This is a genomic window from Micromonospora sp. NPDC049171 (genome assembly GCF_040648275.1).
Classification (GTDB): Bacteria; Actinomycetota; Actinomycetes; order Mycobacteriales; family Micromonosporaceae; genus Micromonospora.
Genome location: NZ_JBEZDJ010000007.1, coordinates 168,702 through 282,352 on the forward strand (window position 1 = coordinate 168,702; position 113,651 = coordinate 282,352).

The following is a 113,651-nucleotide window of genomic DNA, read 5'->3' on the forward strand; positions in this document are numbered from 1 at the left end:
CACATCCCCGATCACCTCGGTACCACGCAGCAGGCGGCGTACAAGATCACGACGAAGAACGGTGTGGTCAAGACCCGCATGGTCCAGCAGCGCGGGTACGCGAACCGCTGGGTGGCGCTCGGCGTGTTCGAGTTCAACAACGTCCCGAAGGTGGAGCTGACCAACATGGTGTCGGACCTGACACCGGAGGAGTTGGCGCAGCTGCGGGACGACGTGCCGACCGGCGGGCAGGGCGACCTGGCCCTGGGCCGGCCGCAGGAGAACGTGGCCTTCGACGCGGCGGCGTTCATCCGGCTGCCGGGCAAGCCGCAGCACCAGGTGGTGGCGCTCGGTGACTCGTTCTCGTCGGGCGAGGGCGCCTCGCCGGTGAACGGCTCGGACTACTACCGCGAGACGGACAACAACAGGGACAACGCCTTCCGCAACGGCTGTCACCGCTCGAAGAACGCGTGGTCGCGCAAGGCGGTGCTGCCCGGGTCGTCCACACCGGTCGGGTCGCGGGCGGACATCACGAGCCAGCAGCACGACGTCAACATGGACTACCACCTGATCGCCTGCTCGGGCGCGGAGACGGAGAACATCCTGCCGCTGCGTACCGTCGGCAACGAGCCCCGCAACGCCGACAACGAACGGGGCAAGGGCCAATACCTGGAGGTGTCCCAGCTCGACAAGGGCTACCTGGACGAGAACACCACGCTCGTCACGATCTCGATCGGCGGCAACGACGCGAAGTTCGGCCCGGTGGTCAAGGAGTGCCTCATCTTTGCCGGCCCGCTGGACTGCTTCAAGGCGAACCTGCCGGGCGAGACGGACACCGTGGACGTGTCGACCAGACGCCGCATCACCGACACGGTTCCCCGGTCGAACACGAAGGTGCTGGAGGAGATCCACAAGAAGGCGCCGAACGCCAAGATCATGCTCATGGGGTACCCGAAGATTGTCGAGATCGGCGGCGACCCGCTCTGCCCCATCAAGCTCGTCCTCAGCGACGAGGAGCGGGTGTGGCTGTCCGAGATGAGCGTGCTGCTACGTGACGAACAGTTGGACGTCGTCCGCGACTTCAACACCGCGCACGGCCGGACGATCGCGTACTACTCCGACCCGATCGACGAGTTCGCGGGCAAGTCGGTCTGCGGCTCGCCGTCAGGCATCAACGGAGTCGTGACGGACAAGTCGCCGGGTGACATCCCGGACGGCCCGACGTCGCAGCAGTCCTTCCACCCCAACAGCCCGACCGGTGCCAGCCTCTACGCCCAGTCGATGAACTTCACCGTCAAGCAGATGTACCCCTGACGAACGCGTCACGATCCGGGAGCCCGGGCGGCCGTCTGCCGCTCGGGCTCCTGGCCACGCTCGGGCTCCTCACCGCCGGTACCGGTGCGGCCACCTCGGCCTGTCGGCCGGACGTCACCGGTGTCGGCGTCGAGAACGATCCCGCCACCGCCCGTGGAATACGGGCTGGTGTGCCCGCGGTCTGTCGGCCCCACTAGGTCGCGCCGCTCCTTCCGCCGTTACCCGCCGCACGACGGGCACCCGGCGACCATCATGCACAGCGCCGAACAGGCGCAGCAGTGGCTACCCAGCTTCCCGCATGGGCCGCGACGGACCACCAGGTCCTGGACGACTTCGTGCCAAGGATCGCAACGACGTGGTCCGCCAGACCCCGGCAAAGCACCGAGACCTGGGTACACGACCTCCCGAAGGGACCGGCGAGTGGGCGGACCACCGGAACGACTGCCATCAGTCGGCCCGCGAGCCGGCACCCGGGGGCACCCCCGGGATGTGGACACCGGTCGCGCCGAGACACACCCGCGCTGCTCCCAATCTGCTCCCAATGTAAGCCGCACACGCGACAAAGCCCGTTACCGCAACTCCGGTAACGGGCTTCTGACCTGCACAAACTGAGAGTGGGCGATGCTGGTATCGAACCAGCGACCTCTTCGGTGTGAACGAAGCGCTCTCCCACTGAGCTAATCGCCCTCAGCGCCACTGACTCTACCCGATCGTGGAACCGGACCGGAAACCCGGGGTCAGTGCGTCGCGAGGTAGTGCATCACCTTGGCGACCAGGTCGATGCCGAGGCTGAACTTGAGCGACAGCCAGACCACGGTGGCCACGAAGACCAGGCCGACGGACCCGAGCACGATTCGCACCAACAGTGACTGTCGCGTCACCCAGTGCGTCCAGCCGTAGACGTGCCGGCGGGTGAAGCCGAGCAGCCGGCGCGCCCAGTGGTACTCCACCGCCCAGATGCCCAACCCGGCGATCACCAGCAGCCAACCCGGGCCGGGCAGCGGGATGAGTGCGATGCCGATGGTCACCACGATCGCGCCCGCGATGGCAATGAAGATCTTGAGGGCGATCCGGCCGGTGGGGTTGGCTCGGATGAGGTCGAGAGTCAGCGAGACCTGCTCCCGCCAGCGGGGGCGGCGCGGCGGGTCTCCGACGACCAGGACACCGCCGGGACGATCGGCGTCGGGCGTCGGCCGATCGGCGCGTTCGGGCTGCTCCATCGGCACTCCGTACCCCCGCTTTTCGGCTGCTCGGACCGCGACCTTCGGCGGGCCGGGCGCCGCGGGCGGATCCACTGAGGATTTCTTCGTCACCATTTCACCCCCCAGTGTCGCTCACGCCCGTCACTGCAACGGTCGACTGGACGTTACCGGAGTAAGTCGACGACTGAACCACCCGATGCCGGGCGGGATCACGCACTGGGCAGAACCGGAAATCCTACATGAATGCTCACATTCACGCGGCCTTTCCGTCCCCCTTCCCACCACTGGGTGAAGTCAGCGTATGGCGGAGCGTAGCCAGGAGTAGCACCTGAGTATGGGAAAAGCGGGACACGCGCGTTCCGCAGCGGTGCCGGGGGGAGAACGTCCATGAGTGTCATTCGACCGACGACCGTAGAGGTCGAGACGTCGCTAAGGCTCGTCGCACCTGACGCCACGGCCTTGCCGGTGCGTGCCAGTCTGCGTTACGACCCTGCTGACCCGTATGCGGTCCATGTCCTGTTCCATGCCGAATCTGCCGGTGGCGAGGCGGTGAGCTGGTCCTTCGCCCGCGAACTGCTGGTCACCGGCCTGGACGAGCCAGCCGGCATCGGTGATGTGCGGGTCTGGCCCTGGGCCACACCGCGCGGCGACTTCGTCGCGCTGGCCCTCTCGTCACCGGACGGCAACGCCCTCTTCGAGGTGCCGCGCAGTGTTCTGGTGCGTTTCCTTCGACGGACCTACGTCGTCGTCCCGCGCGGTCGTGAGGCCGAGCACCTGGACGTCGACACGGCGGTGACCCGACTGCTCGCCGGTCGCTGACCACCGCCCGAACGGGCAACACCGGCCAACCCGGGGCCGCGCGGATCTGCCGAGTCCGCGCGGCCCCGGCACACCCGGGGCGTGATGCGCGGGCAGCCCGACCCGGGTCAGCCGGTGCTCAGCCGTGCGTGGTGATGCCGCCGTCGACCGGGATGACCGCGCCGGTGAGGTACGCGCCGGCGCGCGACGAGAGGTAGATGGCGGTGCCGGCCATGTCCTCCGGGCGTCCGATGCGGCCCAGCGGCACCTGCTGTTCGATGGCGGCCCGGCTGGCGGGGTCGTCCAGCGCGAACGCCATCATCTTGCTCTCGAACGGGCCGGGTGCGATCGCGTTGACGGTGATCTGCTCACCGGCCAACTGGTGGGCCAGGCCGCGGGTGAGCATGTGCACGGCCGCCTTGGTGGCCGAGTACGCGTACACCTCCATCATCGGCACCCGGATGCCGTCGATCGACCCGATGTTGATCACGCGGGCCGGGTCGTCGGCGCTGGCGGCGGCGCGCAGCGCCGGCAGCAGCGCGGTGGTGAGTCGGAAGACGGCCTTGACGTTGACGGCCCAGAGCTTGTCGAACGCGGCCTCCGGGTAGTTTTCCAGCGGGGCGCCCCAGGTCGCGCCGGCGTTGTTGACGAGCACGTCGAGACGGTCGAAGCGCTCGCGTACGGCGGCGGCCAGCGCCTCGGCCCCGGCGTCGTCGCCCAGGTCGGCGGGGATGGCCTCGCAGTGGCCCTCGGCGGAGAGCTCCTTGGCGACCGCCGCGCAGACATCGGCCTTCCGGGACGAGATGATCACGTGTGCGCCGGCCCGTACGAAGCCCTGGGCGATCATCAGGCCGATCCCCCGCGACCCGCCGGTGACCAGGACCGTCTTACCTTCGACCGAGAACAGCTGCGTCATGCCCATCCCATCGCGAGTCGGCGAGGTCCGCCGACCGGTGGGGTGGCCGGCGAGGCGCCGGGCGGACCGTGGCCCGGACAGCGCTACCGCCGGGTAACGTAGCCCGGCCGCCGGGATCGCGACAAGCCCGGTGTGCGGCGTCGATTCCGCTACCTGCGTCGATTGGGATGCGGTGACCTGCGGTTCGGGCTACCGTCGCAGGCGATGGTCTCCACCGGTCCCACCCCCGCGCCACCGATCGGTTCGGCTCCACCCGTGCCCGACGAGATTGCCACGTTCGCGCTGGCCGACCTTGCCGGCGACCCGGGCTGGCGTCGGCCGGTGCTCGTCGAGCAGGAGCTGCTGATCCTCACCACCCGGGGGCACGGCGACGCGGAGCTCGACTTCCACCTCCTGCCCTGCCGGCCCGGCACGCTGCTGCGGGTCCGAGCCGGCCAGGTGCTGCGCTGCGCCGGGCCGCAGTTCGACGCCACGGTGGTCTCCTGGGTTCCCGAGGCGCTGCGCGGTTTCGACGTCGACCTGGACGCGCCCGTGACGTGGCGGCAGTTGGCCGGCGAGGACGAGGACGCGGTGATCAGCGAGGTGAGCCAGTTGGCGGTGGACTGTCAGCGGCACCCCGACAGCCACCCCGCCCGCGCGCTGCTCCGTCACCAACTGGCCGTGTTGCTGCTCCGGCTGACCCTGGCCAGTGCCGACCGCTCGGCGCCCCGGCCCGAGGACGAGACGTTCCACCGGTTCTGCCAGGAGGTGGAGCACGGCTACCCGCGCAGCCGGCGGGTGGAGGATTACGCCGCCGGGCTGCGCTGCTCGGTGCGTACCCTGACCCGGGCTTGTCTGGCCGTCACCGGCCGCAGCGCCAAGCAGGTCATCGACGAGCGGGTCGCGTTGCAGGCCGGCCGGTTGCTCGCCGCGACCGACCAGCCGATCGCCCAGATCGGCCGGCAGCTCGGCTTCTCCGAGCCGACGAACTTCGGCCGTTTCTTCACCCGCGAGGTCGGGGTGAGCCCCGGCGCGTTTCGGGCCGCCCGGGACCAGCCGGCGGCCAGCCGGGTGGTCCGGCCCCGAGCGCCGGCCGAGCCGACCGGCACCAACGGCGGCTGGTTCCGCCCCCTCGCCGAACCAGCCAACGGCGGCCACCCCGGGCGGTCCGGGTCGCCCACCGGACCGGCCCTCGGCACCGGCCGGGCATGATGACAGGGTGCAGATCTCCGCGCGCGGCGACTACGCGGTACGGGCGGCGCTGAGCCTGGCCACCGCGTACCCTTCACTGCTGTCCACCCAGGCCATCGCCGGGGAGCAGGACATGCCCCGCAAGTTCCTGGAGGCCGTCCTGGCGGATCTACGCCGGGCCGGCATCGTCCGCGCCCAGCGTGGCGCCGAGGGCGGCTACACGCTGGCCCGTCCCCCACGCGAGGTGACCGTCGGCGCGGTGCTGCGCGCGGTGGACGGCCCGCTGGCCGGGGTACGCGGGCTGCGCCCCGAGGAGACCCAATACGAGGGTGCGGCGGAGAACCTGCCCGGCCTCTGGGTGGCCGTGCGGGCGGCGGTGCGGCGCGTGGTCGACGAGGTGAGCCTCGCCGAGATCGTCAACGGTCGGCTGCCCGCCCACGTCCGCAAGCTCACCGCGCTGCCCGACGCGTGGGAGCCGCGCTGATCCACCTCGCGGGTCAGAGCGTCCGGACCACGTCCTCGGTGCTCAGCCGGGGCAGCCGGGCGCGCCAGGCGTCTGGGCCGGGGTGGCCCACGTTCATGACCAGCAGCGTCTCGTGCCGCCCGTCGGGAAAGAACTCCCGGGTCACGCCCGCCGCGTCGAACCCGGCCATCGGGCCGGCGGCCAGCCCCGCCGCGCGAACGCCCACCAGCAGGTAGCCGATCTGCAGAGTCGCGTTGAGCCGGGCCTGCTCGGCCCGCGCCGCCCGATCGCCGAGCCAGTCCCGGGCCTGCGGGCGGTGCGGGTACAGCTCGGGCAGCCGCTCGTGGAAGTCCACATCGGCGGCGAGCACCGCCACCAGCGGCGCGGCGGCGGTCTTCGCCCGGTTGCTCGACGAGAGGTGCGGCAGTAGTCGCGCCCGTGCCGCCGAACTGCGCAGCAGCAGCACCCGCAGCGGCTGGCCGTTGTACGCGGTGGGCCCGTACCGGATCAGATCGTGGATCGCCGCGACCTGGGCGTCGGTGACCGGCTCGTCGGTGAACGTGTTGGCCGTGCGGGCCGCCCGGAACAGCAGGTCCTGGGCGGCCCGGTCCAACGCGAGCAGACCCGGTGTGGCCAGCGCCGTCACCGCGGCACCGGCGCGACGGCGGTCGTGTAGCCGCCGTGGTGGTGCACCAACGGCGCGCCGTCGCCGCCGTCACCGAGCGCCAACGGCTCGGCGATGACGAGCGTGTGGTCGCCGGCGGGCACCCGGTGCACCACCCGGCAGAAGAGCCGGGCCAACACGCCGGTCAGCAGCGGCACCCCGAACGGTCCGGACGTCCAGTCCGGGTACGCGGCGAACCGGTCGATGCCGCTGGTGGCGAAGATCGTCGCGGCATCCCGCTGCCCCGCGGTCAGCAGGTGCACCGCGACGTGCTCGGCGCGAGCCAGCACCGGCCAGCTCGACGACGCCGTCCCGAGGCAGAACGAGACGAGCGGCGGGTCCAGCGACACCGACGTGAACGAGGTGGCGGTGAAACCCGCCCGGATCGGCGCGCCGATCCCACCCAGGCAGGCCGGGTGGGTGGCGCGGGCGACAGCGGTGACCACGGTGACGCTTGTGGCCTGCCGACGCAGCAGGGCACGGAACAGGTCCGCGCTCACCGGTCGCAGCTCGGCCGCGTCCGTCGCGGGACGCTCCACGGTGGTCACGCCGACACCGGGGTCGACGCCGCGTACGCGCGGGCCGGTCGGGGTGGGGCGGAGTTGCTGGTCACGGCGGTGGTCGGGGCGTTGGCGGCGGCTCGGGGACGGAGGACGGCACGACGGGGTGGGGACATGCGGAGTCTCCTGATCTGTCCACGGTGGGAGTAAGGAGGGTGAGAAGGCACGCTGCTCCGCGTTGAGCGGGCCGGCGGTGTGCGTGCGTCGCTGGAGTCGAACCGGATGGACCGGTCGGCTCAACAGAGCGCGCTCGCGTGCCGGACCAGGTCGACGTGCACACGAGCGGTGAGGTGAAGCTCATCCCGCTGCGACATGACCTCATGTTGCCGGGACGGGATCGGCCGGTCAACGGTCTTCCAGAAGATGAGAATTCCATCGATGCCAAGGGGAAAAAGCGCGCCTAGCAGTATTTACCGTGCCGCAACACCTATCTGGTGAGTAGAGATTGGCCGCGCTCGGCCGAGACCGTCCAGGACGGACGCTGAGTGGGTTTCAAAAGTTGCCGGTCCGGGCATGTTCGATCTCGACACGGCAGGGAACGGTGACGAGGGGAGTCCTCCGATGGGCCTCATGTTTCGCAAGCGCAAGAAGTACGGTCCGATCATCCTGAACTTCACCGAGAACGGCTTCTCCTCCTGGAGCATCAAGATCGGGCGCTGGTCCTGGAACTCCAAGGCACGGGCGCACCGCGTCGACCTGCCGGGTCCACTGTCCTGGAAGCAGGACAAGTCCCGGTCGTAACCTCCCGGGAGTCGAGCGGGGTGCCGTTGACATCACCGGCACCCGCTCGGCGTCTACGGAGTCTCCGCACCGGGCCCGGCGCGGGCGGGCTCAGCGCTCTGGGGTGATCAGCTCGTCGCCGGCCAGCTTGCCGTTCTCGCGGTCGCGTCGCACGTCACCTTCGTTCAGCAGGTCGGCCAGCGCGCGGTTCGCGTCGGCGGCACGGTAGACGGTCGCGGTGAGGGTGTGCCGGCGCAGCTCGGTGACCGGTCGTGGACCGCCGCGACGCAGCTCGGCCAGCAGCGCTTGGGCCAGCGGTGTGACGTCGGGGTCGCCGGCCACGTCGACAGGTGCGCTCATCGGGTCGACCGGGTCGCGGTAGCGCACGCCGAAGTCCGCGCCGACCGACCAGAGCGCGTCACGCACCGCCTCCAGACTCCGGTCCGAACGACTGCCGAACGCGACCACGCCGGCGACCTCGTCGTCCGGCAGCACCGGTGCCAGCTCGGCGACCAGGGGGAAGCCGGCCGCGACGAGCGCGGCACGGGCACTGCTGCCCGCGTGCAGCAGCACCTCGCCGGTGCGGCCGTTGGCGGCGGCCGTGAGCAGCTTCGGGCCCACCGCACCTGACACGTCCACGAAGGAGAACAGCGGTGAGCCCGCCGCACCGGCCGCCTTGACGGCGACCGGCAGCCGATCCGGGTTGCCGGGCAGCAGGTGCACGGTGACCTCGGCGGGCAGTTCCGCCTCGACCGGGCCGAGGCGGGCCGGCAGGTCGGGCGACCCGTCGGCGAGCACCAGCACCGTGACCTGGCGGCCGCGCAACTGGTCGGCGTGCGCGCCGACCAGTTGCAGCGTGGCCACCGCGCCGCCCGCGTCGGTGCCGGCGAGTGCGATGGTGGCCCGCCGGGAGCGGTGCAGGGCCGTGGGCAGCCAGGTGGTCAGCTGGCGGACCAGCAGCGCACGAAGGAAATCGGTGGTCCGGTCGGTCGGCATCGGTCCGTTCTACCGTATGACCTGCTCAGGCCGGGACGGAGATCCCCACCCCGCCCCGGGTCTGCCCGCCGTAGCGCTGCCGCTCGGCGTCCAGGTCGAGCCGACCGATCTGCTTGCGCGCGCTCAGTGCGGCGTCGTCGAGCAGGTTGGCGGGGATCAGCCAGACGATCTCGAACTCCAGGCCGTCCGGGTCCTTGCCATAGAGGCTCTTGGTCGTGCCGTGGTCGGAGGTGCCGACCAGGGCCCCGGCGGCGGCGAGCCGCTCGGCGGTGACGGCCAGCTCGTCGAGCGTGTCCACCTCCCACGCGAGGTGGTAGAGGCCGACGGTGGCCCGGCCGGCTGTCGACCGCCCGGCGCCGGCGCCGATCTCGAACAGGCCGAGGTCGTGGTCGTTGGTGGAGTCGGGAGCCTGGAGGAAGGTGGCGCCCCGGAATCCGTCCGGGGTCATCGCCACCGCACGGAAGCCCAGCACGTCCCGGTAGAACGCGACGCTGCGGGCGAGGTCACTGACGTAGAGGACCGCGTGGTTGAGCCGGTGGATACCCATGACCCCAGACTAGCTCGCTTTGGTTGAACGTTCAACCATCTGCGTTATGATGGCCGCCATGACCCGCTGGCTGGACCCCGACGAACAGCGCACGTGGCGCGCGTACCTCGCCGCGTCCCGGATGCTGATGGACACGCTCGACCGCGAGCTACAGCGCGAGGCGGGCATGCCGCACGCGTACTACGAGATCCTGGTCCGGCTCTCCGAGGCCCCCGGTCGCCAACTACGGATGAGCGAGCTCGCGCAGGCGGCGGGGTCGTCGCGCAGCCGGCTCTCGCACGCCGTGGCCCGGCTGGAGGCGGCCGGATGGGTGCGCCGCGAGGACTGCCCCACCGACCGGCGCGGGCAGATCGCCCTGCTCACCGACGAGGGCTTCGCCACCCTCGCGGCCGCCGCACCCGGCCACGTCGAAGGGGTACGCCGGCACCTGTTCGACGCGTTGAGCCCCGCCCAGGTCGACCAACTGCGCCGAATCAGCGAAACCCTGGCCGACCACCTGAGGAGATCCTGACCAATCGACACCGGCGCGGGTCTTGTACTTAACGTCGTCGAATGAGCACGATGGGGCGTGTCTTCCGGCTTCGGTGAACTGACTGACCAGGCGCACCATCTCGTGTCGGCCGGCGATCTGGCCGGCGCGCAGCAACTGCTCGCCGACGCGCTCACCGACGCCGACCCCCGTCCCGCCAACGCCACCGGCGAGTTGGCCGAGGCGGCCAGCCTCCAGGCGCGGGTGTTGGTCGCCCTCGGTGAGCCCCACTCGGCCCGGGGCTGGGCCGCCTTCGCGTACGCGGCCACCACCCGCCTGCACGGCCGCTCCGACCCGCGCACGGTGGCCGCCGCAGCGACCCTGGCCGCGGTGCTGCACCGGGTCGGCAGCCACTCCCGGGCCGCTCGGCTCTACCAGGAAGTCATCATCGAGCTGACCGCACAGGATGGCCCGGAGTCACTGCGGGTGCTCGCCGCACACGCCGACCTGGCCACCGTCGAGTACGCCCGCGGCCAGTGCACGGTCGCCCGGGACCGGCTCCAGGACGCCTGGGAGCTGCACCGGGAGATCTACGGCGACGGGCACCCCAGCGGCATCAAGATGCTGGCGCGGCTCGGGGCGATGCAGCGTGACTGCGGGCAGTTCACCGAGGCGCACGACAACCTGGCACTGGCACGTGAGCTGTGCCGGCAGCACCTGCCCGCCGACGACCCGCTGGCCGCGCAGGTGGCGGCCCTGGCCCGGGCTGCGGCCAATCCCGACCACGCCTGCGCCGACAACGCGCCCACCGCCCGGGACACCCCGGCGGTGCCGGCCGCCCGCGTCCCACCGCACGACGACGACCCGACCGAATTCGGCCGCCACCCGTCGGCATCCGCGCCACACCAGGCCGGGCCGGCAGCCGGCGGGACGGTGCCGAGTCCTCGAACGCCGGCCGACGAACCGGTCGGGCCGGCCGGCACCACCTGGCCACCCGAGTCGGCGGAGGAGCCCACGCCCTACAGCACCGACGCTCCGGTGCCCCCGTCGGTGATCGGGCTGGCCGGCGGCACCGAGGAGCAGCCGGGGGTATACCGGCTGCACCGCCCCGCCACGCAGTCCGACCCGTATACGGCGTCCGACCCATATGCAGCGCCCGACCCGTACCAGCCGTCCGACCCGCACGCGGCGTCCGACCCGTACCGGCCGCCGGACCCGTACGCGCCGCTTGAGCCCTACACGCCGTCCCGGTTGCTGCCGGTCCCCGTGCACCGGGCGCCGTCGCCGCCGCGCAACCGGCTGGTGCCGGTGCTGGTGGCCGGTGTGGTCGTGGTGCTGCTCGGTGCGGCCGCGGTGATCGCCGGGGTGGCCCGGGTCGACGGCGACGACGAGCCGACGCCGCCGCCGGCCAGCGGCTCCCCCACCGCCGGCCCGCCGGCCACCACCGCACCCAACCCGGGCGGCGCAGCGCCCACGCCGGCCGGCACCGGAGCACCGCCCGGCAGCCCGCCCGGCGCGGTAACCCTGCGCGACACCCGGGACAGCATCGCGCTGAACTGGACCTATCCGGCCGGCAGTGAGGGCCCGGTGGTCATCGCGGGTGGCCGCACCGGTCAGGACCGCAACGTCTTCGCGACCCTGCCCGCCGGCACCACCAGCTACGTCATCTACGCGCTCAACCGCACCAACGACTACTGCTTCACCGTCGCCGTCGTCTGGTCCACCGACACCGTCGCCAACTCCGAGCAGGTCTGCACCCGCCGCCGCTGACCCGGCCGACTCAGGCAGAAGCCGGCGGGTTCAGGCCCGGGTCGGCCGGCAGCAGCAGGCACACCCGCAGCCCGTGCTGCTCCGGCGCGTCGGTCAGGGTGATGCTGCCGCCGGCCCGGCGCACCAACTCCCGGACGATGGCCAGCCCCAGGCCGGCGCCGCCGTCGTCGCGGGCCCGACCGTCGTCCAGCCGGGTGAACCGGTCGAACACCCGCTCCCGATCCGCCGCCGGCACCCCCGGGCCGTCGTCGGTCACCGTCACCAGGCGGTACGCCCCGACCGTCCGCCGCGGCACCGGCGTCGCCTCGGCGGCGAGCACCACCGTGCCGTACGCGTGGCGTACCGCGTTGTCGACCAGGTTGGCCAGCACGCGCCGCAGCTCGTCGGCGTTGCCGGTCGTCCACAGCGGGCCCGGCGGCATCGTCACCCGCACCGGCGGCGACGGGTAGCGGGCCGCGACCTCGGTCAGCAGCGCGCCCAGCTCCACCGGGCCGGTCCCCCGGGCCGGCGGAGCCTCGTCCAGGCGGGCCAGCAGCAGGAGATCGTCGACAAGTCGGCTCAGCCGGTCGGTGTCGGCGAGCAGGTTGGCGGTCACCGCCGTCCAGTCCGTGCGGTCCGCGAGGCGCTGGGCGACCTCCAGCTCGGTCCGGATGTTGGTCAACGGGCTGCGCAGCTCGTGTGCGGCGTCGGAGACGAACGCCCGTTGCCGCACCCGACCGGATTCCAGCCGGTCCAGCATGCCGTTGAGAGTGACCGCCAACCGGTGGATCTCGTCGGCCGACGCGGGCACCGGCAGCCGACCGGTACCGGCCCGCCCGGTGATCTCCTCGGCGCCCCGACGGAGCGCCTCGACCGGCCGCAGAGTCGCGCCCACCACCCGCCACGCCACCCCGGCCAGCACGGCCACCAGCAGTGGGAACGCCACCAGCAGGATGACCCGGACCGCGTGGGTGCTGTGTCGCACGTCGGCCATCGACCGGGCGACCAGCACGGTCAGCGGGTCGGCAGCGGTGCCGGCGGGTACGGCGACCACCCGGACCGGGCCGACGAGCCCGACCCGCTCGGCCGGCACCTCCAGCCGCTGCCGACGGTCGTGGTCCAGCCGCTCGGGGCGGACCATCGGGACCAGCCGGTCGGCGTCGATCGAGGCGGCCCGGATCCGCCCCTGCCCGTCGACGACCTGGACGCGGACCTGCCCGCCGGCCACCGGAAGCGGGTCGGGCAACGCGTCCTCGGCGGCGAGCAGCGCGACCGCGTCGGCGGTCCGGAACGCCTCGGTGTCGACAGTTCGTTGGAGCACGAAGCCGAGCGCGCCGAGCAGTACCACCCCGCCCAGGGCCAGCCCGATGGTGAGGCCGAGCACGCCGAGCGCCATGAGCCGCCCCCGCAGCCCCAGCACCGGCAGCCAGCCGGCCCACGCCCGGCGGGCGGGCACCGGAGCGTCGGCTGTCACATCGCCAGCCGGTAACCGACGCCCCGGACCGTCTCCAGGCGGTCCCGGCCGAGCTTGCGGCGCAGGTAGCCGACGTACACCTCGACGATGTTCGGCGCGGTCTCCAGGCTCGCGTTCCACACGTGGTCCAGCAACTCGATCTTGGAGATGACCTGGCCGGGCCGGCGCATCAGGTAGTTCAGCAGCGCGAACTCCCGCGCGGTCAGCGTCACCTCGGTGTCGGCCCGGGTCACCCGTCGGCGGGCCGGGTCCAGCCGCAGGTCACCGACCTCCAGCACCGTCGGGCGCTCCGGCGCGCCGCGGCGCAGCAGCGCCCGCAGCCGGGCCAGCAGCACCACGTACGAGAAGGGTTTGGTCAGGTAGTCGTCCGCGCCACAGTCGAGGCCGTCGGCCTGGTCGTACTCGCCGTCCTTGGCGGAGAGCATCAGCACCGGCAACCAGTGCTGCTCCGCTCGCAGTTGGCGGACCAGCTCGTAGCCGGAGAGGCCGGGGAGCATCACGTCGAGGATCATGGCGTCGTACTCGCCGTGCCGGGCCGCGTCCAGCCCGGCCGGGCCGGTCCGCGCCACGTCCACCGCGAACCCCTCCGCCGCCAGGCCCCGTTGCAGGGCAGCCGCCAACCGGGCCTCGTCCTCCACCACCAGCAACCGCACAGTTCAAGGGTGCCACCCGGGTCAACCGACGGCGGTTCGGCGTCCTCAGCTCGTTCTCAGGGCCGAGGGGGGAGGATGGTCGCAGGAGGTGCCACCATGTCCGTTCTGAGAAGCCGTCCCGTCCTGCGTTGGCTGGTCCCGGCCACCGCCGCCGTCGCCGTCATCGGCGGTGGAGCGGCGATCGGCACGTTCGCCGCCGAGGCCGAGCCGAGCCTGCCGCCGCGTACCGCCGCCCAGCTCCTGGTCGATCTGCAGACCTCCCGGCTGGAGGGGGTCTCCGGGACCGTCGTGCAGCGCGCCGACCTCGGCCTGCCGCCGATCGTCGGGCTGGCCCCCGGCAACGAGCTGACCAGCGTGTTGACCGGCACCCACACCCTGCGGGTCTGGTATTCCGGCCCGGAGCGGCAGCGGGTCGCGTTGCTGGACACCCTCGGCGAGCAGGACGTGATCCGCAACGGCCGGGACGTCTGGACCTGGGAGAGCCGCAGCAACACGGCCCGCCATCGCACGCTCGGCGACGCCGAGGCCGCGAAGGCCGCTCCCGAGGCGCGGCCGAGCCTGCCGGCCACTCCGCAGCAGGCCGCCGACCTCGCGTTGGCCGCGATCGACCCGAGCACCGAGGTCAACGTCGGCCGCTCGGCGACGGTGGCCGGCCAGGACGCGTACGAGTTGGTGCTCCAGCCGCGCGACAAGGACTCCCTGGTGCACCAGCTGCGGATCGCCATCGACGCCAAGCAGCACGTGCCGCTGCGCTTCGAGGTGCTCGCGAAGGGCAGCGACCGGCCGGCGTTCGAGATGGCCTTCACCCAGATCGACTACCGTCGGCCCGCCGACGACCAGTTCACCTTCAACCCGCCGCCCGGTGTGACGGTCACCGAGGAGAAGGCCGAGCGGCCGGGTGCGGGCAAGCCCGACCACGCCAAGCCGGCGGGCGATCCGCAGGTCCGCGCGGTGGGCGCCGGCTGGACGACGGTGCTCGTCGCCCGCCTCGACGGGGCTCTCGGCGGCAAGCCGGCCGACGCGAAGCCGGCCGTGCCACCGGCCGGCGCCGCACCGGACCTGGACGTGTCGAAGCTGCTCGGCAGCCTGACGGCGGTCAAGGGCGACTGGGGTAGCGGTCGTCTGCTCACCGGCAAGCTGTTCAGTGTGCTGCTCACCGACGACGGCCGGGTCCTCGCCGGCGCGGTCACTCCGGAGCGGCTCTACCAGGCTGCTCGCGGCTGATCCAGCGGTGTTCGCGCCGGGTCGACCTGACGGTCGGCCCGGCGCTTCGCTGTGCGGCCCCGGGTCAGCTTCGCGGTGCGGCCCCGGGTCAGCTTCGCGGTGCGGCCCCGGGTCAGCTTCGCGGTGCGGCCCCGGGTCAGGAGGCGCCGAGGGCGCTCAGGTAGGCGTCGGCGAGGACCGCGTGGCCGGGCAGGTACGGGTGGACGCGGTCGTCGGCCCAGCGCGCCGACGGGCTGACCGCCAGCACCCGGTCGAACGCCGCCTGGTTGGGCACGTGCACCGCGTCGAACTCGCTGGCCAGCCCCGCCACCACGGCCGCGTACCGGTCGGTGTCGGCGCGCTGCGGGACGTCGCGGTCCGCCTCGATGAGGAACGGGTCACCGAGGATCAGCCGGCAACCGGTGGCGGCGACCGCCCGACGCAGCAGGTCGCGCAGGGTGCGCTCGTACTCGTCGATGCCGACGGCCTCGTGCGGGCGATCGCCGTAGTGCCGCCAGATGTCGTTGATGCCGATCAGCACCGACAGCCAGTCGGGGCGCTCGGCGATCGCGTCGTCGTCCCAGCGGGCGGCCAGGTCCCGGACGGTGTCGCCGCCCACACCCCGGTTGACCCACGCCAGCTCCAGCTCCGGGTGCCGCGCGTCGACAAACGCACGGACGAGGCTCACATATCCGGAGCCGTAGGGCGCGGCGACGTCGCGTCGGCCACAATCGGTGATGCTGTCGCCGATGAAGACCACCCGTTGCCCGGCCCGCAGGATCATCCGACGCCACCTCGCGATCACCGGCGCGCCGGCTCGCCTGGCTTGGTGAGAACCGCCGGAACGCGCTATCTTCAACAGTTCGAGGACACAAAAAAGAACGGCTAAAAGCCGTTCCTGCAAGCGATTCTAATCTTTAGGGAGACGGCTTGTCAAGGCACTCCGGCGGTTCCGGCGAATTGCCGCTCGACGACGAGATCGGTCGCGAGCAGGAGTACGTCTCGATGCTCTACGACCGGCTGGACGGGCTGCGTGAGCAGGCCGCCCAGCGGCTCACCGCCGAGCTGCGCAACACCGGCGGCACCCTCCAGGACCGCTCCCAGCGCGACAGCTCGGTAGCGATGTACGCCGATCAGGTCGAGCAGTTCTCCGCCGTGGAGAACGGGCTCTGCTTTGGCCGACTCGACGGTGACGACGACTCCCGCCACTACATCGGCAGGATCGGCATCTTCGACAGCAGCGGTGACTACGACCCGCTGCTGATGGACTGGCGCGCCCCCGCCGCCCGCGCCTTCTACCTCGCCACCGCCGCCAACCCGCAGGGCGTCCGCCGCCGCCGGCACCTGCGCACCCGGCAGCGCAAGGTGACCGGCCTCAACGACGAGGTGCTGGACATCGACACCGCCTCCCCCGGCGGCCACGAGGAGCTGACCGGCGAGGCGTCGCTGCTCGCGGCCCTCAACGCGGGCCGGACCGGCCGGATGCGCGACATCGTCGAGACCATCCAGGCCGAACAGGACGAGATCATCCGCGCCGAACTGCCGGGCGTCATGGTGGTCCAGGGCGGCCCCGGCACCGGCAAGACCGCCGTCGCGCTGCACCGGGCGGCGTACCTGCTCTACACGCACCGCCGCGAACTCTCCAGCCGGGGCGTGCTGCTGGTCGGCCCGAACGCGACATTCCTGCGCTACATCTCCCAGGTGCTGCCGACGCTGGCCGAGACCGGCGTGCTGCTGCGTACCCAGGGTGATCTTTTTCCCGGGGTGAGCGCCCAGCGGACCGAACCGGCCGAAACGGCGGCGCTCAAGGGCCGGGCCGTGTTGGCCGAGGTCCTGGCGTTGGCCGTCCGGGACCGGCAGTGGGTGCCGGACGAGCCGCTGGAGATCGAGGTCGAGCGGGAGACGCTGACCCTCGACCCGGAGATCGTGCGGGCCGCGCGGGACCGGGTGCGCCGCGTCGGCCGGCCGCACAACCTGGCCCGCACGCTGTTCGACACGGAGGTCGTGCACGCGCTCGCCGATCAGGTGGCCGAACGGATCGGCGCCGACCCGCTGGGCGGGGACAACCTGCTCGACGAGGCGGACCGGGCCGAGATCCGCCGCGAGCTGCGCGAGGAAACGGAGATCCAGGCCGCGCTGGACCGGCTGTGGCCGGTGCTCACCCCGCAGCGACTGCTCGCCGACCTGTACGCCGACCCGGACCGGATCGCCGCCGCCGCGCCGATGCTCACCGATGAGGAGCAGGCGCTGCTCCGCCGGGAGCCGGGCGGTTGGACGCCGGCCGACGTACCGCTGCTGGACGAGGCCGCCGAGCTGCTCGGCGAGGACGAGCGGGCCGCCGCCGCCCGCCGGGACCGGATCCGGATGATGGAACGGGAGTACGCCGAGGGCGTGCTCGAGATCGCCCGGGGTTCCCGCTCGATCGACGTGGAGGACGAGGCCGAGGGCGGTGAGATCCTCGGCGTGACCGACCTGATCGACGCGGACCGGCTGCTGGAGCGGCAGGAGGAGGCCGACCGCCTCACCACCGCGCAGCGGGCCGCCGCCGACCGGAGTTGGGCGTTCGGCCACGTGATTGTGGACGAGGCGCAGGAGCTGAGCCCCATGGCGTGGCGGCTGCTGATGCGCCGCTGCCCGAGCCGGTCGATGACGATCGTCGGGGACGTCGCACAGACCGGCGCGCTCAGCGGCACACCCTCGTGGGCGGACGCTCTCGCCCCGTACGTGGCGCAGCGGTGGCGGCTGACCGAGTTGACGGTCAGCTACCGCACGCCCGCCGAGATCATGACTGTCGCCGCCGACGTCCTGGCGCAGATCGACCCGGCGCTGCGTCCGCCGCGCTCGGTACGGGAGAGCGGCGTACCCCCGTGGGACCGCACGGTTCCCGACGAGCGGTTGGCGGCGGAACTCGTCGCGGAGGCCACCCGGGAGGCGGCGGCGCTGACCGAGGGTCGGCTCGGTGTGCTCGTGCCGGCCGGCCGGGTGGGCGAGTTGGGCGCCGCGGTGACCGGCGCGCTGCCGGAGGCCGCCGTGGGTGAGCACCCGGAGCTGGAGAGCCGGGTGGTGGTGTTGACAGTCGCGCAGGCCAAGGGGCTGGAGTTCGACTCGGTGCTCGTCGTCGACCCGGACCGGATGGTGGCCGAGTCCCCCCGTGGTCGCAGCGACCTGTACGTGGCGCTGACCCGCGCCACCCAACGCCTAGGCGTCCTGCGCCCCACCCCCACCGCCGCCCGCTGAGTTGATCATGAGGTTGACGTGAACTGTGGTGTTCCACAGCCACGTCAACCTCATGATCGCGGTTAGTCGGTGACGGAGCGGTCTTGGACAGTCTTCGCCGGCTCCGGTGCCGACGTGGACTGGTCGCTGGTGTTGCCGCTCATCGGCGTACTCAGGCCGCCGGTGGTCGCGTCGCCGGTCGTCGTCGGGGCCACCTTGCCCCGGTGCCGCTCCGGCTGGCGGGCCACCCGGCGTACGCTCGCCGGCCCGGCGGTGCCACCGGTGGTGGTCACCGCGCCCTGCCCGCCCACCGGGCCACCGTCGCGCAGCACCTGTGGGTCGATCCGTTCCTTCGCCGGATCGAACGGGTCATCGCGCTGGATCTGACTCTCCACATCGGTGCGGGGCACCGTCACCTCGTCGAGGGCGCCCTTGCCGTACACGCCGCCGGCGATCCGATCCTCGGCCTCGCGGGCGGCGTCCTGCCGCATGTCGTCCTCACGCACGCTCATCACCTCGCAGAAGCTGTGGAACTGACTGCGTGCCCGGCCACCGGCTGGCCAAACCCGGCCTGACCGGGAGGTCGTCCACCGCGGTTCACCGTCGCGCCGCCCACTGGCCGCCTGCCCGCAGTCCGAGATGTCCATGCTGTCCCGCGACCGGGGGGAGATGCCCGCCGGCAGGAGGGGATGACAGCGTGCGCACAGTACGCCGTACCGCCGTCGCGGCCCTGGTGGCCGCGACGGTGACGACCGGGCTCGCGGTGCCCGCCCAGGCGAAACCGCGACCGGACCGGACATTCGACGTGCAGGCCCACCGGGGCGGCCTCGGGCTGCGGGTGGAGAACACCCTGGCCTCCTTCGGCAACGCTCTCCAACTCGGGGTGAGCACCCTCGAACTGGACGTGCAGATCACCGAGGACGGTCAGGCCGTCGTCACCCACGACCGCAAGATCAGTGGCGCCAAGTGCGCCGACACCAACCCGGTGACGCCCGGCGACCCGGAGTTCCCGTACGTCGGGAAGTACGTCAACACGCTCAGCCTGGCCCAGGTGCGCACGCTCGACTGCGGCTCGAAGACGCTGTCGGACAAGCCCGGCCAGCTCGCCGTCCCCGGTGCCCGGATGCCGCTGCTGCGTGAGGTCTTCGCGCTTGTCAACCGCTACCGGGCGAAGGACGTGACGCTCAACGTCGAGACCAAGGTCGAGGCCGGCGCGCCGACCGAGACCGCGCCGCGCGAGCAGTTCGTCCGGGTCACCGCTGCCGAGATCCGTGCCGCCGGGCTGCTCAGGCAGGTCACCATCCAGAGCTTCGACTGGGGCTCGCTGATGCGCATGCGCCAGGTCGAGCCGAAGCTGCCGCTTGTCGCCCTGACCAACTACGACTTCCTCCAGACCGGTCAGCCGGGTGCCTCGCCGTGGCTGGGCGGGCTGGACATCGACGACTTCGGCGGCGACCCGATCAGGGCGATCCGCAGCTTCGGCGCCAGCGCCTTCTCGCCGGTGCACGGCATGCCGCAGAACGGCATGGTCACCGACCCCGGCTACCAGCCGTACGTCACCAAGGAGATGGTCGCCCGGGCGCACCGCTACGGGATCAAGGTGATCCCGTGGACTGTCGACGACCTGCCGACCATGGCCAAGCTGATCGACGACGGCGTGGACGGCCTGATCACCGACTACCCGGACCGGCTGCGGGGCCTGCTGGCGCAGCGCGGCTACCGGCTGCCGAAGGCGTACGCCGCGCCGTTCGACATCCAGGCGCACCGTGGCGGTCGGGCCACCCGGCCGGAGAACACCCTGCCGGCCTTCGCGAACGCGTTGTCCAACCGGGCCATCTCCACGCTGGAGCTGGACACCGGCGTGACCGCCGACGGCAAGCTCGTGGTGCTGCACGACCGCACCGTCAACGGGTCACACTGCGTCGACACCCACCCGGTGCGCCGTGGCGACCCGAAGTTCCCGTACGTGGGCAAGCCGGTGCACGAACTGACCCTGGCGCAGCTCAAGACCGTCGACTGCGGCACGAAGACGCTGCCCGAACTGCCCGCGCAGGTGCCCGCGCCGGGTGCCCGGATCCCGACCCTGGACGAGGTCTTCGCCCTGGTGAAGGCGAGTGGCCGCGCCGACATCGGCATGAACATCGAGACGAAGATCAGCCCGGTGGTGAACGACACCGAGCCGTACCGCAGCTTCACCCGCAAGCTCGTCGACGCCATCCAGCGCGCCGGCTTCACCAACCGGGCCACCATCCAGTCGTTCGACTGGCGCACCATCACGTACGCCCGGCAGCTCGACCGGCGGATCGGCACCGTCGCGCTGGTCTGGCAGTACGGCCCGGCCGAGTGCGCGACGCTCGCCGACGAGTGCTCGTTGCAGGCGGTGTACGGCAACCCGGCGGTGAAGAGCCCGTGGACCGGTGGACTGGACTGGTGGAAGTACCAGGACCTGGGCAAGCTGACCCGGGCCGCCGGTGCGGGCACGGTGTCGGCCAACTGGCAGGTGCACGACCCGAAGCAGGGCACTGTCGCCTCGGACGACTGGTACCTGCGGGAGAACCCGGCATACTTCCACGGACCGGACGTCCGCACGCTTCAGGCCCGCGACGGACTGAAGGTGATCCCGTACACCGTCGATGACGCGACGGTGATGCAGCGGGTCATCGACCTCGGCGTCGACGGCATCATCACCGACGACCCGGACCTGTTGGTGAGCGTGGCCAGGCGCAACGGCCTGCGCTGACCCAGTCGTCCACCCGATCGCCGGCCGGATTTTTCCGGCCGGCGATCGGTGTTACCTGCTCCGTGGCCTCGGGTAGTCGGGGGTTGTCCCCGCCGTGCAAGCGAACCGTGCCGTGGCCGACACGCGGTAGCGGGGCGAGGGAATGCAGGTACGACTCATCGCATCCTGAGGAGGACCAGATGAGCACGCAGGCTGCTTCCACCCGGCCGATGAACCGGCCCATGAACGACCCGCAGAATCCCGCGTCGATGCGGGACATGCCGACCCAGCAGATGCCGGTCATGCACGACGGGCGTCGCAACGACATGCAGGCACCCGGTACGGAGACCAAGCAGGCGTTCAAGACCACCGAGTTCTGGATCTACCTGATCGCGGTGGCCGCCGTACTGGGCGCGTCGCAGGTCGTTGGTCAGAACTCCGCTGGGGTGGACATCTTCCGGGCCGACAACGCCTGGTTCCTGATCACCCTGCTGACGCTTGGCTACCTCGGTAGCCGTGGCCTCTCGAAGGCCGGCAGTAACTGGCGCAGCAGCGAGGAGCGCAAGGCTCGGCACTGACCGGTTCACGGTCGACGGCGGCCTCCGGGAGACTTCTCCCGGAGGCCGCCGTGGTGTTCGTACCGACTACTCGTCGCCGCCGAAGTCACCACCGAAGTCGCCCTCGAACGCATCCTCGATCATCTCGCCGGCGACCATGCCGCCGGCGACGCCGAGCGCCGCACCGGCCACCATGCCGCCCATTCCGGGCCCACGGCCATGACCGTGACCGCGGCTCGCACCGTACTGGGAGCGGAGGCTGCCGTAGCGGGACGTGGTCTCGCGCAGCCAACCGTCGACGACCTGCGCCCAGTCCACCCGGTCGACGTCGGTGTGCGCCACCTGGAAGCGACCGAACGCGTCGTGCCCGGCGCTGAGGAAGCCGCCCCGCTTGTCGCACTCCAGGATGACCTCGACGCCGCGCTGACTGGTCACGAAGGTCAGCTCGACCTCGTTGATCGTGCCCGCGTACTGCGGAGCGGCAAAGAACTCGATCTCCTGGTAGAACGGCAGCGTCTGCTGGACGCCCCGGATGTGACCGCGCTCCAGGTCGGCGTGCTTGAACCGGAAGCCGAGCCGCTGGAACGCCTCCAGGATCCGCTCGTGCACCGGCAACGGGTGCACCGCCACCTGGTCCAGGTCGCTCTTGTCGACCGCGCGGGCGATCGACAGCTCGGTGCGCAGGCCCATCGTCATGCCGTGTAGGCGCTGGCCGTACACGTCGGTGATCGGGGTCTCCCACGGCACCGGGAGCTGGAACGGGATGGAGAGCTGCTGCTTCGGGGCGAGCACGAACGCGCCGCTGACCGCCATCCGGTGAAACTCCAGGGTGCCGGAGTATTCGGCGTCGTGCCCCTCGACCTCCACCCGGGTCACCAGGCCGATCACCACCTGCTCGATGGCCGCCTCGGCGTCACCGCCGACGAGGTTGACCTGCCCGTCGAGGGTCAGGCCGGGCCGGGTGTTGGGGTTGGTCAGCACAGTGTCCACACTGGGACCGCCCACACCGAACGCGCTCAACATCTTCTTGAAGACCATCGGAACTCCTGTGCGACGCCGACCGCTCCTCCGCTGGAGTCGGACGTTGACTCGACCGGCACCCTATCCAGCACCCCTGTGAGATGGCTGTGAAGCGCTCGCGTCGCGTCGTCGGGCGCGTCGCTAGATCGACTCGGGTTCCTGGAAACCGGGGCATCGCCGCGACCGGGACACCCCGACTTCCGTGAACCCGAGTCGATCAGCGCTGGAGATCCGCGATGGCCAGCTCGGCCGCACGAGCCGGATCGTGCCCGGCCCGGTTGAGCAACCCGTCCAGAAACCAGTGGCCGGAGATGTCGGAACCGGCGCTGACGTCGAGGTACAGGCCGAGGTCGCACCGCTCGCCGAAGACCGCGACCCGCAGATCGGGTCGGAGCTGGTGCACAGTGGTCAGGACCTGCCACGCCGACTCGTCGCGCTCGCCACGGCGCACCGGATCACACTCCCGCAGGGCGTCGGCGACACCGTCGGCGGTGGGATCGAACCCGTCCAGCAGCGGCAACAGCGACTCGTCCGCCAGGTACGCGGCGGCCTGGAAGGTGAACGTGTGCACCTCCTCCTGCGCGAGCAGTTCGCGTACCAGGGGAAGCGCCCTGGGGTCCCGCCGTCGCGCCAACCCTCGGCCGCCCTCCGCGCGTACCTCGTCGTTGGCGTCGCGGGTGCGGTCCCACAGCGCCTGCCGGACGGCGTTCCCGTCCGCGGTGCTCACCCAACCGAGGCTGAAGGTCGCCCACTCGCGCACCTCGGGGTCGGCGTCGGCGCTCAGGACGATCAGCGCTGCCACACCGTCCTCGGGAGGGTGATCGTCGATCAGCACCATCGGCAGCGCGGCCGCGACCTGGAACCGCACATCACCGTCGGGGCTGCCGGCGAGGGCGACCAGGGTGGGCAGGGCACGGGGATCGCAGGTGGCGCCCAGTGCGCGGGCGATCGACCAGTGCACCTCAGGATCGACTTCGGTGTCGGCCAACGCGATCAGGGCCGTCGCGGCGTCGCTGCGCAGGTCGTCCCCGTGCACGTTACTCGCGAAGCCGAGCAGGTCGCACGCCGCCGCGCGCACCACACGGTCCGCGTCGGCCAGGTGCGCGACCGCCAACCGCACGGCGACAACGCCCGAGCCGGCCGCGTGTCGAAGCAGGTCGGACCCGTCGTCGGAGTCGTCGGAGCCGCCCGAGTCGACGACGCGACGCAGCCGCTGCACCGCCCGGTCGAACAACTCCGCCACCTCGTGCGTCTGCACGACCGGAAGAGTGCGCGCCGGCCGGTAGCTGCCGCCACCCAATTTTGATCAACTCCACCTCGCCGATATCGGGGTATCAGCCCGACCGGGACACCCCCGCATCAGCGAACCGGAGTCGATCACGGATCGGTGCGGGCAAACGTGCCGTCCTTGACCCCGTTGACAAACGCCGTCCAGCCGGGGGCGCCGTAGACGAGGGTCGCCGCCGCGCGGTCCTTGCTGTCGCGCACCGCCACCCGACCAGAACCATCGAGAACAGGCCCCGCCTCGACACAGCTACCACCGTTGCTGTCACTCCTACTGCTGATGTGCCAGGCGACCTCGGACATGTCCTCGCTCATCACAACTCCTCCGCGATGCTCGTGATCAATTTCGTTGACTCGCTCTCGCTGAGCGCAGAATCCAGCAGACGACCGAAGGTACGAACGAAGCGCTCAGCCTTCGGCGACTCCAGGTAGAGCCGCCCGCCCAATGACTCCACATAGGCAACCGCAGGATACGGCTCCGGCAGTCGGAATATCCAGAACGTGCCGTCGAGCCCCTGGTGCAGAGCCACACCGAAGGGCATGACCCTGATTGCCACGTTGCCCAGCCGTTGCGCCTGCGCGAGGTGGCGTAGTTGTTGGCGTAAAACCTCCGGCCCGCCGACCATCCGACGCAGCGCCGCTTCGTCGATCACCGCGGAAATCGTGAGTGGGCGGCGTCGTCTCAGGACCTCCTGGCGGGTCATCCGAAGTTCGACCCAGCGGTTGATCGTTGCCTCGGAAACCCCCGGTTCTGCCGCGTTACGGATCACGGCCTCGGCGTACTCCCGGATCTGGAGCAGCCCCGGCACCAGGGTGAGATGGAAGCAGCAGACCTGCTCAGCGCGACCTTCCAGCCAGGGATATTCGATGAAGGACGCGTCCACGACGTCGCCATAGTCCTCGTCCCACCGGTCCGTGCGCCACACCTCCTCGGCAAGCGCCAGCAGACGCGCTCGCTCGGCTGCGTGGTGAAATCCGTAGAGATCCAGTAGCGCGATCACATCGCCCTTGCGGATCGGCCAGTCCGCGCGTTCGTAGCGACCAAGCGCGGACATGTCGCGTTGCAGATGCTCAGCGACCAACTTCAACGTCATTCCTCGCTCCTCGCGCAGAGCCCGCAACTGCTGACCCAGCCATTGCGCGCGAAGTGTCCGGATGAACGGCTTGTGCGGCATGGTTCACCTCTCAATCTGTTGGCGAGGCCCGTGTAGGAACCATTGCTCCAGTTGCAAGCGACTGGAAACGTGGCCTTCGGGTGAGGGTGATCGCCGGCCCCCGGGGAAGCCCGGTGCAAACACGGCAACCGCGGCTGTGCCAACAGCCGAGAAGGTGACGAGAGACGGCCTCGCGAGTGGCAGTCGCATACCGGATCTCGTCGGGTCTCCACTAGAGCGTCGGGAGGTGCGACTCCCGGCTCCGAACCGACTTGAAGAAATACCTACCACGGGAAGGGGCGCCGTCGCGACCCTGACTCACCCATCGACCGTCGAGAGGTGACACATGAGCAGAAGCACGCGGTACGACGGCAGCGGGCTGCATCCGCGGCACGTCCGCGACCACCACTTCGCCACCGTCGGCTTCGGCCGGCGGGGCCTCGATCCCGCAGAGGTACGGCGGTTCCTGCACCGGGTCGCGCTCGACCTGACCATGCTGCACCAGGATCTGGCGCTGCTCAGCGCGGAGAACGCCCGGGTGAAGCGGGCGCTGCGTGCCTGGCACGGCGCCGGGCCCAACGGGCGTCGGCCGTGACCCCGCCGTACGAGCCGCCGGGCGGAATCTTCGTGCCGCTGCCTCGGGCCGCCGTGCTGGCGTTCACCGAGTCGACCGAACCGCCGCCCCGACACGTGATCCACCTGCCGGTGGCGGTCGCCGACCTGGCCGGGGCGCTGGCCATGGCCCGTGCTCTCGCCGGTTCTCTGGCTCGGACGCCGCAGGTCGACGTCGGCGGCATCACGGTCTCGGCGGAGGACGCGCAGCACGTACGACAGTGGGTCTTCTGCGACCGAATCTTGCCCGATCGCCGCCGCTGCGCGCGGCAGGCCGACCACGACGAAGCCTGCTCGCCCGTAGACGATCCCTAGATCGACTCGGGTTTCTGGATACTGCGGTGTCCGGGTGACCGGGACCCCCCGGTTTTCAGGAAGCCGAGTCGATCAAGCGCCGGCGGCGGGCGCCTAACCGACCTCGACGATGACCAGTTCGCCTACCTGTTCGTCGATCGTGGTGCGGGCCTCGGCCGGCAGCCCACGGTCGGTGATCAGGATGTCGGCGGCCTCCAGTGGGGCGATGGTGGCGATGCCGATGGTCTCCCACTTGGTGTGGTCGGCGAGCACCACGAGTCGGCGGGCGGCGCCGATCAGGCACCTGTTGACCCCGGCCTCCAGCAGGTTGGGTGTGGTGAACCCGGTGCGTGGGCTGAGCCCGTGCACGCCGAGGAAGAGCAGGTCGACGTTGAGCGCGCTGATCGCCGCCTCGGCCACCGGCCCGGTCAACGCGTCCGACGGGGTGCGGATGCCGCCGGTCAACACCACCGTCTGGACGGCGCGCGGGTCCTGGTAGAGCGCGTCGGCCACCGGGATCGAGTTGGTGACCACGGTCAGCCCCCGGACGTCGGAGAGCAGGGTGGCCAGCGCCGCGGTGGTGGTGCCGGCGGACAGCGCGATGGCCATCCCCGGCTCCACCATCGTCGCCGCCCGCTCGGCGATGGCCCGCTTCTCGGCCTGCTGCCGGATCGACTTCGCCGCGAAGCCGGGCTCCTCGGCCGAACCCGGGCCGGCGAGTGTCGCGCCGCCGTGCACCTTGTCCACCAGGCCGCGCTCGGCCAGCGCCTCCAGGTCGCGGCGGATCGTCATGTCGGACACGCCGAACCGGCTGACCAGGTCGCTCACCCGTACGCCGCCACGCTGACGGATCAGATCGAGGATGGCGGTCTGCCGCTGCTGGGCGAGCATGGGGAACGCTCCTTCGCGCCGTGGACTGTCGTCAGCGTCAGGTCCGATCCTCACGGACGACCGCCACCGCACCGGCCGGCACCCTCAGCTCACCGGCACACCGCGCACCGGTCAACAGTTCGACACCGGTCGCCGGGAGCCGGGTCTCCGCCTCGGTGTGGTTGATGACGAACAGCCAGGTGCGCTCGCCGTCGCGCCGCCGTACCGCCTCCACCCCGGGCGGCGTCGGCGCCGCCGGGCGCACGCCGGCCTCGTCGACGAGCCGGGCGACCAGCCGATCGGTGGCCGGCTCGTCCAGCCGGGTGCCGACATACCAGGCGGCGCCGTCGCCCACCGGGTGCCGGGTCAGCGCCGGCACGCCCGGCAGGGGCCCATCGGTGTACGACGCGAGCACCTGCGCGCCGTCCGGGTGCAGCCACTCGGTCCACACGTCGGCGGTGCTGCCGTCGTCCAGGTGGACCTGCTCGCCCTCGCGCAGCGGGAAGAACTCCTCGGTCCGTACGCCGAGCAGCTCCCGGAACGCGCCGGGGTAGCCGCCGAGGCGGATGTGGTCGTTGGCGTCGACGATGCCACTGAAGTAGGTGACCGCCGCGGTGCCGCCGCCCTCGACGAAGCGGTGCAGTGCCGCGACATCGGCGTCCCGGACCAGGTAGAGGGTCGGCACCAGAACCAGCCGGTAGCCGCTCAGGTCGGCCGACGGGTGGATCACGTCGGCGGTCACCCCGGCCTTCCAGAGCGCGCGGTAGAGGGCGTTCAGTCGGTCGGCGTAGGTGACGTCGACGCTGGGGTGCGAGTCCAGTTCGAGGCCCCACCATGCCTCCCAGTCGAACAGGATCGCCACGTCGGCGTCCACCCGACTGCCGCGTACCTCCGCGAGGGCCTTGAGGTCCGCGCCGAGTTGGCAGACCTCGCGGAACACCTTGGTGTCCGGCCCGGCGTGCGGCACCAGCGCGGAGTGGAACTTCTCGGCGCCGAACCGGGACGCGCGCCACTGGAAGAACAGCACGCCGTCGGCGCCGCGGGCGACGTGCGCCAGACTGTTGCGGCGCAGTTGACCGGGCAGCTTGGCCACGTTGCGCGGCTGCCATTGGACGGCGCTTGTGGAGTGCTCCATCAGCAGCCACGGATCGCCGCCGGCGACGCCCCGGGTGTGGTCGGCGGCGAGCGCCAACCCGAGGTGCGCCTGCGGGTCGGCGGCGGTCAGGTAGTGGTCGTTGGACACCAGGTCCACATCGTCGGCCCAGGACTGGTAGTCCATGTCCTTGACACCCATGCCGATCATGAAGTTGGTGGTGATCGGCTGGCGGACCAGGGTCTTCAGCACCTCGCGTTCGGCGCGCAGTTGGGCACGCAGCTCGTCGGAGGAGAACCGCAGGAAATCCAGCTGCTGGGTGGGGTTGGCGAAGGCCGTCACCGTGCGGGGCGGGTTGATCTCGGCCCAGTCGCCGTAGCGCTGACTCCAGAACGCGGTGCCCCAGGCGTCGTTGAGCCGGGCCAGGTCGCCGTAGCGCTCCCGCAGCCACCGGCGGAACGCCTCGGCGCTGACGTCGCAGTAGCAGTGCGAGTTGTGACAGCCCAGCTCGTTGGAGACGTGCCACATCACCACGGCGGGGTGTTCGGCGTACCGGCCGGCGACCGCCCGCACCAACTCCAGCGATCGCTCGCGGAACACCGGGGAGCTGGGGCAGTACGCCTGTCGGCCGCCCGGCCAGAGGATCGTGCCGTCGGCCTGTCGGGGCAGCATCTCCGGGTGCGCGCGGGCCAGCCACGGCGGCGGGCTGGCGGTGGCGGTGGCCAGGTCGACCTGGATCCCGCCGTCGTGCAGGAGGTCGAGCACCCGGTCCAGCCAACCGAACTCGAATCGACCCGGACTGGGCTCCAGCAGGGCCCAGGAGAAGATGCCGACCGAGACCAGGTTGACCCCGGCTCGGCGCATCAACTCGACGTCCTCGGACCAGGTCTGCTCGGGCCACTGCTCCGGGTTGTAGTCGCCGCCGAAGGAGATGCCGTTTCCGTGCCATTGCCGCATGAGAGCTGAGGGTGCACCTCGCGCGCCAGGCAAGTCAACAGATTCCAACATCGATTCGTTTTCCACGCCTACCGGGTAACGGGCGTATCACCACTGGTTACCGGACGCGAACTGCCCTCTTGTACAGCGCCTGACCGAGGGGTAACTTGAGGCCCCACTGGCCGATCGTGTTGACCAATGTGGATTCTTGGTGGATCCCGATAGGTGCTCACGGTCACCTGACCTTGGGGGCCTCGAAGGGATGACGATCCTGCACCTGCGCCGCGGGCGGACCAGCCTGGTGCTCGACGCGCGCGGCCCGGGGCTGCCCCGGGTCGTGCACTGGGGCGGCGACGTCGGCGACCTCGACGACGACGCCCTGCGCCAGCTCGCCGAAGCGACGGTGCCGCCGGTGGTGCCGAGCAGCTTCGACGAGCCGCCACTGCTGTCCCTCCTGCCGGAGGCGAGTGCCGGCTGGGGCGGCCGGCCGGGACTGGCCGGGCACCGCGACGGACGGGACTGGTCCACCGCGTTCCGCCTCGATGGGTTGGACCTGCACGAGGACCCCGACCCCGGGCACCCGGCTGCGGGTGGGGAGGCGGTGAGCGTACTCCCGGCCGACGGTGGGCACGACGGGCCCGGCGCGGCGCTGCTGACCGTGCGGGCGTCGGACCCGGCCGCCGGGCTGACCCTGACCTGCGAGATCACGCTGGACCGGCACGGGTTGCTGACCATTGCGCACCGGCTGCGCAACGACGGCGACAGCGTGTACGAGCTGCGGGAGCTGACGCCGGTGCTGCCGGTGCCGGCGGTCGCCACCGAGCTGCTCGACCTGACCGGCCGGTGGTGCCGGGAACGGTCCCCGCAGCGGCACCCGTGGCCGCACGGCGCCTGGGTCCGCGAGGGCCGACACGGACGGACCGGGCACGACGCCACGCTGCTGCTGGTGGCCGGCACCGCCGGGTTCGGCTTCGGGCACGGTGAGGTCTGGGCGGTGCACACCGCGTGGAGCGGCGACCACGTCACCGTCGCCGAGCGCCGCCCCACCGGGGAGGCCACCCTCGGCGGCGGCGAGTTGTTGGCCCCCGGTGAGATCCGGCTCGGCCCCGGCGAGTCCTACGAGACTCCCCTGCTCTACGCCGTCTGGTCCGACGCCGGGCTGGACGGGCTCAGCGACGTACTGCACTCGCACCTGCGGGCCCGGCCCGGCCACCCGCGCTCCCCCCGACCGGTGACCCTGAACGTCTGGGAGGCCGTCTACTTCGACCACGACCTGGACCGGCTGCGGGCCCTCGCCGACCGGGCCGCGCAGATCGGCGTGGAGCGGTTCGTGCTCGACGACGGCTGGTTCCGCGGCCGGCGCGACGACACCGCCGGCCTCGGTGACTGGTACGTCGACGAGGGCGTCTGGCCCGAGGGCCTGCAACCGCTCATCGACCACGTGACCGGACAGGGCCTGCAGTTCGGTCTGTGGGTCGAACCGGAGATGGTCAACCCCGACTCCGACCTGTTCCGGGCGCACCCGGACTGGCTGCTGGCCGTGCCGGGCCGGCTGCCGCCGGCGTGGCGCAACCAGCAGGCGCTCGACCTGGGCCGCCCGGAGACCTACGACTACCTGCTGGAACGCCTCGACGCGCTGCTCACCGACCATCCCGGCATCAGCTACCTGAAGTGGGACCAGAACCGGGACCTCACCGAGGCCGGGCACCACGGCCGTCCCGGGGTGCACGGGCAGACCCTGGCGGTCTACCGACTCCTCGACGAGGTGCGCCGCCGGCATCCCGGCGTGGAGATCGAGAGCTGCTCGTCCGGCGGTGCCCGGGTGGACCTGGCCATCCTGGCCCGCACCGACCGGGCCTGGGCCAGCGACTGCAACGACGCCCTGGAACGGCTCAGCATCCAGCGCTGGACCGGGCTGCTGCTGCCACCGGAGCTGATCGGCACGCACATCGGCCCGGAGCGCTCACACACCACCCACCGCGTCCACGACCTGGGCTTCCGGGCGGCCACCGCGCTCTTCGGCCACCACGGCATCGAGTGGGACATCGCCTCGATCAGCGCCGCCGAGCAGACCGAGTTGGCCGCCTGGGTGGCACTGCACAAACGGCTGCGGCCGTTGCTGCACTCCGGTCGGATGGTCCGGGTCGACCACCCGGACCCGGCCGTCTGGGCGCACGGCGTGATCGCGGGCGACAAGACCCGAGCGGTGTACGCGGTGGCCCGACTGGCCACCTCGGTGGCGCAGACCCCGGGCGCGGTCCGGCTGCCCGGCCTCGACCCGGCCCGGCGGTACCGGGTGCGACAGGTGGCGGACGTACCCGCTCCGGCGACAATCGAACGGGCCGCGCCACCATGGCTGGCCTCCGGTGTCACCCTCAGCGGGGCGGCGCTGGCCCGGGTTGGCGTGCAACTGCCCGCGTTGCACCCGGAGCAGAGCCTGGTGCTGGAGGTCGACGCGGTCGGCTAGAAATTCTTCCGCCGGAGTGTCGAGAACGGCGCTGCCGGCTTCTACCTCAGGGTGAGAGCACCGACGACGGTGCGCGGGTGTGAGGAGCGAACCATGAAATACATGCTGCTGATGCAGTTCAGCGCCGCCGGGACCGACTTCCCGAGCATCGACACCTGGACCCAGGACGAGGTCCGGGCGCACATCGCCTTCATGGGCGAGGTCAACGACAAGCTCACCGCCGCCGGAGAGTGGGTCGACGCGCAGGGCCTCGGTGGTCCGCAGCAGGCCCGGATCGTCCGCGCCGGCGAGGGCGGTGCGCCGGTGGTCACCGAGGGGCCGTTCGCCGAGACGAAGGAGTTCCTGGCCGGCTTCTGGATCGTCGACTGCGACAGCCCGCAGCGGGCGGTGGAGTTGGCCGCGTACATCTCCACCGCACCCGGCCCCGGCGGCCGTCCGCTGAACATGCCCATCGAGGTGCACCCGGTGATGTCCGCCCCACCGCAGGAGCTGTGAGGGCTGACTACCGATCCCCGCGTCGAGGACCTGCTGCGCGAGCTGGCGCCGCAGGTCCTCGGCGTGCTCGCCCGCCGTTTCGGTGACTTCGCCACCGCCGAGGACGCCGTGCAGGAGGCCCTGCTGGCCGCCGCCACCCAGTGGCCGACCGAAGGGTTGCCGGCGAACCCGCGCGGCTGGCTGGTCCAGGTCGGTTACCGCCGAATGATCGAGCTGGTCCGCGGTGAGCAGGCCCGGCGGCGCCGGGAGGATCTGGTCACCCGCCGGAACCCCGACGACCGGCGGTACGCCCCGGCCGCGGACGAGGAGTTGACCGCCGAGCGGGACGACACCCTGGTCCTGCTGATGCTCTGCTGCCATCCGGCGCTCGCCCCGACGTCGGCCGTGGCGTTGACCCTGCGCGCCGTCGGCGGGCTGAACACCGCCGAGATCGCCCGCGCGTTCCTGGTGCCCGAGGCGACGATGGCGCAGCGGATCAGCCGGGCCAAGCAGCGCATCCGGGCATCCGGGTTGCCGTTCCGGATGCCCGAGGAGGCGGAGCGGGCCGAGCGGCTGGTCGCCGTCCGGCAGGTGCTCTATCTGATCTTCACGGAGGGGCACACCAGCACCGCCGGCCCGGACCTGCGCCGCATCGACCTTGCGGCGGAGGCGATCCGGCTGGCCCGTGCGTTGCACGCGCTGCTGCCCGAGGACAGCGAGACGGCGGGGCTGCTGGCGTTGATGCTGCTCACCGAGGCGCGCGGCCCGGCACGGACCGGGCCGTCCGGTGAGCTGATCTCCCTGGCCGACCAGGACCGCAGCCGCTGGGACGCGGCGGCGATCGCCGAGGGCGTCGCACTTGTCACCCGTGCGCTGCCGCGCGGGCCCATCGGCCCGTACCAGGTGCAGGCAGCCATCGCCGCCGTGCACGACGAGGCGCCGAGCACCGAGCAGACCGACTGGCCGCAGGTCCTGGCGCTCTACGAGGTGCTGGGGCTGCTCGTCGACAGCCCGGTGGTGGCGCTCAACCGGGCCGTGGCGACCGCCATGGTGCACGGACCGGCGGCCGGACTGGCCGCCCTCGACTCGCTGGCCGACGACCCCCGACTGGGCGGGCACCACCGGCTGCCCGCCGCCCGCGCCCACCTGCACGAGATGGCCGGCGACCGGGAGCGGGCGATCGTCGACTACCGGGCCGCCGCCGCCCACACGAGCAGCCTGCCCGAACAGCGCTATCTGACGATGCGGGCAGCCCGCCTCGCCGCCGAGCCCGTCGATCTCCGTGATGACCCGGTCTAACTGGCAATCTTGGACACTTTCCGTCAGCGCGGAACGGAAAGTGTCCAAGATCTACCCGGCCCGACGCGTTCATAGCTCATCGACGACCAGGGGGAACACATGGCGTACGTGCTGCTGGGGATCGCCATCCTCGCCGAGGTGCTGGCGACCAGCCTGATCAAGAGCACCGCCGGGTTCAGCCGTCTCTGGCCGACGCTGGGTTGCCTCGCCGGGTACGCGCTGGCGTTCCTCCTGTTGGCCCAGGCCGTGAAGGAGATACCGGTCGGTGTCGCGTACGCCCTCTGGTCCGGTCTGGGCACCGCGGCGATCGTGGCGATCGGCGCGGTGTTCCTGGGCGAGTCGGTCGGGCTGGTCAAGCTCGCCGGCATCGCTCTGATCATCGCGGGGGTGGTCATCGTGAACCTGACCGGGGAGCACTGACCGCAGCCGGGCGCGGTGGCCGGCCCCGGTGCGGGCCCGGCCACCTGGCGTCGGTCAGCCTGCCGTACAGCTCACCTCCGGTTTGGGGTTGCTGCCGGTCCAGCCGCCCAGGAATCCGAAGCTGACGCTGGCACCGGCGGCCAACCGGCCGTTGTAGTCCAGGTTGCGCGCGGTCACCGCCGCCCCGCTGCTGGTCAGGGCGGCGTTCCAGGACTGGGTGACGCTCTGACCGTTGGCGAGGGTCCAACGGGTGGTCCACCCGGTGACCGCCGCGCCGCCCGCGGTTACCCGTACCTCGCCCTGGAAACCGCCCTGCCACTGGTTGGTCACCGTGTAGGTCGCCGTGCAGCCACCCCCGGGCGGGGGCGTGGTCGGTGGCGGCGTGGTCGGAGGGGGCGTGGTGGGCGGGGGCGTCGTGGTCGGCGGCGGGGTGCCGCCGAAGACGCTGGCCTCCCGGGCGGTCTGCCGGATGCCGTTGGCGCCATTGAAGAGCCGCTGACCCCAGGTGGTCAGGTTGGCCGGGTTGAAGGTGGTGGCGAGGTCGAGATATTCCACGCCGCCGCCGTTGCCGCTCCACGACCAGCCCAGCCAGCCGATCCCGTTGGCCTGGCTGTAGGCGAGGATGGTGTCCTCGTCCGGGTCCCCGTCGGAGTGGTTGAAGCCGAACTCACCGACCACGATGGGCAGCCCCGCGGCGCGGAAACGACCCAGGTAGTCGCTGATCTCGGCGGCGGTGTCGAACACGCCGTACATGTGGATGGAGAAGACGGTGTTGCGGGCCGGGTCGGCGGCGAAGACCGACGCGGCGTTGTCCCGCATGGTGAAGGACCAGTCCTGACCCCAGTTCGGCGCGTCCACCATGATCGTGTGGGTGAACCCGCCGGCGCGGAGGCGTTTGATCGCGTTGGCGTTGTCGGTGGCCCAGGAGCCGTAGTTCTGGTTGCCGTACGGCTCGTTGCCGATGTTGACGATGACGTACCGTTCCTGGCCGACGAGAACGTCGGCGAGGCTGAGCCAGTAGTCGACGGCCCGGTCCAGGGTGATGGCCCCAGCCTGCTCGCCGTACCCGGTGGTGTCGTGTACCTCGAGCACGCAGATCAGCCGGTTGGCCTTGCAGACCGAGATGACGTTGGCGACGTCGGCGTTGGTGTTGCGGGTCCACCGGTCGCCGCTGGCGAGCACCACCCGCACGGTGTTCGCGCCGAGCGCCTTGACGTCGGCGAACGAGCTGGTCTGCTGCGGATACCAGGTGTGCGCGTGGTTGACGCCCCGCATGATGAATTCGGTGCCGTTGGCGTCGTACAACGTGCCGCCCGCGACGGAGAAACCAGCCGCGGCGTGCGCCGGCTGGCCGATCGCCAGGACGGCGACGAGCAACGCGAGCAGGGCCGCGCCGGCGGCGGTGAGTCGAGTCTTCATGGCCTTCCCTCAGGGGGGACCCCCGGTGCCCGACAGGGGTGGGACGTGACAGGGGGTTGCGGCTGCAGCCCGGCAGCCGCGCCCGACCCCCGGCGCGCACGCATCAGCGTAGGGCGATGGATTGGCCCTCGCAACCGGTTCAGTTGACACGCCCGAGCTCCGGACAGCCGCAACGGCCCGCGCGGACACGGGCCGTTGCGGGGCGGTCATCCCCACCACAAGGATGTGCGCCACCTCCGGCTCTTAACCGGTTAAGACCGACGGTAGGCAGGTCACCGTCATCCGTCAAGCAATGCCTTCCGCGAATCGGACGGGAGGGTTGACCCGGGCCGAACGGGGTATCCCGGGAACGATCAGTCGGTGAGAGGGGAAACCAGGATGGTCAGCGTCGGCTACACCCTGATGGGCGAACAGGCCGGTCCCAAACAGTTGGTCGACCACGCGGTCCGCGCCGAGGCCGCCGGCTTCGACCAGCTGGTGATGTCCGACCACTACTATCCCTGGCTGGACTCGCAGGGCCACTCCCCGTACGCCTGGTCGGTGCTCGGCGCGGTCGCCCATGCCACCTCCCGCGCCCAGTTGATGTCGTTCGTGACCTGCCCGATCCGCCGTTACCACCCGGCCGTGGTCGCGCAGAAGGCCAGCACCATCGGGGCGCTCTCGGACGGCCGGTTCACCCTCGGCCTGGGTGCCGGGGAGAACCTCAACGAACACGTGGTCGGTGGCTGGCCGCACGTGCAGCAGCGGCACGAGATGTTCGAGGAGGCGCTGCAGATCATCCGGCCGCTGCTCAACGGGGAGACGTTGACGTTCTCCGGCAATCACTTCGACGTGCCCGACGCGTACATCTGGGACCGCCCGCAACGGCCGGTGCCGATGGCCGTCGCCGCGTCCGGCCGGCAGTCCGCGACGCTGGCCGCCGAGTACGGCAACGGCATCATCTCCACCGAGCCCGACCGGCAGATCATCGAGATGTACGACGACGCCGGTGGCGCGGGCCAGCCCCGCTACGGGCAGGTGGCCATCTGCTACGGCCCCGACGAGGCGGAGTGCCGCAAGATCGTGCACGACCAGTTCCGCTGGTTCGGCATGGGTTGGAAGGTCAACGCCGACCTGCCCGGCCCGGAGTCCTTCGCCGCCGCCACCCAGTTCGTCCGGGAGGAGGACGTCGCCGAGGGCGTCCCCTGTGGCCCGGACGTCGACGCGCACGTCGAGGCGTTCCGCAGGTTCGTCGACGCCGGCTTCACCCACGTGGCGATCATCCAGGTCGGCGGGGAGAGCCAGCCGATGTTCCTGGACTGGGCGCAGGAGCAGTTGCTGCCCCGGCTGCGGGCGTTGTGAGGCCGAGGCCCGGCGGCCGCTTCGGCCCGGCGCAACTGCGGCTCGCCATGGCCGCGCCCCGGCCGGCCGCCGGGCTGACCAGCGAGTGGCGGCTCGTCGACGGGCTGCGCACCCACACCCGGCGCAGCACGGGCCCGCAGGTCGGGGCGCCGCCCGTGGTGCTGGTGCACGGCCTGGCCGTCTCGCACCGCTACCTCACCCCACTGGCCGTCGCGCTGTCCGCCACCCATCCGGTGTACGTGCCGGACCTGCCCGGCTTCGGGCTGACCGAACACCCCGTGGGCGCGTACGACGTCCGCGGGCACGCCGAACACCTGGCCGCCTGGCTGGCCGCGTACCGGCTGCCGCCGGTCTGCCTGCTCGGGCACTCGTTCGGTGCCGAGGTGGCCGCCTCGCTCGCCGCGAACCACCCGGACGCGGTACGCGCCCTGGTGCTGGCCGGGCCGACCAGCGACCCGGCCGCCCGGTCCCGCCGGGCCCAGTTCGGCAGGTGGCTGCTGGACACCCTGGGCGAGGCGCCGCTACAGGCGCCGGTGCTGGGCCGGGACATCTGGAACGCCCGGCCGTGGCGGGTCCTCGCGACGCTGTCGCACTCGGTACGCAACGCGATCGAGGCGGATCTGGTCCGGATCACCGCGCCGACCCTGATACTGGCCGGGGGGCGCGACCCGATCGCGCCGGCACGGTGGCGGGACCAGGTGACCCGGCTGGTGCCGGAGGCGGACCTCGTGGTCGTGCCGGGCGGCCCGCACAACGTGGCGACGACCCAACCGGTGGCGGTCGCCGCCGCGATCCGTCATCTGCTCGCTCCCCGATCCGCGCTCACGGACAGGTGATCATCATGCGCTTCGGTAACACGGAGATCCGCCCACTCGGCGGTGGCGTCGGCTGCCTCCTGATGATCCTCTTCTCGATCGTCGCCTCGGTGGTGCTCACCGTGCTCCTCAACCTGCTGCTCTGAGGCGTACTCGCCTCGACGGCACGGTCAGCGACGCAGGCCCAGGGTGTTGAGCACCTCCCGGGAGACCAGCCGGGCCGGGTCGAGCACCGCCCGGCGGGTCCACCGGGCCGCGGGCACGACGGTGGCCCGCCAGGTCGCCCGGACCCCGCGCGCCACCGGTACGACAGTCACCGACAGGACCCATCGGGCTCCCCGCAGCAGCGGGTGCACGCCGTGCCGCCACACCCAGCGCAGCCCCTGCCCGAGCGGGCGCAGCAGCAGGCGGTAGAGCAGCCGCAGCACCCGTCCGGCCACCCACCACGCACCGACCACCGCGGCGACGAGCAGCCGGCCGAACCCCACGACGACCCACCGGATCCCCCGGCCCAACCCGGCGAGCGCGGCGTTCACCGCCCCGGCGAGCGCGCTGACGCCACGCCACAGCAGCCGGCCGGCCGGGGCGAGCGCCACGCCCAGCCAGCGCAGCGGCCGCAGGACCAGGTGGGCGAGCCACACCAGCGGAGACCAGATCAGCGTGCGGGCCACCCACGCGAGGCCCCGCCCCAGCCAGAGCAGCGGAAGCCAGACGAGGGTTCGGGCCGCCCAGCGCACCGGAACCCAGAGCAGGGTGCGGGCGCACCACACCAGCGGGAGCCAGAGGAGTCGGTGCAGCGCCCAGGCCAGCGGGGACAGCAGCCAGCGGCGCAGGAACCGGCCGGCGGGGGTGAGCAGGCTTCGGTACACCAGCCGGCCGGCAGCCGCGATCAGCTCCCAGAGCAGGCGTACCGGCAGCACCACGACCAACGCCACACCCCGCGCGACGGCCGCGACGAGCGGGAGCGCGACGGCGGCCGGTTCTGCCGTGTTCGCGGCCGGAGTGGCCGGGTGCCCGCTCGGCGGGCCGGGCAGCGGCGCGCGGGCCGGCAGGGGGTCGGTCACGGTGGGCACGGTAGCCGGCCCGTGCCAGGTCTCAGGTGTCGGTCGCGGCCGGGCCGAGGTCGAGCGTGGTCAGCAGCGGATAGTGGTCCGAGGCGGTGTCCGCCGTCGCGCCCCGGATGACCCGGCACTCCCGCGTCCGCCGCGCCACCGCGTGGGTGCCGAGCAGGTAGTCCAGTCGCATCCCGGCGAACTCGGCCCCACCGAGGCGGGTGGGCACGGTCAGGCCCTCGGCCTCGGCCGCCGCGGCGTTGACCGACGGCCAGAGGTCGACCAGGTCGGCGTCGAGCAGCCGGGCGATCGCGCGGGTGTCCACGTCGCCACCGCCCCGGCGCAGGTGTCGCCGCCGGTAGCGGGTCGGCATCCCGGCCAGCCGCTCGGTGTGGTCCACGCCCGGGTCGAGCGAGTTGAGGTCACCGGTGACGACCGTCAACGGGCCCCGGGCCCGCCGCACCGCCCGGACCAGCCAGTCGGCCTCCATCCGCCGCCGCCCACCGGAGTACGGGTAGAGGTGGGTGCCGAGCACGGTGAGCGGGCCCGCGGTGGTCGCCACCACGACGCGGACGGCGGCGTGGTGGAACGGCCGGCGCAGCGTCCCCGCGTCGAGGACCTGGTACGGCGGCCGGACCAGCACCGCCACCGGCTGCCCGAGGCAGGACCGGGCCAGGTGCGGCGTCATCCCCACCCGACCCGCCACGGTGGCCATCAGCCCGTCGCGGTCGAAGCCGCGCAGCTCCTGGAGGGCCAGCACGTCCGGCGCCTGCTCGTCGACGACCCGGACCACCTGATCCAGCCGATCGGCGCCGCCGCGATCCCGACCGCCGGTGCGGATGTTCCAGGTCAGCACCCGCAACACGGCGGGCGCTCAGTCGGCTCGGCCGGCCCGCGCCAGCTCGTCGTCGAGGGTGTCCACGTCCTCCGACTCGATGGCCGGTTGGTTGCCTTCCCTCAGGTCGGCGTTCGGGCGGATGACGAGGTAGAGCAGCCCGATCCAGAGCGCGGAGAGCAGGATCGCGCCCATGAAGTCGGTCGGGTGGTGCATCCCCCGGTACATCCGGGAGGTGGCGACCCCGACCGGCATGACCACGGCCAGCGCCACGAAGAGCCACCGCCACCACCTGTCGGTACGCGGGAACACGATGACGGTGATCGCCAGCCAGACGCAGATGGTGGCCGCGATGTGCCCGGACGGGAACGACGAGGTGGGCATCTGCCCGTCGAGGTTCTCCACCGGCGGGCGCGGTCGGTCGACGGCGCGGGCCGAGGCGAGGAACAGGGTCAACTCACCCACCATCGCCAACGCCAGGAAGAGCACCGGACGCCAGCGCCGCCAGACCGCCAGCACCAGTGGGCAGAACACCAGCGAGATGATCAGGATCGCGTGGGTGTCGCCGAACTTGCTCCACCACCAGCTCACGTCGGTCAACACGTCCGTGTGCCGCTCGGCGAACCAGCGCGGCACCTCGGTGTCGAGAGTGTCGAAGAGGGTGCCCTTGGCGTGGTAGCTGACGTACGTGCCAAAGGCGTACAGCGCCCCGAACACGAGCACCCAGCCGACCAGCAGCTCGGCCAGCGCCGAGCGGGGGTGGGCCAGCACGTGCTCCTCGGCCGGGGCGGCGGCGATGTCGTGCCCGGCCTCCGGCTCCAGGCCCTCGCTCAGCGACGGCACCGGTCGCCCACGCTCACGACGCCACAGCCGGAAGGCGTACGCGGTGACGCCCAACCAGGCCGCGCCGAGCAGCCAGCCGGCCAGCACATCCGAGATGTAGTGCACGCCCAACGCGATCCGGGTCAGGCCGATCACCGCCACCAGCACGCTGAAGCCGACGATCGCGGGCTTGCGCCAGCGCGGCGCCATGGCCGGCAGGAACACCAGCAGCAGGGCCCCGTACGCGACGATCGAACCCAGCGCGTGTCCGCTCGGGAAGCTGTTGCCCGGTGCGCTGGCGATCGGCACGTCCACCACCGGACGGAGCCGACCAACAAGCGTCTTCAGCGACGGGTCGAGGATCAGACCACCGACTCCGGTGACGATGAGGTAGACGGCCAGCCGTGGCTGTTTGCGGATCAGCAGCCCGACCACGGCGACGGTGACCAACCAGATGTAGATCGGTCGGCCACCCAGGTCGGTCACCGCCTGCAGGACGGTGACCAGGGCGTGGTGCGGGGCGACGAGCCCGTTGAACCACTCGGCGACGGCGTGGTCGGCGTCCTGCAACGGGCTCCACCGCACCCGCACGAGCAGCAACAGCAGCCCGAAGGCCACCCCGGCGCCGGTGACGGCCGCCAGACCCGCGATGCTCCGCTCGGCGAAGTGACCGATCGGACGTCGCGCCATCTCCTTGACCGCGGTCACCCCGCACCTCCTTGTTCGGCTCTGGCGGGGCCGCTTTACCCGATCCGCGTTCGTCGTACACGCCGGTGCCGTTAGAGCGCCGACATGTCCCCGGTGTCGAGCAGCTCGACGCGGTCCGTGTCGGGCTCCCACAGGTCTGGTTGGGCCGGCTCCCGCACCCCGATGCGCAGCGCCTCCAGTTGGGCGGCGAAGGACAGCCCTCCGAAGAGCGCCATGCCGGTCAGGTTGGCCCAGAGCAGCAGCGCCATCATGCCGGTCAACGCGCCGTAGGTCTGCCCGAAACCGTCGCTGAAGCGCACGTACGCGGCGAGCAGCAGGCTGGCCAGCCACCACAGGACCGTGGCGATGCCGGCACCGAAGAACAACCAGGACAGGCCGGGCTGGTTGCGTCGTGGCGCGTGCCGGAACAGCACGGCGACGGCGAGGACGGTCAGCCCGAGGCTCAGGGGGAAGCGGACCACGTCCCAGATGCCGTTGGCGAACGCGCCCCACTCGTAGTGCTTGCGTACCGAGTCGCCCATCGCGCCACCACCGACCAGGATCAGGAAGCCGGCGAGCGCGGGCAGGCCGGCGGTGACGGCCAGCACCGCGGCGCGGAGGTACTTGCGCAGCGCGGGGCGGTCCCGTTCGACGCCGTAGATGCGGTTGGCCCCCCGTTCGATCTGGGCCATGGTGGTGGTCAGCGCGAACAGTCCGGTCAGCAGACCGAGGGTGAGTGCCAGTTCGCCCGCGTCCTCGACGCGTTCGCCCTCGCCCAGCAGCTCGCCGACCATCTGCGCGCTCTGGCCGGGGGTGAGCGCCAGGACGGTGTCGGCGACGACCTGACCGCCCTCCTCGACGCCCAGCTCGCTGATCAGGCCGGTGAGGGCGATCAGGAACGGCACCACGGCGAGGCAGAGTTGCAGGGCGAAGGCCCGGGAGTGGCTGAACCCGTCGCCGTAGCGGAACCGGATGAAGGCGTCCCGCAGCAGGTGCCAGGTGTTCTGCCGCCGCAGTGTGTGCCAGGCGTCGTCGGCGGACAGTTCCTCGTCGGCCATCAGCCGGGTCTCCGGCACGATCCGGGTGCTACTCACGGCGTGCTTCCTCGATCAGCTGCTCGCCCCGCTTCCCGGCGCTTCGCGCATCGTCGGCCAGGTCGGGGGCGTCCTCGGGTTGGGGGACGCAGAGCCAGAGCGCCTGGGGCCGGACTTCTGCCTCCAGTTGCCGGTCCGGGGAGATGAGGTCGCCGTCCAGCTGCCGGGGTTGAGCCCGGTTGCTGGTGATTACCACGCGTCGGGCCCGGAACACCTCCATCCGGGGCACCTGGCCGCTGCGGCGGATCACCGCCCAACCGAGCGCGAGCCAGTGCCGCAGGCTGCGCGGGGTGAGCACCGCGACGTCGAGCCAGCCGTCGTCCGGCTCGGCCTCGGTCAGCAGGGTGACGCCGCCCTGGAGTCGGCCCACGTTGGCGATCAGGACGGAGCGGGCCCGGCGGCGCAGCAGCGGGCGGTCGTCGATGCGGATCTGCACCCGCATCGGCCGGTCGCGCAGGTGCCGGGCGGCGCCCACCACGTACGCGGGCCAGCCGATGCGGGCCTTGGTGGTCTCGTTGGTGGCCTCGAGCATCTGGGCGTCGAAGCCCATGCCGGCCATGACTGTGAAGTATTTGTCCTCGACGGCGCCGACGTCGAGCAGTCGTCGGCCCCGCTCGACGGCGACCTGGAGCCCGGCGGCCAGGTCGGTGGAGAGGCCGAGGTTGGCGGCGAGCAGGTTGCCGGTGCCCTGCGGCAGCACGGCGAGGGCTACGTCGGTGCCGACAAGCCCGCTGACGCAGGACATCACGGTGCCGTCGCCGCCGCAGGCGAAGACCAGGTCGACGCCGGCCTTGACGGCCTGCTCGGTCTGACCGCGGCCCGGGTCGTCGACGGTGGTCTCGTACCACTGCGGCTCGGGCCAACCGGCTGCGGCGAGGGCGTCGTTCACGATTCGGCGCAGCTCGTCGAGATCGTCGACCTTCGTCGGGTTGACCACCACGGCGGAGCGCAGCCCACCGTCGCCACCCGAGGGCCGCCTGTCCTGTCCAGCATCCACGGCGTCAGTGTGCAGCACCGGGACGGCTTCAGCGACCCGGTGACCGGCCGGCGTCGGAAGTGCCACAGACAGGTTTCAACACGAGCCCACGCGTCAGGCCGCCGCCCGGAGCGCGGCCTCCACCCGGCGGCGCAGGTCGTCGAGGTCGATCCCCGATTCGGTGAGCACCAACGCGCCCAGCCCGTGGCCCTCCCGGAGCACCCCGAGCAGGATGTGCTCGGTGCCGATGTGCTTGTGGCGCAGGCGCAGCGCCTCGCGCAGGGACAACTCCAGCGCCTTCTTCGAGCGGGGCGAGAACGGCCCGCCGAGGTAGCGCTTTCGCCCCCACCGGCGGCGCGGTGCCGGCACGGCCTCCCGCAGCGCGTCCGGGCCGAAGGACTGCTCGATGCGGGCCACGATCGCGGCTAGGTCGATGCCGATCTCCCGCAGGGCCGCCGCGTCCGCGTCGCCGAGGCCGGCCCCGCCGCCCACGGTGTGCTGGCGGACGCGCTCGCGAAGGTCGTCGGCGCGTACGCCGGCGTCGGCGAGCACCCGGCTGGCCAGGCCCGCGTCGTCGTCGAGCAGGGCGAGCAGCAGGTGCTCGGTGCCGACCGGCCGTTGGCCCTCGGCCCGCGCCTCCTCCAGCGACCGTCGCACCACGTCGCGCGCCCGGTCGGTGAACCGTTCGAACATCACGCCTCCCAGGATGAGTTGACCGCCGGTCGTCCGGCGTGCTTCTTGTGCACCGCCTGCCGGCTGACCTCGAGCGCGTCGGCGATCTCCTGCCAGGACCAGCCCTGTCGACGGGCGTTGTCCACCTGGACCACCTCGAGCCGCTCGAGCAGCCGGCGCAGCGCGCGGACGGCGCGCAGCCCGACCCGGGGGTCGGTGCTGCCGGCTGCCGCCGCGAGTTCTGTCGCCTGACTCATGCCGTCAACATACGTTGACAGCACCACTCGCGTCAACCCCAGTTGACGTCTCCGGGAGTGCCGGAACCGGCCCATCACCGTGTCGCCCCGGCTACCCTCGGTCAGGGACAGCTTGGTCAGGCCGGGCGTGACGCCCGGGAGGTGATATCGATGGCCGCACCCGCCGACGCAGCGGTGCTGGTCGGCCTCGGCTCGATCCTCGACCTTCCGGTCGTCGAACAGGCCGCACAGGAAGCCGCCGGGCACGGTCGGCCACTGCACCTGCTGCACATGTTCGACTGGCAGGCGGCCTTCGCCGCGGACAGCGTCGCCGCGCCCCGCGACCGGGCCGAGGAGCTGCTCACCCGAGCCGCCCAACTCGCCCACCAGGTCGAGCCCGAGCTGACTGTGGGCAGCGAGATCATCGAGAGCGGCATGCTCGCCACCCTCATCCGCCGGTCGGAGACGGCCTTCCTGCTGGCCGTCGGCGACAGCGGCATGGCCGGCAGCGGCCAGTGCGTCCCGGCCGAGACGCCCGCCGTGCAGTTGGCCGCGCGGGCCGGTTGCCCCCTGCTGGTGGTCCGCCACGAGCCACCACCGCAGGGGCCGGTGCTGGTCGGGGTGGACGGCTCACCCAGCTCACACCTCGCCCTGCGGTGGGCCGTGGAGTGCGCGGCCCGCCGGGACGCCCGGCTGCTCGCGCTGCGGGTGGTGGAGCAGGACGAGGACGCCGACGCGGTCACCGAGCAACTCGTCGAGGCGGTGGCCCAGCACACCGGCCGCAACGGCTCGGTGCCCACCGAATGCCGGGTCGTTCGCGGCGACCCCGGTCAGGTCCTGATCGACACGTCCCGCACGTCGCAGGTGGCGCTTGTCGCCGCCCGCGGCGACGAACCGGGGCGAGCGATGCTGGGCGCGGTCGCCCAGTCCCTGCTCTACCACTCCCCCGCACCGGTGGTCGTCGTCCGTGGCCTGGCCGAGGCGCCGCTGACCGGGCCGGTCACCCCGACGGCACGGGACCAACGGCCCTGATCCCTGGCGTTCGCGGCGGCGAAGCCGCACGCCCCACTCCTACCCGCGAGAGGCAGCCTGATGGACACCGCTCTCGACGTGCACCGCGCCCTCACCGACGACGAGCTACGCCGGCTGGACGCCTACTGGCGCGCCGCGAACTACCTCACCGTCGGGCAGATCTACCTGTTGGGCAACCCGCTGCTGCGGGAGCCGCTGACCCGCGACGACATCAAGCCCCGGCTGCTCGGGCACTGGGGCACCAGCCCCGGGCTCAACCTCGTCTACGCCCACCTCAACCGGGTGATTGTGGCGCGTGACCTCAACGCCATGCTGGTCACCGGCCCCGGGCACGGCGGCCCGGCCATCGTGGCCAACACCTGGCTGGAGGGCACCTGGTCGGAGCGCTACCACGACGTGGCACGCGACGAGGCCGGGATGGCCAAGCTGTTCCGCCAGTTCTCCTTCCCCGGTGGCATCCCCAGCCACGTCGCGTCGGACGTGCCGGGCTCGATCCACGAGGGCGGCGAGCTGGGGTACGCGTTGAGCCACGCCTACGGCGCCGCGTTCGACGACCCGGATCTCGTGGTGGCCTGCGTGGTCGGCGACGGTGAGGCGGAGACCGGACCACTGGCCGGCAGTTGGCTCTCCAACGTGTTCCTCAACCCCGCACGCGACGGCGCGGTGCTGCCCATCCTGCACCTCAACGGCTACAAGATCGCCAACCCGACGGTGCTGTCCCGGATCCCCGAGACCGACCTGCTCGACCTCATGCGCGGTTCGGGCTACCAGCCGTACGAGGTGGCCGGCGACGACCCCGCCGTGGTGCACCGCACGCTCGCCGCGACGATGGACCGCGCGCTGGACGAGATCGCCGAGATCCAGCGGCGGGCCCGTTCCGGAGGCGCCGCCGAGCGCCGCCGCTGGCCGATGATCATCCTGCGGACGCCGAAGGGCTGGACCGGCCCGAGCGAGGTCGACGGCGTCCAGGTGGAGGGCACGTACCGCGCCCATCAGGTGCCACTGTCGGGGGTACGCGACAACCCGGCGCACCTGGCCGAGCTGGAGCGGTGGCTGCGCAGCTACCGGCCCGAGGAGCTGTTCGACGCCACCGGCGCGCCGGTGGACGAGCTGCGGGCGTTGCCGCCGCACGGGGACCGGCGGATGAGCGCCAACCCGGTCACCAACGGTGGTGTGGTGCTGCGCGACCTGGCCCTGCCCGACTTTCGCGACTACGGCGTGGACGTCCCCGAACCGGGCAAGCCGATGGCCGGTGCGACAGGGGTGCTCGGCCCGTGGCTCCGCGACGTCATCAGCGCCAACCCGGAGACGTTCCGACTGTTCGGCCCGGACGAGGTCGCCTCCAACCGGCTGGGCGCCGCGTTCGAGGTGACCGGGCGGGCGTGGGTGGCGGCCACCGTCGCCGGCGACGACCACCTCTCCCCCGACGGCCGGGTCATGGAGGTGCTCTCCGAGCACCTGTGCCAGGGTTGGCTGGAGGGCTACCTCCTCACCGGCCGGCATGGCGTCTTCACCAGCTACGAGGCGTTCATCCACATCGTCGACTCGATGCTCAACCAGCACGCCAAGTGGCTGAAGGTGACCCGGGCCATCCCCTGGCGGCAACCGATCGCCTCGCTGAACTACCTGCTGTCCAGCCACGTCTGGCGTCAGGACCACAACGGCTTCTCCCACCAGGACCCGGGCTTCATCGACCACGTGGTCAACAAGAAGGCCGAGGTGGTACGGGTCTACCTGCCGCCGGACGCCAACACCCTGCTCGCCACCATGGACCACTGCCTGCGCAGCCGGCACTACATCAACGTGGTGGTCGCCGGTAAGCAGTCGGCACCGAGTTGGCTGACGATGCCCGAGGCGATCCAGCACACCCGGCGTGGCCTGGGCATCTGGGAGTGGGCCAGCAACGACGAGGGCACCGAGCCGGACGTGGTGCTCGCCTGCTGCGGCGACGTGCCCACCCTGGAGACGTTGGCCGCCGTCGAGCTGCTCCGCCAGAACCTCCCCGAGTTGAAGGTGCGCCTGGTCAACGTGGTCGACCTGATGCGCCTGCAGACGGACACCGAGCACCCGCACGGCCTGACCGACAACGAGTTCGACACCATCTTCACGGCGGACCGGCCGGTCATCTTCGCGTACCACGGTTATCCCTGGTTGATCCACCGACTCACCTACCGCCGCAGCAACCATGACAACCTGCACGTACGCGGTTACAAGGAGGAAGGGACCACCACCACCCCGTTCGACATGGTGATGCTCAACGACCTGGACCGTTTCCACCTGGTCATCGACGTCATCGACCGAGTGCCCGGCCTGGGGGCCCGCGCCGCGCACCTGCGCCAGCGGATGGTCGACGCCCGGCAGGCCGCCCGCGACTACACCCGCCGGTACGGCGAGGACGATCCCGCGGTCGCCGAGTGGCGCTGGGTCCGTGCGACCGACCCGACGAACCCCTGAGGAGGACGACGTGCGCGACGCGGAGATCCTGGTCGGCTTCGACGGCTCCACCGACGCCTCGGTGGCGGTGGACTGGGCGCTGGAGGAGGCACGGCACAGCGGCCGACCGGTGCGACTGGCGTACGTCTTCGAATGGCTGACCGTGGCCGGCTGGGTCGGTCCGGGCCTGGCGCCCGGGGTCTGGCCGGACGAGACCGTCCGCCGGCAGGTCGAGGACCTGGTGCGCAAGGCCGCGGCGAACGCCGCCGCCACCCACCCCGAGCTGCGGATCACCGGCGAGGTGTACGACGGGCCACCCGCGCTGGTGTTGCAGGAACGCTCGGCCGAGGCCGGGATGCTGGTGCTCGGCAGCCGAGGCCACGGCGGTTTCGGGGGGCTGCTGGCCGGGTCCACGGCCGTGTCGGTCGCCGCGCACGCGCACTGCCCGGTCGTGGTGGTCCGCGACGGCACGGCCGGCCGACCGGACGGCCCGGTGGCGGTCGGGGTGGACGGTTCGGCGCCGTCGCTGGTGGCGCTCGGTTTCGCCGCCGAACGGGCGGCACGGCGGCAAATGCCGCTGCGCGTGCTGCACGCCTGGACACCGGGCCCCGGTGGGGCGGCCGGGGTGCCCGACGAGCGGGCCGCCGTGGAGCAGGCACTGGAACCGTGGCGACGGACGTTTCCCGAGCTGAGCGTCACCGTCGACGTGATCCCGGGCAGCCCGGCGGCGATGCTGATCGAGGCGAGCCGGGCCGCGCAGGCGGTGGTGGTGGGCAGCCGAGGTCGGGGCGGACTGGCCGGGATGCTGCTCGGCTCGGTCAGCCAGCAGGTGATCCAGCACGCCAGCTGTCCGGTCGCGGTGGTCCGGGAACGCTGAGGGCGCGGGGATCAGCCGCTGAGCACGGCGGCCTCCCGTTCCGGGGCGAGACCGATCGAGCCGCGGTCCGGCCGCCCGGCGCGCGGCGGGACCGTGCCCACCTCGCGGAGCCACCGCCAGGTGTCCGCGACGGTCTCGGCCACCGGCCGGGAGGTCAGCCCGGCGGCGAAGACGCGGCTGACGTCCCGCTCCAGCAACCCCCGGTACGGGTGACCGACCGGCAGCCAGATCGGTAGGTCGCTCCACGGCTGCACACCGGCGGCGAGGATCGGCGCCGGATCGGTCCAGCACAGCCGGGCGTCGGCACCGGTGACTGCCACACACGCGTCGAGCAGCTCGCCCATCGTGGTCTGCGCCCGCCGACCGATCGCGTTGAACGTGCCGCCCACCCGCCGGGCGCCCGCGTCCAGCATCCAGCCCGCCAGGTCACGGACGTCGACGTACTGCACCGGCAGGTCCGCCGGCCCGGGGGCGAGCACGTCGCCGCCCCGCTCGACACGCCGCAACCACCAGGGCAGCCGACCGATGTCCTCCCCCGGGCCAAGGATCAGCCCGGCCCGGGCGACCAGCGCCCGCTGCCCGAAGACCTCCCGCACGGCACGCTCCGCACCGGACTTGAGCTGCGGGTAGTCGCCGTCGACGGAGTCCGGGTCGGCGTCCACCACCGGGGAGTCCTCGTCCAGCCCGGCAGCGGCCGGGTCGGCGTAGACCGACCCGCTGGACACGTACACGTAGTGGCCGACCGCGTCGACCAACGCGCGCGCGGCGTCCCCGGCGGCGCGCGGCGCGCCGTCCCAGGTGTCCACCAGCAGGTCCCACTCGCCGCCGGCCAACGCCGCCAGGCCGTCCGGCGCGCTGCGGTCACCCCGCAACCGGTGTACGCCCGGAGGCACCGTCCCGTGCAGCCCCCGGTTGAAGACGGTCACCGACCAGCCACGGCGGACCGCCTCGGTGACCGTCGCACCGCCCACGAAACCCGTACCGCCGAGCACCAACAATCTCATCCGCCCACCCTGCCGGTGCGGGCCGGCGATCGACAGCCCTGTTCACCGGTAGCAGATCTGCCGGTGGCAGAACCGTCAGCCGAGCAACCGATCCAGTGGTCGGGGGATGGCGCCCGGGTCGACGGCGCGGACGAGCGCACGAGCGTACCGGGCCTTGCGACCGCTCATCGTGCCCAGGAAACGGCGCAGTTGCCGCTCGATCGTCCGCCCGCGCTGCGCGGGCTGCCTCTGGAAGATCCGGAACCTGGCCAGATCCCGCTCGGCATCGATGACCCGCTCGACACCAGCGCTGCCCAGCGCGCGGATCAACTCGTCCTCCAGGTCGGTCACGCACACACCGAAACCGAGCGCCTCCATCGCCGACCGGTCCAGGGCGGCACCGAGGCCCGCCTGCTCCAGGCCACGGCGGAAGAAGCCCTCCTCGGCCTCGTCGCACAGCCCCCGTACCGTGATGGCGAGGCCCTGCGGTCCGAACAGCCGCAGGTACCGGCCGACGCTCATCGCGCCGCCGAGCGGCACCACGCAGACACCCTCACCGGCGAGATCACGGTGCCGTCGTTCCGCCAGGGCCTCCACCGCGTGCTGGTCGCTGACCCCCTCGACGAGGACGACCATACGCAGACCGGCCGCCGACTCCCGGGCCGCGGCTGCGGCCGTCGCGGCGGCGGGACCGCCGGCCGCCCAGAGGTGTACGGCGGCTCGGAAGCGGTCCGGCTCGGGCACGGGCACGGGCACGGGACCGAGTCTCGCAACGGTTGGTCCACCCCCGCCACCGAATTCACGACGGTCGGCCAAAGATGTCGAACGTCCTCGAGGTCGGTCTGCGGTTGCGGGAGCAGTCCGCACCGAGTCACCGCACCACATCCGGGCCGGTGAGCAGGCCGAGCTCCGCGCGCGTCGGCAGACCCTCCCAGTCACCCGTGGTGGACACCGCGAACGCCCCGCAGACAGCGCCGCGGGCCAACCGGCCCGCCGGGGGCAGCTCGTCCAGCAGACCCGACAGGTAGCCCGCGACGAATCCGTCGCCCGCCCCGACGACGTCCACGGCCGTCACCGCGACGGCCGGCACCCGTGCGACGTCGCCGCCGGCCAGCACGAGGGCGCCCGCCGCACCGAGCTTCAGCACGACCTCCTCAGGGCCGAGCTCGGCCAGGCCGCGGGCCAGCTGGACCGCGTCCACCGGCTCTGGCCGATCGAGCACGAGGGCGGCCTCCTCGGCCCCGGCGAACACTGTCGCAGACCCCGCGACCAGTCGACGCAGCACCGGCCGAGCCTCGACCTCGGACCACAGGCGACGCCGGTAGTTGACGTCGAAGGTGATCCGGGTGCGGGCCCGGCGGGCCGCCGCCACGATGGCCTCGACCGCGGCGCGTGGTTGTTCCCCGAGCGCCGGGGTGATTCCCGTCAGGTGCAGCACGCGCGCCGTCGGCAGCACGTCGGCGGGAACGTCGTGCGGCCCCACCGCCGCCCCGGCACCGCCCGTGCGGTAATAGGCCACAGCCGCCCGGTCCGCGGTACGGCGGTGACGGACCAGCAGACCGGTGGGCCGGTCCGCGTCGCGAGCGACCGCGTCGACAGCGACGTCTTCGGCGCGCAGCGCGGCCAGGATCATGTCACCGAAGGCGTCCGAACCCAGACGCCCGATCCACCGCGCCGAGTGGCCGAGCCGCCGGACCCCGATCGCGACCGTCGACTCCGCCCCGGCGAACGACAGCTGCGCCGCGGCGCCGGGGCGTGGCGGGCCGACGGCCGTGGCGCGCACGACCGCCATGGCCTCGCCCAACGTGACCAGATCAGGCATCGGCCGGCTCCGGGCGCAGCGTCCGTACCAGGGTCTCGGCTCGGCCGGCGAGCGCGGCGAGGTCGCCACCGTCGACCGCGTCGCCGACGAGCGGCCCGCCGATACCGACCGCCCGGGCCCCCGCCCGCAGATAGGCGACGCTCTCGGCGGCGGAAATGCCCCCGGTCGGCACGAGCGGGATGTCCGGCAGCGGCGCACGCACCGCCCGCAGATAGCCGACACCGCCGACCGTCCCGATCGGAAACACCTTCACGAGCGCCGCGCCGGCCCGGACGGCAGCGAGGATCTCTGTCGGGCTCAGCGCGCCGCACACGACCGGAACACCGGCGTGGACGCCAGCCGCGATCACATCGGGCACCACAGCCGGCGTGACCAGGTACCGGGCGCCGGCATCCACGGCCGCCCGGGCCTGCGCGGCATCCAGCACGGTGCCGGCCCCGACGACGAGCCCCGGCGTCCTGGCGGCACCCGCGATGGCGCGCAGCCCGCCGGGCGTCGTCAGGGCCACCTCGACCGCCGTGACCCCGGCCTCGGCCAGGACATCGAGCACCGCCGGGACGTAGCGGACCGACCGCGCGCGGACGATCGCGATCGCCGGACACCGGGCCAGCGCACCGGGCAGCGCGCTCACCACACCACCGTGGGCGGTACCGAAACCGGCGCGACCGACCGCACCCGAAGCGGCCCGTCCTCGACCGACGCCACCGAATCGACGGACTTTCGTGCGGTCACCGTCCACAGCGGAGCACAGAAACCGACCGCCAGGGCGGACCGCTCGAGCCACGGCCCAATGCGCAGGTCGCGGTCGCCCGACCAGTCGAGGACGCCGCGCTCCTCCTCAGCCGCCGCTCCCATCCGCGGATGCGCGTCGAGCGGCGGATCAGGTTCCGTAGCGGTAATCGTGGACACTCAAGGAGCTCCTCGCTGAGGATGGGCGGGCCGGCCTGCGAGATCGCGCGGCACGGTTCGGTCCAGGCGGCGCCGCAGCGGGCGCCGAGGGCCAGGTGATCATGATTTACCCGCCGGGTCCGGGACCGCGGCGCGACGCAGGACCGCTACGGCGCGCGGTGCCAGGACTGCGGTCCCGGCGCCGAGCCGTTCGCCGCCGACGGCGGAGATGTCGAGGGGCTGCCCAGTACGGTTGATCAGGAACCAGTACGGTCCGCGTACGGCCAGTTCGACGCGACCGCGCAGGCCCGGCGGGAGTTCGCTGTGGATGCCGGCTCGTTTCGCCAGGTCGGCCAAGACGACGCTGAGCCCGTCGGGCCGCAGGCGGGTGGAGACGTAGGCGGCGGATCCGGAACCCACGGCCCGACGGGTGATGGCCGGGCGGCCAGTCTGGCCGCCGTGGCTGTACCGGGCCAGGACCTCGGTCGTGGGGTCCGTGAGGTCGATGCGGTCGGTCCACAGGGTGCCGACCGTGCCGTTGTCGAGATCGACGCACTCCTCGTCGGGCAGGGGAGCGAACTCTTCGATCCTGATGCCGAGCAGATCGCGCAGGGCTCCCGGGTAGCCGTCGAGCCAGACGTGGTCGTGCTCGTCCACGATGCCGGAGAAGTAGGTGGTGACGAGGTGGCCGCCGCCGGCGACGTAGCTGCGTAGCCGGTCGGCGAGTGCGCCGGGCACGACATGCAGGATCGGGGCGACGAGCAGACCGTAGCGATGCAGCGGCGCGTCGACGGGGACCACGTCGGCGCGGATACCGAGTTTGAGAAGGGCGGTGTACCAGTCGAGGGCCTCCTGCCGGTAGCGGAGCCGGTCGCTGGGGTGTGCGTCGTGTTCCGCCGTCCACCAGGATTCCCAGTCGAAGACGATGGCCGTGCCGGCCGGCCGGCGCGTCGTGCCGGCCACCTCGGCGAGATCGCGCAGCGTGGCGCCGAGATCGGCGACGGCGCGGAAGATGGTGCTGTCGACGCCGGCGTGGGGCACCATCGCCGAGTGGTACTTCTCGGCGCCCGCCGCGGACTGGCGCCATTGGAAGAAGCAGACCGCGTCGGCGCCGTGGGCGACGTGCGTGAGCGAGTCGCGGGCCATCTCGCCTGGCTCCTTGGCGACGTTGATCGGCTGCCAGTTGAGCGCGCTGGTGGAGTGCTCCATGAGATACCACGGCCGCCCGCCGGCCAGGTTCGCGGTGAGGTTGGCCGAGAACGACAGTTCGTCGTGCGCCTGCGGGCCCGGCGTCGTGTAGTGGTCGTTGGCGATGAAGTCGACCTCGGCGGCCCAGTCGGCGTAGTTGATGGCCTTGGACCAGCCCATGACCATGAAGTTGGTGGTGACGGGAATGTCCGGGGTCACTTCGTACAGCACGGATCGTTCGGCGCGCAGGTGGTCCTTGAGCGCATCGGAGGAGAACCGCTTGAAGTCCAGTTGCTGCGTCGGGTTGGGGTGCGTGGTCGCCAGCCGTGGTGGCAGGATCTGCGCCCAGTCGCTGTACTGCTGCGACCAGAACGTGGTCGCCCAGGCCCGGTTGAGGGCCTCCAGGGTGCCGTACCGGCGGCGCAGCCAGTGCCGGAACGCGGCTGCGGCGTCGTCTGAGTAGTCGTAGGCGTTGTCGCCGCCCAGTTCGTTGTTGACATGCCAGGCGGTCAGCGCCGGGTGGTTGCGGTACCGCTCGGCGAGTGCGCGGGTCAGGCGGAGCGCATGCGATCGGAAGATCGGCGAAGTCGGCCGCCAGTGCTGCCGGGCGCCGGGCCAGATGGTGCGGCCGTCTCGGTCGATCGGCAGGATCTCCGGGTGCATCGTGGTCAGCCAGGGCGGCGGGGATGCGGTCGCGGTGGCCAGGTCGACGGCGATGCCGTGGGCGTGCAGCAGGTCCATGACGTCGTCGAGCCACGCGAAGTCCCACACGTCCGCCTGCGGCTGGATCCGGGCCCAGGAGAAGATCGCCAGGGAGACGATGTTCACGCCGGCCACCTGCATGGCTCGAACGTCCGCGTCCCAGATGTGGCGGGGCCACTGCTCGGGGTTGTAGTCGGCGCCGAACGCGAGACGGCTCCGGGACGGATCCGATGGCCAGCGCAGCCATCGGTGATTGGGGTGCGGCTGCATGCCGGCTCCTCCTTCGCGGTGCTGCTGATGGTGACGTGATCCCGGTCGCCGGCGGGTCGGCTGTGCCCCGCTCACCCGCTGAGCGGCTTGGCGGCAAACCTCAGCTTCTCGGCCTCATGGAACGCCTGGCCCCCTTCGTGGCCGTTGAACGGGTAGACGCGGATCTCCTTCGGTCCCGCGTAGTGGTTGTACGAGGCGAACACGGTCGAGGGTGGGCAGGCTTGGTCCATCAGCCCGACGGAGTACAGCGCCGAGGCGCTGGCCCGCTTGGCGTGGCTGACCGTGTCGAAGTACGAGAGCGTGCGCAGCACCTGATCCCGTTCGTCTCGGCGGACCTTGAGATAGCCGGTGATCTCGGCGTACGGCGAGGCGTCGGTGATGGTCAGCGCACGGGAAAAGTCGGCGAGGAACGGGACGTCGGGCATTGCGGCCACAAGACCTGACGCGAGGCCGGCCACGGCGGTGGCGATTCCGCCACCCTGGCTGGTCCCGGTGACGGCCACCCTGCTCGGGTCCACCTCGGACAGCTCACGTACGGCGTCGACAGCACGGACCCCGTCGGTGAAGACCCGGCGGTAGTAGTAGGTCTCCGGACTGGCGATGCCTCGGGTGGTGAAGCCCGCGATCGCGGGGTCACCAGTGGGGTCAGGATCGGGTGTGTCGCCCCTGGGGCCCTTCGCGCCCTGACCCCGGGTGTCCATGATGAAGTGGGCATATCCGGCCATGGCCCACAGCGGTCTCTCATGCGGCAGGCCGCGGCCCCCGCCGTATCCGACGTACTCCACCACGGCGGGCAGTGGACCGCTGCGGGTGACGGGCAGGTGCAGCCAGGCCTTGACCGGGTTGCCGTCGTAGCCGGCGAAGGTGACGTCAAGGGTGTCGATCACTGCGAGCCCGTTGTCGGCCGGTGTGACGGTGAGATCCAGCTGATGGGCGCGCGCGTCCTGGAGCGTCGTGGTCCAGAAGCTGTCGAAGTCCTCCGGCTCCGCGACGTCGGGCCGGTAGCTGCGCAGAAGGTCTTCGGGCAGGTCGAACAGTGCCATGGCATCTCCACGGGGCTGGTTGGTCGGGAGTCGGGCGGGTCGTCACCACTCGGTGAACGCGCCGTCCGGGCCGCGCCAGACGGGGGAACGGAACCGGTGGCCTCGTGCCGCCGCCTCGCGCACCGCGTTTTCGTCGACGTCGATGCCGAGACCGGGTGCGCCGAGTCGCTCCACGTGCCCGTCGCGCAACCGCAGGACGTCGGCGTCGACGAGATAGTTCAGGCCGTCCTGGCCGTTGTTGTAGTGGATGCCAAGGGCCTGTTCCTGAATGAGAAAGTTGGGTATGGCCAGGTCGATCTGCAGGCATGCGGCCAGGGCGATGGGGCCGAGCGGGCAGTGCGGGGCCAGGACGGCGTCGTACATCTCGGCGACCGCGGCGATGCGCCGGACCTCGGAGATGCCTCCGGCGTGCGAGAGGTCAGGTTGGACGACTGCCACACCGGCGTCCAGGACGTCCCGGAACTCGCGCCGCGTGTAGAGCCGTTCGCCAGTGGCGATCGGCAGTGCGGTCGCCGTGACGATCCGGGCGATGTCGCTGGAGTACTCCGGCCGCAGCGGTTCCTCGACGAACAGGGGCACGTACGGCTCCAGCAGCGGCAGGAGGCGACGGCTGGCGGGGATCGAGGCTCGGCCGTGCAGGTCGATCGCCACGTCGTTGTCGGGACCGATCGCCTCCCGGACCATGGCCAGGAGATCGACGACGGATCGCAGGACCGCGGGTGTGTCCAGGAACGCCATCGCGCCCGGCGGCGCGATCTTGACGGCGGTGTATCCAGCTGCGATCGCCGCCGCGGCGGCTTCGGCGACCTGTTCGGCGGTCTCGCCGTACGCCCAGCCGTACATCCGGACGCGGTCGCGTACCGGCCCGCCGAGCAGTTCGTGGACCGGTGCCCCGCGGACCTTTCCGGCGATGTCCCACAGCGCCTGGTCGATGCCGGCGACGGCGCTGGACAGCACGGGGCCGCCACGGTAGAAGCCGCCGCGGGTGAGGACCTGCCAGTGGTCTTCGATGCGCATCGGATCGCTGCCGATGAGCAGGTCGGACAGCTCACCGATCGCGGCCCGGACGGTCTCGGCGCGGCCCTCCACGACCGGTTCGCCCCAGCCGACGACACCGTCATCGGTGGTGATCTTCAGAAAGAGCCAGCGGGGCGCCACGAGGAAGGTCTCGACACGGTCGATTTTCACGGGGCCACGATCCCGCCGTCGAGATGCCGTACCTGGGCCGACCACCGTTCGTGAAGGTGCTCCACGGGCGGGTACTTGGCCGCCTCCGCCTCGTCGAGGCCGATGCCCCACCCGGGTGCGTCCGACGGAAAGAGGAAGCCGTTGCGGGGTGCGAGCGTGCCCGGGAACACCGCGTGGACGGCCGGTGCGTACTCGTGGCCCTCCTGGACGACGAACGCCGCGCTGGTCACGTCGAGCGCGACGTTCGCCGCCGCGCCGACCGGGGACACGTCGGCCGGCGCGTGCCAGGCGGTGCCCACACCGTGGAGTTCGCACAGGGCGACGAGCTTGCGCGCCGGGCTCAGGCCGCCGATCGAGGAGATGTGCAGACGCAGCAGATCGACGCCGCCACCCGTCACGAGCCGGGCCGCGTCGGCCACCGACGCCACCTGTTCCCCGGCGGCGATGGGCATGGGTGCGGCCGCGCGGACCTCGCTCAGCCGGTCGTAGAACTCCGGGGCGATCGGATCCTCCAGGAAGAACAACCGGTACTCCTCGAGCCGGCGGACCAATCCGACAGCCTGCTTGACGGTCAGCCGGGAATGGACGTCGTGCATCAGGTGCGGCTCGGGCCCGAGGGCCGCGCGGGCCTGCGCGAACAGGTCCGGAGTGTCGCGCAGGTAACGGTGCACGTCCCACCCGCCGGGATGCGGTGTTCCGGTGTACTCGCCGGGCGTGGCCGGAGCGCCGTAGGTTCCGGCGCCGGGGCCGCCGACCTGCAGCCGGACGTGCCGGTAGCCCCGATCGAGCAGGACGCGGGCCTGCTCCAGGGTGTCGTCGACGGTGGCCCCGCCGGCGTGCAGGTACGTGTCGGCCGCCGCTCGGACCCGCCCGCCGAGCAACTCGTAGACGGGCATGCCGGCCCGTTTACCGGCGATGTCCCACAGCGCCTGGTCGACGCCGGACAGGGCGTTGTTGGTGACCGGGCCGCTGCGCCAGTACGACGAGAAATGGATCATCCGGAAGATGTCCTCGATGTCGGCCGGATGGCGGCCGACGAGCAGCGGCGCGACATGACGGTCGACGGTGGCGGCGACCGCGTGGAACCGCTGGGTGAATGTCGCGCATCCGAGCCCGTACAGGCCGGGATCGGTGGTGTCGACCCGGACGACGACGAGGGGCACGCCCTCCGGGGCGGTGACGATCGACCGGACGCCGGTGATGCGCAGCCGGTCACGGCCGGGCCAGGGCGCCTGCGTCTCCGGCATGGGACTGAGGGGCACGGACGTGGTCTCCTGTTCGAGGATCGTTGCTTCGGTGGACTGCGACGGCAGACCGTCAGGCGTGGGCCCGCACGGCGATCAGCTGGGCCGACCCGGTGCCGTTGGTGGCGGTGACGACAACCCTGATCCGGTCGGTCACGATCGGGGCCGCGAGACTGTGCGTGCGGCGCCGCTGCCGGTTGTCGGCCACCGACACGAGCGGTTGCCAGCCGGCCCCGGCGGCACGGGCCTCGATCCGGTAGTCGCGCACGAGCGTCGGCATGAGCGTGAACGGCATCCGGTGATGGGGCAGATTGATCAGGTCCTCGTTGACGTCGTCGTTGGCGATGATCTCGACCCGGCTCACCGTCACCGGCTCCGCCCAGGCCAGTTGCAACCACGGCTCGCCGTCCGTGGCGAGGGGCCGCGACATCCACAGGTGCGGTCCGGCGAAGGGGCGCAGGTACCCGTCGACCACCTTGTCGGCGGAGTAGGCCGCGGTCGGACCGGTGCGCAGGCAGAAGGTCCGGCGGCGGAGGGCGCCGCTCTTCCACTCGAGCACCGGTTGCCGCTCCTCCAGGTCCGGCGTCGGCGGCACGTGGGACAGGGACAGAACGCCGGGGACGGTCGTGTCCGCGATGTGCAGGGTCACGGCGCGGTTGGCCCGCACCCGCAGGAAGGCGTTGCGCGCGGAGGGCGGCGTCCACTCCAGCGGAAGGCGGACCCACTGCCCGGCGCCCGCCCCGACCGGGACCTCCGCGCTGTCGACAAGCGTGCCCGGTACGTAGTTCTGCCCGAGGCCGGGGTCGTAGAGGTCCACCACGAGCGTCGTGGCCTCGGCCGCGTCGACGAGAAGTTCCAGCCCCGCCAGGACGGGATCGACCGGCAGCACGATGCCGGCGTCGGCGGTCAGCGGCCACTCCGCACCCGGTTCGGTCACCTCGATCCCGTCCAGCGTCGAGGACGCCGTCACCAGGGCCGTGCGGGCCTGATCGGTAGGGTCAGCCGCGGCCACGCCGATGAGGGACGCGTCGGAGCGCAGGAGCGTCTGTTGCAGGTGACCCACGTCGAGTTCGCGTGGGGCCACCTGCCGGTCGAGGCACAGGACGGCGGCGGTTCCCGCCGCCTGGCCCAGCGTCGCGCAGGTGGCCATCACCCGGGTCGACCCGAATGCGATGTGGCTGGCCGAGACGTTGCGTCCGGCGAACAGCAGGTTCGTGGTATTCACCGAGTACAGGCAGCGGTAGGGGATGTGGTACACGCCGTCCGGGTGCAGGTGTTTGGAGGCGGCCTCCGTCGCGTACATGCCCTGCGGGGGATGCATGTCGATGGACCAACCGCCGAAGGCGATCTGGTCGGGGAACTCCGTCTGGCCCATGATGTCGTTCTGGGTCAGCACGTGGTCGCCGATGAACCTCCGGTACTCCCGCTTGCCGGGGACGGCCCCGACCCACTCCAGGGTCATCGTGTCCGCGTCGAACCGGCCGGAGTTCTTGATGTGGTCCCAGATGCCGTAGATGACCGACCACAGTTCGTCGCGGATGACGTCGTTGTCGTGGACGGTGTCCAACTCGCCGCCGTACTCGATCCACCAGTACGCGGTGCCGTTGTCGCCGGCCCGGATAAGGCGCTGCTGCGGGATGCTGGTCCGCGTGATGTCCTTGGCGAACGACGGCGCCACGTAGGTGACCGGCTCACCTGCGTCCTTGGTGTAGAAGAGCAGGGTGCTGCCGAGGGTGATGTCGTCGGCCTCGGCGGGCGCCCAGGGTTCGCCGTACTGGCCGCTGGCCTCGCGGCCGATGCGGTACTCGGCGCCGGCCAGGTGTCCGATCAGGCCGTCACCGGTGCAGTCGAGAAAGATCGGCGACGAGAAGTGGATGAGCCGCTCGGAGCCCATCATCCACCCGGTGACGGCGTGGATCTGCCGCGCCTCGGGCGGCCCGCCCGCCTCGACGTCACGGACGTCGGTGTTGAGATACAGGGAGATGTTCGATTCCGCCCGCACCGCGTCGAGCACGACCGTGTCCCACACGTACGGGTTGCCCTGCGGGTTGCGGTACTGGTTCTCCACGAACAGCTCACCCATGATCCCGCCTTCGCGGGCGTAGTGGTTGTCGCCGTGGCTCGTGGCACCCACCACCCAGACCCGCACCTCGCTGCTGGAATTGCCGCCCAGCACCGGCCGGTTGTTGATCAGCGCGACCGTCCGGCCCAGGCGGGCGGCGGCGATGGCGGCGCACACACCCGCCAGACCACCGCCGACCACTGTGATGTCGTGTGCGGCGTGTTCAACACGCATCGTTGTGAGCCTCCGTCGGTGTCACTTGAGCCCGGTGCGGCTCAGTGCGGACAGGAACTGGCGCTGGAACACGAGAAACACGATGATCATCGGCACGACCGACGAGGTGGCCGCGGCCATGGACAGGCCACCGGCGAGGCCGCCGTCGCCGTCGACGAAACGGGTCAGGCCGACGGGAAGCGTGTAGTTCTCGTCGGTGGAAAGCATGATCAGAGGCGTCTCGTAGCTGTTCCACGACCACACGAAGCCGAGAATCGCCAGTGCCGCGAGGACGGGCCGCGCCATCGGAAGGTAGATACGCCAGTAGATCGACCACTCGCCGGCACCGTCGATGCGGGCGGCCTCGGCGAGCTCTCCGGGCACGGCGGAGAAATGCTGGCGCATCAGGAAGGTGCCGAAGACGGTGAACATGCTCGGCAGGATCAGCGCCCACAGGGTGTCGTACAGGCCGACGGCCTGGAAGAACATGAACCGGGGCACGAGCAGCAACTGGGTCGGCACGATCGAGGTCGCGATGTAGAGCAGGAAGAGGCGGTCGCGACCTTTGAACCGCATGCGGGCGAAGGCGTACCCGGCGAGGGAGGACGTGAACAGCTCGCCGGTGACGGCAACGGTCGCCACGATCAGGGAGTTGCCGAAGTAGCGCAGCAGGGGCGGGTCGCCGGCCCACACGTCGACGTAGTTGACCCACCGAACCGGGTCGGGAATCCACGTCACCGGAAGCGTGAACACGTCGATGTTGCGTTTGAGCGAGGCCGAGATCATCCACAGCAGCGGAAGGGCGAAGAGCACCGCGATCGCCCACATGAGAGCGCTCAGCACCCAGGTTTGCAGGGTTCGGGCATTACGGCTGCGGGTCATGTGTAGAGCCCCCGTCCCTTCTGGAACCGCCACAGCACCAGCGTCAGCAGCAGCACCGCGGCGAACGTGACGACGCCTATCGCCGCGGCGTAGCCGAACTTGTAGGCCTGAAATCCGGACTGGTACATGTAGTAGGCCAGCACGGTGGTGGACTCCCCCGGGCCGCCGCCGGTCAGGAAGGCGATCAACCCGAACCCCTGCGACGTGCCGATGAACGACGTGATCGCCAGGAAGATGGTGGTCGGCATGAGGCTCGGCCACGTGATGGTGCGGAACCGGCGCCACGCGCCGGCGCCGTCGATCATCGCCGCCTCGTGCAGGTCCTGAGGCAGTTCCTGGAGAGCGGCCAGGTAGATCACCGCTTGGTAGCCCATGCCGGCCCACACCTGGATGAGCACGAGCGCCGGCAGAGCCCAATCCTCGGACACCAGCCAGGTCGGCGGCTCGGACAGACCCAGGATCCGCAGGGCCTGGTTGAGCAGCCCGGCGCTGGGGTTGAGCACGAGCAGCCAAACCATACCGATGGCGACCGTGTTGACCATGCTGGGTACGAAGAACACGACCCGCAGCGCGGCCCGGCCGACCAGCGGCCGGTTGAGGGCCAGTGCGAGCAGCAGGCCGAAGGCGATCGACATCGGCACGCCGAGGCCGGCGAAGAACACCGTGCGGCCCAGGGCTTTCCAGAACTTGGGGTCGGCGAACAGTTCGGCGAAGTTGTCCAGGCCCACCCACTCGATTCCGCCCAGGCCGGACAGCACGTTCCAGTGGGTGAACGCGATGCCCAGCCCGGCCAGCATCGGACCCAGAGTGAAGGCGATCAGTCCGACGAGATTGGGGGTGATGAACAACCACGGCAACCAGGAGCGGACCTCGGAGGGCCGGCGCCTGTTCTCCCGTACGACGGGCGGTACCGGCGACCGGGCTGGGCCAGCCAGAGTCTGCATGTGTCTCTAGCCCGCCTTTTTGATCGCCGCGTCGCACTGTTCCTTGGCGGTTCGGGCCCACTGATCAAGGCTGATGTTGCCGAGCAGGACCCGCTGGTTGAGCCCGTTCACGATCGTGGAGATCTCCGCGTGTGCCGTCTGGATGGTGTCCACGGGGATCCGCGCGTCCGAGGTCAGCAGGTTGGTGACCAGCGACCGGTCGTCGAACAGCTTCGCGGCGTCGGGTCCGCCCAGATCGGCGGCCAATTTGGCGGTGTCGCCACCGGGCAGCGACGGCAGCCGGCCGCCGGGCACCATGTGTGCCGCGCCTTCGCCGAGCCAGAACTGCAGGAGCGTGAAGGCGGCGTCCTGGTGGCGGGACTTCTTCGTGATGGCCACGTTGTCGCCGTAGCCACCGGTGTTCCAGAACCGCGCGCCCTTCTGCGGCGCCGGCATCGGCAGCAGAACGGTCTGGAAGTCGTGCGGATACTCCTTGGTGTCCTTGATGTAGCGCAGGACGAACGGCTGGGAGATCCACATCGCCACCTTCCCCGTGAGGAACGGGGTCTGGGCGAACGCGTCCCACTTCTGCGCGACGATCTCGGTCATCGGCGCGGCGGATTTCTCGGCCATCATGTCCAGCCGGAGTTGGAAGTTCTCCCGGAACGCCGGGTGGTCGAAATTGGACTCGCGGCCGCCGGCCTTGTAGGTGAAGTCCGGGCCGATCTGCTGACGGGCAAGGTCCGGCGGGATCAGACACCCGTACACGCCGTTGCCGGACAGCTGTTTCGCGATCGCGCGAAAGTCGGCGGTCGTCCAGTCCGCCGGGACGGTGACGCCGGCCTTGTCGAGCAGGCTCTTGTTGGCCAGCACCGTCTCCACGCTGCGGCTGGCCGGAGCGGAGTACGCCTTACCGTCGAAGAAATTGTTGCTGGCCGGTTCCGTGCCAGGGGCGAAGACCTTCAACGCCGCGTCACCGGCGAGCCGGTCGGTGAGGTCGGTGAGCAGACCCGCCTCGACGCGTTTGGCCAGGGCCGAGCGCGCGTACGACACGACGACGTCGATGTCGAGACCGCCCTGCAGCGCGGTGTCGAGCTTGAGGTTGCCCTGGTCGTCGTTGACGTAACGGGTGTAGTTGACCTTGATGTTCGGGTACTTCGCGGTGAACGCGGCGAACAGGGCGTTGGGTCCGCTCTCCGGAGGGACTCCGCCCCACACGTTGAGGGTCACCGTGCCGGCGTCACCGGACTCGCCGCCCTTGCCGCAGGCCGAGAGGACGGCGGCGGAAGCCAGTCCGGCCGCGCCCGCGAGCAGGCGCCGGCGGCTGATCGTACGTGTCATGGCGTCACTTCCTGATCTGAGGATGGTGGCTGTCCGGGTAGGGACAGTGGGTAGAGGTGCTCGGGGGTGAAGCCGAGCAGCCGCCTGGCCCGAGCGGTGTCGATGGCGACGCCCCGGCCGGTCCATCGCGTCCGCCGGGGCACCCCCGGCAGGTGCTCGTCCAGCAGCGCCTCCGTATCGGTGGCGCTCAGGGTGTCCGGGGCGGCGACGAACACCGCGTGGAATCCCGTCACGGGGGCGGTGAGGGCCAACAGGCCGGCGCGGGCGGCGTCGCGGGTGTCCAGATAGGCCCACAGGTCGGTGGCCCCCCAGGACGGGTGTTCGGCGTAGTTGCGGGCGTAGGTGTCGAACTGGTCGCCGGGACCGCCGAGCAGCGGCAGGCGCAGTGCGACGACGGTCATCCCGTGCCGGCGGGCCATCATCGCGCCGATCGCCTCGTCGGTCTGCTTCGACAGCGCGTACGGGTCGGCCACCTGCAGCGGCAGATCCTCGTCGATGGGCAGGTAGGCCGGTGTCTGCGGGTACGGCGACCAGGGCAGACCGGTCACCGAAAGGCTGCTGGCGATGACGGCCCGGCCGACGCCCTGCTGAGCCGCCTCCTCCAGCACGGTGAACGTGGCCCGGGTGTTGGTGGTGAACACCTCGTGCGGTGTGCCGAGGGTGGGCGCGGGGATCGCCGCGCAGTGAAATACGGCGTCGACCCCCGCGAGGGCGTCGCGTACCACGATCGGGTCCCCGGCGGATCCGGTCACCATCCGGCCCGCCTGGGTGTCGCCCGGGTCGTGCAGGTCGAGACCGGTGGTGGGGATGTGCCGGTTGGCGAACAGCGTCAGCGCCGCCCGACCCAGCCGTCCGGCCGCACCGGTGACCAGGACCCGCCGGGGCCCGCTCACGGCGCCATCACCTGCACCGGCCGCATCTCCGCGGTGTTCTTGGCCAGGACGATGCCGCCGCCCCACTGGATCCAGCCGGCCCGGCCGATGCCGTCGTCGTCATCGTTGACCACGAAGGACAGGGCGACCGGTGCGGTGGGCGGACCGGTCAACCCGAGGGCGGACCAGGGCACCGACACGCGGTAGGAGGTGGTGGTTCCGGTCCGGACGATCGCCGCCGTCGCGCCGGGCGTCGCCCCGGCCACTCCGCCGGCCGGTGGCGTGAAGGTGTACACGGCCGGACCGGTGCCCAGCAGCGCCGCGCCGATCTCGACGCGGGCGGTCGACCGCCCCGGAAGGTCGGGGCTGATCGCCAGTTGGATGGAGTCGCCGTCCCACATACTGCCGGCCGTCTTCGTCTGGGCGTGGACGTTGTCGGTCACGTCGGCCGTCAACCACAGGGCCTCCGCGGTGCGGGTGAGCTTGACGGTGCCCGACAGGTCCGACGCACCGCCATAGGGAACCCGCCGGTAGTCGACCGCTCCGTCGGCCGTCAGATTCACGGGTACGACGGCGTTCTGTCCGTCGGCCTCGATCGGGTTGAAGCCGACGGCCCCACCGGCACGGAACGCGCCCAACTGTGCCGTGTCGACGCGCACCGACATGTCGGAGGACTTCCACGCGACGATCCCCGTGACCGGGATGTCGACCGAGGTGACGGAGTTCGGCGGGACCGGGGCGACGCCGGTCACCGTGCCGCTCTGCGTCCCCACCGTCCACGCGATCTGCGAGACGTCCAGAGCCGTCGCCGATTTGTTGTTGGTGATCTTCACCCGCAGCGAACCACCGAGCGGCCCGACCGACGTCACGATCGGATCGACTGTCGCCACGACCGGATCGGTGATCATCGCGTCGTCGCGCAGCACCATCGACGCCGATCCCCCGGACCCGGCCCGCACGTGTACCGTTCGCGGGCCCTTCACCGTGCTACCGGGAACGGTGACGGTCTTCGTTCCCACCTGCCCGGCCGGCGCGTACACCGCGTAGGTGTTGTCCTCGACGTGGAAGTTGGTCCACGTGCCTCCACCACCGTGGGTCCGGTCCACCTTCAGCGTCACCGGGATGTCGTCGCCCACGGCGACCGTGTCCGGAACCGAGACGGAGTACACCTTCGGGTTGCTCACCGCGAGGGCCGTCGGCTTGCCCTTGGTGAAGACCGGGTGCTCGGTCAGGTCCAGCGTCACCTTGCCCTGTAGGGGTTCCAGGGTGTTCGACCGGCCGTAGGCGTTGGTGACCGTGACGGGGGTGGTGGTGCTCAGCTCGACCTGGGTCGGTGTGGTCGCCCACATCACCCGGGCCGGCGCCTTGCCGGGCCCGCCGGCGAACTCGTACGAGTAGACACCCGACCCCAGGTTGTCGGCGGCACGGAAGTCCAGACCGGCGAGCTGGCGGATCAGCACCGACTGCGTGACCAGCGCCGGCTTCGGGGCGTAGGCGTTCATCCCCAGGTACCCGGGACGGCGCAGCACGCCGAAGTTGTACTCCTGGTTCGACGCGGTGGTGCCGTCGTTGAGGAAGTCGTACCAGTAGTAGCGGCTGGCCCCGTTGGCCACGGCCAGGCTGGCCGCCCGGACGAGGTAGTCGCCCTGCTGCAGCTCGGTGACGCCGCCGTTGGTGTGGGTCGGGAATCCGTTCTCGGTGATGTCGATCGGCATGTCGCGACCGTTGTTGTAGCGGCGGATCAGGTCCCTGAACGTCGGGATCAGGGTCAGGCCGCGGACCTCCGGCGGGGCCGGAAAGCCGTAGAGATGCGCGCTGAAGCGGTCCATGTACTGCAGGCCGCCGATCTGGAACAGCTCTTCCCACCACGCGGGTCCGCCGCCGGCCGGCGCGACGACCTCGGCCTGCGGGTGGTCGGCCTTCACCTTGGCGTAGGTCGCCTGCAACAGCGGTAGGTAGCACTGCGGGGTACGACCGCACAGGCCGTTGTTGAAGCCCCCGTCGAACTCGTTGTACACCTCGACCTTGTTGGTACCGGAGAGGGTGAGCATCGCTGAGGCGTAGGCGGCGAAGGCGGCGTGGCCTTCCGGTGTGCTCGGCGTCTTCCCGCCGTCGTAGAGCGGATTGGCGAACGCCGCGACCAGCAGAGGCTCCATGCCGTTGGCGGCCAGCCCGTTGAGGAACGGGGCGCCGTAGGTGGGCATGGTGTAGGTGCCGGCGGTCTTCTCCACATGCTGCCAGGACAGGGCGTCGCGGACGTGGGTGTAACCGACCTTCGCCATCGTGGGGACGAGACTGGGCGGGTCGCTCTGGGAGAAGTGGGTCCCGACTCCCCACGGCGCCCCGGGCCGCCGGGCGTCGGCGGGAAGCGCGTCCAGCAGCGCCACCGGCGTGTACCGGGTGACCGGGAGTCCACCCACCTCGGCCGTGACGCCGAGGGTGTAGTAGCCGGGCTTGACCGCGGCGAGGTCGACCGCCGCCGTGCCACCGGACACCGCGGCCGTGCCGCTGGCCGCCGGCACGCCCTGCTCGTCGGCGGCCGCCCAGCGCACGCTGGCGGCGCTGGAGGTCACCGGGATGGTCCGCGGCTCAGATCCGCTGAAGACCAGGTTCGTCGCGGTGATGCGCACCGCCTCGGCGGTGCTGAAGCTGACCGAGACATCGGCCACGCACAGGTCGGTGGCCGACCGCCCGAGCCGGCTGTCCCAGGAGGCGATGCGGAAGTCGGCGCCGGACGGCAGATCGCCCTTGAACTCGGCGTCGGCCAACTGGAAGACGTAGGAACGCCAGACGTTCCCGCCGGTCAGCGGGACGGCGTCGCCGGCCCGGTTCTGCCCTGTGCCGTCGTACTGGATCGTGAAGTGTCCGGGGCCGGCGTCGAAGTAGCTGACCTTGACGAACGCGTAACCGGTGGTGGCCGGCTGCCGGGCGGCGTCGACCCGGAAATACAGGAAGTCATTGGTGATCGGCGTCTGCGTGGTGGTCCAGCAGGGGCGGCCGCCCCGCTCGGTGGCCGCCGCGGAGATCTGGCCGGAGGCGTCGCCGGGATTGCCGGCCATACCGTTCCACTGTGGGGTCGCCGAGAGCACCGCGGAGGCTGCGGCGGCGTCGGCGGACGCTGGATGCGCGACGCCGATCATCGGCAGACCGATGAGGACGGCCAGTCCGGTCGCGACGCGCATCCGCCACCTGTGGCGGTGCACGTTCGAGGGTCGTGTCAAGGTCATCACCTCTCGGCTCAGCCACGGTCGACTCGTTGGCGCATCGTCGTCCCGTGACTCGGGTCCGTGGCGAGCCGATCGGCTCGCCACGGTTCGGAGCATGTGGCGCCCTTCCGTCCATGGCGGCAGCCCGCCGGACCCACCCCGTGATGTGGAAAACCGACCCGGGCAGCAGTCATCGCGCCTGCTGGAGCAGGGTCAACTGCGGCGACCGGGCGGGATCGTTGGTCAAGTGCGGCGAGCGTAATGGTGCAGTAATAGCACCGTCAAGATGCTCCGCCGAAACCCACGCGACACGAATCCGTAGCATCCCGCCCCGGAGTGATGCTATAAATGCAACATGCTGCCGTCTCAGCCGAACAAATCACTCCAGGACGGGCTCGACTGCCTGCAGTTGCTGGCCAGTTCCGCTGAGGCCCTCGGCTCACGCGAAGTCGCAAGACGGCTCGGACTGGAACCTTCTCGCGCAAACAGGCTGCTCAAGACCCTCGCGCACATCCGGCTGATCGAACAGGACGAGCGGCGCCGCTATCGTCCCGGCCCGGGAATCCATGCCCTGGCCGCGCAGAGCCTCTTCGGGTCCGGCCTGATCCGCCGTGCGCTCGGGCCGCTCGGCGAGCTTCACGTCCACGGTCACACCGTGGCCATGGGCGTGCTCTGGCGCGACCAGATGTCGTACCTGTACCACGCCGACCCGGGCATGGACACCAGCACGGCCCTCGGCCGGATCGGCCTCTTCCCGGTCACCCGATCCGGGCTCGGGATGGCCCTACTGGCCGCTCAGGACGACGAGGACGTCCGCGCCATGTGGACAACCAGCGCGAACGAGACCCCGGTCGAGCAGGTCCTCACCGATCTTGCGGAGATCCGCGAAGCCGGTTTCGCCCTGCGCGCCGGTAAGACCGAACGCACCGTTGCCGTCACCGTCGGCTCAGCACCGTACGCCGCGATCGGCATGTCCGGCCGCTTCCCCGACACGCAAATACCTGAACTCGTAAGCGCACTCCGGCACGCGGCAGAGAAGATCGACAAAAAAGGCTGAGGCGGACCTGAACCTCGGTACCCGCCCCGCCGCGAGGGCAGTCGCGCCAGCACCTCTACCGGAGTCATGCCTCGTACCCCTTCCGCGGCAGTTCGTGGCGTAACAACGCGCGGGTCCGGTTGAGCCGCGACTTGACCGTGCCGACGGGTACCGCGCAGATCTGCCCGCAGGCGTCCAGTGGCAGATCCTTCAGGTAGGACAGCAGGAGCACCTCCCGTTCCCGGGCCGGAAGCGCCGCCAGCGCGCCAGCGACCGTCCCCCGGTCGGCGAACGCCTCTCGCTCACCCAACTGGCAGCGAACCACCAGCAACGCATCGCTCATCGGCCCTCCTTCGCCCATTCAGTCGGGGTGGGTGCCCGGTAGGTTCACGACCCACCACAGCGGGAGCCGGCCCGCCGACACAGTCACCGGCCGGACCTCGTCCAGGATCAAGAAAAGCCGGCCAGAACCATGGTCAACGAAGCCGCCGATTGCGAAACTGCTTCAATCTGCGTCAGCACGGGCAACCGAGGCGCTTACCGAAACCCCGCGTGCCACCTGGGCGACACCACGTGCCCGCCCACCACCGAGACCGACTCGACGTCGGCACAACCCGGACGGAGAACGGCATGCCCAGCACCCCGCTGTCCCTGCCGCAGCCATCCGCACGGGCACCCGAGTTCGGCCGGGACGCGCTCATCGTCTGCGAGAACCTGGTGCGGATCTACCAGACCGGTTCGATCGAGGTGCAGGCCCTGCAGGGACTGGACCTGGCCGTGCGGAGCGGCGAGTTGGTCGCCGTCGTCGGTGCCTCCGGGTCGGGCAAGTCGACACTGCTCTCCATCCTGGCCGGCATCGACGCCCCCACCGCCGGGCGGGTCCGGGTCGACAGGTGGAACCTGCTGGCGATGTCCCGCGCGGACCGGGTGGACTACCGGCGGCACACCGTCGGGTTCGTGCGGCAGCAGACGGCGAGCAACCTGATCCCGTACCTGACCGCACGGGAGATGGTGGACCTGCCGATGACGGCGGCCCGGACCCCGAAGGAGGAGCGCCGGGAGCGCGCGGCCGAGCTGCTGGACAGCCTCGGCGTCGCCGACTGCGCCGATCGGCGCCCCGGGCAGCTCTCCGGAGGGCAGCAGATGCGGGTCGCGATCGCGGTGGCACTTGCCAACCAGCCGCGGGTCCTGCTCGCCGACGAGCCGACCGGTGAGCTGGACGCCGCCACGTCCGCGGAGGTCTTCGGCGTGCTGCGGGACGTCAACCGGCGCTACGGCGTCACAGTCGTCGTGGTGACCCACGATCCGGAGGTCAGCGGCCAGGTCGAACGGACCGTCGCGATCCGGGACGGGCGCACCAGCAGCGAGGTGCTGCGCCGCACCACCACCGACGCGGAGGGTGACACGCACGTGATCGCCGAGGAGTACGCCGTGATGGACCGCGCCGGGCGGGTCCAGGTGCCCCGCGAGTTCCGCCAGGCGCTGGCGCTGACCCGACGGGTCCGGCTGGCCCTGGAAGCCGACCACATCACCATCCACCCCGACTCGGGAAGCGGCGAATGAGCAGCGAGCCGCTGCTGCGCGTGCGCGGTGTCCACCGGCGCTTCCGCACCGGGCCGAGCGTCGTACACGCCCTGCGCGGTGTGTCGTTCGACGTGGCCGCCGGTTCGATGGTGGCGCTCGTCGGCCGGTCCGGCTCGGGCAAGACCACCCTGCTCAACGTCATCGGCGGCCTGGACCGCCCGGACGCCGGCACCGTGCACGTCGACGGCACCGACGTCACCGCGCTCGACGAGGATGGCCTGTCCCGGCTGCGGCGCGAGAAGGTGTCGTACGTCTTCCAGAGCTTCGGGTTGATCCCGGTGCTGTCGGCCGCGGAGAACGTCGCGGCCCCGCTGCGGATGGCCCGCGTCGCCCCCGCCGAACGCGAGCGGCGGGTCGAGTTGCTGCTGGAGCTGATCGGCCTGGCCGACCACGCCGGGCAGCGGCCGGCCGAGCTCTCCGGCGGGCAGCAGCAGCGGGTGGCGATCGCCCGCGCGCTGGCCGCCTCGCCCCAGCTTCTGCTCGCCGACGAACCCACCGGGCAACTGGACGCCGAGACGGGCCTCTCGGTGATGGCCCTGCTGCGCGGGATCGTGGAGTCCGAAGGTGTCACTGTCCTGGTGTCGACGCACGACGCGGTGATGATGGCCCTGGCCGATCGGGTGATCCGCATCCACGACGGGCACCTCGACGAACAGGCCCTCGACGAACAGGCCGCCGGGTGACGCGACGATGAGGCTGGTCAGCCGGCGCGCCCGCGCGCAGTGGCCGTTGCTGGCGGCCCTCCTCTTGGTCGTCACGATCGGCGCGACCCTGCTGGGCACCTGCACCCTGCTGATCACCCGCACCGCCGAGCGGGCGCTGGAGGTCGCCATGGCCCGCGCCGCCCCCGCCGCCGTCGACGTGACCGTCTACACCGGCACCGTGGAGGGCCGGGACACGTCGTCCGTCGCCGCCGACACCCGCAGCGTGGTGACCTCCGCGCTCGCACCGTTCCCGTCGACGACGACCGCGCGGGCGTCGACGGTGCTGCGGGCGCTGCCGCCCACGCTCGCCAAGGGCACCAGCGTTCCGGCCCAGGCGTACCTGTCGGGGATGGACGACCTGCCGACCCGAGGCGAGCTGATCACCGGGCGCTGGCCACAGCACCCTGGTGACGCGGTGCTGCTGGAGTCCACCGCACAACTGCTCGGCCTCACCCCCGGAAGCCGGGTACGCCTCGGCGCCGAGCTGGCCCACGCGCCCGTCCCGGCCATCGACGTGACAGTCGTCGGTGTGGTACGCCCGCTGCCGGGGCGCGGCTGGGACCGCGACCCGCTGGCCGCGGCCGGCTCCGCCCCCGGCTACCGGGACGGCCGCTTCCTGCAGCCGGTCAACGCCTACGGCCCGTTCCTCGTCGACCTCGCCGACCTGGTCACCACCGGTGCCACGGTCGACCGGATGGAGGTCACCACCCATCCGGACCTGTCCCACCCCAACCGCCACGACCTGGAGACCGTGGCCGGGGCCGTCCGCGACGCCGACCGCCGGCTGGCGGGCACCCTCGGCGACCGCGTCCGGCTCGCACGTGTCTCCTCCGAGCTGCCGCTGACCCTGCGGTCCGCCGACGACCAACGGCACGTCACCGCCGCCGTCGTGCTCGCCATCGCCGTCCTCGGCGGTGTCCTGACCGCGACGGCACTCGTCCTCGCCGGCCGACTGACCACGGGCATCCGCGCCGAAGAGACCACCCTGCGGTCCGCCCTGGGCACCAGCCGTCGCCAACTCGCCGCCACCGCGACATTCGAGGCCGGGCTCGTCGCCGCCGTCGCCGCCGCGCTCGCGATACCTGCCTCGTCGGCCCTGCACGCCGGCCTGACCCACCTGCCGCCGCTGGACGGCGCCGGCCTGACCGCCCGGCCGACCATCGCCGGTGCCCAGGTCCTCGCGGTCGTCGGCGGCGCGCTGGTGCTCGCCGCCGTCCTCACCGTCCTGGCGATCCGGCCCGTCCCGGCAGCCGGTGACCAGCGCACCCGCCGTGAACTGCTGGCCCGATCCGGTGCCGACGTGCTGCTCGCGGCATTCGCCGCCGCCGGCTGGTGGCAGCTCTACGCGCAGCCCACCGCCGCCAGCCCACGCGCCGACGCGGTCCGGGTGCTCGCGCCGGCGCTGCTGCTCACCGCGGGTGCCGCCCTGGCCCTCCGGGTGGTGCTGCCCGCCCTACGCGGCGCCGACCGGCTGGCGTACCGCGCCCGCGGGCTGGCGCTTCCGCTGGCGGTCGCCGAGGCCGCCCGCCGGCCACAGGCGGTCGCCGCCGGGCTGCTCGTCGGCCTGGCCTGCGCGGCCGGCACCTTCGGGCTCGCCTTCGACGACACGTGGCACCAGTCGCAGCGCGACCAGGCCGCGCTCACCGTCGGCACCGACCTGGCACTCACCCTCGGCACGGCGCCGGTGGCCGGAGAGGGCGCAGCCGTCGGCGCGGCCACCGCGGGAGCCGTGAGCCCGGTCCTCGACCGGGGCACCACAGTCGGTCAGTGGCTCGGCAACGCGGGCGTCGCGCCGCGCCTGGTCGCCGTCGACACCACCCGCGCCGACGCGCTGCTGCGCGGACGGCTGGACGGCGACCGCGGATGGGCCGACGTGGGCGCCACGCTGGCACCCCGTACCCGGGTCACCGGCCTCGCCGTACCGGCTGGCGTCCCGCTCGTCCTGCGGGGGACGGCCGGCGGCGGCACCCCGCTCGCCGTGACGCCCCGGCTGCTGTTGCAGGACGCCACCGGCCTCCGCACGTCCTGCACCGGTCCCGCCGTACCGCTCGACGGCCAGGAGTTTCGGCTGCCCGCCTGCGCGACGGCTGACGGGCAGCGTCTCGTCGCGGTCGCCCTGCCGGTCACCACCGACACGGTCGGCCGACCCGTCGACGTAGCCGTCACCCTCACCGTGCCGCCCACCGGGGCGGTGCAGACGTCCAACGGATCGGACTGGACCGCCACGTCCGCGCCGCCGATCCCGAGCAAGGTGAGCGACCTGACCGTCGGGGTGTCCGCCACACCGACGGGAACCGCGCTGCGGATGGCCGCGACCGTCGACGTCGGCGGCGCCGACGACGCCGCCCGGACCCTCGTCGCCACCGCATTCCCGGACCCGGGCCCGGTGCCCGTCGCCGTCTCCGCCCGCTTCGCCAGCGAGGTCGGCGCGAAGAGCGGCAGCCAGCTCAGCGTCACCGTCGGCATCACGCCCGTCCCGATCGTCGTCAGCGAGGTCGTGCCGAGCGTGCCGTCCGCCCCCGGCGCCGTCGCCGTCCTGGCCGACCTGGACACGCTCTCGCGCGCACGGGCCGTCACCGGCGACCTGACGTTCCCGGTCGACGCCTGGTGGGTCGGCCACCCGGCCGGTGCCGGTGCCGCCGAGCGGGCCACCAACCTGTATCTGGGCACCGTCACGACCCGCGAGGCGGAGACCGCCCGCCTCACCGGCGGCCCACTGCGCGTCGGGCTGCCGGCCGCGCTCCGGCTCCTCGTCCCGGCCGCGGCCCTGCTGCTGCTCGCCGGCGTCGTCCTGCACGTCACCTGTGACCTACAGGTCCGCGCCGTCGAGGTGACGCGGCTGCGCGGCCTGGGGATGTCCCGGCGCGGCATCCGGGCCGTGCTGCTCGGCCAACACGCCGGCGTTCTGCTGCCCCTGCTCGCGGCGGGCGCGGCCGTCGGCGCACTCGCCACCCGTGTGGTCGCTCCCCTGCTGGTGCGCTCCGACACCGGTGCCGCGCCCGTCCCGGCCACCCAGCCACACTGGCCGTGGCCAGCCGAGGCCGCGCTGCTCGCCGTACTGGTGGCCGGCTGCCTGCTGGCGGTCACCGTGGTGGTCACCGTCCAGGTCCGCCGGGCCGACGCCGCGCACCTGCGGGTGGGGCCATGAAGCGGTGGCTGACCCGCCGGTGGCCGGCACCGCACTGGCCCAGCATCCGCGGCCGGGGCCGTGCCGACGCCGGGGCGCTGCTGCTCACCGCCGCCGTCATCGCGGCCGTCGCGCTCCTCGCCGGGGCCGTGCCGACGCTGCTCCGCGCCGCCGCCGACACCGCCGTCCAGGACACGGTCCGCCGCGCCGGCAACGACTCGAACGTCCTCGTACAGGCCGACTGGGAACGCGACGACGGGCCGACCGGCGGACGCGTCCGGATGCCCCGCCTCGCCGACGAGGTCGACGGCTTCCGCGCCCGGGCGACCTCCGCGCTCGGGCCCGACCTGGACGCCGCGTTACTCCCGCCCGTCGCCGTCGTCAACGGCCCGATCCTCACCATCACCGACGCCAGCGTGCCGCGTACCTTCCAGCTCACCTACCTGGCCGGTGACCTCGGCAGCCCGGCCGTGACCTGGATCGCCGGCAACGCGCCCGGCTCCACTGTCTCCGACGAGTACGTCGAGACCCCCTACGACGGACCGCCCTGGCCGGTGCAGGTCGGCCTCTCCGAGGCCGCCGCCGCCGCACTGCACCTCGGCCCCGGCGATCGGATGCGGGTCAAGGACGCCCTGGGCAGCGACACGGACGTCCGGATCAGCGGGATCTACCGACCCGCGGACAGCGCCGACCCGGCCTGGCGACTCGCCCCGGCGCTCCTGCGCCCCGTGCCCGGCGCCGACGGCACGGGGACCACCCGGTTCGCCGGCCTGCTGTCGCGCGAGTCGTTGCCGGACGCCCGGCTCGCCGTCGCCGAGGGCCAACTACGCCGCACCATCCACTTCGCCCCCGACCCCGACGCGCTCACCTGGGACGCCACCGCGCCGCTCGCCAGCAAGGTGGTCAAGCTCAAGGCGGCCTCCGGCTCATCCGGTGCCCGCGACCAGTCCCTGAAGTGGGAATCGCAGCTGGACGCCACCCTGCGCGACGCCCGTGCCCGGAGCAGCGCGGCTTTCGCACAGGCCGCCGTCCTGCTCGCTGGCGTGCTGACCGCCACCGTGCTGGTCCTGCTCCTCGCCGCCGACCTGCTGGTCCGCCGCCGTACCCCGGTGCTGAGCGCCGCCCGGCAGCGGGGCGCGGCACTACCCGACCTCGGTACGGAACTGACCATCGAATCCACAGTCGTGTCCCTGTCGGCCGCCGCCGTCGGGCTCGCGCTCGCCCGCGCCGTCGCTCCGGGCGTCTCCTGGACCTGGGCCGTTCCCGTGGTCCTGGCCGGTACCCTCGCCGGGCCGGCGTTCGGCACCCTCGCCGCCGCCCGTGCCAGCCGCGACCGGCGCCAACCCGCCAACCAGGCCGCTCGGCGCTGGATCCGGGCCACCGGTCGGTTGCGCCGCGCCGCCGTGGAGGCCGCTGTCCTGATCGCCGCGGTCGCCGCCCTCGTCACACTGCACCAGCGCGGGCTGCTGCCCGTCGCCTCCGACGGCGCCACCGGTGAGCTGACCGGCGACCTGATCCTGCCGATCAGCGCCCCCGCTCTGGGCGCGCTCGTCGGCGCGCTCGTCCTGCTCCGGCTCCTGCCCCTCGGGGCGCGGTTCGCGCTCCGAGGGGCCCTGCGCTCACGCCGCCCGCTGGCCGTGTTCGGTGCCGCCCAGGCGGCCACGACGGCCGGGCGGGCGCTGCCACTGCTGGTTCTGGTCGGCACCACGGCGCTCGCGTCGTTCGCGCTCATCCTCGGCACCACAGTCAACCGGGGTCTGGCCGACGGCGCGTGGAGCACCGTCGGCGCGGACGCCCGCGTCGACGTCGGCGCCGACACCGAGGCCGCCACGCCCGCACTCGCCGAGCGCATCGCCGCCGCGCCCGGGGTAGGGCAGGTCGTCGTCGCGCAGGTGACCGACTCGGCACGCGTCTCCACCGATTCGACACCGCTCACCCCACGCCTGGTCGTCGTGGACGCCGCCGCGTTCCAGCGGCTGCTGGCCACCACTCCGCTGCCCGACGCACCGGCGCTGGCCCGGCTCACCGCACCCGGTCGTGGCTCCGGGGACGTCCCGGCGCTGGTCCGCTCGAGCGACGGCGGTCTGCGGACCGGCACGCGGCTGCAACTGTCCCGGGACGACGCCCCGGCGATCGGTCTCGCCGCGGTCGGTACCGCTCCCTCCGTCGGCGGCGCCGACGACGTCGTCATCGTGGACGCCACGGCGCTCGCCGACGCCGGGCTGCCCGCCGTGGCGAACACCGTCTGGGTGACCGGCCCCGGCGCGGCGCGGGCCGTGTCGAACACCGGCGTCGCCGCCGACGTCGTGCTGCGCGCGGACGTCCAGCGGGCGCAGCGGGTGTCGCCGCTGACCGCAGGGCTGCTACGGCTGGCATGGACGGCCGCCGCGGTGCTGCTGGCGCTGGGGTTGCTCGGCCTCACGCTCGCCGCCGCCGCCGGCGCGTCGCAGCGGTGGCAGACCCTGACCCGGCTGCGGACCCTCGGCCTGCGGCCACGCGACGCCCGCTGGGTGGCCGCCGGAGAGCTGCTGCCGCCGGTCGTGGTCACCGCGGTGTGCGGCCCGCTGCTCGGAGCCCTGCTCGCGCGCCTCACGCTCGGCCCGCTAGACCTGCGGCTGCTCACCGGCCAATCCGCCGACCCGGCGGCGGTCCTGCCGTGGTGGTTGCTGGGCCTGGTGAGCGTGGCGCTGCTGGCGACGGCCGCCGCGGTCGTGCCTGTCGAGTCGGCGCTGCGACGCCGCGACCGGCTGAGTGAGGTGCTCCGCGCCGGCGAGTGACCAACCCGCTTGCCTGGATGGTGGGCGATACTGGGTTTGAACCAGTGACCTCTTCCGTGTCAGGGAAGCGCGCTCCCACTGCGCCAATCGCCCGTGGTGCCCCCGTGGGGCGCATCGAGAGCGGACGACGGGATTCGAACCCGCGACCCTCACCTTGGCAAGGTGATGCGCTACCAGCTGCGCTACGTCCGCACGTCCCCGACAAGCGCCGGCGACAGGTGAACTCTACCCGATGCCAAGATCGCTTGGCACGGCACCCTGTCCGGTCGCGGTTGCGCTGGTCCCTGCCGGGGTACTGATGGGCTCGACAGCGCACCACACCCCCCTAAGGAGGCTGTCGTGGGTATCGGCACCAGCATCTTCCTGATCGCGCTCGGCGCGATCCTCACCTTCGCACTGGACGCGAGCGTCGGCGGCATCAACCTCGACGTGGTCGGCTGGATCCTGATGGGAGCCGGCGTGCTCGGCCTGATCATGACCACGCTGATCTGGGGCCGCCGCCGCGAGGTGGTCACCACCACCGAGCAGCCGGTCGAATACCAGCGGGTCGAGGAGCGGCGGGACATCGCCCCGCCGCTGTGACACGATCATTCCCCACCGCCGACGCTGCCGGGCCGGCCGTCCCGATGAGGGCAGCCGGCCACCGGCGGGATCAGAACTCGATGACCAACCTGCCGCGTACCCCTCCGGCTTCCAGGAGCTGATGCGCGCGGGCCGCCTCCTGCGGTGGAAACCGGCCGGCGACACGAAGGCTCAGCGCACCCTCCTCGGCGAGCTGCCGAAGCAGGTCGAGCTTGTCGCGGCGCCCGTCATAGTCATGCACGTAGGCAGCCACCATCCCGATCCCCCGTTGGTTGGCCTGGGCCAGCAACAGCGGATCCGGCCCGCCGCGCAGCAGCGCCACGGCGCCACGGTCGCGGACCGCGGGCAGCAGCGCGCCGCCGACCAACGCCGCGTCGACCGCGGCGTCCACGCCGTGCGGGGCGTGTTCCCGGAAGCGGTCGGCGACACCCGGGCCTCGGGCCACCGTCACGTCGGCGCCGAGCGCGGCGACCAGTTCGACGTCACCGGGCGCCGCGTCGGCCAACACGCGGTGACCGGCGGCCTTGGCGAGTTGTACCGCGTACCCGCCGACGGCGCCGGCCGCACCGGTCACCGCGAGGGTGCTGCCCGGCGGCAGCCGCAACTGGTCCAACGCGTGCAGGGCGGTCAACCCGTTCATCGGCAGCGTAGCCGCGTGGGCGGGTGAGACGCCCGCCGGCGCGGGCACCACCCAGGTTTCCGGAAGCACCACCCACTCGGCGTACCCACCGCCGGCCTCCCGGGTCGGGTTGACCATGGCCATCACCGGGTCACCCGGGGCGAGCGCACCACTGCCCCCGGGACCCACCTCGTCGATCGTGCCGGCGATGTCCAGACCGGGCAGCAGCGGGTCGGTGCCGCGCAGTCGCACCGGCGTCATACCGGCCCGGATCAGGGTGTCCGCCGGGTTCACCGCCGCCGCGCGTACCCGGATGCGGACCTCACCGGGGCCGGCGTGCGGCGTTGGCAGCTCGACCACCCGCAGCACCTCCGGCCCGCCGTAGCGCAGCAGTCCGACCGCTCTCATCCTCGGGCTCCTCGTCATGCGGGTCGGGCCAGGGACTGGGTCGTGCCGGTGGCGGAGGCCCGCTCGATCGCGTCGATGAGCCGGTGCCGACCCAGGGCGTGCGCGAAGTCGGGGACGGTCCGTGTGCCGTCGGCCAACTCCCGGCCAAGCTGTCGGTAGAGCCGGGCCACACCCCCGGCCACGGAACGACTCAGCTCGGCCGGCACGCCGTCCAGGTAGGACGCCGGCACCTCCAGTGGTTGGACGGCGCTGTCGGCGCCCCGGCCTCCGGCGAGGGTCAGCTCGGCGACCTGCATGTTGCCCCAGCCGGCGGTCAGCACCAGGTCACCCTCGCTGCCGTTGATCTCCCACCGGAAGTTGTCCCCCCGGGACACCCCGCCTCGATAGAAGATGGACGCCGCCGCCCCAGCGTCGAGGGTGCCGATCACCGAGACCTGGTCCGGCACGGTAACCGGAATGGCGCTGCCGTCCGTCGCGAGCGTCGCCTGCTTGCGGCCGACCACGAGGTTCGCGGCCACCGAGTCGAACTCACCGAGGACGAAGTGCAGCGGGTCGAGGGCGTGCAGGGTGGCGGAGGTGAGCGGTGTGGCGCCGTTGGCATTGTCGAACCAGTACGCCTGGCTGGGGTCGGCGACCTCACCACCCCAGACCATTCCCGAGCCGACCATCGTGGTGCCGAGCACCTTGCCGACGTACCCGTCGCGGATCAACTCCCGGGCGTACTGGACCTCGGGGGCGTACCGCCCCTGGAGGCCGACCACCGTGCGGATGCCCGCCTTCTCCGCCCGGTCTGCCAACTGATGGGCCTCGGCCAGGCCATTGCCCAGCGGCCACTCGCTGTAGACCATCCTGCCCGCGTCCAGGGCCGCGGAGATGAGCGTGAAGTGCTCGGTGACCTTCACCGCCACGACGACCAGATCGACGCCGGGATGGCGAATCAGGTCGCGGTGGTCGTGGTACGCGGGCACGCCGTACCTGGCCGCCGCGGCCTCGGCGCTGCTCGGGCGGGACGTGCTCACCGCGCGGAGCGTGAACTCGGGTGTCGCGGCGATGGCGGGCACATGTGCGGTGGAGGCCCATCCGCTGGTGCTCGCGCCGATGATGCCGACGCCGATCGTGGACATGGCAATCCCCTCATGACGGGACAAATTGGAAATTCATAGGTTGGTTTGATCGACAGGCCGACCACGTCGTCCGGCGGTCAGTCCAGGCAGGTGAGCGCGACCTCGGCGTACCGGGTCAGCGCCGCCCGGTCCGGGTTGATGGCACCCATCACCCGCAGCCCCTGAAGGCTGGTCACCAGGAAGCCGGCCAGGTCGGTGGCGCTGCGATCGGACGTGATCTGGCCCCGCAACTGCGCCTCGGCGAGCAGGTCGTAGAGCGCCAACTCCAGGGACTGGGTGGTGGAGCGGAGCCGCTCGGCGACCCGCAGGTCCTGGTGTGCCCGTTCCATCGACGCGCCGACGATGAGGCAGGCGAGGTGCCGGCCGTCGCCGGTGATGTCGTCCACCGCACCGACGAACACCTCACGGAGGACCGCCCGCGCGTCGTTGCCGGAGCGCAGCAGATCGACCATCGGTGCGGCGTAACGCTGCCGGTACAGGTCGAGCACCGCGAGGTAGAGGCCGTCCTTGCTGCCGAAGGCGGCGTAGATCGAGCCGCTGCCGAGGCCTGTCGCCTCCGCGAGGTCGCGCATCGAGGTGCCCTCGTAGCCCTTCCTCCGGAACACGTCCATCGCGGCGTCGACCGCGGCGTCGAGGTCGAACTCGCGGGTACGTGCCATGCCCGAACGCTACCCGTTATCTGGAACGATCGACAAAGTACCGCCGGTCACAGTCGTCGCATCGATCCGTTTCCGCAGCTGAGGGTGGCTGAGGCGACGCGCTAACATCCGGATCATGGGGTCTCTCGACACGCTGCTGGCCGCGCACCGGGCGTACCTGCTCGGTTGGAACATCGGGGTGGCCGGCGGGCCGGACCTTCCGACCTACCGCAGCGAGGTGCCGCACGCGACCCTCAACGGCGTGCTGCGCGTGGCCGGGCGCACGCCGCGGGACGCGCTCGTCGAGGCCCGGCAGCGCCTGCACGGCGTACCTCGGGTCTGGTGGGTTGGCCCGGACAGCGACGCCGGGACCGCCGACGGTCTGCTCTCCCTCGGCGCGGCCGAGATCGCCCGCCTGCCGATCATGACCGTGACGATCGACGCGGCGGCCAAGGTCCCGACGCCGACGGGCCTGCACATCACCGAAACCACAGACCTGGCCACGTTCGTCGCGGCCTACGCCCGGGTGTCCGGAATCCCGGCCGGCGCGCTGACCGCGACGACCGAACGGGAGAAGGCGTTCACCGGGGACGGCACCGTGCTCAGACTCGCCGGCCGCCTCGACGACGGCCAGGTGGTCGGAACGGCCGTCGCCTGGCTCAGCCACGGGCTGGTCACCCTCTACTTCGTGGGTACGCAGCCCGAGCACCGCCGCCGGGGCATCGGCGCGGCCATGACCCGGGCCGCACTCAACCTGGCCAGCGAGCGCGGCGCCCGCACCGCCGCCCTCACCTCGTCCGCGATCGGCGAGCCGGTCTACCGTCGCCTCGGCTTCCGGCCCGTGGGCGAGTTCCGCATCCTCACCTTCTAGGAACCCCGTACTCCACTCGGTTTCGCGGAAACGCGGTGTTCGCGTGGATCACGGCCGCGACGGCTCCGCCGCCATCGGGTTCTTCCGGGGTGCGGCGGCGGTGTAGGTCGGGTGGGCCCGGTGCAGCGCCCGGAACGGCAGGTAGCAGAGCATGATCAGCCGGCTGGTCAGCCAGGCCCGCCAGTAGCTGGCGCTACCGGCCCGCCCCGAGTGGCTGGCGTAGGAGGCGTCGATCATCCGCAGGTACGCCCAGAAGTCGGCCGGGTCGTTCCGGAAACGGCGCGCCGAGGTGCCGGCCCGGAGGTCGGCGGCGAAGCCCACCCGGTGGCCGGCCCGCCGCAGGTGGATGCCGAGGTCGAGGTCCTCGTGGTAGCGGCGATCGTCGCAGAGGTCGGTCCGGATGGCGTGCCAGGCCCGAGCCCGGACCGCCATGTTCGCGCCGAACAGCCAGTCGAGCCGCTGCCGGCTCGGCAGTGTCCACGCCCGGCGCAGTGTCCGGTCCACCGCGTTGAGGGCCGCCGGAAAGCGGATGTCGTAGTAGGTCACCGGACCGGTCACCGCCGCGACGGTGCCGTCCGCGAAGACCCGGCGGACCGCCTCCACCCAGTACGGCGGCAGCCTGGTGTCCGCGTCGATCCGACCGATCACGTCGCCGGTGGCCGCCATCAGGCCACGGTTGCGGGCGGCCAGGACACCCAACTGCGGTTCGGTGAGCAGCACGACCCGATCGGTGTACCCGGCCAGCCGGGCCCGCGTCGCGTCCGTGGAGGCGTTGTCCACCACGATGATCTCGTCGGCCGGCGTCGTCTGCCGCAGAGCCGCATCGAGGCACGGCCCGATGTTCTCCTCCTCGTTGTGCACCGGCACGACGATCGAGACCCTCGGTGCGCGGGCGGGACCCGCTCCGGCACTGTCGGATGGTTCGGCGCTGTCGGATAGTGCAGCCGCCCCGGTCATGGTCCGCCCCCCGCCCGTGCGCGTCGATGGATCGTCGCGCGGGAAGCGTGCCATGCGGAGCCGCACCGGCGCTGTCCCGGTCGTGCGCGGGTCGTTCGTCGAACGCCTCGGGTGCGGCCCGAACAGCAGCAGGCCCGTTACCGGAAGCCGGTAACGGGCCTGCTGCACTGCCTATCTAGCCGGTGGGCGAAACTGGGTTTGAACCAGTGACCTCTTCCGTGTCAAGGAACGGTCCCCGATGCCCTGACCAGGAGCAACACGACCATGTCGGTGGTCGGCTTCCCCGGCGCCCTGGTGCTCGACCTGGCCCTGTGGGGGCGCCGCAGACCGCCGACCCCGCCCAGCATGCGGTCGCCCCCCGCGGCCGGTCAGCTCGCCGGCTGGAGATCGTGCTCTTCATAGAGCCGACGGAACGTCCTGGAGGCCGACCACTGGACCGCACCGACGGCGACGCCCGCGACGATCGTCAGGTTCACCACATAGTGGGTCGCTACAAAGAAGGCCAGGAACGCCAGTCCACGCCGGCGGAAGACGAACCTGTACATGCCCGCATCGCACGCGATCGACACTGCCAACATCAGCACAGGGCCGAGCAGCCCAGCCGGCCCCAAGATGAGCGGAAGCAGGAATGCGGGCAGCGATGCCGCCGCCGCGAGACTAGCCCACGCTCGTTGACGTGTTTCGAACCCGTTGGCGAAGTGACGGGCATCCGCGTAGAGCGGCACGCGTAGTCGGGCCCGGTGGAACAGCTTACGGAGGAGGATCCGCAACCTGGGATCGTGGGCGTGCCTTCCCCGCACCGCCTGGCTGAGCCGGAGGCGGTACCGCTGTGACAACCGGTAGCCGAAGTCGACCTCCTCCGTCTGCTTCAGCTTCGGGTTGAAGGAGCCGATCTCGGTGTGCACCTTCGTCGGGATGGCACACAGCGAGGGAAACATGAACGACACGTCGCCTACCGAACTGGCCGACCAGTAGTGGTATTGCAAACCTCGGTACTGGGCGACCAGCGTGCGGTTCACCAGCGGCTCTGCGTCTTGGACGCCACAGACCGCACCGATGGTCGAGTCACCGCGCAGAATTGCCACAGCGGAGGCCACGGCGTCACTAGCCAACGCGATGTCCGAGTCGACGTAAAACACGATCTCCCCGGTGGATCGCGCTACGCCCGTGTTTCGTGCCACGCCGCAACCCATGTTGGAACCGGTGCTCGTCACGGTGACACCGAACCGCTTCGCAATCGCCAGCGAGTCGTCGGAACTACCATCATCGACGATGATGATCTCGATGTTCGGGTAGGTCTGACCCTGTAGCGAACGCAGACACAGGGGAAGCGTGTCGGCCCCGTTGTAGTTGGGCACGACGATCGAAACCAGCGGCTCCATGCGTTCCTCCGACATCCGGATGACGATAGGTACCGCCAGTAAAACCCATCACTCTATCTATCGACTATCCTCGTTCAATCCTTGACCGCCTCCGCACTCTCGATCGTCTACGACACGGCCGATAACGCAACGACAGCACAGGAATAGCCGGCTCCACCATAGTCGTAGCGAACCACGAACGACGCTGACGACCCACAGGAGGGGCGCATGGCGAAACTCATCGATCTGGGGCAGGCGGAAAACCTCGATGTCGACGAGGTGCAGGAGCTGTACCGCAAGTACGTGAACAGGTCGCAGGTGAAGCTCATGACTTCGTTCGGCTTCGGTCGCGAGTTGATCGACCGGGCCGAGGGGGCGTACCTGTACACGAGAGAAGGTCGCCAGATCCTCGACTTCACCGGCGGGGTCGGCGTGCTCAACCACGGGCACAACCACCCTCGGCTGCTCGCCGCTCGCCGCCGTTTTCAAGAGCGCCATCGGATGGAGGTCCACAAGACGATCTTCTCACCGTACATCGCGGCGCTGAGCCACAACCTCGCCCAGGTCCTGCCGGGCGACCTCAACATGTCGTTCTTCCCCAACTCCGGCGCGGAGGCGGTGGAGGGCGCGGTCAAGCTGGCCTACAAATACCATGGGGGGCAGCGCGGGACCGTACTGCGTGCCGACATCGCCTTCCACGGCAAACTGCTCGGCTCCGGCGGTCTCACCGGCAGTGCGCAGGCCCACTTCGCCTTCCCAACGATCCCGGGAATTCGCACGTTCACCTACGGCGACCTGGAGTCTGTCCGCGAAGCGGTGGCGTCGTCGCGGCGAACGGACGGAAGCTGCGACGTCTACGCGCTCCTCATCGAGCCGTTCAGTGCCTCCACCATGCAGTGGTGTTCGCCCGAATTCCTGTATGGCTTGCGTGAGCTTTGCACCGCCGAAAAAATCATCCTCATCTTCGATGAGATCTACACCGGCTGGGGCAAAACAGGCACGATGTTCTACTTTATGCGGCACCAGGATCTGGTGCCCGACATCCTCACCACCTCGAAGTCTTTCGGCGGCGGCAAGTCGTCGATCTCCGCCTTCGTGGCCCGGGATGCGGTGTTTCGCAAAGCCTACGACAACATGAAGGACGCTCTCCTGCAGAGCACCAGTACGACCTATTACGGCTTTGGTGAGGAGACCGCGACCGCCATCGAAGCGATCTCCATAGCTGTGGAGGACGACTATCCAGGGCGCGCTCGGCAGATCGAGCGCCTGCTGGCCCCGGGGTTGGCCAGGATCCAGAAGGCCCACCCGGAAGCGATCGCCGACGTACGCGGGTCCGGCGCGCTCTTCGGAGTGTTCCTGTGTGGCGGGCCGCGACTCCTCGACCTTGCCGGAAAACTGTTGCCGGTGTCGGTCGCCCGCGACCCCCTGTTCCGGACCAAGGTCATCACCTCCGCAGTGATCGACGCTCTGCACCGGGAGCACGGCATCTACACGTACTACACGCTCAATGGGCTGAGTCCGCTGGCGATCAGCCCGCCCCTGATCGCCGGGGACACCGAGATTGAGTACTTCCTCAGCGCCTTCGAGCAGGTGTTGGAGGTCGGGATGCCGAAATTGTTGACGCGCTTCGTGCGGGAGCAGGTGAGTCGGCTGTGGTGAGCGGAGGACACATGACAACTGTCGCAGTAACCGGAGCCGCCGGCGTGTTGGGTTCCGAACTCACCCGCCGGCTCCTCAGTGACGGGGTTCGCGTGCACGCGGTCGACCTCCGCGCCGTGCCGGCCGTTCCCGGACTGGTACCGCACGTCGGGGACGTGCGGGACAGCCGGGTGGTCGCTGGGGCCTTCGACGGTGTCGACGCCGTCGTGCACTGCGCGGCCGCACTGCCGAGCTATCCCGAGGGCGAAATCCGGTCCGTCATCGCCGACGGCACGGCGAATGTGCTCAGCTCGGCGCGCGCGGCGCGGGTCTCTCGGATCGTGCACGTCTCGTCGACGTCGGTCTACGGCCTACCGCAGGTGGTGCCGACGCCGGAGAGCCATCCACGGGCCCCGGTGGACGTCTACGGCCGCGCCAAGGCCGAAGCGGAGGAACTCGCCGAGCAGCACCGGCAGGGCGGTGCCTGTGTCACTATCCTGCGTCCCAAGACCTTCCTGGGTGTCGGTCGCATGGGACTGTTCGCGATGCTGTTCGAGTGGGCCGACGAGGGGCGGCACTTCCCGGTTCTCGGTCGAGGCGACGTCCGCATCCAGATGTTGGGCCTCGACGACCTGGTCGAAGCGGTGTGCACCTCGCTGCGCGCCTCGGAGACGGCAGCGAACGACACCTACAACATTGCCGCGAGCAGTTTCGGAACGTTGCGCGAGGATTTTCAATCCGTACTCGATCACGTGGGCCACGGCAAGCGGGTGATTTCCGTCCCGGCGCGCCCCGCGGTGGCCGTCCTTGAGTATCTCGAACGTTGGAAGCTCTCGCCGGTGTACGGCCGGTTGCTGCACAAGCTGCTGGCCGACTCGTACGTCAGCACCGAGCACGCCCGCCACAGGCTCAACTTCGAACCTCGCCTGTCGAATGAGGACGCCTTGTTGCGGGCCTTCGACTGGTGGCGCGCCAATCGCACTGTCCGGCCGGCGCGGCGTGGTGTCACGAGCAGCGAGCCATGGAGCCAGGGCGCCCTCAAGCTCGCCAAGGTCTTTTTCTGATTCGTACCGGCTCAGTGGAGGTGATCTGCATGTCTCAGGTGTACCTCGACCGGGATGAGCTCGCGTTGGTCGTGCGACAGAGAACGAGGCTGCGCGACCTCGTGACTTTGATCCGGCCAGTGCAATGGGTCAAGAGCCTACTCGTGGTGCCGCTGCCCCTGCTCGAACGCGGTGCCTGGACCCTCGACGGACTGGTGCATCTGTTGGGCGCCATCATGATGTTCATCCTGGCTTCCGCAGTGGTGTACGTGGGAAACGATATCGCCGACCGTGAGCGGGATCGGCGACACCCGACCAAACGACAACGTCCCATCGCATCCGGGCGGGTCTCCGTGGCGGTGGCCGCCGGATACTGGGTAGGGCTGCTGGCGCTGCTGGTGGTGCTGGTCGTCACGGTCATGCCCGTGCTCATGTGGCCGCTGGCCGGATACCTCGTCCTCAACATCGCCTACAGTCGCTGGCTGAAGCACGTACCGATGGTCGATATGATCGTCGTTGCCGCCGGCTTCGAACTCCGCATCCTCGCCGGTTACCTGGCCGTCGACGTGCGACCCTCAGGTTGGCTGCTCCAGTCGATCTTCCTGCTGTGCCTGCTGCCCATCCTGGCGAAACGGCGACGGGAGTTCTCCCTCCCGGAGGAGGCCCGCCGCCCGGTGATTGGTGTGTACTCCGCGGAGTTCATCGATCAGCTCCTGGTGCTGTGCGCCGGGCTCACCACGGTTACCTTCCTGTTCTACATCAACGAGCGCATGAGCTCTCACGCCGATTTGGCGTCGGTGCTCCTGTTGCCCCTGCTGCTGTTTGGCCTGTTCCGCTACCTGCACGTCGTCGGGGTGAAGGGTGGTAGCGCCGACCCGGTGCATTCGCTGCTCCGCGACCGGGCTCTCGTCATTGGCGCCGGCCTGTTCATGCTGGCCGCCGCGAGTGCGAGCTTCGTGCTGTCCTGACCCGTCGGCCTGATTGGGGAACTCATGACCACCACCACGTCATCCAATGCCGGGCATCCGGAAGAAGCTGGCCCAGGCGGCAACCGGGGCTGGCTGCGCCGAGCCAGGTTCCGCCGCCTGCGTCAACGACTGGTGCTGGCTGCGGCGTTCGGTTGGGCACTGTTTCTACTGGCTCACCTTGTTCTCACCGGACGCTGGTGGCTGTGGATGTTCATCGAGCCCATGCCGCCGTTCCTGTTGGTGGCCGTTCCGGCCGCCCTGCTTCTCCTCGTCCCCTTCGCCCGCGCTGTCGCCAAACCGGTTGCCCTGCTGCTCGTGGCCACGTTGGCGATCGGCGTCCCGTTGGCCGGCTTCCCGACAACAGCGGGCACCCAGCCGGCGCAGGCCGCGACCGGAGGGCAATCCGTCAAGGTCTTTGCGTGGAACACGGGGTACTGGCACTCCGGAACGGGGTACCTGGATTATGGGGGCGACATCGACAGCCCCCAAGCATTCTACGCGTACCTGCATCAGCAGAACGCCGATGTCTACCTGCTCAGCGAACATCTGTTCTGGCGCGGGGGGCCGATCGCTCTCGACGACCACAACGAGATTCAGAGTCAATTCCCGGATTATGAGGTGAATGTGGAGGGGGAACTCGTCACCCTCTCCCGAGTACCCGTCGCGGCCACCCATCCGCGAGCCGTGGGAGAAAATTCGGACGACTGGTACTGGCGTGGCAACAAGGCCCAGCGGACCGACCTGCGGGTGGGCGGCTGCATCCTCTCGGTGTACAACGTCCACATTCCGCAACCCATCGACCCTCGGCTCAATCCGCTGACTGCGAAGTACTACTCGTTCGCCCACGGTCAGTACAACCGGCAGCAGCGGGAGCTGGAGGCGCTACGGGACGACATAGACGGCAACGCCAACCCACTGCTGGTAGCCGGCGACTTCAACTCGCCGTGGATGGGCAGCCTCGTGCAGGTCGGCGACGATCTGCGACGGTGGAATCCAGGCAACGTCCGAGGACTTCCGGTCACCTTCCCGGCCGCGGACACCGGGTGGTCCCTGCCCAAGCTCTGGCGCCTGGACTGGACCTTCACCCGCGGCCCGGTCCAGCTCTCCGACTACCGGCTGCGCCAGAGCCCGCGTCTGTCCGACCATCTGGCTCAGGACATGACCGCGTCGGTACGCTGCCAACCGGCAGCACGAGAGCGGGCCGCCTCATGACTGGTTCAGCTCGAGTCGGGGTCGCTCGCACCTGGATCCGAAGAGGGCTCGTGGCCACCTTCCTGATCGCTGCCGGCGTGGGCGTGGTGCGCGCGGTGACCGGTGAGGACATGCAGGTCATGCACTTGCTCGGTCGATCAGAGGTGCGGTGGTACCTCTTGGCGGCGGTGGCCGCGAGTAGTTGCTGGTTGCTGCTCGGGATCCAGGCATGGCGCTACGTCCTGGCGGCCCTGGGCTCCCAGCTCAACCTGTTCGACGGCGCTCTTGTGTGCTTTGCCGCGATTGTCGGTACCTACCTGCCGGGGCCCTGGTTCCAGGCTCTGGCCGCCGTACACGTCGGACGACGCATCGGGGTTGAGCCACGCCGGATGGTGGTGGCATACCTACTCGTGGCGGTGGTGAACCTCCTGTCCGCCGCGTCCGTGGGCCTGCTCGCCGCCCCGCTGGTCCTGCACGGCCACTGGGCCTGGCTGGTGGTTCCGGTGGTGCTCAGTTGCACGGTGGTGTGGCGCCCTCGAGGTGTCATCCAGGCGACCGCCTGGGCCGCGCGCCTGCTCCGGCGTGAACCCGTCACCCAACTGGTGGAACCCAGGGCACTCCGGCTCGCCATGCTGTGTCAGATCTGCGCGTGGACGGTGGGCGGGGTGCACCTGTGGCTGCTCGCCGTAGCGCTCGGTGGCCCGCCGCTGAAGGCGCTGTCCATAGCGGTCGGCGCCTACGCCTTCGCGTCTGCGGCGGCTGCCCTGATCCTGGTGCTGCCCGACGGCGCCGGGGCGAAGGACCTGCTGATCGTGGGCGCCTTGACGGTCGCCCTGCCGGTTCCCGCGGCGGTGGTAGCTGCCGTGGCCAGCCGCGCCTGTGTGATCGTGGCCGAGCTGCTCGTGGGCGCCGGGCTACTGCTGGCGTGGCGGATCAGGCGGGGCCGCCAGGTCGGTCGGCCGGCTGTACCCAGCACGGTTCACACTTGACCGGGCCTGCCGGATCTCATCGATGAGCCGGAAGGCAATGGCACGCCAGACCGCCGCGCTCTTCTCGCCGAAATTCTTCACTGCCCGATCAGCCCAGTAGGTTGCTCCGTCGTAGTCACCCAGCATGCTGTCCATTTCGGCGTAGGCGACATAGAATCGTCCGACCAGAGTCAGGTCGGTGCCCGCCTCAGCGAGAGCGTAGCCATGACGCAGTGTCCGCGAGGCGTCCTCGAAATGACGCAGGCGTACCTGCGCCAGCCCCAAGCCACATAGCACATACGATTCCTCTGCCTGATCCCGCACCTCGCGCACCATGTCCAGCGCCTGCCGGAATTCCTTCTCGGCCGCTGCCGCCTGGCCGCGAGACAGACAAATGTCACCGTAAGAATGATGCACCTGCGCCTGCACGCGCCGGTTACCTATACCCACGGCTATCGCCATGGCCTTGTCCAGCATCTCTTCGGCGGCATCCAAATCGTCGGAGTCCATTCGAAGTTGCGCCACGTTGCTCAGGATATGCGCCTCGCCGACCGGGTCCTGCACCTTGCGCATCAACTCGAGCGCCCGCTGATAGCGCTGCTCCGCGAGCTTCGATCGGCCCCCGACTCGGTCCAGGAAAGCCATGTTTCGCAGACACAGCGCCAGCCCGTGCACCTCACCCACCTTCTCGAAGACCCGCCTGGCCAGGGAGAAACGTGCAGCCGCCTCGTCGTAGCGTTGCTCGAACATGCTCAGGGTTCCCTGCGAGTAGAGCATCACCGCCTCACCGCGCTGATTATTTGTCTGACGACAGGCGGCCAGTGCGACAGCATGCGTGTCACGCCAGTCGTCGAAGTAGCCGCGCGCCTCGAACAGCGCCACAAGCGTGATAGCCAAGTCCCAGCAACTTTCGGACAAGCCAACCTCGGCCGTCTGACGAACACTGTCGACGAGGGCCGTCCGCTCGCTCTCCAGCCACTCCAACGGATCCCTGAGCAGCCGGTTGACCACCTCGGGCGGCAGAGACCACCGGGCCGCGGCGCCGTGGAGAACGATGTAGTCGCCGCCGTGCAGGCGTCGATGCGCCTCGTCGGCCAAGAACTGCCAGGCACCAGTGGCGCGCTCGATGGCCAGGGCACGCAACCGATCGCTCTCCTGGTCGGCAAGTAGCTCGCGGGCGTAGACCTGAATCAGCTTGTGGAGGTGGTATCTGGCCATGACGCCGTGGTCCTGCCGGGCCTCTATCAAGCGAGCATCCACGAGGTGCTCCAGATCCTCGCCGGCCGACTCCGTCCCCAGCACCGGTCCGGCGATCCAGCCGGGAAGGTCCGGGACGTCGAACAGCGACAGAAGCCGGAAGAGGTTCTGCGCCGAGGGTGGGACGCTGGCGTAGGCGGCCGCCATGCCTTCCCGCACCCCGAGGCCGCCATGGACAAGCTCATCCAGCCGGTGTCGTTCGTCGGCCATCCGCTCGTTGAGCTGTGCTATCGCCCAGTGTGGCCGAGCGGCGAGTCGCGCGCCGGCGATCCGCAGTGCCAACGGCAGACCGCCACACATGTCGATCAACTCCAGGACCGCGGCAGGTTCGGCGGAGGCCCGCGCCCCGCCGACGAGCACGGTGAGCAGTTCGGTGGCGTGCTGGAAACTCAGATCGTTGATCTCAATCAACTGAGCCCCGGGGATCCGGACCATCCGCTGTCGACTCGTGATGATGACCGCACAGGTCGACGATCCGGGTAGCAGGGGGGTGATCTGAGCCTCGTCGCGTACCTCGTCGAGCACGATGAGGAGCCTGCGCCCGTTCACCGCGCTGCGGTACAGCGACGCGACTTCTTCGGTGTCGTCGACGCCCCAGCAGCCCGACACACCCAACATCCGCAACATGCGGTTGAGCGTTTCCCGCACGCCGGCCTGCTGGCCCTCCGCCTTGTCGAGCCGCAGGTAGATCTGGCCGTCCGGAAACTCCGTCGCCAGCCGGTGTGCGACGCGGACGGCAAGGGCGGTCTTGCCCACCCCCGCACGCCCAGTGATGACGCTAACGGTGAGCGAACGTGCTTGCCCGGAATCGCCCCCGAGGTGCCGCATCATCTCGACCACGGTGTCGTCGTGCCCGGTAAAGGCGGGATCATCCGCAGGTAGCATGCGCGGTACCCGAACACTTTCCACGACTGCCGGCGGTTCGGGGGGACAGGCAAGAGCCCACGCCTTTGTCTGTTCCGAGGCCCCCGGCACGTCGAGCTCCGGGTCTGCGAGCAGGATCGCCTGTTCCAAGCGGCGCAGATCCTCACCCGGCTCGATCCCCAGCTCAGTGACGAAGGTATGCCGCGCCTCCCGGTACGCCTCAAGCGCTTCTGCCTGTCGTCCACAGCGGTACAGCGCCAGAACCAAATTGCTACGGGCCTGCTCGTGCAGCGGGTGCCTCTGCACAAGGTGCATCAATTCGTCAATCAGATCGTGGTGGCGCCCCAGTTTGAGCTCCAGCGTATGGCATTCCTCCAAGGCATTGAGTTGACGCTCCGACAGGCGGACCGCCGCAGCCTTGATGGCCAAGCTGTCGATGCCGCTGAATGGCTCGCCGCGCCACATGCCCAAACCCGCGCGAAGTTTTTCCACCGCGGTGTCCAGCCGGTTGTCGGCGGCGGCGGCCCGCCCGTCCGCTATCGCCCGGTTGAAATGGAATACATCAAGCGTTTCCTCGGCCGCCTGCAGGAGATAGCCGGGCCGGTAGCTCGCGATCTGCGCCTCCAGGCCGGCGTCGCTGAAGGCGCGCCGGATGCGCGAGATGCAGATTTGGATCTGTGTGCGCGCGGTGGACGGCGGCACCGCGTCCCAGACCGCCCGGACCAGGTCGTCGATCGGTACGACATGGTTGACGTCCAGCAACAACTTGGCGAGAACGATCTGATGGCGCGGCGCAGTAAGGCTCACGGCTGATTGGGGAGTGGAAATCTCCAACGGACCTAAAAAGCGAAAGACCGGCGTCAATGCCCCACCCCCGTAGGTGATGTCAACCGTGGACGATCGCCACACACCCTACATAAGTTGACCGATTGTTGCTACGCCGTCACTCTGGGTTGCCTTGGGTGGTGTGACATAGCGGCCATCGGTAGGCTGGACGATCGGTAGGCGAAGGGGGCGAACAATCCGCCAAAGACTGCATTGACCCACGTCACTTCACCTGACCGCGTTGGTGCTGGGGCCGGCGGACCGGGGCGGGGCGCGGAAGTTCTTCCCTGGGCAAGGCGACTCTCCGCAGCGACAAGGCCGGTGCAGGTCGGATGAATTGCTGTTGGTTCTGGGCGGCTCGGGCAGCGGTCCGTTGCATGACCGCATTGCCGGCGTACTCCGTACGGCGATCCGCGAGGGACGCCTGCCGCAGAGACAGGACCGCGTCTGGTTGGTTAGATCGACGGGCCGAAGATCTTGCGCCGCAGGGTGGGGATAATCGCGCTAGCACGGAGAAGCGCACGGAACGCGGTCCGATTCGCAGGTGTGTCGAGGGCGGCGTTGGTGGCGTTTCGGGTGGAGAGGGCTAGTCGAGGAGCTCGTTGACCGGGATCCGGTCCTCGGTCTCTCCGCCGGGGTAGTCCTGGCTCTGAAGGAACACGGCTACGTCGGCGTTCGAGCCGCTCGCCGTGGTCTCGGCCGTTTGCCGCCCCGGCGTTGGCAGCTGCTTCCGCGACGGGCGCACGCCGCGGCCGCCGCCATACCCCGGATGAACCCATTACCTCGCTGGCACGGACGCGACAAGCCCCAGACCGGCTGATATCGCGTCGCTCGACCGCTGACGCTCCAACCGAATCCCAGAAACCAATCATCCCGTTCCACCAGGCCCATCCAGCGGCCGGCACCTCCACGGCGCCGGCCGCTTTCCATGCCCGCCGGCACCACCAGCTCGGTTGGAGGAGATTTCCGTGGCTGCGCCATCACACGCTCACCGACCCATGGCATACAGGAGGTATTCGACAGCCACGACCCCGACCAAATCTTCTGCGGCGCGCGCGGCGCCTACCTCCGCCGCTCCAACATATCCCGCCGCGCCCACACAGGACCTGTCATCGAAGGCATGCACTTCCACGACCTGCGCCACACCCACAAAACCTGGCTCATCGAAGACGACATCCCCGAAATCGCCCAAGTCCAACGACTCGGCCACCGCATCCCCGGCGTGCGCGGGATCTACAGCCACGTCACCCTCGCCATGCAATCAGCGCATCACCCACGCCCTACAACACCGCTGGCAGACCACCCAACCCATCAACGTCTACCCCGGTCACACCCGCGCCGCTCGACCCGATACCCCGACACCCGCCTGCGGAAGATGATCTAGTGCTCCCAAGTTGCTCCCAACGTAAGGGGCGCAACAGCAACGGCCCGTTACCGGACTTCCGATAACGGGCCGTTCAACCTGCCTATCTAACCTGTGGGCGATACTGGGTTTGAACCAGTGACCTCTTCCGTGTCAAGGAAGCGCGCTCCCACTGCGCCAATCGCCCGTGCTTGTTGCCGAGGTGGGGACGGGATTTGAACCCGCGTACACGGCTTTGCAGGCCGTTGCCTCGCCTCTCGGCCACCCCACCGAGGTTGCCCCCGTCATGCGTGGCGGCAGCTCCGAGCGGACGACGGGATTCGAACCCGCGACCCTCACCTTGGCAAGGTGATGCGCTACCAGCTGCGCTACGTCCGCACGTCCCCCGGCGTTCCCGGGTGACGGATGAGAACTTTAGCCGAGCCGGTGAAAGACTGCCAACTCGGGGTCACCTCGGCGCGTCTCCTCCTCGCGAGGCGGGAACGGAGACCACCACCCGCTAGCTTCCTAGGGGGCTGGCCTGGTGCCGACCGGCGGCCACCGACCGTCACCCTCGGGCGCCCACTCGACAACGACGGCCATCATTGCGCCAAACGCCCACCACCAGGGCCTTGTCCGCCACCTCATCGCGACGGACCTCGACGAACACACCCACAGGAACGACTGACGGCACCCCGGGGAATTGTCCGGCTTCCGACTGTCGCGGCGCGGATCCGGGCACAGCCGTCACTGTTCGTGTTCAATCGGATGGGCTACGGTAACGGTCGTGACGAGACGTGCGGCCGAGATCCGCCTGGATGCCCTGCTGCGCACCGCCTGTGACGTGATCGTGGAGCGCGGTCTGGCCAACACCCGGACGGCCGATGTGGCACAGGCCGCCGGAGTGAGTCAGGCGTTGGTGTTCTACCACTTTGCCACGAAGGAGCGACTGCTCGCGCAGGCCTTCGCGTACGCGGTCGAGCAGGATCTGGCCCGACTGGACGTGGTGACCCGCTCCTCGGCGCCACCGCTGACCAAGCTCCGCCGGATCCTCAAGCTCTACACGCCGGCCGGGCGGGCAACCTCCTGGTCGATGTGGATCGACGGATGGTCCGAGTCGCTGCGCACCCCGGAGTTGGAGAAGGTGTCCCGCCGACTCGACCTGCGCTGGCGGCAGGACCTGGCCGCGGTGATCTCCGCCGGGGTGGCCGACGGCACCTTCCAGTGCGCCGACCCGGACGGCGCCGCCTGGCGGATCAGCGCGGTGATGGACGGGCTTGCCGTCCAACTCGCCGTGCACGACCGGGTGATCTCCCGCCGGCAGTTCGGCGAGTGGGTCCGGCTGGTCACCGCCCGAGAGCTCGGCCTGGATCCGGTCGCACTGGACTGAGCCGACCGGCCACCGGTCCCGCACCCCCAGGGCAGGCAAAACGGCGCGGCATCCCCCGACTACCGGAACAATCGGCAGCATGGACCTGCTGGACGCGTACCGCCGGAGCCTGGCCGAATTCGTCGACCGGGTGGACCAGGTCGAGCCCGGCCAGTGGTCCGACCCGACACCCTGCTCGGACTGGGACGTACGCGCGCTGGTCAACCACGTGGTGAGTGAGGATCGGTGGAGCGTCCCGCTGCTCGCGGGCCGGACCATCGACGAGGTGGGCGACCGGCTCGACGGCGACCAACTCGGCACCGACCCGATCACGGTGGCGCGGGAGGCGGCCGCGCAGGCCGAGATCGCCGCGACCCACCCCGGCACACTCGACCGCGCCGTGCATCTCTCCGCTGGTGAGACCCCGGCCGCGGAATACCTCCAGCAGCTCCTCGCCGAGCATCTCGTCCACGGCTGGGACGTGGCGGTGGCGATCGGGGCGCAACCGCGCCTGGACCCGGACGCGGTGCACGTGGCCGCCCGCTGGTTCGCCGGCCAGATCGACGACTACCGGAGCAACAACCTGGTGCAGACCGGGGTACGGGTGCCCGACGACGCCGACGAGCAGGACCACCTGCTGGCTGCCTTCGGCCGCAACCCCGACTGGACACCGGACAACTGACCACCCGCGGCCTGCCGCACGGCTGACCAGCCCGCTCCCCCTCCGGCCCAGCTCACCGCCTGTGTCGAGGGCGATGCCGGCGACCCCACCGACCGCGGCGACCAGGCCGGGTCTCGCCCACGCGCTGGGCTCGACGACCGGGCGATTCGCCCCAGAGCTTGCCGCCGCCCCAGCCGCCTGATATCCACAGATGCACATGCGTGATCGCGCGCGGCCGGCGGACCGCCGGCCATTTCGCTCCCACGAGGAGGTCCCGTGCCACGACCCGAATGGTCACCCCCGATGAGCCGGCGTCGACGCCGGCTCATCGCCGTCCTGGCGACGACGGCCACGGTCGCCGCGTTGCTCCCCACCGGCGTGAGCACCGCGGCCCCCACCGGCAGCACGCCGTCGGCCGAGCGCCGGTCCGGACCGTTCAGCGAGGGGCACGAGCCCGCCGACGCCGACAACCGCACCGGTACGGCGGCACCCGACGCCCGGCAGCGCGGCCTGGCCCGCGCCGCCGACCCCGACGTCCGGTGGAACCGACTCGGCACCCCGCAGGCCCTCGGCCCCGGCCGTACCCCGCTCGCCACCGGGCTGCCCGCCGACCCGGAGGCCGCCGCCCGCGCCTACCTGCGGGCCAACCGCGACCTGTTCGGCATGGACGCCGACGCGGTGGCCCGCATGGAACGGGTGCTGGTCCGGCCGATCGGCAGCGGTGCCGTGGTCACCCTCCGGCAACGGTTCGGCGACCTGCCGGCCGGGCCGGACGGTCTCGTCACCCTCGCGGTCGCCAACGGCTCGGTGGTGTCGGTCAACTCCTCGTTGGCCCGCGACACCGGCACGCCCGCGCCGGCCACCCGCACCGCCGAGCAGGCGTACGCCGCCGCGCTCGCCGACGCCGGGCTGACCGCCGGCGCGGTGGCCAGCCACACCATCCGGCAGGTGGCCGTACCCACGCCGTTGGACGGGCCACGGGCCGCCTACGAGGTGACGATGATCGGCGCGGACACCGACCAGCCGGCCGCGTTCACCAGCTACGTGGACGGCGGCACCGGGCAGGTGCTGGTCCGTGAGGACCTGGTCGACTTCGACTCCGACAACCCGAGCTGGGCGGTCTTCCCGGCCACCCCGCCCCGCGACCTCGACCCCGGGCAGGATCCCCGGGTGCGCTGGTGCGGCGACTCCGCGCCCGGCTGCCAGGCCGCCTTCCGCGACCCGGCCACCGGCCAACCCTGGGACGTCGACGCGGCCACCGGCACACCCACGTTCACCTCACGCGGCAACTCGGCCAACACGGTGCTCTCCTGGGGTGCGGGCACCCCGATCGTCCCGGCCACCACCAGCCCGGACCGCCGCTACGAGTACCCGTTCACCGACCAGTGGCACCAGGCGAAGTGCAACCCGGAGGTGTTCACCTCCGCCCAGCGCAACGACGCGGACGCGTCGATCGCCAACCTCTTCGCCATGCACAACCGGATGCACGACTGGTCGTACCAGTTGGGCTTCACCGAGTCGGCGTGGAACCTCCAGGCGGTCAACCTCACCCCGGCCGGGCTGGGCGGTGACGCCGAGCAGGGCCGCGCCCAGCAGGGCGCGCTGACCGGCAACCGCAACAACGCCAACCAGGGCACCGGGCGCGACGGGCTGCCGCCGACCACCAACATGTACCTGTGGCAGCCGCAGGCCGGCGGCCCGTACCCGCCGTGTGTGGACGGCGACTACGACATGACGGTGATCGGCCACGAGTACACCCACGCGATCACCAACCGGATGATCGCCGGCCCGGACAGCGGGATCAGCGGCCACCAGGGTGGCGCGATGGGCGAGTCGTGGGGCGACCTGCTCGCCGCCGAGTACCTGTTCCAGAACGGGCTGCGCGCACCCGGCGAGACGCCCTTCGTCACCGGCGGCTACGTCACCGGCAACCTGGTCAGCGGCATCCGCAACTACGACCTGAGCCGCAGCCCGCTCAACTACTCCGACATCGGCTACAACACCGCGGGTCCCGCCGTGCACGCCGACGGCGAGATCTGGGGCGCCACCAACTTCCGGGTCCGCTCCGCACTGGTCAAGCGGTACGGCCTCGGCACTCCGCAGCGGCAGCTCGACTGCGCACAGGGGAAGGTCGCCGCCGACAAGTGCCCGGGCAACCGGCGCTGGTCGCAGTTGGTCTTCGACTCGTTCCTGCTCCAGGCCGCCAGCCAGGTCAGCATGCTCGACATGCGGGACAACATGCTCACCGCCGACCTGCTCCGCTTCGGCGGCGCCAACCAGGACCTGATCTGGGCCGAGTTCGCCCGCTCCGGGATGGGCCGGGACGCCGCCACCAACGGCGCCGGCGACACCGACCCGACGCCGAGTTTCGCCTCGCCGCGCGGCGGCAACGCGACACTCACCCTGCGCCCGCGCGGGGACAGCGTCGACGCGCCGATCCGGGTGTACGTCGGGGCGTACGAGGCGCGGGCCACGCCGATCGCGGACACCGACCCGGCGACGCCGATCCCGGACACCGTGGAGCTGGTGGCCGGCACGTACGACCTGCTCGCCGTGGCACCCGGCTTCGGGCACCAGCGGCTCGGTGTGGTCGCCAAGGCCGAGCAGGACGGGTACGTGGACCTGCGGATGAGCCGCAACCTGGCGTCCACCGCGTCCGGGGCGACGGTCACCGGCGACGGGGTCAACCTGGACCGGATCGCCGACGACACCGAGGCCACGAACTGGGCCTCCCTGGACGGGGTGGCCGGACGGCAGCTCACCGTGGCGTTGCCCGGGGACACCCCGCAGACGGTCAAGCGGCTCAACGTCAGTGCGATGCTGCGCCCGGCGATCACCGGGGACGCCGACACCGGCAGCCAGAACGCGCTCAGTGCGTTGCGCTCGTTCGCGGTGTCCGCCTGCGACGCGACCACCACCGACTGCGCGGACCCGGCCCGCTGGCAGCGGATCTACACCAGCGCGGGGGACGCGTTCCCCGGCGGGGCGTACCGGTCGTACAGCCGGGACATCAACCTGCGGACGTTCGCGGTGCCCTCGACCCTCGCCACCCACCTGCGCCTGGAGGTGCTGGCGAGCCAGTGCACCGGCGGCCCCCGGTACGCGGGCGAGCAGGACGACGACTCGGCGGCGACGACGGACTGCGCGACGGCCAGCCCGGCCCGGACGCAGGTCAGGATCGCCGAGTTCCAGGCGTTCTCGCAGTGACGCCGAGGGGCCGGCGGGTAGTCCGCCGGCCCCTCGGCCCCCGATCAGCGGCGGGCCGGTCGCCAGCGGTCGGCCGGGGCCGGCCGTTCCCAGCGCCGGTCCACCGTCGGGTCCTCGCCCTCGTCGGACGCGGGCCGGGTCAGGTGTCGCAGCCGCAGCAGCAGGCCCATCCCGAGGAAGAGCAGCAACGCGCCGAGCAGGAACGCCGCCTGCACGATGCCGAACCCGCCGGACTGCGAGACCTGCCGGCCGGCCGGTGGCGCCGCGTCGGCCGGGTAGTCCCCGACCGGCTCCTCGGCCGTCGTGCTCTCCTCCACGGCCGGCTCACTCGGCGGGTCGCTGGGCCGTGACGGCGTCGCGGTCGGCTTCGGCGTACCGGTCGGGGTGCCACCCGCCCCCACCACCGAGCGGGTGGCGGTCTGTCGGGCCAGCAGGCGCCGGTTCGCGTCGTACGCCTCGGCGGCGAGGGTGACCCGCCCCTGGGTGACGTCCTCGGCGAAGGCCACCCGGTAGCGGGCGGTGACCGTGCGGCCCGGGCAGAGCGTGCCCGGGTCGAGCTGCCGGTCGGTCAGCCGGGCCACGTCACCCTCGGTCTGGATCTCCAGCGGGAAGTCGCCGGCCTCCTCCACCCGGTCCATCTTCACCTGGTCGAGTCGGAGGCCCTGCACGCTGAGCACCATCGACCAGCGCACCTTCGCGCACCCGCCGCGCCGATCCGTCTGCGAGACCACCGCCGAGATCGTCCGCACCTGGTCACCGGCGGTGAACCGGGCCGGCAGGCCGCTCATCTCGGTGGCGAAGGCCGCCTGTGCCGGCGCGGCCAGGGTCAGCACCGCCCCGGCCACACCGGCAACCAACGCCCCGATCCGCAGCGCGTACCGCCACACGATCACCATCACCTCGCCTCTTCTCGTCTCCTGCGCAAAACGCTAGGAGGAAGCGGGCGGGTCGGACAGAGGGGTGTCTTCGCACCGGACGTCAAGGACGAGTGGTGATTTCACCGACAGTGGTGAACCCCTTACCCGTACCGGTCCACCTCCCCGCGCCGCCCGGGATGACCGGTGCGCGAGAATCGCCGGGTGTCCGAGCTCTCCAGCACGTTCGTCCGGCTGCACGCCCGGCTGGCCCCGGTCCCCTTCGTTCCCGAGGTGCGACTGCACCAGGCCGACGAGCCGATCGGGTTGTGGGAGCTGACCGAGGGCGAGTTCTCCACCGACCGGCCGCCGCCGTTCTGGGCGTTCGCCTGGGCCGGCGGGCAGGCGCTCGCCCGCTACGTGACCGACCACCCGGCGCTGGTCGCCGGCCGCCGGGTGCTCGACCTCGCCTCCGGCTCCGGCCTGGTGGCCATCGCCGCCGCCCGCGCCGGCGCGGCGTCGGTGCGGGCCGTCGAGGTGGACGAACTGGCGGTCGCGGCCGTCGCGCTCAACGCCGAGGCCAACGGGGTACGCGTCGACGCCGAGTTCGGCGACATCCTCGACTCCGACGCCGGGGACGCCGAGGTGGTGCTCGCCGGCGACGTCTTCTACAGCGACGCGATGGCCCGGCGGGTGCTGCGGTTCCTGCTGCGCGCCGCCCGGGCCGGCGCACCGGCACTTGTCGGTGACCCCGGCCGGGCGTTCCTGCCCCGCGACCGCTTCGACGAGTTGGCCGTGTACGACGTGCCGGTGCCGGAGGCGCTGGAGAGTGTCCGGGTGAAGCGCACCACCGTCTGGCAGTTGCGCGCCGGGCTGCCCGGAGCCGCCCGCTAGCGTGTCGGCGTGCTGTTTTCCGGTTGGGGGTCCGCGGTCGGGGCACCCTGGCCGGACGTCGCCGAGGTGACCGACCACGTCGGCGTACGCCATCTGGTGGTCACCCGGCACGCGCTGGTCCGGCAGGTGCTGGCCGACCCGGTCACCTACCGGCCGGACAACGCGCTGGACGCGGTGACACCGATGCCGGTGAGCGCGCTGCGGGTGCTCGCCGGGCACCGGTTCCGGCTGCCGCCGACCCTGGCCAACAACTCGGGCGCCAGCCATCCCCAGATCCGGGCGATCGTCGCGGCGGCGTTGCACCCCGAGCGGGTCGCCGCGCAGCGGCCCTGGCTCACCGCGCTGGTCCGGGACCGGGTCGCTCGGCTCGGCGCCCGGCTCGACACCGGCGCGTCAGTCGACCTGTACGCGGACCTCGCCGCCGACCTGCCGCTGCTGGTGCTGGCCCGGCTGGTCGAGCTGCCGGACGCACCTGTCGGTGCGGTCAAGGAGTTCGCCCGCGCCGCGCTGGAGTTGTTCTGGGCACCGCTGGACGTCGACCGGCAGCTGGCGCTCGCCGCCGAGGTGGGCCGGTTCCACGGCGTACTGCGGGACTTCGCCACCAGCGGGGGCGGGTTGGCCGGCGAGTTGCGCGCGGCCGGGCACCCGCCGGACGTGGTGGTCGGCGCGCTCTTCTTCCTGCTGGTAGCCGGGCAGGAGACCACCTCGCAGTTCCTCACCCTGCTGCTGCACCGGCTGGCCGGCGAACCCGCGGTGCGGGCCGGCCTGCGCACCGGCGCGGTCGCGGTGGCCGACGTGGTGGAGGAGGGGCTGCGACTGGAGCCGCCCATCGTCACCTGGCGGCGGGTGGCGGCGACGGACAGCACGCTGGGCGGCACGGCGGTACCGGCGGGCAGCAGCCTCGTGCTCTGGCTGGCCCGCGCCGGCCGTGACCCCGCGGTCGTCCAGTCGCCCGACGAGTTCCGCCCGGGGCAGCGTGGGTCTCGCCGACACCTGGCGTTCGGGGCCGGTGTCCACCGCTGCGTCGGTGACGTGCTGGCCCGGATGGAGGCGGCAGTGGTGGTTGCCGAGGCGGCACCACTGCTGGACGCGGTGACGGTGGTCCGCCCACCCTGGTGTCCGGACAATCTCACCTTCCGGATGCCGGACGCCTTCGTGGTGCGCTCAGTCGAGCGGCCCCTGGACCAGTAGCACGATGCCCCCGACGATCGCGGCGGCGCCGAACCCGACGAGCGCGAGTATCTGCAGGATCCACCGCACCATCGGCCGTCCCCGTCCGTCGAATCGACTCCGCTCCGAGGCTAGGCCGCCCGGGCAAGAGCGCTCGGGGAGATCGTCACGGGGCACGGGACCTGACCACGACCCGCTATGTTTCCGGGCGTGTCATCAGCCCACCCGCGCCGCATCCTCGCAGTGGCAACGCTTCTGGCCGTGCTGACGCTGACCGCCTGCACAGTCGGCCCCGGCCACCGGACCCACGCCCGGCAGATCACCGCGACCCAGCCGACGCCGTCCGCACAGCCGACGCCGTCCGCACAGCCGACGCCCTCGGCACAGCCGACACTCTCGGCCTTGCCGACGCCGTACGCCCGGCCGACGCCCTCGGCCTCGCCGTCCCCGACGGCGAAGCCGACACCGGGAAGCCTGGCCTGGTACGTGTCCCAGGTCCCGACCTTCCCGCAGGCGCCGCCGCCGCAACCGGTGTCGCTGCCGACGACCGGCGTCGCGCAGTTCTGGCACCGCCTGCCGACCGACCAGAAGGTCGCCTTCATCACCATCGACGACGGTGGGCTGGCCCGCCCGCCCGCGGTGGCCGACTTCGTCTGGCAGGCACACATCCCGGTCACGATGTTCCTCAACTCACCGGCGGCCGAGGAGCACACCGACTACTTCCGGCAGATCCAGGTGGCGGGCGGGGTCGTCGAGAACCACACCATCAACCACACCTCGCTGGCCGGCCGCTCGTACGACTACCAGAAGCACGAGATCTGCGGGGCGGCGGACAAGCTGGAGACGCTGTTCGGCAAGCGGGCGACCCTGTTCCGGCCACCGTTCGGCAACCACGACGCCACCACGTTGAAAGCCGCGCACGACTGCGGCGCGAAGGCGGTCCTGCACTGGACCGAGACCGTGCACGAGGGGAAGGTGCGCTACCAGACCCCGGAGAAGGTGATCCAGCCCGGCGACATCCTGCTGATGCACTTCCGGCCGGCGCTGATGGACGACCTGCTCGCCGCGCTCAGGGCAATCCACCGGGCCGGGCTCACGCCGGCGCTGCTGGAGGACTACGTGCGCTGACCGACCCGCCGACGACCTGACGAAAGTCAGGGTCGGGTGGTGCCCTTCGGGCGCGGTGCGGCAGCGGGTCGCACGCCTAGCGTCAGCGCATGATCACATTACGTGGGTTGACGAAACGGTTCGGGGCGACAGTCGCTGTCGACGCGTTGACCGTCGACGTCGCGCCCGGCCGGGTCACCGGCTTCCTCGGCCCCAACGGCGCCGGCAAGTCCACCACCATGCGGATGATCCTCGGGCTGGACCGTCCCAGCGCCGGACAGGCCCTCATCGGCGGGCGCGCGTACCGGGAGCTGCGCCGACCGTTGCACGAGGTGGGCGCGCTGCTCGATGCCCGAGCCATCCACCCGGCCCGGTCCGGCCGGGCCCACCTGCTCGCCATGGCCCGCAGCAACGGCATCCCGGCCCGCCGCGTCGACGAGGTGCTGGACACCGTCGGGTTGGACGGGCGGGCCGCCGGCAAACCGGGCCGGACCCTGTCCCTCGGCATGGGCCAGCGGCTCGGCATCGCCGGGGCGCTGCTCGGCGACCCGCCGGTGCTGATGTTCGACGAGCCGGTGAACGGCCTCGACCCGGACGGGGTGCGCTGGGTACGGCACCTGACGCGCTCGCTTGCCGACCAGGGGCGGACCGTCTTCGTCTCCAGCCACCTGATGAGCGAGATGCAGCTCACCGCCGACCAACTCGTGGTGATCGGGCGGGGTCGACTGCTCGCCGACGCGCCGATCGGCGACGTGATCGCCGGCGGTACGGTCGCCGTCCGGGTGCGCAGCCCACACCCGGACGGGCTGGCCGCCCTGGCCGCGCGCCTCACCGCAACCGGGGCGAGCGTGGTGGCGGCCGACCGCACCGAGCTGACCGTCACCGGCACCACCGCGGACCGGGTCGGTGACCTGGCCTACGAGCTGGGGGTACGGCTGCACGAGCTGACCGCGCAGGCCGCGACCCTGGAACAGGCGTTCATGGAGCTGACCGCCGACAGCGTCGAGTACGCCGGCGGTCCGACCGAAGGTGGGCAACGATGAGCACCCGGACCGACGCGGGCACCCGCCCCACCAACACGCCGGCCGCCGGTGCGCCGGCCACCTTCCGGGGGGCGGTGGCCGCCGAGTGGACAAAGCTCTCCTCGGTACGCAGCACCTGGTGGACGGCGCTGGCCGGGCTGCTGGTGATGGTCGCCAGCGCCGGCCAACTGGCCATCTACGCCGCGAACGCCAACACCGACGACGACCCGACCGACAACCCGGGGATCGTCACCGTCGGCAGCGTGCTGATCGACTCGGTCGAGCTGACCCAGTTCGTGGTGCTGGCGCTGGGTCTGCTGGCGATCACCGCCGAGTTCACCAGCGGCACCATCCGGACCACGTTGCAGTGCACCCCGTCCCGCGGTCGGGTGCTGCTGGCCAAGGCGGTGGTCACCGGCGCCGTCACCTTCGCCCTCGGGTTGCTGCTCGGCGGCGTCGGCGCCCTGGTCGCCCGGCCGGTGCTCGGCGAGTGGGGCAGCGCCCCGGCCGCCGAGACGATCGGCGACATCGTGGCGGTGGCGGTCTACCTGGCGCTGATCGGCGTGTTCGCCCTGGGTCTCGGGGCCGCACTGCGCAGTGCGGTGCTCACGATCACCGTGCTCCTCGCCATCCTGATGATCGTGCCGCTGTCCCTACAGAACCCGGACATCGAGGTGTTGAACCGGATCGCCGACGGGTTCCCCGGCGTGGCCGGCGGGCACTTCCTGGCCGGCGACACCGAGCCGTACCCGAGCCTGGTCGGGCTGCTCCTGCTCGCCGGCTGGGCCGGTGCCGCGCTCTTGCTGGGCCGGGCCGCGTTGCGCCGCCGCGACGCCTGACGAGGTGAGCGGGGGCTTCCCGGCCCCCGCTCAGCCGTCGACCAGCCCCGCCTCGTACGCGAGGATCGCCGCCTGCACCCGGTTACGCACGTCCAGGCGGGTGAAGATGCTGGTCAGATAACTCTTCACGGTGCCCTCCACCAGGTGCAGCCGGCGGGCGATCTCGGCGTTGGACAGCCCCGCCCCGACCAGGGCCAGCACCTCCCGTTCCCGCTCGGTCAGCCCGGCCGTACGGTCCCGCGCGGCCGGCCGGCGGGCCAACCGCCCCGCACCCAGCTCGATCACCCGGCGGGCCACCCGCGGCGACAGGTACGCGCCACCGTCGGCCACGGCGTGCACACCGGCGATCAGCTCCCGCGGGTCACCGGCCTTGAGCAGGAACCCGTTGGCGCCGTGCCCGAGCGCGCGGGCCACATGGTCGTCCTCGCCGAACGTGGTCAACATGATCGTCGCGGTCTCCGGCACGAGCCGGCGGATCTCGGCGGCGGCGGCCAACCCGTCCAGCCGCGGCATCCGGATGTCCAGCAGCACGACGCGAGGTCGGTGCGCGCGGACCAGCTCCACCGCGGCGCGTCCGTCCCCGGCCTCGGCGACCACCTCGATACCGGGATCGGTGGCGAGGATGGCCCGGACGCCGGCCCGGATCATCGCCTCGTCGTCGGCCAGCACCACCCGCACCGGCGCTGCCCCGGCCCTATCGGTGTCCACTAGGCGATCCACTCCTTGCTGGCCAACCGGCCGTCGGTGAAGCAGAGCCGCCAGGTCGGCTCGGCGAGGGGAAAGTTGCCATCGGTGTAGTACTCGCAGCCGGCCCGGTCGACGCCGACGGGGCTCTCCAGCTGCCGCCGGGGCAGACCCTCCAGCTCCGAGCGGGCCGTGCCGACGCGCATCTGGTCGAAGGTGGCCCGGTCCAGCACCGTCCCGGCGGTCGCCACCGGGTAGTAGACGAGGGAGAGCACCAGGGCGAAACCGGCAGGTGCCAGCAGCGCCACCAACAGACTGCGCCGGACCCGCCGACGGGCGTCGTGCAGCCGCCGCGCCGCGTCCACCGGCCGCTCCACCGGGCCGGGCCGGCCCCCGGACGGCGCAGGATCGGTCTCGATCGCCTCCACCGGCGGCGCGGTCGCCGGCAACACCGCCCGGACGACGAACCCACCGCCGGTACGGGGCCCGGCGTCGAGCGTCCCACCGGCGAGGCGGACCCGCTCGGCGAGCGCGAGCAAACCGCTGCCCTGCGACGGCGGGGCCGGCAGCGGCTCCGCCGGCGGAGCACCGTTGACCACGCACACCTCGACCCGTTCACCGTCGCGGGTGAGACGAACGTCGACCGGGGCGCCCGGCGCGTACCGGGCCGCGTTTGTCAGCGCCTCACGGACCACCCGGTGGGCCGCGTGGCCGGTCATCGCCGGCAGCTCCGCGACCACCGAGGCGGCCTCCAGCCGGACCGCCATGCCGGCCTCCCGGGCATTGTCGACCAGGTCGGCGACGGTCTCCCCACTCGGACGCACCGACGCGCCACCGTCCTCGCGGAGCACCCCGATGATCTCGTGTAGTCGCTCGGTGGCGGCGGAGACGCTGGCCCGCAACTCCCCCGCCGCGGCCCGGTGCCGGTCGTTCAGGTCGGCGGCGACCTCCAGGGCGGCGGCGCGCAACGCGATCAGGCTGAGGTCGTGGCCCAGCGAGTCGTGCATCTCCCCGGCGATCCGGGCCCGTTCCCGCAGCCGGATCCGCTCGGCGGCACCGCGCTCCTCGCGGATCAGCGCGTCCACGTGCCGACGACCCGCGGCGGCCAACTCCTGCTGCTGACGCCGGTACCGGCCCACCAGCCAGGGGAACACCGCGGCGAAGAGCAACACCGAGGCCAGCAGGAACCAGGTGGCCTCGCCGGTGCCGAGCAGACCCAGGTTGAGCGCCGTCCCGCCGGCCACGATCAGGGCGAAGACCCCGGCCACCGGGGCCGCGGAGACGCTGCGCCGCCCGGTGAGATAGCTGAAGACCGGAATGGCGAAGACGAAATTGCCGTCGACGACCGACCCGAGCACCACCAGCACCAGGGCGACCAACGGTCGGCGTCGACTCGCCACCGTGGCCGCGCCGAGCAGCAGCAACTTGCCGACCAGCAGCGGCACCGCGTAGCGCGGGTAGGGCGGGCTGACCCCGGCGTAGCCGACCGGGGCCGCGACCACCGCCCAGAGCAGCGCGTCCAGCAGCAGGTGACGCCGCCGATCCAGCGGACCTGGCAGCGGGAAGTCGAGGATCCGCACGGCGGCCAGGCTACCCACGCCCGACCTGCGCGAACACCGACGAAAGTCAGGTGTTCAGCCGCTCTCCTCGGCCCAGACCCGCCAGTCGTCGAGCACCCCGTGCAGGGCCGGGGTGAGCCAGCCCGGCGCGGAACGCCGGAACACGCCCGGGTCCATCGCCCCGGCGCCGTCGGGCAGCGCGCCGAGCAGATTCGGCACCAGCTCGGTGAGGTTCGTCCAGTGCACCAACTCCGGCCGGCTCGGCCAGGCCCCGATCACCACACCGGCCGGCACCGCCCGCCGGTCGAGCGCCTCCAGGGTCAGCGCGGTGTGGTTGAGCGTGCCCAACCCGGCGCGGGCGACCACCACCGCCGGCGCGCCGAGCGACACCGCCAGGTCGGCCATCGTCCACGCCTCCCCCGACGGGCGCAGCCCCATCGGCACCAGCAACCCGCCCGCGCCCTCGATCAACACCAGGTCGTGTTTGTCCGCCTCGGCACGAACGGCGTCCACCGTCTCGTACAGCTCCAACGGCGGCAGGTCGGCGACCCGGGCGGCCGTCAACGGGGCGAGCGGGTCGGGATAGCTGGCCAGGGTCCGCCCGGTCAGCGGGGCAGCCAGCCGATTCACCGTGTCCACGTCGCCGGGCTCACCGCCGGCCGTACCCGTCTGGCCCGGTTTCACCACCGCCACCCGCAGCCCGGCGGCCTGCGCCGCGGCCGCGATCGCCGCGGTCGCCACCGTCTTGCCGACCTCGGTGTCGGTGCCGGTGACCAGAACCGGTCCCTCCCACCCGGTCACGGCGCCACCTCTGCTCGCGACTGCGGGGCACACTCCACGATGACCTCCAGGGCCCGCTCGAAATCCGCCCGGGGCACCCCGGCGCTGACCGTGAGGCGCAGACGGGAGCGGCTGTCCGGGGTGGACGGCGGCCGGAAACACCCGACCGCGACGCCCCGATCCCGGCAGTCGACGGCCCAGGCGCTGGCCGCCTCCGGCCCGGGAGCCGTCACCGAGATCACCGCCGCGTCCGGCGCGGAGACGGTCAGCCCGGCCGCCCGCAGTCGAACGACGGCCAACCGCACCCGGTCGGACAACTCCCCGCGCATGTCGTCGCCGACCCGGGCCAGCCGCAGCGCGGCGTGCACACCGGCGGCGACCGCCGGCGGCAGCGCCGTGTCGAAGATGAACGTACGCCCGGTCTCCACCAGGTGCCGGACGAACTCGGCGGGGCCGGCGACCACGCCACCGGCGCCACCGAGCGCCTTGGACAGGGTTGCGGTCACCAGCACGTCCGGTTCGCCGGCCAGCCCCGCGGCGGCCACCGCACCCGCGCCGGCCGGACCGGTCACACCGAGCGCGTGCGCGTCGTCGACCAACAGGAGCGCGCCGTGCCGCCGGGCCACCGCGTGCAGCCGGGCCAGCGGGGCGAGGTCACCGTCGACCGAGAAGATCGACTCGGTCACCACCACCGCCGGGCGGCCCGGTGCGGCCGCGAGTGCGGCGGCGACGGCGTCCACGTCGACGTGCGGGGTGACCACCGTCTCCGCACCGGAGATCCGAGCGCCGTCGATCAGGGACGCGTGGTTGTGCGCGTCGGAGACGAGCAGCGTCCGAGGTTGGACCAGCGCCCGCAGCGCACCGAGGTTGGCCAGGTAGCCGGAGGAGAAGACGAGGGCCCGATCGGTGCCCAGCCACTGCGCCAGCTCGTCCTCCAGCGCCTGGTGCGCGTCGGTGGAACCACGCACCAGGCGCGACCCGGTCGCCCCCAGCCCGTACGCCGACAGTGCCGCCGTGGCCGCGGCGATGACCTCCGGGTGGGTGGCCAGGCCGAGGTAGTCGTTGCCGGCCAGATCGGTCACCTGATCGCCGGCGGGACGCGGGTGCAGTCGCCGCGTCAGCCCCGCCTTCGCCCGCAACTGCGCGCGGCGGTCGAGCGCCGCCAGCCAGTCCGCCACCGTCACCCCTTCGTCGCCGTCCGTGCCGGTCAGCCCGACACCTGCCGGGCGAAATTACCACCCGCCACCGTCGGCCCGACGGATCCACTCGACGCGAGCACCCGCCGGGCTGCCAGGCCATTCCGGCTGACCGGGGGCCTTGGCAGGGGCCTAGTAGGGTACGAGGCATGCCAGAGATCCTCGACCAGGCCCGGACCCAGGTCCTGGGTGACGGTGTCGGCCTCGACCAGGCCGGCATCCTCGCGGTGCTGACCCTGCCCGACGAGCACCTGCCCGCCGCCCTGCAACTCGCCCACGACGTGCGGATGCGCTGGTGTGGCCCCGAAGTCGAGGTCGAGGGCATCGTCTCGCTGAAGACCGGCGGCTGCCCGGAGGACTGCCACTTCTGCTCCCAGTCCGGCCTGTTCACCTCGCCGGTGCGGTCGGTCTGGCTGGACATCCCGTCGCTTGTCGAGGCGGCGAAGCAGACCGCCGAGACCGGGGCGACCGAGTTCTGCATCGTCGCCGCGGTGCGCGGCCCGGACGCCCGGCTGATGAAGCAGATGCGCGACGGCGTCGCCGCCATCAAGGCCGCTGTCGACATCCAGGTCGCCGCGTCGTTGGGCATGCTCACCCAGGAGCAGGTCGACGACCTGGTCGACATGGGTGTGCATCGCTACAACCACAACCTGGAGACCTGCCGGTCGTACTTCCCCAACGTGGTCACCACGCACTCCTGGGAGGAGCGCTGGGAAACGCTGCGGATGGTGCGCGACTCCGGCATGGAGGTGTGCTGCGGTGGCATCCTCGGCCTCGGTGAGACCGTCGAGCAGCGGGCCGAGTTCGCCGCGCAGCTCGCCGAGCTGGCCCCGCACGAGGTGCCACTCAACTTCCTCAACCCCCGGCCGGGCACGCCGCTCGGCGACCGCCCGGTGGTGGAGGGCAAGGACGCGCTACGGGCCATCGCCGCGTTCCGGCTGGCCATGCCCCGCACCATCCTCCGGTACGCGGGTGGTCGCGAGATCACCCTCGGTGACCTGGGCACCCGTGACGGCCTGCTCGGCGGCATCAACGCGGTGATCGTCGGCAACTACCTGACCACGCTGGGTCGACCGGCGACCGCCGACCTGGCCCTGCTGGACGAATTGAAGATGCCGGTCAAGGCGCTCTCTGCCACGCTGTGACGACCATGACGACGACCGAGCTGTGGTGCGACAGGTGCGGTGAGTCGGCGGCGACGGCCGACGCCCACCCCGCGTGCGCGTCGGCCCGCCAGTTGGAGCCGCCCCGGTTCTGCTCGCGGTGCCGCCGCCGGATGAAGGTGCAGGTGCTGCCGGTCGGCTGGTCGGCGGTCTGCGTCGAGCACGGCGAGAGCAGGGGCTGAACCGGTGCTGCGCGGGCGGTCGGTGACCCTGCGACCGGCGACTGTCGCGGACGTGCCGGCCTTCGCGGCGATCCGGGCCACGCCGGAGGTGCGCCGCTGGTGGCGTGGCGGCGACGACCTGACCGAGTCCGTCCGCGCCGACCTCGGCGACGACGACCTGCACGTGTACGCGATCGAGCACGACGGCCGGGTGGTCGGCGCGATCCAGTGGTACGCCGAACCCGACCCCGACTACCGGCACGCCAGCCTGGACGTCTTCCTCGACCCGGCGGTACGCGGTGCCGGGCTCGGTGTCGACGCGATCCGCACCCTGACCCGGCACCTGATCGACGAGTACGGCCACCACCGGTTCACCATCGACCCGGCCGCGGCGAACAGCGCCGCCATCCGGGCGTACGCGAAGGTCGGTTTCCGTCCGGTGGGCGTGCTGCGCCGCTACGAGCGCGGCGACGACGGGCGCTGGCACGACGGCCTGCTGATGGACCTGCTCGCCGACGATCTCGTGGAGTGACTCACCCGTCCCAGCACAGGTGCCCGTTCGGGAGGCGCCGGGCCCCCTCGACGGGCTGGTGGGTGCTGAGCCGCCCGTCCGGCGTGAGGTGTGCGACCGGCGTTGCCCGACCGAGGGTCGCGACGTCGGCGATCAGCCGGCGGTGGCAGCGCCACCAGAGGCTCTCGCTGCACATCACGGCCGTGGTCCGTCGGGCCGCGTCGGCCAGCACCCCGGTCAGCGCCGCGTCGAACGCCGGGGTGCGGGTGTACGCGGCGTACGCCCGGAACGCGGCGACCTTCCACCAGGTGTCCGGCTCGGGCTCGCCGGCCGGGACGTGCCGGCGTCCGCCCAGATCCGGCTCCCAGCGGTAGTCGATCCCGATCTCGGGCAGCCACCGTTCGAGTTGCTCGCGGTGGACGTCCGGGTTGGTGCGGCTGGCCGGGTACCGCCGCACGTCCACCAGCAGGGCCACCCCGGCGGCGGTCAGCGACTCTCCCAGCCGCACCCGGTCGGCGGTGCCGTGCCCGACGGTCAGCAACTCCCCCACGCGGCTGACTTGCCCGGAATCCCGGGCGGTTATCCCCGGACGTGACGAGATCTCGGACAGTTGTCGTCTCGGCGTAACGACAACTGCCCAAGATCTCGTCGACTGTGGGCTCAGGAGAGAGCGCAGGTGGTGTTGTTGACGGTGAAGGCTGTCGGTTTCGGGTTGGTGCCGGTGTAGGCGCCGTTGAAGCCGAAGTTCACCGACGCGCCGGGCGCGATCGTGCCGTTGTAGGACAGGTTCGTGGCGGTGACGGCCGCGCCGGTCTGACTGACCGCCGCCGACCAGCCCTGGCTGACGGTCTGCCCGCCGGGGAAGCTGAACCGCAGCGTCCAGCCGTTGATCGCGGTGGTGCCGGTGTTGGTGATCGTCACGCTGGCGGTGAAGCCGGGGCTCCAGTCGGTGGTGGCGTACCCCACCGAGCAGGCGCCGCCGACCGGCGTGGGCGCGGTGGTCACCGCGACCGGCGCGGACGCCGCGGAGGTGTTGCCGGCCGCGTCCACGGCCACCACGTAGAACTGGTACGCCGTCGACGCGGTCAGCCCGGACACCGCCACGGTGGTGCCGGTCGGCGAGCCGACAAGCGCGTCGGTGGCGCCGGCCTCGCGGTAGACCCGGTACCCGGTGACGCCGACGTTGTCGGTCGACGGGGTCCAGGCCAGGGTGAGCCCGGTGGCGGTGACCGCCGACGCGACCGGGGTGCCGGGGGTGCTCGGCGCGGTGGTGTCGGCCGACCCGGTCGGCGGTGTGGTCACGGTGAGCACCGGAGAGGCCGCCGACCTGTTGCCCGCGCCGTCGCGGGCGATGACCGAGAACTCGTACGTGTGCTCAGGCAGCAGTGTCGAGATGGTGAGCGTGGTGCCGGTGACGGGCCGGGTCAGCACCGTGTCGCCACCAACCTGGATTTCGCGGACGTCGTAGCCGGCCAGGCCGCTGCCACCACTGTCGGTGGAGGCTGGCCAGGTCAGGGTGACCGAACGGGGCGCGAGGCCGGACGCGACAGGCTTACCCGGCGTGGTCGGGGCGGTGGTGTCCGGCACGACCGGCCCCGGCTCGTCGCCCCAGACCCGGGTGGTGCCGGAGTAGAGCGGCACCTTCCGGTTGGGCCCGGCGGTGGCCTGGTACGACGGGTCGTTGGTCGGGTCCCAGGTGCCGCCCTCCGGCACGCCGATCTTGAACTGGACCTCCATCCGGTGCGCCGACTGGCCGGCCGGGGCGATGGTGTGCCCGGTGCAGTCGACCTCGACGTACCAGATGTCGCCGCTGAACTGCTTGGCGGTGGTCGGGGACGGGCAGCCCTGGGTGTAGCCGGCGGTGACCTGCACCGGTCCGGTGCCGTCGGGCCGGAAGTAGTAGCGGAACTTCCCGTCGGTCAGCGCACGCGCCGGGAACGCCGACTTGTTGTAAACAATGGCCTTCAGCCCGGTGGCCCGGGGCTCGGCCTGCGCCACGGTGGTCTCCACGGTCAACTCGTCGATGTCCGGCGTCTCGGCGACCGGGAAGTTGGCCAGCGGCGTGCCACCGTACTCGGAGGTCAGTCGGACCAGCGCGGACGTGAAGCCGGCGTTGTAGTCGGTGGCCACCTCGTTCATCACGTAGTCCGACCGGCTGTCGCTGTACGCGTCGTTGGCCGCGGACGGGCCACCGACGAGCGCGCCGTAGAGGGTGTGCCGGGTCTGCACGGGCACGGTCTGGCTGTCCCACCAGGAACCGTGCGCGGTGCGGTGGTGCGGGTTCTTCGGCGAGTTGGCGCCGAACCCGATGACGTAGCTGGAGCTACGCGGGTTGTCGCCGAGCGCGTAGTTGATCTGCCGGACGGCGAAGTCGTGGTAGCGCGCCTTGCGGGTGGTGTCGGTGGTCTTGTCGCTGTAGACGAGCGCGGCGAACGAGGTGTTGGCCGCATACCGCAGCGCGCCCCAGGAGTCGAGCACCGCCATCCCGCCGGGGGAATACGGAACACGCTGCCCGTTCACCCCGACGGTCCAGTAGTCCAGCCAGCGGTTGGCGTCGTCGACGTACTTCTGCTTGCCGGTCAGGTTGGCCAGCAACACGTACGCGCCGAACTGCTTGTTGTCCCAGGCGATGGTCCACTTGTAGGAGCGGGTGGTGGACTGGTTCTCGGTGTTGAGCTTGTCGTACTCACTCTCGGCCTTGGCCAGGTAACTCGCCTCACCGGTGGCCCGGTGCAGCCAGATCGCGGCCCAGACCAGCTCGTCCTGCCAGCCGCTCCACGAGCGGTAGAAGCTCGTCGCGTCGGTGATGCACTCGTGGTAGGACTTCCGCACCGTGTCGGCGAAGGTGTAGAGCTGCCGCGCGTGGCCCAGCAGCTTGTCCGCGTAGGCCGCGTCGGTGGGCCGGAACACCATCGACGAGGCGGCCATCGCGGCCGCCGTCTCCCCCGCCAGGTCCGCGCCGCCACAGCTCGCGTCGATCCGGTACGCGGGCCGCGCCATCTGCATCACCTCGGCCGGACCCCACCACTTGTGGTCGTCGTCGCCCTTGCCGACCTGTCCGTAGAGAACATTTGCCGACGGGTGCGCCTTGATGAAGTAGTCGTTGACGAAGCGCAGGTTGTTGAGCAGGTGCGGCAGTTGCCCGGACGAGGTGTAGCCGCTGCGGTACTCGACCGCCCCCCACGCCAGCATGGTGGCGCTGAACGCCATCGGGAAGCCGAACTTGACGTGGTCACCGGCGTCGTACCAACCGCCGGTGAGGTCCACTCCGACGTCGGCGCCGTCGGTGAGGGCGCTGTCACCGCGCCAGGAGACCCGGTTCCAGTCGGGCAGCTTGCCGGACTGCTGCGCCTCGTAGAAGAGCAGCGACTTCTGCAACGCCTCGGCGTAGTTGTAGGTCGCGGCCGGCGCGGCGGACGCGGGCCCGGACGGCGGCCCGGTCACCGCGAGGGACGCGCCGGTGAGCAGCGCGACGCCGACAGCCAGCAAGCGCCGGGGCCAAGGCTGGTCGGCGACCGGTGACCGACCGGGGTGGCCGCTGGACGGCCGGGTCAGGTGGCGCATGCGGGCTCCTGTCGGAGGTGCCGCCGGCGGTCGCACCGACGCGGGACGGCGTACGGGCGGCACGGCCACCGGCGACTGCGAGGTGGCGGTGTGACCACAGAAGCCGTGGAAGCGCTCCCATGGATAACCGACAATGTAATGCGCCCGTCATCGATTGGGAAGCCCGTACTGCATCGCCAGCGCCACCGCGCTCGTGGGTGTTACGACGACACGCGCGCGGCAGCAGGAAACACCGACCCGGCAGGCACTTCCCGACCGAGACGTCGCCCAGCTCAGGCCGGTCGAGTGATGCCGGCGGCGGGCCCCCGACATGGGATCATGAGCGGCCCCCTCGACCAATACCGGAGGAATCCTCATGCCACTGCGTCGGCGCCTGACGCGCGCGGCCGTCTCCACCGCCGCCGCCACGGCCGTTCTCGCCATCGCCTCCCCGGTCTGGGCGTCGAGCGTCGTTCCCCTCAACCCCGCGCATTCCGGCGCGACGGCGGGGACGTTCCAGCAGGAGTGCCAGGACCCCAAGTTCGGCACGCGACCCACCAATCAGGACGGCTGGCATTTCGTGCTGCCCACCAAGCGGGCCGGTGACTTCCAGAGCCTGACGCTGACCTTCAAGGAC

At 71.4% G+C, this 113,651-nt stretch carries 102 protein-coding genes and 6 tRNA genes (2 of these 108 cut by a window edge); 46 read left to right on the forward strand and 62 right to left on the reverse strand.

The features are described 5' to 3' along the window. Positions 1-1,293 carry the end of a hypothetical protein gene (locus tag AB0B14_RS11555; RefSeq protein WP_357522373.1) on the forward strand. It extends 2,739 nt beyond the left edge of the window, so the window shows 1,293 of its 4,032 coding nt (coding positions 2,740-4,032); the start codon falls outside the window, past its left edge; its stop codon occupies positions 1,291-1,293. Positions 1,294-1,908: 615 nt separating this feature from the next. Here the strand turns inward: AB0B14_RS11555 and AB0B14_RS11560 are convergent. Both AB0B14_RS11560 and AB0B14_RS11565 read right to left on the reverse strand, forming a co-directional pair. Further along, positions 1,909-1,980, reverse strand: a tRNA-Val gene (locus AB0B14_RS11560). A 50-nt stretch (positions 1,981-2,030) separates the two neighbouring features. Continuing rightward, entirely contained in the window at positions 2,031-2,609 is a 579-nt protein-coding gene (locus tag AB0B14_RS11565; RefSeq protein ID WP_357069988.1) for a TIGR02611 family protein, read from the reverse strand. Between the two features lie 273 nt (positions 2,610-2,882). Between AB0B14_RS11565 and AB0B14_RS11570 the strand changes: the two genes are divergently transcribed. Next, positions 2,883-3,314, forward strand: coding sequence for an SsgA family sporulation/cell division regulator (locus tag AB0B14_RS11570; protein WP_053653619.1), 432 nt, complete (start codon positions 2,883-2,885; stop codon positions 3,312-3,314). Positions 3,315-3,432: 118 nt separating this feature from the next. Here the strand turns inward: AB0B14_RS11570 and AB0B14_RS11575 are convergent, their stop codons facing one another. Beyond that, positions 3,433-4,209, reverse strand: a complete 777-nt coding sequence (locus tag AB0B14_RS11575; protein WP_357069990.1) for a glucose 1-dehydrogenase — start codon at positions 4,207-4,209, stop codon at positions 3,433-3,435. A 204-nt stretch (positions 4,210-4,413) separates the two neighbouring features. On the opposite strand from AB0B14_RS11575, the gene AB0B14_RS11580 reads away from it, so the two are divergent. Then, complete coding sequence (locus AB0B14_RS11580) at positions 4,414-5,400, forward strand: AraC family transcriptional regulator (protein WP_357522374.1); 987 nt, start codon at positions 4,414-4,416, stop codon at positions 5,398-5,400. A 7-nt stretch (positions 5,401-5,407) separates the two neighbouring features. Next, positions 5,408-5,863 carry an Rrf2 family transcriptional regulator gene (locus AB0B14_RS11585; protein ID WP_357069994.1) on the forward strand — a complete coding sequence of 152 codons (456 nt, stop codon included), beginning with the start codon at positions 5,408-5,410 and terminating at the stop codon, positions 5,861-5,863. 13 nt (positions 5,864-5,876) lie between these two features. On the opposite strand, the gene AB0B14_RS11590 is transcribed toward AB0B14_RS11585, so the two are convergent. The 4 genes from AB0B14_RS11590 to AB0B14_RS11605 form a co-directional block, all read right to left on the reverse strand. Continuing rightward, on the reverse strand, positions 5,877-6,488 hold the full coding sequence (locus AB0B14_RS11590) for a malonic semialdehyde reductase (protein WP_357522375.1): 612 nt from the start codon (positions 6,486-6,488) through the stop codon (positions 5,877-5,879). Continuing rightward, positions 6,485-7,054: a flavin reductase family protein gene (locus tag AB0B14_RS11595; RefSeq protein WP_357522376.1), complete on the reverse strand. Its 570-nt coding sequence runs from the start codon at positions 7,052-7,054 to the stop codon at positions 6,485-6,487. The genes AB0B14_RS11590 and AB0B14_RS11595 overlap by 4 nt, the downstream gene beginning before the upstream one ends. Continuing rightward, on the reverse strand, positions 7,051-7,182 hold the full coding sequence (locus AB0B14_RS11600; protein WP_357522377.1) for a hypothetical protein: 132 nt from the start codon (positions 7,180-7,182) through the stop codon (positions 7,051-7,053). The genes AB0B14_RS11595 and AB0B14_RS11600 overlap by 4 nt, the downstream gene beginning before the upstream one ends. Before the next feature lie 120 nt (positions 7,183-7,302). After that, complete coding sequence (locus AB0B14_RS11605) at positions 7,303-7,380, reverse strand: putative leader peptide (protein ID WP_350938629.1); 78 nt, start codon at positions 7,378-7,380, stop codon at positions 7,303-7,305. Positions 7,381-7,627: 247 nt separating this feature from the next. On the opposite strand from AB0B14_RS11605, the gene AB0B14_RS11610 reads away from it, so the two are divergent. After that, on the forward strand, positions 7,628-7,807 hold the full coding sequence (locus AB0B14_RS11610; RefSeq protein WP_030333600.1) for a DUF4236 domain-containing protein: 180 nt from the start codon (positions 7,628-7,630) through the stop codon (positions 7,805-7,807). A gap of 90 nt (positions 7,808-7,897) precedes the next feature. On the opposite strand, the gene AB0B14_RS11615 is transcribed toward AB0B14_RS11610, so the two are convergent. Next, a complete protein-coding gene (locus AB0B14_RS11615) occupies positions 7,898-8,782 on the reverse strand; it encodes a hypothetical protein (protein WP_357522378.1) in 885 nt (294 codons plus the stop codon). A gap of 25 nt (positions 8,783-8,807) precedes the next feature. Beyond that, on the reverse strand, positions 8,808-9,329 hold the full coding sequence (locus AB0B14_RS11620) for a VOC family protein (RefSeq protein WP_357070005.1): 522 nt from the start codon (positions 9,327-9,329) through the stop codon (positions 8,808-8,810). A gap of 49 nt (positions 9,330-9,378) precedes the next feature. On the opposite strand from AB0B14_RS11620, the gene AB0B14_RS11625 reads away from it, so the two are divergent. Further along, entirely contained in the window at positions 9,379-9,840 is a 462-nt protein-coding gene (locus AB0B14_RS11625) for a MarR family transcriptional regulator (RefSeq protein WP_357522421.1), read from the forward strand. A gap of 57 nt (positions 9,841-9,897) precedes the next feature. Then, on the forward strand, positions 9,898-11,568 hold the full coding sequence (locus AB0B14_RS11630) for a tetratricopeptide repeat protein (protein WP_357522379.1): 1,671 nt from the start codon (positions 9,898-9,900) through the stop codon (positions 11,566-11,568). A 10-nt stretch (positions 11,569-11,578) separates the two neighbouring features. On the opposite strand, the gene AB0B14_RS11635 is transcribed toward AB0B14_RS11630, so the two are convergent. Continuing rightward, on the reverse strand, positions 11,579-12,943 hold the full coding sequence (locus tag AB0B14_RS11635; RefSeq protein ID WP_357522422.1) for an ATP-binding protein: 1,365 nt from the start codon (positions 12,941-12,943) through the stop codon (positions 11,579-11,581). A 74-nt stretch (positions 12,944-13,017) separates the two neighbouring features. Next, the gene (locus tag AB0B14_RS11640; protein WP_357070009.1) at positions 13,018-13,674 is read right to left on the reverse strand and encodes a response regulator transcription factor; all 657 of its coding nucleotides are present in this window, start codon (positions 13,672-13,674) and stop codon (positions 13,018-13,020) included. Positions 13,675-13,770: 96 nt separating this feature from the next. Between AB0B14_RS11640 and AB0B14_RS11645 the strand changes: the two genes are divergently transcribed. Further along, positions 13,771-14,898, forward strand: coding sequence for a sigma-E factor regulatory protein RseB domain-containing protein (locus AB0B14_RS11645; protein ID WP_357522380.1), 1,128 nt, complete (start codon positions 13,771-13,773; stop codon positions 14,896-14,898). A gap of 136 nt (positions 14,899-15,034) precedes the next feature. On the opposite strand, the gene AB0B14_RS11650 is transcribed toward AB0B14_RS11645, so the two are convergent. Then, positions 15,035-15,661 (reverse strand): SGNH/GDSL hydrolase family protein, encoded by a 627-nt coding sequence (locus tag AB0B14_RS11650; RefSeq protein WP_357070013.1) that lies wholly within the window; start codon positions 15,659-15,661, stop codon positions 15,035-15,037. A 221-nt stretch (positions 15,662-15,882) separates the two neighbouring features. Here AB0B14_RS11650 and AB0B14_RS11655 point away from each other — a divergent pair, with 221 nt between their 5' ends. After that, positions 15,883-18,114 carry an ATP-binding domain-containing protein gene (locus tag AB0B14_RS11655; protein WP_357522423.1) on the forward strand — a complete coding sequence of 744 codons (2,232 nt, stop codon included), beginning with the start codon at positions 15,883-15,885 and terminating at the stop codon, positions 18,112-18,114. A 62-nt stretch (positions 18,115-18,176) separates the two neighbouring features. Here AB0B14_RS11655 and AB0B14_RS11660 read toward each other — a convergent pair whose 3' ends face one another. Then, positions 18,177-18,599 (reverse strand): hypothetical protein, encoded by a 423-nt coding sequence (locus AB0B14_RS11660; protein ID WP_357522381.1) that lies wholly within the window; start codon positions 18,597-18,599, stop codon positions 18,177-18,179. A gap of 191 nt (positions 18,600-18,790) precedes the next feature. On the opposite strand from AB0B14_RS11660, the gene AB0B14_RS11665 reads away from it, so the two are divergent. Both AB0B14_RS11665 and AB0B14_RS11670 read left to right on the forward strand, forming a co-directional pair. Continuing rightward, positions 18,791-20,833 (forward strand): glycerophosphodiester phosphodiesterase family protein, encoded by a 2,043-nt coding sequence (locus tag AB0B14_RS11665; RefSeq protein ID WP_357522382.1) that lies wholly within the window; start codon positions 18,791-18,793, stop codon positions 20,831-20,833. 179 nt (positions 20,834-21,012) lie between these two features. After that, entirely contained in the window at positions 21,013-21,390 is a 378-nt protein-coding gene (locus tag AB0B14_RS11670) for a hypothetical protein (protein ID WP_357070019.1), read from the forward strand. A gap of 66 nt (positions 21,391-21,456) precedes the next feature. Here the strand turns inward: AB0B14_RS11670 and AB0B14_RS11675 are convergent, their stop codons facing one another. The 4 genes from AB0B14_RS11675 to AB0B14_RS11690 all read right to left on the reverse strand — a co-directional run bounded on the left by AB0B14_RS11675 (position 21,457) and on the right by AB0B14_RS11690 (position 24,848). Then, positions 21,457-22,407, reverse strand: a complete 951-nt coding sequence (locus tag AB0B14_RS11675) for a sporulation protein (RefSeq protein WP_357522383.1) — start codon at positions 22,405-22,407, stop codon at positions 21,457-21,459. A 199-nt stretch (positions 22,408-22,606) separates the two neighbouring features. Next, positions 22,607-23,647: a HEAT repeat domain-containing protein gene (locus AB0B14_RS11680; RefSeq protein WP_357522384.1), complete on the reverse strand. Its 1,041-nt coding sequence runs from the start codon at positions 23,645-23,647 to the stop codon at positions 22,607-22,609. 119 nt (positions 23,648-23,766) lie between these two features. Then, positions 23,767-23,988, reverse strand: a complete 222-nt coding sequence (locus tag AB0B14_RS11685; protein ID WP_357070025.1) for a DUF397 domain-containing protein — start codon at positions 23,986-23,988, stop codon at positions 23,767-23,769. After that, entirely contained in the window at positions 23,988-24,848 is an 861-nt protein-coding gene (locus AB0B14_RS11690) for a helix-turn-helix transcriptional regulator (protein ID WP_357070027.1), read from the reverse strand. The genes AB0B14_RS11685 and AB0B14_RS11690 overlap by 1 nt, the downstream gene beginning before the upstream one ends. A gap of 325 nt (positions 24,849-25,173) precedes the next feature. Here AB0B14_RS11690 and AB0B14_RS11695 point away from each other — a divergent pair, with 325 nt between their 5' ends. Next, positions 25,174-25,422 (forward strand): DivIVA domain-containing protein, encoded by a 249-nt coding sequence (locus AB0B14_RS11695; RefSeq protein WP_357522385.1) that lies wholly within the window; start codon positions 25,174-25,176, stop codon positions 25,420-25,422. Positions 25,423-25,565: 143 nt separating this feature from the next. Continuing rightward, the gene (locus AB0B14_RS11700; protein WP_357070383.1) at positions 25,566-25,754 is read left to right on the forward strand and encodes a hypothetical protein; all 189 of its coding nucleotides are present in this window, start codon (positions 25,566-25,568) and stop codon (positions 25,752-25,754) included. 93 nt (positions 25,755-25,847) lie between these two features. Here AB0B14_RS11700 and AB0B14_RS11705 read toward each other — a convergent pair whose 3' ends face one another. After that, positions 25,848-26,624 (reverse strand): DeoR/GlpR family DNA-binding transcription regulator, encoded by a 777-nt coding sequence (locus AB0B14_RS11705; protein WP_357070031.1) that lies wholly within the window; start codon positions 26,622-26,624, stop codon positions 25,848-25,850. A gap of 37 nt (positions 26,625-26,661) precedes the next feature. Next, positions 26,662-28,653, reverse strand: a complete 1,992-nt coding sequence (locus AB0B14_RS11710; RefSeq protein ID WP_357522386.1) for a beta-galactosidase — start codon at positions 28,651-28,653, stop codon at positions 26,662-26,664. 241 nt (positions 28,654-28,894) lie between these two features. Here AB0B14_RS11710 and AB0B14_RS11715 point away from each other — a divergent pair, with 241 nt between their 5' ends. From AB0B14_RS11715 to AB0B14_RS11730, 4 genes are all read left to right on the forward strand, one after another. Beyond that, a complete protein-coding gene (locus AB0B14_RS11715) occupies positions 28,895-31,099 on the forward strand; it encodes an alpha-galactosidase (protein ID WP_357522387.1) in 2,205 nt (734 codons plus the stop codon). 93 nt (positions 31,100-31,192) lie between these two features. Further along, positions 31,193-31,594: a YciI family protein gene (locus AB0B14_RS11720; RefSeq protein ID WP_357070037.1), complete on the forward strand. Its 402-nt coding sequence runs from the start codon at positions 31,193-31,195 to the stop codon at positions 31,592-31,594. A 3-nt stretch (positions 31,595-31,597) separates the two neighbouring features. After that, entirely contained in the window at positions 31,598-32,872 is a 1,275-nt protein-coding gene (locus AB0B14_RS11725; RefSeq protein WP_357522424.1) for a sigma-70 family RNA polymerase sigma factor, read from the forward strand. Positions 32,873-32,971: 99 nt separating this feature from the next. After that, the gene (locus AB0B14_RS11730) at positions 32,972-33,292 is read left to right on the forward strand and encodes a multidrug efflux SMR transporter (protein WP_357070039.1); all 321 of its coding nucleotides are present in this window, start codon (positions 32,972-32,974) and stop codon (positions 33,290-33,292) included. A gap of 54 nt (positions 33,293-33,346) precedes the next feature. On the opposite strand, the gene AB0B14_RS11735 is transcribed toward AB0B14_RS11730, so the two are convergent. After that, positions 33,347-34,711, reverse strand: a complete 1,365-nt coding sequence (locus AB0B14_RS11735; protein WP_357522388.1) for a cellulase family glycosylhydrolase — start codon at positions 34,709-34,711, stop codon at positions 33,347-33,349. 378 nt (positions 34,712-35,089) lie between these two features. Between AB0B14_RS11735 and AB0B14_RS11740 the strand changes: the two genes are divergently transcribed. Next, positions 35,090-36,052, forward strand: coding sequence for a TIGR03557 family F420-dependent LLM class oxidoreductase (locus tag AB0B14_RS11740; protein ID WP_357070387.1), 963 nt, complete (start codon positions 35,090-35,092; stop codon positions 36,050-36,052). Then, positions 36,049-36,888, forward strand: coding sequence for an alpha/beta hydrolase (locus AB0B14_RS11745; RefSeq protein WP_357522389.1), 840 nt, complete (start codon positions 36,049-36,051; stop codon positions 36,886-36,888). Before AB0B14_RS11740 ends, AB0B14_RS11745 begins: the two co-directional genes overlap by 4 nt. Before the next feature lie 149 nt (positions 36,889-37,037). Here the strand turns inward: AB0B14_RS11745 and AB0B14_RS11750 are convergent, their stop codons facing one another. From AB0B14_RS11750 to AB0B14_RS11780, 7 genes are all read right to left on the reverse strand, one after another. Further along, positions 37,038-37,931, reverse strand: a complete 894-nt coding sequence (locus AB0B14_RS11750) for a hypothetical protein (RefSeq protein WP_357070045.1) — start codon at positions 37,929-37,931, stop codon at positions 37,038-37,040. Positions 37,932-37,962: 31 nt separating this feature from the next. Continuing rightward, entirely contained in the window at positions 37,963-38,784 is an 822-nt protein-coding gene (locus AB0B14_RS11755) for an endonuclease/exonuclease/phosphatase family protein (RefSeq protein WP_357070047.1), read from the reverse strand. Between the two features lie 9 nt (positions 38,785-38,793). Continuing rightward, positions 38,794-40,284, reverse strand: a complete 1,491-nt coding sequence (locus AB0B14_RS11760) for a phosphatase PAP2 family protein (RefSeq protein ID WP_357070049.1) — start codon at positions 40,282-40,284, stop codon at positions 38,794-38,796. A 71-nt stretch (positions 40,285-40,355) separates the two neighbouring features. Then, a complete protein-coding gene (locus AB0B14_RS11765; protein WP_357070051.1) occupies positions 40,356-41,357 on the reverse strand; it encodes a YihY/virulence factor BrkB family protein in 1,002 nt (333 codons plus the stop codon). Continuing rightward, on the reverse strand, positions 41,350-42,354 hold the full coding sequence (locus AB0B14_RS11770) for a diacylglycerol kinase family protein (RefSeq protein WP_357070054.1): 1,005 nt from the start codon (positions 42,352-42,354) through the stop codon (positions 41,350-41,352). The genes AB0B14_RS11765 and AB0B14_RS11770 overlap by 8 nt, the downstream gene beginning before the upstream one ends. A gap of 93 nt (positions 42,355-42,447) precedes the next feature. Next, positions 42,448-43,026, reverse strand: a complete 579-nt coding sequence (locus AB0B14_RS11775; protein WP_357522425.1) for a Clp protease N-terminal domain-containing protein — start codon at positions 43,024-43,026, stop codon at positions 42,448-42,450. After that, positions 43,026-43,262 (reverse strand): HTH domain-containing protein, encoded by a 237-nt coding sequence (locus tag AB0B14_RS11780; protein ID WP_007457155.1) that lies wholly within the window; start codon positions 43,260-43,262, stop codon positions 43,026-43,028. The genes AB0B14_RS11775 and AB0B14_RS11780 overlap by 1 nt, the downstream gene beginning before the upstream one ends. Positions 43,263-43,412: 150 nt before the next feature. Here AB0B14_RS11780 and AB0B14_RS11785 point away from each other — a divergent pair, with 150 nt between their 5' ends. The 3 genes from AB0B14_RS11785 to AB0B14_RS11795 are packed head-to-tail and all read left to right on the forward strand — an operon-like array spanning position 43,413 to position 47,583. Continuing rightward, positions 43,413-44,273 (forward strand): universal stress protein, encoded by an 861-nt coding sequence (locus AB0B14_RS11785; protein ID WP_357070056.1) that lies wholly within the window; start codon positions 43,413-43,415, stop codon positions 44,271-44,273. 60 nt (positions 44,274-44,333) lie between these two features. Then, complete coding sequence (locus tag AB0B14_RS11790) at positions 44,334-46,727, forward strand: phosphoketolase family protein (RefSeq protein ID WP_357522390.1); 2,394 nt, start codon at positions 44,334-44,336, stop codon at positions 46,725-46,727. 10 nt (positions 46,728-46,737) lie between these two features. After that, on the forward strand, positions 46,738-47,583 hold the full coding sequence (locus tag AB0B14_RS11795; RefSeq protein ID WP_357522391.1) for a universal stress protein: 846 nt from the start codon (positions 46,738-46,740) through the stop codon (positions 47,581-47,583). 11 nt (positions 47,584-47,594) lie between these two features. Here AB0B14_RS11795 and AB0B14_RS11800 read toward each other — a convergent pair whose 3' ends face one another. The 15 genes from AB0B14_RS11800 to AB0B14_RS11870 form a co-directional block, all read right to left on the reverse strand. Continuing rightward, positions 47,595-48,587, reverse strand: a complete 993-nt coding sequence (locus AB0B14_RS11800; protein WP_357522392.1) for an NAD-dependent epimerase/dehydratase family protein — start codon at positions 48,585-48,587, stop codon at positions 47,595-47,597. Positions 48,588-48,662: 75 nt separating this feature from the next. After that, the gene (locus AB0B14_RS11805; protein ID WP_357522393.1) at positions 48,663-49,322 is read right to left on the reverse strand and encodes a TOPRIM nucleotidyl transferase/hydrolase domain-containing protein; all 660 of its coding nucleotides are present in this window, start codon (positions 49,320-49,322) and stop codon (positions 48,663-48,665) included. Between the two features lie 115 nt (positions 49,323-49,437). After that, positions 49,438-50,388, reverse strand: a complete 951-nt coding sequence (locus AB0B14_RS11810; protein WP_357522394.1) for a sugar kinase — start codon at positions 50,386-50,388, stop codon at positions 49,438-49,440. Continuing rightward, positions 50,381-51,019, reverse strand: coding sequence for a bifunctional 4-hydroxy-2-oxoglutarate aldolase/2-dehydro-3-deoxy-phosphogluconate aldolase (locus tag AB0B14_RS11815; RefSeq protein WP_357522395.1), 639 nt, complete (start codon positions 51,017-51,019; stop codon positions 50,381-50,383). The genes AB0B14_RS11810 and AB0B14_RS11815 overlap by 8 nt, the downstream gene beginning before the upstream one ends. Continuing rightward, positions 51,016-51,297, reverse strand: coding sequence for a hypothetical protein (locus AB0B14_RS11820; protein WP_357522396.1), 282 nt, complete (start codon positions 51,295-51,297; stop codon positions 51,016-51,018). The genes AB0B14_RS11815 and AB0B14_RS11820 overlap by 4 nt, the downstream gene beginning before the upstream one ends. 99 nt (positions 51,298-51,396) lie before the next feature. Beyond that, entirely contained in the window at positions 51,397-53,436 is a 2,040-nt protein-coding gene (locus AB0B14_RS11825) for a beta-galactosidase (RefSeq protein WP_357070074.1), read from the reverse strand. Between the two features lie 71 nt (positions 53,437-53,507). After that, the gene (locus AB0B14_RS11830) at positions 53,508-54,479 is read right to left on the reverse strand and encodes an acetylxylan esterase (protein ID WP_357070076.1); all 972 of its coding nucleotides are present in this window, start codon (positions 54,477-54,479) and stop codon (positions 53,508-53,510) included. Between the two features lie 42 nt (positions 54,480-54,521). Next, positions 54,522-55,667: a galactonate dehydratase gene (gene dgoD, locus AB0B14_RS11835; protein ID WP_357070078.1), complete on the reverse strand. Its 1,146-nt coding sequence runs from the start codon at positions 55,665-55,667 to the stop codon at positions 54,522-54,524. Next, positions 55,664-56,929, reverse strand: a complete 1,266-nt coding sequence (locus AB0B14_RS11840) for an enolase C-terminal domain-like protein (protein WP_357070080.1) — start codon at positions 56,927-56,929, stop codon at positions 55,664-55,666. The genes dgoD and AB0B14_RS11840 overlap by 4 nt, the downstream gene beginning before the upstream one ends. 55 nt (positions 56,930-56,984) lie before the next feature. Continuing rightward, entirely contained in the window at positions 56,985-59,207 is a 2,223-nt protein-coding gene (locus AB0B14_RS11845) for an FAD-dependent oxidoreductase (protein ID WP_357070082.1), read from the reverse strand. Between the two features lie 21 nt (positions 59,208-59,228). Next, positions 59,229-60,068, reverse strand: a complete 840-nt coding sequence (locus AB0B14_RS11850; RefSeq protein ID WP_357070084.1) for a carbohydrate ABC transporter permease — start codon at positions 60,066-60,068, stop codon at positions 59,229-59,231. After that, on the reverse strand, positions 60,065-61,012 hold the full coding sequence (locus AB0B14_RS11855) for a sugar ABC transporter permease (RefSeq protein WP_357522397.1): 948 nt from the start codon (positions 61,010-61,012) through the stop codon (positions 60,065-60,067). The genes AB0B14_RS11850 and AB0B14_RS11855 overlap by 4 nt, the downstream gene beginning before the upstream one ends. 6 nt (positions 61,013-61,018) lie before the next feature. Continuing rightward, entirely contained in the window at positions 61,019-62,332 is a 1,314-nt protein-coding gene (locus tag AB0B14_RS11860; protein WP_357070088.1) for an extracellular solute-binding protein, read from the reverse strand. Then, positions 62,329-63,225: an NAD(P)-dependent oxidoreductase gene (locus AB0B14_RS11865; protein WP_357522398.1), complete on the reverse strand. Its 897-nt coding sequence runs from the start codon at positions 63,223-63,225 to the stop codon at positions 62,329-62,331. Before AB0B14_RS11865 ends, AB0B14_RS11860 begins: the two co-directional genes overlap by 4 nt. Beyond that, the gene (locus AB0B14_RS11870) at positions 63,222-66,425 is read right to left on the reverse strand and encodes a sugar-binding protein (protein WP_357522399.1); all 3,204 of its coding nucleotides are present in this window, start codon (positions 66,423-66,425) and stop codon (positions 63,222-63,224) included. The genes AB0B14_RS11865 and AB0B14_RS11870 overlap by 4 nt, the downstream gene beginning before the upstream one ends. Positions 66,426-66,765: 340 nt before the next feature. Between AB0B14_RS11870 and AB0B14_RS11875 the strand changes: the two genes are divergently transcribed. Then, positions 66,766-67,467 carry a helix-turn-helix domain-containing protein gene (locus tag AB0B14_RS11875; RefSeq protein ID WP_357070094.1) on the forward strand — a complete coding sequence of 234 codons (702 nt, stop codon included), beginning with the start codon at positions 66,766-66,768 and terminating at the stop codon, positions 67,465-67,467. A 64-nt stretch (positions 67,468-67,531) separates the two neighbouring features. Here AB0B14_RS11875 and AB0B14_RS11880 read toward each other — a convergent pair whose 3' ends face one another. Next, on the reverse strand, positions 67,532-67,789 hold the full coding sequence (locus AB0B14_RS11880; protein ID WP_357070096.1) for a sigma factor-like helix-turn-helix DNA-binding protein: 258 nt from the start codon (positions 67,787-67,789) through the stop codon (positions 67,532-67,534). A gap of 287 nt (positions 67,790-68,076) precedes the next feature. On the opposite strand from AB0B14_RS11880, the gene AB0B14_RS11885 reads away from it, so the two are divergent. The 4 genes from AB0B14_RS11885 to AB0B14_RS11900 are packed head-to-tail and all read left to right on the forward strand — an operon-like array spanning position 68,077 to position 75,638. Next, positions 68,077-69,009, forward strand: a complete 933-nt coding sequence (locus AB0B14_RS11885) for an ABC transporter ATP-binding protein (RefSeq protein ID WP_357070098.1) — start codon at positions 68,077-68,079, stop codon at positions 69,007-69,009. Beyond that, the gene (locus AB0B14_RS11890) at positions 69,006-69,713 is read left to right on the forward strand and encodes an ABC transporter ATP-binding protein (protein ID WP_357070100.1); all 708 of its coding nucleotides are present in this window, start codon (positions 69,006-69,008) and stop codon (positions 69,711-69,713) included. The genes AB0B14_RS11885 and AB0B14_RS11890 overlap by 4 nt, the downstream gene beginning before the upstream one ends. 7 nt (positions 69,714-69,720) lie before the next feature. Next, positions 69,721-72,882: a permease gene (locus tag AB0B14_RS11895; RefSeq protein ID WP_357522400.1), complete on the forward strand. Its 3,162-nt coding sequence runs from the start codon at positions 69,721-69,723 to the stop codon at positions 72,880-72,882. After that, a complete protein-coding gene (locus AB0B14_RS11900; protein WP_357522401.1) occupies positions 72,879-75,638 on the forward strand; it encodes an FtsX-like permease family protein in 2,760 nt (919 codons plus the stop codon). Before AB0B14_RS11895 ends, AB0B14_RS11900 begins: the two co-directional genes overlap by 4 nt. Positions 75,639-75,656: 18 nt before the next feature. Here AB0B14_RS11900 and AB0B14_RS11905 read toward each other — a convergent pair. Together AB0B14_RS11905 and AB0B14_RS11910 are read right to left on the reverse strand one after the other, a co-directional pair. Then, positions 75,657-75,731 (reverse strand) — tRNA-Val (locus tag AB0B14_RS11905). 26 nt (positions 75,732-75,757) lie between these two features. After that, a tRNA-Gly gene (locus AB0B14_RS11910) sits at positions 75,758-75,830 on the reverse strand. A 147-nt stretch (positions 75,831-75,977) separates the two neighbouring features. Between AB0B14_RS11910 and AB0B14_RS11915 the strand changes: the two genes are divergently transcribed. Next, entirely contained in the window at positions 75,978-76,220 is a 243-nt protein-coding gene (locus tag AB0B14_RS11915; RefSeq protein ID WP_357070106.1) for a DUF6458 family protein, read from the forward strand. A gap of 70 nt (positions 76,221-76,290) precedes the next feature. On the opposite strand, the gene AB0B14_RS11920 is transcribed toward AB0B14_RS11915, so the two are convergent. From AB0B14_RS11920 to AB0B14_RS11930, 3 genes are all read right to left on the reverse strand, one after another. Next, on the reverse strand, positions 76,291-77,247 hold the full coding sequence (locus AB0B14_RS11920; RefSeq protein WP_357070109.1) for an NADP-dependent oxidoreductase: 957 nt from the start codon (positions 77,245-77,247) through the stop codon (positions 76,291-76,293). Between the two features lie 14 nt (positions 77,248-77,261). Beyond that, complete coding sequence (locus AB0B14_RS11925) at positions 77,262-78,371, reverse strand: Gfo/Idh/MocA family oxidoreductase (protein WP_357522402.1); 1,110 nt, start codon at positions 78,369-78,371, stop codon at positions 77,262-77,264. A gap of 77 nt (positions 78,372-78,448) precedes the next feature. Beyond that, positions 78,449-79,030, reverse strand: coding sequence for a helix-turn-helix domain-containing protein (locus AB0B14_RS11930; protein ID WP_357070113.1), 582 nt, complete (start codon positions 79,028-79,030; stop codon positions 78,449-78,451). Between the two features lie 115 nt (positions 79,031-79,145). Here AB0B14_RS11930 and AB0B14_RS11935 point away from each other — a divergent pair, with 115 nt between their 5' ends. After that, positions 79,146-79,880 (forward strand): GNAT family N-acetyltransferase, encoded by a 735-nt coding sequence (locus tag AB0B14_RS11935; RefSeq protein WP_357522403.1) that lies wholly within the window; start codon positions 79,146-79,148, stop codon positions 79,878-79,880. Positions 79,881-79,928: 48 nt separating this feature from the next. Here the strand turns inward: AB0B14_RS11935 and AB0B14_RS11940 are convergent, their stop codons facing one another. Together AB0B14_RS11940 and AB0B14_RS11945 are read right to left on the reverse strand one after the other, a co-directional pair. After that, a complete protein-coding gene (locus AB0B14_RS11940; RefSeq protein WP_357522404.1) occupies positions 79,929-80,891 on the reverse strand; it encodes a glycosyltransferase family 2 protein in 963 nt (320 codons plus the stop codon). Positions 80,892-81,205: 314 nt separating this feature from the next. Continuing rightward, entirely contained in the window at positions 81,206-82,234 is a 1,029-nt protein-coding gene (locus AB0B14_RS11945; RefSeq protein ID WP_357070117.1) for a glycosyltransferase family A protein, read from the reverse strand. A gap of 291 nt (positions 82,235-82,525) precedes the next feature. Here AB0B14_RS11945 and AB0B14_RS11950 point away from each other — a divergent pair, with 291 nt between their 5' ends. Genes AB0B14_RS11950 through AB0B14_RS11970 form a run of 5 tightly spaced genes read left to right on the forward strand, consistent with a single transcriptional unit; the run spans position 82,526 to position 88,027 of the window. Further along, positions 82,526-83,857, forward strand: coding sequence for an aminotransferase class III-fold pyridoxal phosphate-dependent enzyme (locus AB0B14_RS11950; RefSeq protein ID WP_357522426.1), 1,332 nt, complete (start codon positions 82,526-82,528; stop codon positions 83,855-83,857). An 11-nt stretch (positions 83,858-83,868) separates the two neighbouring features. Next, entirely contained in the window at positions 83,869-84,900 is a 1,032-nt protein-coding gene (locus AB0B14_RS11955; protein WP_357522405.1) for an NAD-dependent epimerase/dehydratase family protein, read from the forward strand. A 29-nt stretch (positions 84,901-84,929) separates the two neighbouring features. Beyond that, complete coding sequence (locus tag AB0B14_RS11960) at positions 84,930-85,847, forward strand: UbiA prenyltransferase family protein (RefSeq protein ID WP_357070121.1); 918 nt, start codon at positions 84,930-84,932, stop codon at positions 85,845-85,847. Between the two features lie 24 nt (positions 85,848-85,871). Next, the gene (locus AB0B14_RS11965) at positions 85,872-87,059 is read left to right on the forward strand and encodes an endonuclease/exonuclease/phosphatase family protein (RefSeq protein WP_357522406.1); all 1,188 of its coding nucleotides are present in this window, start codon (positions 85,872-85,874) and stop codon (positions 87,057-87,059) included. 50 nt (positions 87,060-87,109) lie between these two features. Then, a complete protein-coding gene (locus AB0B14_RS11970) occupies positions 87,110-88,027 on the forward strand; it encodes a lysylphosphatidylglycerol synthase domain-containing protein (RefSeq protein WP_357522407.1) in 918 nt (305 codons plus the stop codon). On the opposite strand, the gene AB0B14_RS11975 is transcribed toward AB0B14_RS11970, so the two are convergent. The 5 genes from AB0B14_RS11975 to AB0B14_RS11995 all read right to left on the reverse strand — a co-directional run bounded on the left by AB0B14_RS11975 (position 87,953) and on the right by AB0B14_RS11995 (position 92,693). Beyond that, the gene (locus AB0B14_RS11975; RefSeq protein ID WP_357522408.1) at positions 87,953-90,991 is read right to left on the reverse strand and encodes a BTAD domain-containing putative transcriptional regulator; all 3,039 of its coding nucleotides are present in this window, start codon (positions 90,989-90,991) and stop codon (positions 87,953-87,955) included. The two genes, AB0B14_RS11970 and AB0B14_RS11975, sit on opposite strands and share 75 nt — an antisense overlap. Positions 90,992-91,940: 949 nt before the next feature. Then, on the reverse strand, positions 91,941-92,195 hold the full coding sequence (locus AB0B14_RS11980) for a hypothetical protein (protein WP_357070130.1): 255 nt from the start codon (positions 92,193-92,195) through the stop codon (positions 91,941-91,943). 235 nt (positions 92,196-92,430) lie between these two features. Next, positions 92,431-92,502 (reverse strand) — tRNA-Val (locus AB0B14_RS11985). A gap of 13 nt (positions 92,503-92,515) precedes the next feature. Further along, positions 92,516-92,586: transfer RNA gene (locus AB0B14_RS11990), tRNA-Cys, on the reverse strand. 34 nt (positions 92,587-92,620) lie between these two features. Then, positions 92,621-92,693 (reverse strand) — tRNA-Gly (locus tag AB0B14_RS11995). A 388-nt stretch (positions 92,694-93,081) separates the two neighbouring features. Between AB0B14_RS11995 and AB0B14_RS12000 the strand changes: the two genes are divergently transcribed. From AB0B14_RS12000 to AB0B14_RS12010, 3 genes are all read left to right on the forward strand, one after another. After that, entirely contained in the window at positions 93,082-93,684 is a 603-nt protein-coding gene (locus AB0B14_RS12000) for a TetR/AcrR family transcriptional regulator (RefSeq protein ID WP_357070132.1), read from the forward strand. Positions 93,685-93,763: 79 nt separating this feature from the next. Further along, positions 93,764-94,345, forward strand: a complete 582-nt coding sequence (locus AB0B14_RS12005) for a TIGR03086 family metal-binding protein (protein WP_357070134.1) — start codon at positions 93,764-93,766, stop codon at positions 94,343-94,345. A gap of 255 nt (positions 94,346-94,600) precedes the next feature. After that, complete coding sequence (locus tag AB0B14_RS12010; protein WP_357522409.1) at positions 94,601-97,531, forward strand: M36 family metallopeptidase; 2,931 nt, start codon at positions 94,601-94,603, stop codon at positions 97,529-97,531. A gap of 44 nt (positions 97,532-97,575) precedes the next feature. On the opposite strand, the gene AB0B14_RS12015 is transcribed toward AB0B14_RS12010, so the two are convergent. Beyond that, on the reverse strand, positions 97,576-98,427 hold the full coding sequence (locus AB0B14_RS12015; RefSeq protein WP_357522427.1) for a hypothetical protein: 852 nt from the start codon (positions 98,425-98,427) through the stop codon (positions 97,576-97,578). A gap of 183 nt (positions 98,428-98,610) precedes the next feature. On the opposite strand from AB0B14_RS12015, the gene AB0B14_RS12020 reads away from it, so the two are divergent. From AB0B14_RS12020 to AB0B14_RS12040, 5 genes are all read left to right on the forward strand, one after another. Continuing rightward, the gene (locus tag AB0B14_RS12020) at positions 98,611-99,279 is read left to right on the forward strand and encodes a 50S ribosomal protein L11 methyltransferase (RefSeq protein ID WP_357070138.1); all 669 of its coding nucleotides are present in this window, start codon (positions 98,611-98,613) and stop codon (positions 99,277-99,279) included. A gap of 66 nt (positions 99,280-99,345) precedes the next feature. Then, complete coding sequence (locus AB0B14_RS12025; RefSeq protein WP_357070399.1) at positions 99,346-100,470, forward strand: cytochrome P450; 1,125 nt, start codon at positions 99,346-99,348, stop codon at positions 100,468-100,470. Between the two features lie 222 nt (positions 100,471-100,692). After that, positions 100,693-101,577: a polysaccharide deacetylase family protein gene (locus AB0B14_RS12030; protein ID WP_357070142.1), complete on the forward strand. Its 885-nt coding sequence runs from the start codon at positions 100,693-100,695 to the stop codon at positions 101,575-101,577. Positions 101,578-101,666: 89 nt separating this feature from the next. Continuing rightward, on the forward strand, positions 101,667-102,599 hold the full coding sequence (locus AB0B14_RS12035) for an ATP-binding cassette domain-containing protein (RefSeq protein ID WP_357522410.1): 933 nt from the start codon (positions 101,667-101,669) through the stop codon (positions 102,597-102,599). Then, a complete protein-coding gene (locus AB0B14_RS12040; RefSeq protein ID WP_357522411.1) occupies positions 102,596-103,417 on the forward strand; it encodes an ABC transporter permease subunit in 822 nt (273 codons plus the stop codon). Before AB0B14_RS12035 ends, AB0B14_RS12040 begins: the two co-directional genes overlap by 4 nt. A gap of 30 nt (positions 103,418-103,447) precedes the next feature. Here AB0B14_RS12040 and AB0B14_RS12045 read toward each other — a convergent pair whose 3' ends face one another. The 4 genes from AB0B14_RS12045 to AB0B14_RS12060 are packed head-to-tail and all read right to left on the reverse strand — an operon-like array spanning position 103,448 to position 107,618. Continuing rightward, positions 103,448-104,125, reverse strand: a complete 678-nt coding sequence (locus tag AB0B14_RS12045; protein WP_357070148.1) for a response regulator transcription factor — start codon at positions 104,123-104,125, stop codon at positions 103,448-103,450. Continuing rightward, on the reverse strand, positions 104,125-105,681 hold the full coding sequence (locus tag AB0B14_RS12050) for a histidine kinase (RefSeq protein WP_357522412.1): 1,557 nt from the start codon (positions 105,679-105,681) through the stop codon (positions 104,125-104,127). Before AB0B14_RS12050 ends, AB0B14_RS12045 begins: the two co-directional genes overlap by 1 nt. Positions 105,682-105,735: 54 nt before the next feature. Further along, the gene (bioD, locus tag AB0B14_RS12055; RefSeq protein WP_357070152.1) at positions 105,736-106,461 is read right to left on the reverse strand and encodes a dethiobiotin synthase; all 726 of its coding nucleotides are present in this window, start codon (positions 106,459-106,461) and stop codon (positions 105,736-105,738) included. After that, entirely contained in the window at positions 106,458-107,618 is a 1,161-nt protein-coding gene (locus AB0B14_RS12060) for an 8-amino-7-oxononanoate synthase (protein ID WP_357070154.1), read from the reverse strand. The genes bioD and AB0B14_RS12060 overlap by 4 nt, the downstream gene beginning before the upstream one ends. Positions 107,619-107,785: 167 nt before the next feature. Here AB0B14_RS12060 and bioB point away from each other — a divergent pair, with 167 nt between their 5' ends. The 3 genes from bioB to AB0B14_RS12075 are packed head-to-tail and all read left to right on the forward strand — an operon-like array spanning position 107,786 to position 109,492. Further along, positions 107,786-108,781, forward strand: a complete 996-nt coding sequence (gene bioB, locus AB0B14_RS12065; protein ID WP_357070156.1) for a biotin synthase BioB — start codon at positions 107,786-107,788, stop codon at positions 108,779-108,781. Between the two features lie 5 nt (positions 108,782-108,786). Further along, the gene (locus AB0B14_RS12070) at positions 108,787-108,981 is read left to right on the forward strand and encodes a hypothetical protein (RefSeq protein WP_357522413.1); all 195 of its coding nucleotides are present in this window, start codon (positions 108,787-108,789) and stop codon (positions 108,979-108,981) included. 4 nt (positions 108,982-108,985) lie between these two features. Continuing rightward, positions 108,986-109,492, forward strand: coding sequence for a GNAT family protein (locus AB0B14_RS12075; protein ID WP_357070160.1), 507 nt, complete (start codon positions 108,986-108,988; stop codon positions 109,490-109,492). A 1-nt stretch (position 109,493) separates the two neighbouring features. On the opposite strand, the gene AB0B14_RS12080 is transcribed toward AB0B14_RS12075, so the two are convergent. Next, positions 109,494-110,021, reverse strand: coding sequence for a DUF488 domain-containing protein (locus AB0B14_RS12080; RefSeq protein ID WP_357070162.1), 528 nt, complete (start codon positions 110,019-110,021; stop codon positions 109,494-109,496). A 110-nt stretch (positions 110,022-110,131) separates the two neighbouring features. Then, a complete protein-coding gene (locus AB0B14_RS12085; RefSeq protein ID WP_357522414.1) occupies positions 110,132-113,035 on the reverse strand; it encodes a glycoside hydrolase family 9 protein in 2,904 nt (967 codons plus the stop codon). Between the two features lie 355 nt (positions 113,036-113,390). Here AB0B14_RS12085 and AB0B14_RS12090 point away from each other — a divergent pair, with 355 nt between their 5' ends. After that, positions 113,391-113,651, forward strand: the beginning of a protein-coding gene (locus AB0B14_RS12090; RefSeq protein WP_357070166.1) for an LPXTG cell wall anchor domain-containing protein. The gene runs 528 nt beyond the window's last position; the window shows 261 of its 789 coding nt (coding positions 1-261); the start codon lies at positions 113,391-113,393; its stop codon lies off the right edge, out of view.

Coding starts and splice junctions, on each gene's coding strand:
- AB0B14_RS11635 (WP_357522422.1), bottom strand. CDS start 12,943: ATGGCGCTCGGCGTGCTCGGCCTCACCATCGGGCTGGCCCTGGGCGGG.
- AB0B14_RS11735 (WP_357522388.1), bottom strand. CDS start 34,711: ATGAAGACTCGACTCACCGCCGCCGGCGCGGCCCTGCTCGCGTTGCTC.
- AB0B14_RS11705 (WP_357070031.1), bottom strand. CDS start 26,624: ATGCTCGCCCAGCAGCGGCAGACCGCCATCCTCGATCTGATCCGTCAG.
- AB0B14_RS11790 (WP_357522390.1), top strand. CDS start 44,334: ATGGACACCGCTCTCGACGTGCACCGCGCCCTCACCGACGACGAGCTA.
- AB0B14_RS11965 (WP_357522406.1), top strand. CDS start 85,872: ATGACCACCACCACGTCATCCAATGCCGGGCATCCGGAAGAAGCTGGC.
- AB0B14_RS11920 (WP_357070109.1), bottom strand. CDS start 77,247: ATGAGAGCGGTCGGACTGCTGCGCTACGGCGGGCCGGAGGTGCTGCGG.
- AB0B14_RS12005 (WP_357070134.1), top strand. CDS start 93,764: ATGGACCTGCTGGACGCGTACCGCCGGAGCCTGGCCGAATTCGTCGAC.
- AB0B14_RS11650 (WP_357070013.1), bottom strand. CDS start 15,661: ATGATCCTGCGGGCCGGGCAACGGGTGGTCTTCATCGGCGACAGCATC.
- AB0B14_RS11845 (WP_357070082.1), bottom strand. CDS start 59,207: ATGCGTGTTGAACACGCCGCACACGACATCACAGTGGTCGGCGGTGGT.
- bioB (WP_357070156.1), top strand. CDS start 107,786: ATGCCAGAGATCCTCGACCAGGCCCGGACCCAGGTCCTGGGTGACGGT.
- AB0B14_RS11885 (WP_357070098.1), top strand. CDS start 68,077: ATGCCCAGCACCCCGCTGTCCCTGCCGCAGCCATCCGCACGGGCACCC.
- AB0B14_RS11780 (WP_007457155.1), bottom strand. CDS start 43,262: ATGAGTCAGGCGACAGAACTCGCGGCGGCAGCCGGCAGCACCGACCCC.
- AB0B14_RS11850 (WP_357070084.1), bottom strand. CDS start 60,068: ATGACCCGCAGCCGTAATGCCCGAACCCTGCAAACCTGGGTGCTGAGC.
- AB0B14_RS11855 (WP_357522397.1), bottom strand. CDS start 61,012: ATGCAGACTCTGGCTGGCCCAGCCCGGTCGCCGGTACCGCCCGTCGTA.
- AB0B14_RS11950 (WP_357522426.1), top strand. CDS start 82,526: ATGACTTCGTTCGGCTTCGGTCGCGAGTTGATCGACCGGGCCGAGGGG.
- AB0B14_RS11960 (WP_357070121.1), top strand. CDS start 84,930: ATGTCTCAGGTGTACCTCGACCGGGATGAGCTCGCGTTGGTCGTGCGA.
- AB0B14_RS11785 (WP_357070056.1), top strand. CDS start 43,413: ATGGCCGCACCCGCCGACGCAGCGGTGCTGGTCGGCCTCGGCTCGATC.
- AB0B14_RS11715 (WP_357522387.1), top strand. CDS start 28,895: ATGACGATCCTGCACCTGCGCCGCGGGCGGACCAGCCTGGTGCTCGAC.
- AB0B14_RS11700 (WP_357070383.1), top strand. CDS start 25,566: ATGGCCCGTGCTCTCGCCGGTTCTCTGGCTCGGACGCCGCAGGTCGAC.
- AB0B14_RS11570 (WP_053653619.1), top strand. CDS start 2,883: ATGAGTGTCATTCGACCGACGACCGTAGAGGTCGAGACGTCGCTAAGG.
- AB0B14_RS11675 (WP_357522383.1), bottom strand. CDS start 22,407: ATGGTCTTCAAGAAGATGTTGAGCGCGTTCGGTGTGGGCGGTCCCAGT.
- AB0B14_RS11695 (WP_357522385.1), top strand. CDS start 25,174: ATGAGCAGAAGCACGCGGTACGACGGCAGCGGGCTGCATCCGCGGCAC.
- AB0B14_RS11610 (WP_030333600.1), top strand. CDS start 7,628: ATGGGCCTCATGTTTCGCAAGCGCAAGAAGTACGGTCCGATCATCCTG.
- AB0B14_RS11580 (WP_357522374.1), top strand. CDS start 4,414: ATGGTCTCCACCGGTCCCACCCCCGCGCCACCGATCGGTTCGGCTCCA.
- AB0B14_RS11890 (WP_357070100.1), top strand. CDS start 69,006: ATGAGCAGCGAGCCGCTGCTGCGCGTGCGCGGTGTCCACCGGCGCTTC.
- AB0B14_RS11810 (WP_357522394.1), bottom strand. CDS start 50,388: ATGCCTGATCTGGTCACGTTGGGCGAGGCCATGGCGGTCGTGCGCGCC.
- AB0B14_RS11945 (WP_357070117.1), bottom strand. CDS start 82,234: ATGTCGGAGGAACGCATGGAGCCGCTGGTTTCGATCGTCGTGCCCAAC.
- AB0B14_RS11685 (WP_357070025.1), bottom strand. CDS start 23,988: ATGAGCGAGGACATGTCCGAGGTCGCCTGGCACATCAGCAGTAGGAGT.
- AB0B14_RS11825 (WP_357070074.1), bottom strand. CDS start 53,436: ATGCAGCCGCACCCCAATCACCGATGGCTGCGCTGGCCATCGGATCCG.
- AB0B14_RS11895 (WP_357522400.1), top strand. CDS start 69,721: ATGAGGCTGGTCAGCCGGCGCGCCCGCGCGCAGTGGCCGTTGCTGGCG.
- AB0B14_RS11655 (WP_357522423.1), top strand. CDS start 15,883: ATGCTCTACGACCGGCTGGACGGGCTGCGTGAGCAGGCCGCCCAGCGG.
- AB0B14_RS11645 (WP_357522380.1), top strand. CDS start 13,771: ATGTCCGTTCTGAGAAGCCGTCCCGTCCTGCGTTGGCTGGTCCCGGCC.
- AB0B14_RS11775 (WP_357522425.1), bottom strand. CDS start 43,026: ATGTTCGAACGGTTCACCGACCGGGCGCGCGACGTGGTGCGACGGTCG.
- AB0B14_RS11860 (WP_357070088.1), bottom strand. CDS start 62,332: ATGACACGTACGATCAGCCGCCGGCGCCTGCTCGCGGGCGCGGCCGGA.
- AB0B14_RS11935 (WP_357522403.1), top strand. CDS start 79,146: ATGGGGTCTCTCGACACGCTGCTGGCCGCGCACCGGGCGTACCTGCTC.
- AB0B14_RS11620 (WP_357070005.1), bottom strand. CDS start 9,329: ATGGGTATCCACCGGCTCAACCACGCGGTCCTCTACGTCAGTGACCTC.
- AB0B14_RS11740 (WP_357070387.1), top strand. CDS start 35,090: ATGGTCAGCGTCGGCTACACCCTGATGGGCGAACAGGCCGGTCCCAAA.
- AB0B14_RS11925 (WP_357522402.1), bottom strand. CDS start 78,371: ATGTCCACGATCGGCGTCGGCATCATCGGCGCGAGCACCAGCGGATGG.
- AB0B14_RS11955 (WP_357522405.1), top strand. CDS start 83,869: ATGACAACTGTCGCAGTAACCGGAGCCGCCGGCGTGTTGGGTTCCGAA.
- AB0B14_RS11575 (WP_357069990.1), bottom strand. CDS start 4,209: ATGACGCAGCTGTTCTCGGTCGAAGGTAAGACGGTCCTGGTCACCGGC.
- AB0B14_RS11710 (WP_357522386.1), bottom strand. CDS start 28,653: ATGCGGCAATGGCACGGAAACGGCATCTCCTTCGGCGGCGACTACAAC.
- AB0B14_RS11605 (WP_350938629.1), bottom strand. CDS start 7,380: ATGTCGCAGCGGGATGAGCTTCACCTCACCGCTCGTGTGCACGTCGAC.
- AB0B14_RS11875 (WP_357070094.1), top strand. CDS start 66,766: ATGCTGCCGTCTCAGCCGAACAAATCACTCCAGGACGGGCTCGACTGC.
- AB0B14_RS11830 (WP_357070076.1), bottom strand. CDS start 54,479: ATGGCACTGTTCGACCTGCCCGAAGACCTTCTGCGCAGCTACCGGCCC.
- AB0B14_RS12070 (WP_357522413.1), top strand. CDS start 108,787: ATGACGACGACCGAGCTGTGGTGCGACAGGTGCGGTGAGTCGGCGGCG.
- AB0B14_RS11670 (WP_357070019.1), top strand. CDS start 21,013: ATGAGCACGCAGGCTGCTTCCACCCGGCCGATGAACCGGCCCATGAAC.
- AB0B14_RS11690 (WP_357070027.1), bottom strand. CDS start 24,848: ATGCCGCACAAGCCGTTCATCCGGACACTTCGCGCGCAATGGCTGGGT.
- AB0B14_RS12040 (WP_357522411.1), top strand. CDS start 102,596: ATGAGCACCCGGACCGACGCGGGCACCCGCCCCACCAACACGCCGGCC.
- AB0B14_RS11900 (WP_357522401.1), top strand. CDS start 72,879: ATGAAGCGGTGGCTGACCCGCCGGTGGCCGGCACCGCACTGGCCCAGC.
- AB0B14_RS11720 (WP_357070037.1), top strand. CDS start 31,193: ATGAAATACATGCTGCTGATGCAGTTCAGCGCCGCCGGGACCGACTTC.
- AB0B14_RS11565 (WP_357069988.1), bottom strand. CDS start 2,609: ATGGTGACGAAGAAATCCTCAGTGGATCCGCCCGCGGCGCCCGGCCCG.
- AB0B14_RS11600 (WP_357522377.1), bottom strand. CDS start 7,182: ATGTCCCCACCCCGTCGTGCCGTCCTCCGTCCCCGAGCCGCCGCCAAC.
- AB0B14_RS12015 (WP_357522427.1), bottom strand. CDS start 98,427: ATGGTGATCGTGTGGCGGTACGCGCTGCGGATCGGGGCGTTGGTTGCC.
- AB0B14_RS11625 (WP_357522421.1), top strand. CDS start 9,379: ATGGCCGCCATGACCCGCTGGCTGGACCCCGACGAACAGCGCACGTGG.
- AB0B14_RS11800 (WP_357522392.1), bottom strand. CDS start 48,587: ATGAGATTGTTGGTGCTCGGCGGTACGGGTTTCGTGGGCGGTGCGACG.
- AB0B14_RS11940 (WP_357522404.1), bottom strand. CDS start 80,891: ATGGCACGCTTCCCGCGCGACGATCCATCGACGCGCACGGGCGGGGGG.
- AB0B14_RS11730 (WP_357070039.1), top strand. CDS start 32,972: ATGGCGTACGTGCTGCTGGGGATCGCCATCCTCGCCGAGGTGCTGGCG.
- AB0B14_RS11930 (WP_357070113.1), bottom strand. CDS start 79,030: ATGGCACGTACCCGCGAGTTCGACCTCGACGCCGCGGTCGACGCCGCG.
- AB0B14_RS11615 (WP_357522378.1), bottom strand. CDS start 8,782: ATGCCGACCGACCGGACCACCGATTTCCTTCGTGCGCTGCTGGTCCGC.
- AB0B14_RS12085 (WP_357522414.1), bottom strand. CDS start 113,035: ATGCGCCACCTGACCCGGCCGTCCAGCGGCCACCCCGGTCGGTCACCG.
- AB0B14_RS12035 (WP_357522410.1), top strand. CDS start 101,667: ATGATCACATTACGTGGGTTGACGAAACGGTTCGGGGCGACAGTCGCT.
- AB0B14_RS11880 (WP_357070096.1), bottom strand. CDS start 67,789: ATGAGCGATGCGTTGCTGGTGGTTCGCTGCCAGTTGGGTGAGCGAGAG.